Raw genomic sequence first — 115,343 nt, 5'->3', positions numbered from 1 at the left:
CTGGATAAGATTGATTATTGAGTTCAAACACCGTGATTGCGGCGCCTAGCTCATCCATTTGCATTAATTCATAGCCAAAGTAGTTTAGCGACCTTTCTCTAGGCGTATTACCCTCACTCACCATTTGCTGATAGCTATTCTTTAGTCCTGCAATACCTTCACGTTTAAATACGTTATAAAGTTTACTATCTACATGCTCTGTCGCTTTTTCGTAGGGTTTGCCATAGTAGATTGCAAGTAAGCCATTAGTCATGGGTGTGAGTGGCGCACCACCGGTGTTATTTAAAATAATAACCAGTAATTTGTCTTCGATTACTCTACTTATAAATGCATTAAAACCATTGATGCCACCGCCATGTTGAATACGGGTTAGCGGTTTTCCGTAGGTGCTTTTATCAAGGTTTGTAACTTCCCAACCAAGCGCATAATTTCTTTGCTCAGAAACTTGATACATCTGTTTCTTATACTCTTTGTTCAATAACTTATCCGTGTAGAGAGCTTGATCCCATTTTAGTAAATCCCGTGCTGTTGAGTACATTGATCCTGCTGCATATGGGATAGACATATCTAAATAATCAGTATTGCTATAACCTCCTAGGCCATTGTCGTAACCCGATACGCGAAATTTAATGATTTTTTTGTGAGAATCATAGCCTGTATCCTTCATATCGAGTGGATCTAAAATATTCTTCTGTAATACATCTTGATATTTTTGACCTGTTACCTTTTCGATTACCGCACCCAAAATAAAATAGCCAGAGTTGCTATAACGAAATTCAGTGCCAGGCTCGAACACGAGATCATCACTACATAGCAAGCGAATAAATTCATCAACACTGTAAGGGTTTCGGCTGTACTCATCACGAAAAGATTTTGCCTGAGTATAATTTCCAAGACCAGAGGTGTGATTAAGTATTTGGCGAAGGGTAATTTTAGTGGCTATATCTTTTCTGTAATCAGGGAGGTATGTTGCAAGGTGATCATCGAGTTTAAGTTTTCCATCTTGTGCCAATTGCAGAATTAACATGGCGGTAAATTGTTTGGTAATTGAACCAATTCTAAATTTACTTTTATTACTATGTCTTATATCCCATTCAAAGTTGGCATAGCCAAAGCTTTGTTCAAACAGTACTTTTCCATCCTTAGCAACTAATACATTGCCATTAAACTGCTTAAAGTTATGAAAGCCACTAATAAAGTCAGCCATCTCTGCTTGCATGTTTTGGCTATGTGCGAGGCTTGAAATTGCCAGTAAATAAAAAACTACGAGCAACTTTAATTTCTTGAAGAGTATGTTCATTGCTGTCCTTGTTATTTGTTGGTTACATTAGTCGGTGTAAAACCTCATTGCGCATGGCTTGGTTGATAAGGCTTACCATTCTGGTGTGATCTAAATTACTGTAATGCACTATGGATACACTCTTATTTTGAAGTGCTTGCCAATAATCAGCAGGGCTTATAGGGTCTGCGTTACTAACATAGAGTGTGGTTCTATTAGCTGATTGTTTGTCGTTCAGTAGGGCGATTAAATCAAGTTGTGTTTCATCAATACCACTGCCTTTAATCACGCTTTTACTGAGATTTTTTCACTACACACAACAACTTACCAATCAAGCAGTAATAATGCAATTGGATAATATTTATTCAAGGGTTATATGAAGCTTGCAATTACCACCTAGCGGTAAATCCACGGTTATCTATGTGAACAAAACCACCGTGGTGGGAGGCGGGTTTATAACGGCCAATACCGCCATTATAGCGGCTCTGTTTTTGGAACTTTTCAAACACTTTATAAAGCACATCAACATCAGCAACCGTTAGTTTGCCATCGCCGTTTAAATCGTCCATTCGGCCATCACCATTTTCGTCTATATATAGGTCAAAGGCATCGCCGTATTGGTGTCGGCTGTGTTTGCCATTACCAATTGAGCGATTGTAATGGGGTGTTCTATAGCCGCTGATAAAGGCAAATTTACTGACTTTAATCCCTTCATTTTGTACAAACCTGAGCAGATCTTCGAGCATCATCAAGCCATCGTTGTTGACATAAAGATACTTTGGAAAGCCACTCAATTGCTTGCAAATTACATTTTTAACTTGCACATGAGGAGTCAGCTGGCGTGATAAGTCTTTCTCAAAAATTTCTATAAACCCGTTTGGCGCACTGTATTGTGTATAGCCTTTATAAGGGGCAGGGTAGAGGCCTATTTGATAATTATTCAATTGCTTATTGTTAGCATTGAATGGTTTTTTCACTATAACGAGTAAGCGTTTGCTCGTTTTGTTGTTACTCAGTACTAGGCTATAAAACCCTGCATTTTCTGGGGCATAAACGGCAATGCTATTTGGCCCTAATCGCTCAGTCTCAACATCTGATACTGCAGTTGGAGCAAAATCAGCCGTGTTATCAAGTGTTAGAACTTGTTTTGCATCAAGTACAAGGCTGTGCAGCGAATCAGTTAATTCAATGGCAGCAACAGAGCATGTAGTTAACGCTAAGCACACACTAAAAATAATACGGCTGAAATACATAGTGACCTCTAAATTGTATTGTTTGCTAATGGTGTGGTGAGTGCTTTTAATAACGCGCCATCGCGATTATAAACGTCGGTATAAAATTGTAGGCCTTCGTCGTTACCCGCAACGGTCCAATACATTAAAAGTACGTCTAGCGGTTTTGATAAGCTGACTTTTTTAGTTTCTTTTGAAGCAATGGCGTCATCAATTTCACTACGGCTCCAATTATCCGAGGTTTCTAATATTTTCTCAGCTAAGGTGAATGGGTCATCAACTCTTACACAGCCGTGGCTAAATGCACGTTGGTCTTGCTGGAATAAACTTTTTGCAGGGGTATCGTGCAAATAGATTGAGTATTTATTTGGGAACATAAACTTGATTTGCCCTAATGAATTATTCTCTGAAGGCTGTTGTACAAACCAATATGGGAAGTTTTTGCGGCTAGCATTCGGCCAATCAATACTCTCGCTATCAACTGGGTTACGGCGACTATCAACCACAACAAAGTCTTTCTCGTTTAAGTAGTTTGGGTTTTCTTTCATTTTTTTAATGATGCCACCTGAAATACTCCGCGGTACTGTCCACGTTGGATTCATCACGATATAGCTCATTTGCCCTTTAAATATTGGGGTTTTGGTGTAGTTTCTGCCTACAACTACGTTGGTTTGCCATTTCAATTTGTTGTCTTCAAACAAATACAGCAAATAGCCTGCGATATTTACCACTAAGAAGCGATCTGTTAGCGTGTTATCAACCCAACGAATGCGCTCTAGGTTTACTAAAATATCATTAACATACTCACTGTAATCTTTGTTGAGTAGTTTTAACGTTGCATTGCCAATCACACCATCATCAGCAACTTGATGAGCATTTTGAAAGCGTTTAACTGCTGCGACTAGCTCATCGTTATAATCAGTGGCATCACTGTTACTGCCGTCAAAATACTTTAGTCGTTTTAACTTTTGTCTTAAAAGCGGCACTGCTGGGTCTGATTGCCCCGGTTTTAATACTTTATTTTGCAGTGCGAAGTCAGGTAACTCGCCAGTGGCATCAAGCTCTCGATAAAACACGAGGGCGTCTTTTAAGCGCTTATAATGAGGTAAAACAGGCTTGAGGTTTTCAAGTCCCTTATCAAGGCTTTTGGATTTTACATGTTTAAGTAATGAGGCCGCTGCAGCATCTGGGCTGACATCAAACTGTTCATAGTTCCATGTGGCTGCTAGTTGTTTAGGGTTTACTTTTCCGCGAATTAAGTGTTTTGCATAGGTCATGACTGCATCTGTCATTAGTACATCAAACTGGGCTTCTACGGCATCCGCTCCGCGTTTATCTATTTCGCTGGCCAGCGCCATTAATGTATCAAAGTGATAGTCGTTAGGAGATAGCCCTTCAAGTTCTGCTTGCGCAATTAAGTTGAGCGCTTGCTTGGCATATTTTACGTTGTCCCACACTCGTTCAAAACTATTTGCTTTATAAGTAGCAACGGTCATTTCTGGGGAGTGGATTTGTTGTCCTTCTATACTGTGAGACTCACCAATCAGAATAGGCTCAAGCTGTTGTTGTAAGTATTGGTTTTCGGCCAGCACAGGCATACAAATGGATAAACAACTAACCAAAGCTGTGTAGCGTAGAATTTTCATAGCTATGTCCTTATAACGTATTTAGTAATTTGATGAATTGTTTCTTTTTTGCTCATTTAAGCTTAGCAAAACAATACGATTTATAGGAACATCTTTTTAAATAAAAAACGCTTGGCAAATTTATTGCCAAGCGTTCGGTTGGGATTTTGAGAGGGGTTTAATTACTGGTTGTTTGTAATTTTGCTTCTGGCTCTGCTTTTTTACCTCTTAGCTTGCCAATTAAGCGTTTAAAGTCTTCTAAGGCGACGTACTGGCAAGGGATTAAAATAAGCGTAATGACCGTTGCAAATAACACCCCGAATGCTAGAGATACAGCCATTGGGATAACGATTTTTGCTTGTAAGCTTGTTTCCATAATGATTGGTAATACACCAATAAAGGTCGTTATTGAGGTCAGTAATATTGCTCTAAAACGACGCGCACCGGCTTGCATTACAGCCTCTTTGATTGCTATACCTTCAGCGCGAGCTTTATTGACAAAGTCGACCATCACTAGCGAGTCGTTTACGACCACACCTGCAACCGCGATAATACCAAATACTGACAAGCTGCTCATTGTCATACCTAAAATCATATGACCGAACATTGCACCAATGACACCAAATGGAATAACCGACATGATGATAAATGGCTGTGAGTACGAACGTAGTGGAATAGCAAGTAACGCAAAGATAATCATCATTGATAAAGCAAAATCACGTACTTGTTCTGCCACACTGTCCATTTCTTCTTGAATACGACCTGCCACATTACTTTCTACACCAGGGTAGCTTTTCAGTAGGCTAGGTAAGTATTCGTCACGAATTTCTTTTGCAATGGCAAATGGTTCAGCTTGGTCTGTGTTAACCGCAGCCCAAACGTTTACAGTACGTTTAGCGTTTTCACGACGAATACGGTTTACACCATCCACAATGTTGACTTTAGCAACTTCAGCAAGCGGTACTTCAACACCCGTTGGTGTAATGATACGTGCATCTGTGATGTCACTTACTGCGTTTCGCGATTCACGAGGGTAGCGGATCATCACTTTAATCTCTTCACCGTCACGTAAAATACGTTGTGCTTCTAAACCGTAGTAGCTAAAGCTAACTTGTGATGCCACATCTGAAAGGGTTAACCCTAAGCTGTAAGCAAGCGGTTTAAGTTCAAGTTGAACCTCGTCAGTTGCAGATTGGAGCGAGTCATTTACATCACCTACGCCTTGCATGCTATTTAGCTTTTCTTTTAACTTTGCAGCCACTTCTTTGAGCTTATTGATATCTTTGCCTTCTAAGCGAAAGCTAACATCACCGTCATCACGGCCGCCATTCATGATACTGTCTTCAATATTCAGCGTTTTCACACCTGGCAGTGGTGGCATTTGTTCGCGCCACATTGCACTTAACTGGAAAGTATCAATAGGGCGTAAGTCCGGTTCGACCAAAATCGCCATAATGCGTGCACTTGTACGACCACGTAAACTAACCGATAAGTCGCGGATCATCGCTTGACCATATTGCTCTTCAAGTTGTTTATCGACATCTAAAATCAGCTTTTCAATGGTTTGCGCTGTCTCAAGGGTTGCTTGCTCAGAAGAAGATAAATTCATTTCAACTGAGATACGCGGGAAATCATGTGGAATTTTAGGATTCGCAACAAATTTCACTAAGCCACCAGCGAACATACCGCCACTAACAATAAGCACACAGATAAAGCCAACAATCACGGTGTAACGGTAATGAATACAGCGACCAATAAATGGTGTGTAGTAATTATCAACAAAGTTCTTTAAGCCATTATCCATACCTATACGTAAGCGGTGTAATGGATTTTTAGGGTTCGCAGGTTTATTTTTCATGGCTGCTAAGTGAGCCGGTAAAATTAGTTTTGACTCAATTAATGAAAAAATTAAACATAGGATAATTACACCACCAATGGCTTTAGAAAACGCAGAGCCAGGTCCTGATGCCAATGTTTGTGGTAAGAATGCGGCAATTGTGGTTAACACCCCAAAGGTTGCAGGAATAGCAACGCGTTTTACGCCGCGCACTACGTTATCTAGGCTGTGACCGTGTTTTTCAATTTCAGCACTGGCAGACTCACCGACGACGATAGCATCATCAACGACTATCCCGAGCACCAGTATAAATGCGAATAAAGAAGCTAAGTTAACAGTGATATCAATAAAGCCCAGTGGCATCATTAAAAATGCACCTAGGAATGACACAGGTAAGCCCATCATTACCCAAAACGCTAAGCGTAGTGGTAAAAATAGCGCCAGTACCACCATCACTAAAATACCACCCCAAATCATGTTGTCGATCATCATGTTTAGACGACCTTCAAGGTAGTAAGTTAAATCAACAATCGGTGATAGCTTTACGCCTGCTGGTAACTGTGGTGCTTTATCTGCTAGATATTTTTTTAATACCGCAGCAACTTTAGTGATGTCTTGATCTTTCGACGCATTTACTTCAAAAGTTAGTGAGTTTTTACCGTTGTACTTAGAGTATTGTAAGCCTTCTTCAAAGCCGTCATTAATTGTTGCTACATCACCTAAGAAAACTTGTGCACCATCTGGTAAGTGTAATAAAGGCAGATTTTCGAACTCTTTACCACGATACGCTTGATTTTCAACACGCATCGAAATGTAGCCATTTTCAGAGCGAATTTGACCTGCAGACATATTGGCAGAAAAGCTGCGAACGGCTGTGGCAATATCACGGAAAGTTAAACCATACTCACGTAGTTTATCTGGGCTGATTTCAATGCCAATTTCGTAGTTTAAGCCACTGTAAAAGTTGACCAAGTTAATTTGTGGTAAAGCTTGTAGCTCATCTTTTATGTCGTTACCAAGTTCTTTGAGCTGGTAGTTACTCATATCGCCATACAGCGCGAGTATCATCACTTCTTGCTCAAACTTTTCACGGCGAACAATTGGGCGTTCCATCTCTGCAGGGAAGGTATTGATTGAATCAACCTGCATCTTGATTTCATCGAGTACTTCTTGTGGATCGTACTTTTCTTCGATTTCTATCCAAGCTTGTGAAAAACCACGGTTCGAATAGGTAATTAAACGTTTAATGCCTTCGAGACCTTCTAATGACTCTTCGACCTTAATGGTGATGCCTTCTTCTACCTCTTGCGGCGCAGCCCCCGGATAAACAGCTTGAATACTGATCCAGTTACTTTCAAATTGTGGGAACATTTGCTTACGCACCGACATTGCAGTCAATAAGCCTCCCACTAAAATGAAAATCATAAGTAAGTTTGCTGCTACTGGGTTGCGAGCAAACCAGGCAATAAGCCCTTTTTCTCTGTGCGTGGTCATGGCTTATTCCTCTTTTAACGCTAACTGCGTTGTTGGCACACTCAGTTTTGCGTCATCTAGCTTGACCGCCATGCCTTCAGTTGGGTATTCAAGTGCCGAGGTAATAAGTTGCTCACCATTAGCAAGGCCATTATCGGCGATCACCATGCCATTTTGTTCGCGAACGATGTTAAGTGTTTTAAAGGTAAGCGTTTCGCCATCTTGTAAAACAGCGACTTTTTTGTCTTTAACTAAATGGTGTGGAACAACAATCGCATTGTCCAGCGCTCGACCTTCGATAGTGGCATTAATGTATGAGCCAAAACGTAATGGCTGCTTTTGCTCATAAGGCGTTGCTACTTGGGCTACTAAGTAATTCATGCGGCTACGTTGGTCTACAACTCCTTCGCTACGTACGATAGTTGCTTGCCAGGTTGTTTGTTTACCTGCAAATTCAGCGTTAATTGATACGCTTGCACCAATTCCTTGGTTATTTAGGTATTGCAGATCTTTATCTGCCACAGGTAAACGAATTTCAGCCAATGACGTTGAGCTCAGACTACCAAAGCTGTTACCTGGGTTTACTACACTACCTAAACTAATTAGACGCTCGTCTATAATCGCATCGTATGGTGCTTTAATATATGTACGTTCAAGATTACGTTTAGCTCGTTTTACACTCGCTTGCGCTGCACGGTAACTTGCAAGTTTTTCAGCAAGTTGTGGTTTACGTAAATAAAGCTCAGATGGAATAACTTGGTTTGAGTCACCTTTGATGCGGTCCCACTCAGCTTGCGCAACTGACACCTGTGCACGTTCAATCTCGAGTGCAGAGCTTGCTTGTGCCAAACCGGCTTCAGCTTCAATGAGTGCCGCTTCGTAATCATTTGGGTCAATACGTGCTAGAATGTCGCCTTGCTTAACAAATCCACCTTGTACAAATTGATCTGATAACGACACAACCTGACCACTCACTTGCGCAACAAGCTCAGTTTGGTGTTTAGGTTTAACAATACCGTATGATTTTACATCAAGAGTAATGGCGTCAAAGCTTAACGGTTTAATTGATACAAGCGGGCGCAGATCTTGTTCTGGTTTTTCGACTGGCGGTTGCTTCATAGAGGCAAATGCGAATGCCATTCCAAGTCCGCCGACTAATACGGCGATAGGGAGAATGATTTGTTTTTTACTAGCCACGGGATAGTCCCTCACGGTTGACGGTAATTAAAAATAAATTTGATAGGCTAAGCATACGCAATAAAGTGTTTACAAGGCGTTTGAAGATGTAACAAACCATTACACATATTACAAAGGCGCTACAAAGGTTCTATAAGAGGTACTCATTGACAGATAAAATGGCATGTAGATTAGGCTGTGGCGCCTGTTGTATTGCACCCAGTATTAGCTCACCGATCCCAGGAATGCCAAACGGGAAAGCCGCGGGAGAGCGCTGTATTCAACTTGATGATAATAACCTATGTAAATTATTTGGTGATGAATCAAGGCCTAAGGTGTGTAGTGACTTTTCTGCCACGATTGATGTGTGTGGCACGACAAATGAGCAAGCATTGTATTTAATTACCGAGCTTGAGCAGATGACTTAAAAAGATTAAACCTTTAACACTTTTTAACGGTTGCTGGGATCAGTTGTGTTTTATAGCTTAAGTTTTCTTTATGGCGTTTAATATAATTTTGGTTATGGTTTGATAGATACCTCGGAAAGTAACGTGACACAACAATGCCAGTCAAGTGACTGGCATTATTGTTTTACTTACCACGTATAGGTAGCGCTAAGCGTATATTGTTCGCCGCGGCCTGGGGTACCCGGTACTTCTTCGAAAGATTCATCCCAAATGTTGTCAGCTGCAAAGGTAACAAACACATTATCAAGCTGAGCTGGGGTGAATTTTAGCGTTAACTGCGTGAAGAAGGCTTCATCATCAGAGTTACGTAAGCGGTTACTATGTTGCTTACGCCATTCGTTATCGATACGCAGCTCAAGCACATCCATTGGTTGCCATATTGCACCCAGTGTTACACGGTGATCAGGGTAGTTAAGCGCATAAAAGCTCGCATCAATATCTGCCGTGCCATAGTCTTCTGATTTTTCTAAATAGGTATAGCTGGCAATTAACTCAGTGCTTTCGAACGTTTTATTCGCTAAAAACTCAACGCCTAAGGTGTCTATATCAACCGGGTTTGCAAAACGTGCAGAGGTTGCATCAAAGCGATATGTCCAATCCGTAAGGTTTTTATCTTTACGGTAGAAAATAGCTGAATCTAAACGCCATGAAGACTGTTCAATCAGTAAACCTAATTCAAGGTTATCGGTGGTTTCGCGCTCAAGGCTGTAGTTACTTCTGAATAATCCGCCCGTTTCACTGCCGCCGATGGCGGTATAACCGGGAACTTGTGATGCTTCTGCGTATGACGCATACCAAGTATGTTCACTGCCATTTTGATTAGCTACTTTAAGGCTGGCATCGGCAATAAATGAGGTATCTGAGCTATCACGGTCCGTATCATCAAATGCAGCACCAACACGTAAAGTAAGCTCTTTGTTCGCTGTAAGAGCTGTCTTGTACTCAGGCAAGATACTTAGCTTGGTGTAATTGCGTGATGTAAAGTTGTTTTCAAGAGACGTTGATTCAATTTCATCAGCAATAAATTGGCCAGCATAATTAATTGCATAGTGGTCATTTAAACGGTGGCGTCCAGAGAGTGCCAATGACTTAACCGTGGTTTCGTGAAACGCTTCAAAAATAGCTGGGTTTTCACGAGACAAAACGTAATGGTCGTTATGTTTACGATAATAACCAGTCACTTCAAGGCTATTGCTCTTACCATACATTTGCTTGTGATTGAGCATGAAAAGCTTGGTTTCAAGATCTTCTGTTTCGTTAAAGTTAAATGGCGTATAAAGGTTTGGCCAACCAAAAAACTTCTCTTGGCGTCCGAACATTAAATCAGTTTGTGAGGTAGAGCTTGCGAGTTGAATACGCGCTGAGGCACGTTCGAAGTCGTGGTCGCCATTATCAATTGAGCCATCACTTTTTGAGTGAGAGTATTCCCCTTCAAAACCTAATCGCCAATCAGGTTTGCTATCAAGCTTTTGGCTATGGGCAGCATGAATGCTTTGTAAATTAAAGCCATTCGTACCTGTGCCAAGAGAAACGCTGCCAGTACTTGTGATAGGGCGCCAGCCAAATGAAACCGTACCAACCGAGCTATTCATACCATAAAGGGCATTATCAGCACCTGTAAGCACTGAGGGGCCTGTTAGCATCTGCGGCGCAATTGGAATTTCAGCAAAGTAGTGACCAGATTGAGGGTCAAATAATGTACTGCTACCAACACGAAAGCCAGTATTTTCGAAAATACCACCACGAATGGTTACATCAGCTTGTGCTTCAGCCATATTGCGCGATTGCAAATCGACACGCGGGTCATATTCTAAGTTTGATACTGGCGCATCAAAAGTACCTACAGGTTCTTTATTTGCGGTTGCTGAAACTTCAACGGTGATTTGTTCAATATTGTTGGTGTCTTCTGCTAGCACTGAGCAAGTGACGAATAATGCGGGAAGTGTAAGCTGTACTGCGCGTACCATCTAAAACTCTCTTGATTTTGTTTAATCTGGGGTAGTGGGCTAGTTAGGCGCACTGAAAATTGCGGGTATTGTATCTGAATCACTGAGTTATACCACTCCAACCAGATTTAAACAGGCAATAAAAAACCGCGCTAATTGCGCGGTCTTTTAACTAAAACAGTGTTTAGTTTTGATTAATTGATTGCGGTGGGAAGTTACTTAGAATGTTAGCAACAGTCTCTTTGATAACTTCAGTGCGCTTTTCAGGTGATTGGTTCTTTTGCAAACGACCTTCTTTAGCACCACGCCAAACTAATTGGTTAGAAGCACGGTCTACCACGTCTAGAATTAACGTACCCACTTCATATTCGCGAGTGGTTGTTTGCGTGTTATAACCCATACCCCAGTAATTCCAGCGTGCGCCGTAACCTACGTTGAAGGTATCTACATCAATTTTAGTATCAACAGAGGCATGATAGTTAATCAGTACATCTGCTTGTTCTAAATCAACTAGCTTCATACCGCTTTTTTCAAGTTCAGCATTTACAGCGTCACGAACACGTTTTTCCATTAAAGGGCTAATTTGGTAGTTCGCTACGTTTTTAGTCAAGCTGGCATTAGGTACCCAAGAGAAGGTTTTATAATTACTAAAATCTGCTGATTTGTCGTAATCCCAATCAGGCGTTTTAGCACAAGCCGCTAAAAATAATACAGCCGTCGCGATTAATAAGTTCTTCATATTGTTTGCTCCTTGGCAAAATTTCCACTACTTGATTGATAACATAACACAAATAATTCTCAACTGAATGATTATTTAAAAACTATGGCACATTTACAAAAAAGTACTGTAATAGTTTGTAAACATAGTCATCCTTGACTGAATCAATGATTAATTTTTGTAATTAAACAGTGTGTTCCACATCTATCCAGTCTTTTTCATCCACCCAGTTTTGAGCACCATCTTTAACAGTACGAATAGGGACGATGTAATCACAGCTAACTTGTGGTTTAACTGAGGCAAAAATCGGCACAAAGCCAAAGCTTAGCGCGGTTTCGATAATTGCTTTTTGGTTTTGTGGATCGATATCGGCAGCTTCATCGATATAAATCGGAATACGATACAAGTTTTGTTCTTGGTCGCTTAATAAGTAACGAATAAACAGCATGCCGCAAAGTAACTTAATGGTAATACGCGTACCGTTAGAACCAGCTGAGTCAATTTTTTCGAAGTGCTCAGTTTCACCAGCACGGTTTACTACTTCAAAACGAATATCAAATAAGTCGGTCAGTGTTAAACCGGCTTTTTCTGAGGCAAGCTTAATCAAATGATCTTTCGCTTCGTTTACCGCAGATTCGCTATAAGGCTCTTGGCTTAATAGGTCTAGGGTATCGCCTTGCTCAAACTGATTTGAGGTACTAATAATGGTATCAATGCTATCAACCAACATCTTGCGCGGAATAACATTAATTTTGAATGCTTGAAGGTTAGAGATACGGTGCTGACTAATGCCTTTATTAAAGCTGTTCATTTCGCGGCGTAGGCGGTCTAAGTCTTCACGCAAGCCCTTAATAGTGGCGGCTACTTCGGTTAACGCAACTCGGCCTTGACGTTCAACCGCATCGCGCTCGTTATCGATGTTATGAAACGCGCTGATGAGCTTTTCGTATTTAGTAAACTCATCGTTTTCGTTATCAAATTTAGTAATACCCGCATTGTAAATATGCATGTAGGTGTTACGTACGTTGATATCAAAGTTACGAAGCTCTTGGCAGTCTTTGTTAAAGTGATGAATGAGGTCACTTAAGTTATCAAAATCAATATTGATTTCAATCATGTATGGAGTGACTTTGCCTGAGTAAAAATCAAGCGTGTGATCGATACGTTCAGATTTAACTTGACGCAAACGGTCAGCTTGGCGGGCAAGCAGATCTTTTTTCGACTTGATAATTGAGCGACGATCGCTGATTGAGCCACTATTTTTTTGAATGTCTTGCAGATAGTCGTCAACTTGTTCGCGTTCTGCATTTAACTGCTCTTTTAGCAGAGTTTGTGCATCGACAGATTGCTGCATCACTTCAAATTGTTCAAAGCGTTTTAATGCTTCTTCTGAAGCCATTAGCTCATCATATAAGGCATCTTTTTCTTTTTGCTTTTCGGCCACATTAGCAGCGACTTCGCGCTGTTGTTTAAACTCTTTCAGTGAGTTTTCAAGAGCAGCGAGTTGCGCGGTTAATTGCTCTTTATTTTCGCCCGTTTGCATTTGCACTGGGCTTAGCTTTTTAAGTTTAATAGTTGCGCCAGGAAGAGTCAGTACACCGCCTTTCACGTTAGCTGATAACTGCTCTAAAAACTCACCAAAAGCATCTTCGTCTGTTATATCAACATCACCATTGCTGGTGGTGGCAAACGATAAGATATCTGGGTTTAAAATACGCGAAATTTCTTCAACTTCTTTTAAAGACAAATCTTCACGCATACGAGTGAACAAATTAAACTCGAGGTTCTTTAACTGCAGTTTTAAGCTCTTAATTTGCTTTTGTGTTTCGCTGATACGGTAATCTAGTGTGTGTAAGCTTTGACCTTGAGCACTGCTTAATGAATGCGATAACGATTCATAATCTTGTTTAAGCTGAGTAAGGCTTACTTTTAAAGTGGCTTTGTTAACTAGTTCAAACTCAGATTTAAGCGCTCGATAGTCTAAAAACCACTGTTCAATTTGAGTTTGTTTACGTTCAATATCACGGGATTGCTGAATATACAGCTGCTGCTTTTGGTCGAACTCGTGCTTTTCGTGTTCGATATCCTCAAGTGCAATATTTAGCTCAGCGAGTTGCTCTTGTTGATAGGTTTCAAAGTCAATCAGTGCTTGGTCAATTTTTGGCGCATAGGCAGCAAGTTTGCCTTTTAAAACCGTTTGGTTTTCAAGCATAGATTCAAGGGCTGCGATAGGCTCTTGCATTGACTCAAGGGCTTTTAATTCACGTTTAGCGCGATTCACTTTATCGAATGAACGTCGCCACACTTCATAAAAGTCGACCCGTGAGTTTGACATATGACGCTCAAATACACGTAGCATAAAGCGTTTAACATCACTGGCACCTAACTTATGCAAGTTAAGAATACGGCGGAAAATTTCTTTGTAAATCGCGGAGTCTTGCACGTTATTGAGGGGGATCATCTTTAAGTTGATATCGCCATCAAACGGTGTTGCGCCGCCAGTGAGTAGGGCGTTTAGCTCCTGCGCTTTTAATTCAATTGGATTAAAACCTTGCTCTTTTAAGTGATTAAAAAGCTTGGTGAATTTTACAATGGTTTTGCCTTGAGTGTAGTGATCAAGGTTCAACTTACCTTGGTAGCAAAAAAACTGATGCGCGTAACCGGCAATTTTACCAAGGCCGGCAACACCAATCACCACAGGGCCATTAGGCAGGTCAGCTTCGAGTAAAATATAGGATTGATCTGACGAAAAGTAGAATTTTCGGGTTTCGTCTAAATCGTGGCCATCCCATTCTGTTAAGCGCAAATCATTAATCAGTGGAAATTGCAGGGCATTAATTACCGAGCTTTTACCGGTATTATTCGGTGCACAAATAGAGCTACTTTTATCCAGTGGGATCACGCATTTTGCATAGCCTGCGGTATTTAAAAGCGCAAGTTTGCTGAGTCCGTATAGGCTTTGGCTTTGCATTAGTCGTCATCTCCTAGGTAGGTTTCTTCGTTTACTTCCATTAATGCATCGATATAACGATAAATAGGTGCTTGCAGCATAAAGCCGTTTTCTACTTCGCGAGCAAGACCTAAACGTACCATACGTAGATAAACGTCTTTACGTAAATCTGAGCCTGAGAAGATTTCTAATTGATCAAACAGGTGCTTGTTGATTTGCACTAAGGTTTGCATCAGTTTAAGGTCGTTTACTTCGTCAAACAAAGCACGCATTGGATCTTTACCGGTATTGGCATAGTGCTCAATTAAGATGTAGATAGTCAGTGCGATGGCACGCGAAATTTTCCCCATGTTTGGGGTGCTTTCGTCGCTGCCAAAATAGTAAAAGCCACGGCTATCATGTTGTAGGTCATGGCCAAGGGCGTTAAATAACGCGCGATAAGCATCAATGTGTTGGTCAAGCTCTTGCCACATCAGCGTGTCTTGTTCGCTAATGTGGTAGCCTGATGTGAGCTTTTTATTAATAGCTTGCAGATGCGTTAAATCATCTAAATTAATATCTGTCATGGTTATTGCTCTGTTGCTTTTTTATCGTCAGCAATCGATGAGTTAAATGGGTAAAGAGAGAAGTGTTGCTGGGCAATTTTTATTTTTACTTTCTCTTGGCTTTGGCTGATTTCAAGGTCGCCATCGCTAATCAATTTTTGATACAAGAACAGCATTTCGTCAGCTTCTAAGTCTGGGTAGCTTTCATCTAAGAAACTAAGCAGCGGCTGAGCTTTTTTGCTGGCTTTTTTAAAGCGTTTTCTAAATTGTGTTTTAACGTCGTTGTAATCAGGAATATGCGGGCTTTGATAGGCGGGCACATCATCATGTTCAGGAAGCTGATATTCATCGTGCTCAAAGTCAACTAAGCCTGCCATATAAGCCACGATATGACGTTGCTGACCAAGTGAAAAACGTTGTGCGTCTGAGACAAAGTTAGGCTGTACTGCACTTAACATGTTATCGACGCCATTTTTACGCACTAAACCAAGCACTTTAGCCGCTTGGCGAGTAATTAGGTTGTTGCGACGTAACTCTTCACGTAGCGGCATCAGCATATCGGCGCTTTTACGTAAGCTTTCACGGCCAACTAAATGCATTTCTAAAATACGGGTACGTAATTGTTCAAGCATGCGCTTGTCTTGATATGACTTACCAAGGCGGTCAATTTGCTCTATTTGCGCGCTAATTTGTGCTTCGATGGTATTAAAGCAAGCGTGGAAGTCACCTCGAATATCCACCATTTCAAGCATAGGCTCGATGTATTCATCGAACGCTTCAATTACAGCCTGATAGCGTTTTTGCAGTGATTGCACCGCGTTATCAGCTTTCGCTTGCTCAACAATATTTAAAATTGCGTTTTCATTGTGGGCAAATAATTTCATTATTTTGCGTACCCGATCATCCATAATACGGCTGAAGCGGCGAAGCTCGTCGTAATCTTCAATTTCACCGGCTTTAGCAAGGCGATTACCAAGGCGAGCTAAATCATCAACAAGCACACTAATTTCTTGGGCAAGACCTAAGTGTTCTTCTTGTAGCAAGAAAGTCGCAAAATCGGCGATCGCGCGGTTGATTTCTAACTGCGATGATTTTGCCAGTGGAATGATAATATCTTGATTCAATAAACGATTTGTCTCTTTATAAATGCGTTCATTTGACCATGAAGGTTGTTTTTGTTTTATCGCATTTTGTACGTCTTTCAAGCTGAAATCAGCCATCTTAAAACGTTTAAATAGCAGTTCTAACACCCCCCAATGTTCAGTAAGGGTATTTAATAACTTTTTAGCTGGGATCATAAGGCTCCAGTAAATTCAGACTTTGGTGTTAGCGATTAGTATTAAATTATGTAATTGAGAATAGTTTTATGCTTTCTATGCTGCTAGAATCCGCGCCGAAACACTCGACTTACAATTTTTACATTATTATAAAGGTTGTTCAAACACCATGGTAACCCCACTTATCCTAACCCTGATAGCGGTGGCATTTTTGCTTATCGTTATAGAGGATATTATCCATGTAAACAAGGCCAAAACGACGCTTTTTTTTGGCACTTTATGCTGGATTATCTTATTTATCTCTCCAATTCATGGGCAAAGCCCAGAAACAATACAACATCAACTGGATCACAACATATTAGAAATCGCGACTTTGTGGCTGTTCTTAATGGCTGCGATGACCTTTGTAGCGTATTTAAACTCTAAAGGTTTTATCCAGAATATTGTTCATAAAATTATGCCAAATCAAATCAGTGAACGAAAGCTGATGTTTCTGATTGGTGGGTTTGCGTTTCTATTTTCATCAATATCAGACAACATAACTGCAACTTTAATCTCGCTTGCGGTGGTGATGTCACTTAAGTTAGATCCTAAAAAATTAATAAAATATGCGACCTTAATTGTATTTAGTGTTAATTCGGGTGGGGTGTCGTTGATCACGGGTGATGTTACAACCCTGATGATTTTCTTAGACGAAAAAGTCACGATTGCTAATCTACTATTATTAATTGCCCCTGCACTGACAAGTGTTGCACTGCTCGCGGCGATGTTGTCGGTGGGTATGTCGGGTAATGTTGTGTTTGAAAAACAAGCAGCCCGTCGTATCGAAAAGACAGATATTACCATTGCGGTTATCTTCTTCTCGACGATTATTGCTACGTTAACTTTGAGTGTGCTTTATAGTGTGCCGCCGTTATTAACTTTTTTATTTGGTTTATCTCTGATGTTTTTGGTTGCGCAATTCTTAATGCGCAAAAAAGACGTTAACAAAAAAATCATCGATTATATTCGTGAAATTGAATACGACACCTTATTGTTCTTCGTTGGTGTGTTATTGCTGGTTGGCGCATTAAAAGAAGTTGGTATGCTTGCTAAATTTACTCACTTATATGAGTTGATGGCACCGGAATATGCCAACTACTTGATGGGGCTATTATCAGCGGCGGTAGATAACGTACCTCTAACTGCAGCACTTTTAAAAGCTGATATTGTGATGAGTCCTCAGCAATGGCTGTCGTTTACTTACGCAACTGGGGTAGGTGGCTCAATGCTTATTATCGGCTCTGCGGCAGGTATTATTGCCATGAGTAAGGTTAAGGCACTGACCTTTATGAGCTATCTTAAAATGTCGGTTTATTTATTAATTGCTTATACCGTTGGTTATTACGGTTCGCACTTAGCGGGCAGTTTAATTTCATAAAACAACTTGACAGCTAGACGTCTAAACGTTAACTTTCGAAGCCTGCTTTTAACAGCAGGCTTTGTTATTTTAACCAGGTGTTAACTTAACATTCAGAAGAGGTGCGATACTTAGGTAATTAATGTGAGGTGACGAACGCCGATGACCATTAATGAGGGAAGTACTCGCCGAGAAAATTAACCGGACGTCACGGTTATTTTTCGGTTTATGGGGCTGAATCCTCAAAACTGTCACCAAACTAGGTGGAGAGCTTCTGGCATGGACTACTCTTTATTTTCAAAGCACCCCCTTGCCGAGTTCTTCTTGAATTACTGTGGATAGTTTTCCACAAAAGGAGACGACATGAATACCCAATTAGCCGCCAACACAAAATCAGATTACGTTGTTGCAAAATTTGGTGGCACCAGTGTAGCTAACTTTGATGCTATGAGCCGCTGTGCAGAAATTATTTGTGCTGATAATCAAGTACGTATTGTTGCTGTGAGTGCCAGTGCAGGCGTGACCAATCATTTAGTTGCATTGTGTAAAGCTGATTTGAGTGCGGCTGAACGTGATGAGCATATTACTGGCGTTGTCGCCATTCAAGAAGCAATCTTGGCAGAGCTGTCACTGGATGCTGATTTAGCACATGGCTTTAATGAAACGCTTAAGGCTTTTCAAAAGCTAGCATCAGACGGGGCTAAGTCAGTAGCAGATCAAGATGAACTACTGAGCTTTGGCGAGCGTTTGTCATCGTATTTATTTACTCAAGTATTACGTGGGCAAGGTCTTGATGCGGTTCGTTTTGATGTACGTAAAGTGCTAAAAACAGATAGCCAATTTGCTAAAGCTACCCCAAATGTTGCAGCAACCGCTGCGGCTGCTAAAGAGCATTTAGTGCCATTACTTGATGACCATGTTGTGGTAACTCAAGGTTTTATTGGAAGCAATGAGCACAATCAAACGACCACTTTAGGGCGTGGTGGTTCAGATTACAGTGCTGCATTACTCGCTGAAGCAATTAACGCAAAAAGCGTGCATATTTGGACCGATGTTGTGGGTATTTTCAGTACTGATCCGCGTTTATGCGCTAAAGCAAGCCCAATTGCACGCTTAAGCTTTGATGAAGCGGCAGAAATGGCAACGTTTGGTGCAAAAGTACTGCACCCGGCAACCATTTTACCTGCAAGCCGTAGCCATATTAGTGTGTTTGTTGGTTCAAGCCGTGAACCACAGTTAGGTGGCACATGGATTGAAAAAGAAAAATCTCAGCAACCAGGTATTCGAGCCGTAACACAGCGTAAAAATCAAATTCTGTTAACGGTTAAAAGCCCAGAAATGCTCCTAGCGAGTGGTTTCTTAGCCCGTGTATTCACCATTTTAAGTGAGTTTAATATTTCGGTTGATTTGGTTACTACCTCAGAGATCAGTGTTGCAATTACTTTGGATAACGCACCAAATGCATCACGCCCTGAGCTTGATCAAGCTTGTTTAGATAAGCTTTCTGAGTTTTGTCATGTGTCGGTTGAGAATAACTTAACGCTGGTGGCTTTAATTGGTTCTGAAATTCAATTACGTCAGCAAGAAATGAACTTAATGCAGGTATTAAGCGATTTTAATATTCGTTTAATTTGCCACGGTGCAAGTAAACATAACCTGTGCTTCTTAGTTGAGCAAAGTGAGTCAGATGAAGTCGTGCAGGCTATTCACAGCCGACTATTAGAAAGCCAAGTCGCGGCGTAAGTCGTTAAAATTAATAAAAGAGCACTGCCAGTCAGTGCTTTTTTGTGCCACAACACTTATATCAAACCCTTCAATAGAATTACTACTCGCGCTGAAATTATGTTTGCTCAATTCTTCAAATACATTAGGAGCAAGTAGTTTCGCAATTGGCTGAGCACTTGCTTTGGCAAGCGCTTCTTTTAATGTCCAAATTCTAAAAAAGCACTGTGCCTGTTCATCGGGAGCGTCAAAACGGCTAATTAAGTCAACTTCATCTTGATGATAAAAATGCTTTGCGAGTTTGATAAAAGGGCGAGGCTTACTGCTTTGTTCAATATCAAAACCAAATCGCTGCTGTTCGGGGTTAAGGGCTGCGCCAATTAAACGATTTGAATGTGATAAACAGGCCCACACAGGTTCTCTGCGTTTTGTATGTAATTTGAGCTTACTGTCTTTGTCATTAAACTGGCTTGATATTTCATTGAGAGCTAAATCATCACTAGGGTAAGCATGTTGATACAAATACTTTAACGTTAGGCGAGTCGCTAAGTACTCTTGCTTAGCGCTAGGAACTTTGCGTTTTTCAAGCACGCTTAATTCAAACTCACTGAGTAATTTATCAAGGGGTAATCTTTCAACATCAATATGTGTTGCATCCATCAGCATAATTTTTTTGACCGTTATTTGGCTTTGCTGCTCGATGATAAGAGTATTCGAAAAGTAGTCACAGCTCATGGTTTAACGCTTACACGAAGGCTCGTATTTAGTTTTGTTTATTTTTACAGCAGATGCACATTTATAGGCATGAACAAACGCAAATAGTTTACGCAGTTGACTGTAATTATGGTTTAATGATGAAAAATAATAACAGATTTGTAGATGTATGGCACAAGTTCGTGACGGCTTTCAAAGTCGATTAGGTTTCGTTTTAGCAGCTTCTGGTGCGGCGGTAGGTTTAGGTAATATTTGGGGCTTTCCAACACAAGCGGCAAACCATGGCGGCGGTGCATTTTTACTTGTTTACTTCATTGTTATCTTCTTATTGGCGCTTCCGGCTCTTTATACTGAGCTGTATTTAGGCCACCAAGCGCAAGCGAATCCAGTAAAAGCATTATCTAACGCATGGCAAGACACAGCGCCTAAAGTGGGGGCAGCAGCTGGTTATATTGGCCTGTTTGGTGCGGTTGTAATGCTGAGCTTTTATTCGATAGTTGCCGGGTGGATGCTCGCTTATGCGCTCGAGCCAGTCGCAAGCTTCTTTGGTTTTACTGAGTTAAGTAACTTTTTACACAGTGACTCTATGGCACGTAATTTTGTGTTTACGCCACTGATGCTTATTCTTACAGCGAGTATTATTTTAAAAGGCGTTAAATCAGGTATCGAAACTTGGTCACGCCGCTTAATGCCATTATTGCTAGTGTTATTAGTGGCGTTAATTGCTTATATCGCCACCTTAGATGGTGCTATGGATGGCTTTGCAGCCTATTTAGTGCCAGATTTTAGTCAAATTCTTGATGCAAACTTAATTATTGCGGCAATGGGACAAGCGTTCTTTTCGCTGTCGTTAGGTGTAGGTTGTATGATGGTTTACGGCTCTTATTTAAAGCCAGATGCCAACCTGCCTAAATTAACCGGCACTGTGGCACTGCTTGATACCGGTGTAGCCTTTTTAGCGGGTTTATTGATTATTCCGGCTATTTTTGTTGCCCAACATAACGGTGTAGAGGTATTTAGCGGCGGTAAATTGGTTGGTGAAGGGCAGTTAATTTTTGCGATTTTACCTGAACTGTTTAGCACTATGGGCCAAGTGGGTTTACTCGTTGGCTTATTATTCTTTGTTTTAATGTCGATTGCCTCAGTGACATCAACCATCTCATCGACCGAAATTCCAGTAGCATTTTTAGTTGAGAACCACAGTGTAGAGCGTAAAAAAGCAACCTTATTTGTAACGTTAATCGTTTTTATTGCCTCATCACTGATTATCTTAAACTTTGACTGGTTATTTGGTTTAGTCATTATGGTGCTTACACAGTACCAATTACCTTTAATGGGACTGTTCTATTTCATTACTGTTGGCTGGTTATGGCAGCGTGGTAATAAATTGCATCAAGTATCGAGCGGTCCTCATTATTGGTTTGCCCAGTACATTCGCTTTGTATGCCCGTTATTAATGACGGCGGTATTTGTCAATGTGGCGTTGTTGAAATAGAGATTTGAGTTGCGAGTTACAAGTTTCTAGTTTCAAGGTGAAAGAAAAAAGTAAAAGGCGTGGGGTTTAAACCTCACGCCTTTTTTTAATTTAAGGTGCGTTTGCTTTAAATAACTTCGTTAGTTAGTGGTAAGTCTTGGCTTATTTCATTAGCACTTTGTAATGTGGTGCAGGCTATTTCGCTAAGTGCTTCTTGGGTGAAGAAGCCTTGGTGGCCTGTCACTAACACATTTGGAAAGCTAATAAGGCGTGAAAAAATATCGTCTTGCATGATTTCTTCACGATGATCTTTAAAGAATAACTCTGACTCTTGCTCATACACATCAAGCCCTAGGTGTCCGAGCTTTTTAGACTTAAGCGCCTGAATACATGCTTGGCTATCAAGAAGTGCACCACGAGAGGTGTTAATCAGCATGACACCATCTTTCATTTTCTCAAATGCGCTAGCATCAATTAAATGATGAGTATGCTCGTTGAGCGGGCAGTGCAATGAGATGACATCACTTTGTGTGAGTAAAGTGTCTAAATCGCACAGGGTATAAGGGCCTTCACCAGCCATTGGGTCGCAAACGAGTACCTTAGCTCCAAAGCCATTTAATATATTTACCAGCGCTAAACCGATTTTGCCGCAGCCTATAATCCCAATAGTTTTTTTAAACAGATTAAAACCAAGTAAACCGTTTAAATCAAAGTTACCTTCACGTACGCGGTTAAAGGCTTTATGGGTTTTTCGGTTGAGCGTTAGCATAAGGGCAATACAATGCTCTGCTACTGCTTCTGGGCTATATGCAGGGACGCGGCAAACCTTGATGTTATGCTCTTTGGCAGCATCAAGGTCTACATTATTGAAGCCTGCACAGCGTAATAAGATTGCTTTAATGCCAACAGCCGCCATATCTGCAATGACGTGTTTGTCGACCGTATCGTTTACAAACACGCACACTGCATCGAAACCTTGGCAGAGGGGCGTGGTATTGCTGTTTAAGGATTGCTCAAAATAACTGAGCGAAACAGACTCAGCGTATTCAGTTAGATTCCTTTCAAAAAACGGTTGCTCATACTTTTGCGCACTGAATAAGGCCAGTTTCATCATTTAAATTACTCTCTATCACCATTTTGAGGGTTTCGGGTTTGGTGCGCGGGGCATATCGCGCAACGAGTTGACCCTCTGAGTTTATAAGAAATTTGGTGAAATTCCATTTAATTGCGCGGTTTTGTGCAATTCCACGGGTATGACACTTTAAATAATTAAATAAGGGATGGGCGTCTGGGCCGTTCACTAACACCTTGTTAAAAATAGGAAAGCTGACGTCAAAGTGCTGCTGATAAAAGGCTTTAAGCTCATTGCCATCAAGTGGCTCATTGTGGCCAAATTGATTGCAGGCAAAACCGAGTACGGTAAAACCTTGTTGTTTATATTCTTGATACAGCTTTTCAAGGCTTGCCATTTGCACTGAAAAATTACATTTGCTGGCAATATTGACGATAAGCGCTGTTTTTCCTTGTAGCGATTCAAGGCTAAAGTTTTCACCAGATGCAAGCTGGGCATTGAAACGATATATACTATCCATGTTTTACCTGTGTGTTTTTAAACGGTTTAAATGAACTTTTTTTCATTCGCTTTTTAGTTATTCGGTTGAGATAATGAAATTGTTACTAATTTATCACTCAAATAGGTCAGTTTTATGTCAATGAAAGTCGCCTTCATCGGATTAGGTGTAATGGGTTACCCAATGGCGGGTCACCTTGCCAACGCAGGTTATAGCGTGACAGTTTACAACCGCACAACGGCTAAAGCGCAAAAATGGGTATCAGTGTATCAAGGTGAATACGCTGAAACACCAAGTGAAGCAGCAAAAGGGGCTGATATCGTTTTCATGTGTGTAGGCAATGATGATGATTTACGTTCAGTTGTTTATGGTGAAAATGGTGTGCTGGCAAGCATGCATGAGGGCAGCTATTTAGTTGACCACACTACAACATCAGCTGAAGTGGCGCGTGAAGTTGGCGCTCAGGCAAAATTACAAGGCATCGCATTTTTAGATGCGCCGGTTTCTGGCGGCCAAGCGGGTGCAGAAAATGGTGTATTAACCGTGATGGTTGGTGGCGACGAAGCTGATTTTAATGTTGTTCAACCTGTCATGGCTGCTTTTAGCCGTTTTAGCCAATTATTAGGTGAAGTAGGCTCTGGTCAACTGTGTAAAATGGTAAATCAAATTTGTATTGCTGGTGTGGTACAAGGCTTGGCTGAGGGTTTACACTTTGCAAAACAAGCTGGCCTTGATGGTGAAAAAGTAATTGAAACCATCTCTAAAGGCGCTGCAGGCTCATGGCAAATGGAAAACCGCTATAAAACAATGTGGGCTGGCGAATACGAGTTTGGTTTCGCTGTTGATTGGATGCGCAAAGATTTAGGCATCGCTTTGGATGAGGCAAAGGCAAACGGCGCAACTTTGCCGATGACGGCAACAGTTGATCAATATTACGCCGATGTACAAGCGTTAGGCGGCGGCCGCTTCGACACCTCTAGCTTATTAGCGCGTATCGAAGCATTACATAAAAAGTAATATCCATAAAAAACGCGACAATTATTGTCGCGTTTTTTATTACATGCTTTGTGCGTAATTGTACAAGGCTTTTAAAATATGCAGGTTTTTCTCGTTATCATCATTTTCATGAGCGAGATTTTCCAGGGTGATCATGAAATCTTGGCCACTGATCGACGGGCTATCTTCACCGTGCATTAGCTTGTTTTGGCAATACTGGCGCCATTTTGCCAGTTCATCTTGGCTAAGCGTGTGTGGCCAGTTTCGCGCGCGGTATCTAAATAACAAGGTTGTAAACTTTTTATCATCAAAATCTAGCTGCATAGTGGCTAATTGTTCAGGGCTTGCATCACGTATCATAGCAAATTTAGCTTTATCAGCGTGGCTGGTAAAACCATCATAAAGTTGATAGTCAGGGTTGGTGGTTTCGCCGTAATCACGTTGTTCGTTAAACACTTCGGTCACTTTGTCGCGAAGTTCTGTGTTGGCTTTTAAAGTAGCGAGGTTTTGTAAGCACTTTTCGCGGTCAATACCTAAACGGGCTGCGTTCTCCGGCAACAAGGTTTTTGCTGGTGCAAGAATAGGGCACTTGTTTAAATGCACGAGTTTTAAGCCTACCGGTGCTTCGTCTTCGCCAAGGTCGCTGTGTTTTGTGTAAAGACGCGTGCGTAGCTCTTCAACAGATAAATCTAATAGCACTTGCGGATCTTCAGTTAAATTAAAGCAAATAATGGCGTTTTTATTGACTGGGTGAAAGCTCATTGGTGCAATCCAGCTGGTGCAGCCTTGGCTTGCAGGAATTCGTGATGAAGTGTGCACCAGTGGTGTCATGTTAAATACATCAACTAAATCAGCCAGTGCTTTTTTAGAGCGTAAGCTAAAGAAGAACTGATACAACTTAGGTTGTTTTTCTTTTATTAATTTTGCCAACGCTATGGTTGCCGTTACATCACTTAATGCATCGTGAGCAGCAGCGTGTTCAATGCCATTGGCAACGGTTAAGTGCTCGAGTTTAAAGCTAGGCGTACCGTCTTCTTTGAGCGGCCACTCAATGCCTTCTGGGCGTAGTGCATAACAGGCACGCACTAAATCAATAATATCCCAGCGGCTATTATTGTTTTTGTATTCACGCTCGTATGGGTCATAAAAGTTACGATATAAGCTGTAACGTGTGACTTCATCATCAAAGCGGATACTGTTATAGCCCGCAACACAGGTGTTAGGTTGGCTAAATTCAGCATGGATCTTTGCCATAAACTCAGCTTCGACTAAACCTTTTTGCATCGCAACTTGTGGGGTAATACCCGTTATTAAACACGCCTCAGGATGGGGCAAGTAATCGGCAGCTGGCTTGCAATACTCAATTAACGGCTCACCAATAATATTCAAATCGAGATCGGTACGAATACCTGCAAATTGACTCGGGCGGTCCTTTTGAGGGCTTGCGCCAAATGTTTCGTAGTCGTGCCAATAAATTGTTGGTTGCTGTTGTTCTGGATATGCCATGCATTAAACCTTGCTAAGCGTTGGGCCGCTTTGACTTATTTTTTGAATTAACAGAATTATGGCATAGAGCCTAGCTAGTTTATAGAGCTAAACGGTTTGATGCTGTTCAGCGTACGTTTTGCATACGTGGATAGTATAAAAAATGGCCTAACGGTTTAGTTTTATGCTTATATAGGGTCTAGTCGTTAGTTTTTACCCAAATTTGTATTTTAGTGGCTCGGTATTTGCTAACGAAAACTATCTTTAACAATGAAGGAACAAAAAAATGACTTTATCAGCTTTATTACTATCTACTTTAGCATTCGACGCAGCACCAGCTCCTAGCTTTGATACGACAAAACTTCAAGGTACTGGTGGGATTGTTATTATTCGCGAAAAGAAAAAAGAAGAACAACAACTAAATGGTACAGGTGGAATTGTAATTGTAAGAGAGAAAAAGAAAGAAAATTAAAAATCAAAGGCCAATTTGGCTGGTTTTTTTCTTAATTACATCTTACCCTTATAGCTTCGTGTAAGGGTAAGAAATGTTTGAATCTATTCAAAATTTATATAGAGAGTTAATGGTTGCTACAGAAAATCATCAAGTGATTTCAATGCAAGTAATTATTGCTGCTATGTATGTTTTAGCTTTTGCTACATCTTTGTTCCGAGCTATTGGAAATAGAGAATTATTTAGTGATTTTTTATCAATTGCGACAGTTGTCTCAAAATATGCATTAACATCTTTATTGATGGAGTATGTATTAATCTTCATTGCCGAAAATCAAAGTATTGGAAATACCCAAAATATTTACCTTGTAGCTTGCCCGCGAATTCAACTCCGAAGTGCACCACTCGCTAAATTAAGCCGCCTTGCGTAATTCTTCGAATACGACTGCTGGCTGTTTATACCCCAGACATTTTCTCGGTCTGGCATTTAACGCTCGTTCAATCTCAGCAATTTGCTTGTCTGTTACCGTGCGTAAGTCAGTGCCTTTGCGTATGTATTGGCGCAGCAAGCCGTTAAAGTTTTCATTTAATCCACGTTCCCATGATGAGTATGGATTAGCGAAATAGATATCCGTTTTCAGTTTCTTTGCAACCTGTTCGTGGTCACAGAATTCACACCCATTATCTGCCGTTATGGTATGAACGTGACGGCGATAACGCCACAGCATGCCGACCATAGCTCGGCTCACATCAGCCGCGCACTTTGCTGGTACTTTACGTATCAGATACAGCTTACTTTTGCGCTCAACCAGGCTGACTATGGCTCCTGTCCCTTGCTTACCGAGAACGGTATCGACTTCCCAGTCCCCAAACCGCTTTTTCTTGTCAACAATCGCTGGACGGTGCTCAATGCCCACCCGATTCGGGATAATGACACGCTTCGCACGACGACCTTTGCGATATCGTCGATGACCTTGGCGTAAGTGCCTAAACAACTTGCCACCGCTCAATTTATCCCGTTGCACATAGCCGTAAATCCACGCATGACTCACTGAAAGCCCAATAATTCGACCCACGCCTGCAATTTGCTCGGGACTCCACTTTTGTTCTAATCCGAACTCAACAAAGGTGATGGTCTGCTTAGATAGACACGACTTTGCGGCTTGAACGCGCCTTTTGAGTGTCTTAGCCTGGGCGACTTCGGGTAGATAGTGATTTTCCCGGACCCTATTTCGTCTGACTTCTCGGCTGATAGTGCTATGACTGACTTTCAGGCGTTTGCCTATTTCACGATAACTAAAACCCTCGCGTAAGTAGGCTTCTATCTGGTATCTTTGTCCTTCGATCAACTGCTTGTAACTCATGGTAAATACTTCTGTTTGTTTGGCGACGATAGAGTACCACCAACAGGCAGTTGATCTCTTCTCACCGTTTAACCATGAGTGGTGCACTTATTATCTGAATTCGGGCCTGATAAACTTAGTCAGTATTTACATTCTTTATCTGTTGCATACAAAATTTAGCTATAAATTTGGCTTACTTTTCTTTTGCGTAATCAAGCTTACAGTAGTTCTTTCAATAGCTCACTTTATTCTTTGGTTTAAGTTTGTTGTGTTAGACATACAAGCTGAACACGCCTATATACATTACATATATAGCTTTATTGTGCTCTACATTAGTATTGTGCTTGCTGTTGTGATGTTGTTTCCGGGTCTTTTGAAAACCAAATTAAAACTATTACTTAGTCCAAGCTGGCCGTTTGGAATAAAAACTTAACATTAATTATTAGATGATTTTCAGTCTCATACTAGCATTTATAATGCTTTTTCCTGATGTATTACGAACCAAGTTTGGGTGTATAGTAACATTTAGTTTACCGAGGGATCGTAATGCTTGAACTAATTTATATAGCCATTGCCGTTTTAGCCATTTTGCTGATTGCAAGTACATGGTTGATTGCGCGCAAAAATATCTTTGAAGATCAAATAAGGTCTAAGTCTGTTGAGGTGGTTTGGTGCACGTTACAAGCCGAGCATGAAACAGATATCAGCAAAGCAATTAAACTATTCAATAAAGCTGAACAACTAAAGAACGAAATTGCGACCTTAATGGGCAATTCATCGCACGCTGCACATTTTAAATTAGCAGAACCGACAGGGCTTGATAGCGATAAAATAAAGGAGTTATCGCTTGGGGAGCTGCAGCGATACTACGATAAGCAAAACAACATATCTGACATTTACGAGAAAATGTACAAAGGTAAGAATTAGTAAAAAAGCCAGGTTATTTAACCTGGCTTTGTATTTTGAGCTCTTTTACTATTTGTTTTAGCTGAATATCTGCAAGTTGACTAAGGGCTTCTTGTGTTTGGTTTTCACCCTTAATTAACCCCGCCATTGATAGCTTTTTTATACTCTTGATAATACCGTTACTGACTGCTTGTAATACCGGCCCATCGAGTGCAGCTGTGGTTTGGTCACTACCATTAAGTAGTGAATCAAAACTAACCTCAGAAGCTTTAGCTAGTTTATCAATTAACTCATAAGGCACAGTTGCAAGCTCTATACTTTGCTCACAAAAGCCACGTTGTAATGATAAGTGTTGCTCTAATTCTAAATTATTTTGCACCTGACAAAGCGTACATAAGCGCATAAAAATATCACTTACATGCTGTTGCTCAGTGCTGAGCGTTTGATTGAACATAGCATGTCCTTGCACTGCTTTTTTATTTATATTAAACGACTTTTTAAAAAATCTCATGCATAAAGTAATAGTTAGCGAATCTTTTAACTCATATACAATGCTATTTGATGATACAAGCCAATTCCTAGTAATACATTGAAAGGAAATGTAGTACCTAAAGAACATAACATGGCTAAGCCTATATCAGCATCAGGAATAGCTGCTTTAATAGCGGCTGGAGCAGCAATATAAGAGGCACTAGCAACTAGGCTTGCTAATATTACTACCGAGCCCAGTTCGAGTTGAAGGGCAGTACCAACACAGACGCCGATAGCACCCAATAGGTTAGGTGTTATAAGTGCAAATAATGCTAAACGCCAATGATGCCATGGAATAGGTCGCAGTGTTTGTGCGGCCATTAAACCCATTTCGAGCAAGAATAACGCTAATACAACTTTAAAGCTGTTTGTTAAAAGGCTAGTTACTTGGCTGCCTTGTTGTGTGCCGTACATCATGCCAATAATTACACCACCTACAAGCAGAATCACGCTTTTGTTAGTCAGTGTTTCATGCCATAGCGCTTTGAGTGATAGGTTTTGCCCAGACCCATTTCCAAGACGGCGGAATAGTAATAAACCAACGATGATGGCAGGTAACTCAAGCATTACTAAGTAAAGCGTAACTTCAGCACCCACATTAAGTGAGTTCGATTCGGCATAGGCTAAAGCAACGGCGAATGTACCTGCACTTACAGAACCATAGTGGGCGGCAATACTTGCGCTATTAGCAACGGAGAGGTTTAGCAGTTTGTTTAAAACTGGGTAAAGCATTAAAGGTATTAAGCCGCCAAGCAGTAACACAGTGCCCATTTCGGGTAAGAGTTGCCAATGTAAATTGCCATGTAGCACCATGCCGCCTTTTAAGCCAATGGTGAGCATCAACAATAGGCTAAGGGTTTCATAGGTTGCTTGCGGAATTTTTAGGTCAGAGCGAAGTAATCCGGCTGTGAGTCCTAAAACAAAAAACATTACAACAATATCAGGCACTTTGTTCTCCTCTTGGTTAAAAGCGCCGCTATTCTAGATAAAAATTCACATAGTAAATAATTAAATAAGTGATAGTATCTTATAGATAATCATCTATAGGTTGGGTTTTATGGACTTAAGACATATTTCTTTTCGCTTACTAGTACTCTTTCACATATATTTTGATCAGTTGCCCCTACTTAAATTCAGGTAACTGATCTTTTTCAATCAATAATTCAATACTCCTGCTTTTTCCAGTAACTGATGTTATAAATTTCTTCTTCTTAAGAACTGAAATCATTGAATGAACACTTGAAGATGCGGTTCCAAAGTAGCGCTCAAAATCACTTTCAGCAGGCGCAATCCCATTCACTTTTGTGTAGTAATAAATAAATGCTAAATACTGACCTTGCTTTGCTGTAAACAGTGGCGACTCTTCTTTATTCATAATGAACTTTTACCCTAATCAACGATCCTTTAACTCATATAAACTTACTTAATATTGTTATGAACCGAAAGTATATTGTTGAATTATCAGAAGAAGAAAAACAAGAATTAATAGACTATTGCAAAAAAGGCATGGTCAATGTTCGAAAGTACAAGCGGGCTGCTATTTTGTTAAAAGCTGACCGTTGTAGATATACAACAGAGCAAATATGTGAAGCAGTTCAAGTGAGCTCTTCCACCGTATTTCGAGTCAAACGCCAGTTTGTTGAAGAAAATCTAGCGGCAGCTTTGAATGAAGGTGCACGAAGTGGTGCAATGAGAAAAACTTCTGCGAAAGATGAAGCAACGTTAATCGCCACAGCTTGCACTAAGCCACCAACAGGTCACGCTAGATGGACATTATCTTTACTTGGAGAGCGATTAGTTACGTTAACCGATTTAGATAGTATCTCGTATGAAACAATACGGAGGCGCCTTAAAGAGAATGCACTAAAGCCATGGCAAAAAAAGATGTGGTGTGTGGCGACAATGGATGCTGAATATATCGCGCGGATGGAACATGTGCTCGAGTTGTATGCTGAGCCAGCAGATGAGTTAAACCCCATAATTAACTTTGATGAGGCGATGAAACAACTTGTAGATGATACTCGACCGGCACAACCAATGAAGCCGGGGCAGACTAAGCGGTTAGATTATGAATATAAACGTGTAGGTGTGGCCAACTTATTTGTATTCTTCGATCGCCATCGAGGGTGGCGGCATGTTAAAGCAACAGAAAGAAAGACGAAAATTGACTTTGCTAATTGTATGAGGGATTTAGTTGATCTTCATTATCCACATGCGAACAAAGTAAAAGTTGTGTTAGATAACTTATCAACTCATACAGAAGGAGCGTTATATAAAGCATTTTCTCCACAGGAAGCACGGCGGATTTTAAATAAACTAGAATTACATTACACACCAAAACACGCGAGTTGGCTAAATATGGTCGAGATAGAAATTGGTAATATGAATAAGCAATGTTTAGATAGACGTATAGCAAGCATGGAAGAACTAAAGACAGAACTCGCGGCCTGGGAATGGATCCGGAATAAAGAAAGAACAAGTATAAACTGGATGTTTAATGTTGAGTTAGCTCGTGAAAAACTTCAGAGGTCCTATGGTGCCCTCAACTAGTCAGAACTTGTGTGATGAAGTACTAGAAGTGTTTATGTGTGTGGTAAAAACGCGCTCTATCAGTGAAACAGCAAGACAGTTACACTTAACGCAACCAACGGTTTCACAACAAATTAAACGCTTGCAAGAAACAGTGAATGAGCCATTAGTGATGGTTAATCAGCAGCGTATTCATGTTACAGAAGCGGGGTTTGCGTTGTTTCAGACTTGTCAGCAGGTGTTTGGTCATTTTGATGATTATCAAGATTATTTAGCTGAGCTTAGAGGCGGGGAGCGCGGGCGCTGTAAAATAGCCATGGTTAGGCCTTGTTGATCAAATGCAACTCTCTAACAAATTCACTTAACTTACTGATATTTAGGCAGACCAAGGGTGTTGATCTTATTTAGCGCCTTCACTTTGATCATCGCTTCAACCAGTTGGCGATTGTAATCACGCGCATTTAGCTTAGCCCCCATCAACTGTTTAAAACGGTACATCGCTGTTTCTGCTAATGAGCGAACATGATATCCACTGAGCTTTTTCCATTGTGTGATTCCTAACTTATTGCACAACATGACAGCCTCATTGCGTGGATGCTTATCAGTCCACAGGCGTGCATTCTCTCTCGGCGGGATAACAGGTATCGCGCCTTTTTCAGTTATTTCTGCATAGCAGCGGCGGCTATCATAAGCACCATCAGCGCTCACTCTATCTATACGCCGACGTAATGGTCTTATCAAATCTTGGAGGGTCTCGCCGTCGGTGACGTTACTGAGCGTCATTTGCGCCCCCACAATATCATGCGTGTTGGCATCCACCGCAAGGTGCAGTTTTCGCCACTTTTTTCTTGCCTTTACGTGGTGCTTCTGTGCATGCCATTCACCTTCGCCAAACACCTTAAGTCCTGTGCTATCAACTACAATATCTACAAATCCAGTGGTGCGGACTTTACTGCGAAATTTAATATTCAACTCAGCACTGCGCTTACACAGACAACTGTAGGTTGGGGCTTCAAGCGGAAGCTTCATCAAAGATAATACCGATTGTGTGAACCCTTGAAGTGCCCTGAACGATAAGCCAAAGACAGCTTTGAGTGTTAAGCAAGTTTCAATAGCAAGATCAGAGAAATGATTAGAGCGGCCACGCCCACCGTGAGTACATTCGTTATACCAATGACGCGTTGCTTTTTCGTCAAACCAGAAGCGAATATTACCGCGGTTAACGAGGGCTTGATTATAGTGAGACCAGTTTGTGATTTTGCTCATTGTTGTTGCACAGGCTAGTAGGATATAGATGATCTGATCACAGGCTGGCAAGATAGTTCAAACTTTTAGGAAACAACGCCCCATGGTTAACACGGCACAATATATTTTGCCTAAATTACTTGGACCGTACAGTAATTTACATCCGCATGTTGAGTTGCCATTCGAGATTGGCAATCGTGCTGAGGTGCTTGCCCGGTTTGAAAGAGGCGAAGACGATATTTATGTATTTAGTCACCCCCCTTCTTTAGAACACGCAAAAGCGGGCCGGTTTTTACAAAATCCTTTGGTATTTATTGCGGCAAATAACCATAAGCTTGCGATTAAAAGCCATGTAACTTTACATGACTTAGTGAGTGAACGTTTTTTACTTCGCGAGCCAGGTTCAGCTACGCGAATGCTATTTGAAAGCGAGCTACAAAGCCGAGGTTTTGTCCTAAGCAACACAGTGCAAATGGCGAGTAACGAGGCTATTCGTGTTGCTGTTGGCTCAGGAATGGGGCTGGGGGTGGTTTCGCGCCATGTATTGCCACCTCACGATACGAGTTTTTGCATGCTAAATGTTGAAGATGTGAATTTGGCCAGCCATTGGTATTTTGTGGTGCGCACTGATCGCCATTTATCACATGCGGCGCGCAACTTTTTAAAATTTGCCCAACTGAACTTAGAGCAATGCTTAGATAAACAGTGGGTGACCAATGAGCTAAGCCGGCTAAATGAGAGTTTAAATTAAACTAATAAGTTGTTGCGTTAAAATGCCATGGTCACAACCTGATTACGGCCATTTAATTTTGCTTTGTATAAGCCTTTGTCGGCTTCTGCCAGTAACTCGTTAACATTATTGGTGCCCGACTTATGGGTGATGATACCGATACTGATAGACAGGTTTATTTCATGGTGATTGTGCACAAAGCTATCATTATGAATGGCTAAACGAATTCGCTCTGATAAGATTTCTCCTTGAGCTTGGCTAGTATTGGGTAGTATCACTGCAAACTCTTCACCGCCAATCCTAGCCACTAAATCGTGCTCACGTAGCTGGCTTTTAATCTTTTTAGCAACCCACTTAAGTGCTTCATCACCCGTTTCATGGCCATGCTGATCATTAACTCTTTTGAAGAAATCGATATCTATCATCAAAGCGCAAAGTTTTGTTAGGTTGTTGTTTGCTTGTTCTAAATAATTGTTACTAACGCTAATAAACGCTCGACGATTCAATAAACCGGTTAGCGAATCACGATTAGCAAGGTCACTCAGTACCTGCTCATGCTCTAAGAACATCATTAATGGCCAGATCATGGCGGTTAGTGTGGTAATAACAATATGGCTTATGAGAATAACAGCTAATACTTGTTTCAAGTCTGTTTGCAACAAACCTAGGTAATCACTAAGTAGTAGTGAAAACTGGGTCACCATAATCAAAGCGTGAATGACGAAACATAACTTGAGTAATACTAAATGCATGATGCGCTTAACATGCAATTTCCTCAGCGCGAAAGCAGCATAGCTAAAACATGCTGCAATTATGGCTGTTGTGATTAATTGGCTAAATGGTGAATCAAAAGCAAGGAGTAATATTACTGCAGCTGCAACTAACACATACGCACATGTATTTCGACATTTTTTGTCTGATTGACTGTAAGCGTGAATACCTAGTATGGCTGCTAAAGGTGCTGAAATTATAAATAAATCAGCTAGATAATGTGTAATTAGAGGGAAGTCGATAAAAACACGCAGGGAAGCTGCGATTTGTGCGCATACAAATATTAGACACGAGCTACCCCAATATAAATAACTTGATTGTTGTCTTAAAAAATACAAAGACAATAAGAACGACCCAATAATCACATTCAATAAAATTGAAATGCTAATTATGGTGGGTAAATGCATCATGGCTTTCCCTGAAGAATCACTCGACTAAAATCTATTTAATTATTATGTATTAGTTAAGTATTAGCAACCAGTACATTGCAACTATAATTTAAGACTTTCTAATGCTGGTTTCAATGTTGGGTAATGAAAGCGGTAATTATGACTAAGTAGTTTATTGGGTAGTACAAATTGACCATGAAGCAGAAGATCAGACATCTCTCCCATCATCAACTTTAATACCCAGCTGGGCATACGTAGCATGGCAGGTCGCGAAATCACACTCGCGAGTGTTTGACTAAATTCATTATTATCAACAGGGTTTGGCGCAGTGGCATTGACAGGCCCGTGTATCTCTTGATGTGAAAGCACAAAAAGGATGAGTTGGATCATGTCGTCAATATGGATCCACGACATTCCTTGTTGACCATGGCCTACTGGTCCACCCAAGCCAAATTTAAAAGCAGGCAGCATTTTACCTAAAGCACCACCTTGCTTAGCTAATACGATACCTGTACGAAGTAGGCATACTCGAGTTTGGTCAGATTGTGCTTTCGTCGCTGCATGCTCCCAATCACGGCAAAGAACATGGCTAAATTCAGGATAAATATCATTAAAGTTTTCATCAATTGGCTGGTTTTCTTGTCGGCCATAAAAGCCAATCGCACTGCCAGAAATAAAGGTATGAGGCGGAGATTCACAGCGACTAATTGCTTTAGATATCTGTAAAGTAAGATTGATCCGGCTATTCAGCAAAGTGCGTTTTTGCGACTCGCTCCAGCGCTTGTTGACGATTGGCTCTCCAGCTAGATTAATGACAGCGTCAACCTCTTCAAAGTTAACTTCATCGAGTGATTTAACAGTGTGTACTTGATGAGTCAGTATGACCGCGGCTTGAATAGGGTTGCGTGTTAGCACAGTAACCTTGTGGTGATTCAATAAAAAAGGGCACAAATGTCTACCAATGAGGCCTGTTCCACCTGTTAATAAAATATGCATAGTGCTGCCTTAATTAATATATGTGTGTATTTTTTATACATAGTGATGGTGATTTTTGCAAATATATACGTATAAAGCAGTAATTTAGATTAGTCTTCTTGATTGTGGTTGTTGTAAATATGATAGCTATTTTTTAACTCATGTTTAGCGTGGTACATTGCTTGGTCAGCTAATCTCAGCAATTCTTGGTGATCTAGGCCGTGATCTGGAGCAAGGGCTACACCAATACTTAATGAAATATTTAATGTGAGCTGTTCAAGTACAAATGGGTTATCAAAACGTGCCAATAGATGCGTGATCATGGCATTAATGTGTCTGTATTTAGTGATATTATGTGTAATTATGACGAATTCATCTCCCCCATAACGATACACATCATCATCGGCTCTAACTGATGACGTAATCCGTTTTGCGGTTTCAATAAGAACTTGGTCACCAATTAAATGGCCGTATTCATCATTGAGTTGTTTAAATTTATTTATATCTATAAATATAACAGCCAGTTTATTGTCTTCAGAGCAAGTAGTAATGGCTTGCTTCAATGCTGGCTTTAACTCTGTGCGATTTAAAACGCCTGTTAGATGATCATGACTAGCTTGAAAATTTAACTTACTCGTTCGTTCATAAACGATGTCACTCATGCGTGCAAAGCGTTTTAACACATAGCCAATTTCATCATAGCTACTAATCGTCAACGTTTTTGGTTTTTCGCCTTTTTCTAGTTGATCAGTGTTTTGAATTAATAACTTTAGAGGTTTAAAAAGCTTTGCATTGATATAAAAAGCGCAAAAAACTAACAAGATGAGCATTAATGGTATTTGCAAAGTTACGAAGTGAGTTATAAATAGTCTGTTTTTTTGGTAGTCAGCATTTTGCTGTTCTAACTTGGCAAGCTCAGTATTTTGAAACAGTAAAATATGCTCGCGGATCTGGTCCATATACTTTTTACCCTCATTCGTTAACACAATCGCTTTAGCTTCTTCGAGGGCATATGGCGTGCCTTGCATTACAAGTGTGACAGTTAATGTTAACTCTGCTAATTTTTTGTCGATCAGCTCATCAATTTCAGTAAGAGTGTCTTGTTGTTCGGGGTTATTTAGCGTTAGCTTATTGATAGTCAAAAAATGTTGTTTAACTTGTTCAAGTGCTGTGTAGTAGGGTTCTAAATAGTTGAGGTCTTGAGTTAATAAATAACCACGTTGCCCAGTTTCTGCGTTCGTTATTTGATAGTAGAGCTTTTCAGATTCATCGAGAACATCATGAGTATGGATCACCGCCTCAAGCTTAGCCTGACCTTGCTTATCTAATACATAGATAATGAAGGTATTGGCTACCACCACTAAAAAAATAGTGGAAAGTAGAAGGATAAATTTAGCTCTCAGCGACATAGGGTGAGTAGGGGGGACCAATTAAGTTGTTAGTTATAAAGTATTAACTGATATTGGGTGTTTTTCCAGTTTGGGTTTTAAAATATGAACTCGAAATTTTAGTTAAATAATTAATGTGGGCTTAACAAATTGGTGCAGATTGTGTTTATTTTTGGTATTTTAGTTCCGATAATAAGTAAATAAAGTATTTAAGGAACTATTATGCATAAGGGATTAATTGCAGGTGCTGCAGTTTTTAGTATGTTCAGCGCATACTCTCTTCAAGCTGCAACAGTAGAAAGGGTAAGTCCCTCTAACAAGCCACAACTTCAAAACCTGCTATTAACAAATCAGTCTCTTCAAAAAAATCAAACAAAAGGTTCTTATTTTGAAGAGGTTATTTTGCCTCACCATAACTCTAATGGTGTACTAAGAAAAAATTCATCAAACAAAATTCTACAGCAATATTATTCTGGGGTTCCTATCTGGGGGCAGCAAGTTCGTATTCAAGATAAGTCACAGCATATGAGTGGCTTTTTTGCGACCGATATAGATGATGCAAAATTACAATTAAGAGCAAACAGTCAATTTGATTTAGAAGCTGCAGTTTTAGCTGTGCTTAAAGCTTCTAAACTGTCACTAGATTCTTCTTATAAGCTCTTAAAATCAGAGCGTTACATTTATGTTAAAAACGATCAAGCTCATTACGCATATTTAATTGAGCTTGAAATTTTGAATGCTGAACATGAGTCAAAGCCTTCAGCTATCATCAATGAAAAAACTTATGAAGTGTATAAAGCGTGGAATAATATCAAGCACACACAGGCGATGGGGCCAGGTGGTAATGAGAAAGTTGGCCGTTATGAATATGGCGAAGATTATCCAGCATTTGCTGTTTCTCAAGTAGGAGAAACATGCTTTCTAGAAAATGATAAAGTAAAAACTGTTTCGATGGAGTCAGGCAGTGAACCCTCATCTGCGTTTTCATTTCCGTGTGATCGAAATACTCACAAAGAGGTTAATGGTGCCTATTCGCCTTTAAATGATGCACATGCATTTGGAACCTCGGTGTTTGATATGTATGAGCAATGGTATAACACGGCACCACTGACCTTTAAGTTATTGCTACGTGTTCACCAAGGTGATGGTTGGGAGAACGCAACATGGAACGGCTCTGCGATGAGTTTTGGTGATGGTGCCGATAGTTTTTACCCGCTAGTATCTTTAGATATTGTATCTCATGAAGTGAGTCATGGTGTTACAGAGCAAAATTCCAACTTATTTTATTACGACCAATCTGGAGGAATTAACGAGTCATTTTCAGACATGGCTGGTGAAACCGCTGAATACTTTGTCAGAGGTTCTACAGATTGGTTGACAGGTGCTGATATTACAAAAAATAGAGCAGCATTGCGTTATTTTGAAACCCCGTCTAATGATGGTATTTCAATAGACCATGCATCTGAGTTTTATTCTGGTATTGATGTTCATTACAGCAGTGGTGTGTTTAATAGAGCATTTTATTTACTAGCAAATAAGCCAGAGTGGGACCCACGTAAAGCTTTTCAAATTATGCTTTACGCAAACCAAAATTATTGGGTAAATTCAACTGACTTTATTGATGGAGCATGTGGCGCAATCAACAGTGCCATTGATTTAGGCTATAAAACAAATGATGTTGTCGATGCATTCAATACGGTAGGTGTTGTATGTAATAACATCCAATTCATTGATAATGATAACGATGGAATGGATGACAATTGGGAGTTGTTATATTCACTGGACTCATCAGACCCTACAGATGCAGCAGGTGATCTTGATGATGATGGATTGACCAACTTAGAAGAATACAGATTAAATTCATTGCCAAATAATTCTGATACTGATGGCGATAGCCTAACTGATTATCAAGAACATCATGAGTATCAAACAAGCTTAACTAATCCTGATTCTGATAACGACAAAATGACTGATGGTTGGGAAGTCAATTTCGCATTAGATCCTCTAGATAGTGCAGATGCAGAGAGTGACTTAGACAATGATAGCTTCACAAACCTAATTGAATTTTTACTAGGCTCAGACCCAAGTGATGCAGATTCTACGCCTTCAATTCCTGAAACAATCGCTATTAATTTTAATGATAATCTTGTTCCTGAAAGCTTTGATTTTACAGACCCCTCAATGCCATGGGAAACATATCAAATAGATGAAAGCTACAACTTTTCTCTAACTAACAATGATATCGATGATAATCAAACAACGAGCTTTGAATACAGCTTTGTAACAGACCAGACTAAGTACCTCAGCTTCGTTTATAAATTATCTACAGAAGCTGATTTTGATCATTTATATGTGTATCTAAACGAGCAATTAGTTGTAATTGATTCAGGTATTACCGATTGGCGCTCTTTCGAGCAAGTCATTCCTACAGGCTTAAATACACTTAAATTCGCTTACATAAAAGATAGTTCTGTATCATCAGGCTTAGATTCAGTCTTCATTGATAACATTTTCATCAGTAATGAATTTGCTGATACTGACGGTGATTCGATACCAGATTCTTGGGAAGTTGCGCACGGCTTAGATCCTTCGAATCCAGATGATGCATCATTAGATAATGATAATGACGGTTTGAGTAATCTTAATGAGTTTTTAAATCAGGGCGATCCTAATAACCTTGATACAGATGGAGACCAAATTCCAGACGGCTGGGAATATGAGCATGGTCTAAATTTAACAGACTCTACAGATGCAATGCTTGATAGTGATAATGATGGATTTAGTAACTACACCGAGTTTCAGTTACAAACAGACCCACAAGATGCAGATTCATTTCCAGAGCAATTGAATCTAACTAGTTCATTTGAAGATTCTCAACTTCCTCAATGGTTTAATCATTCATCAGAGAACAATGCTGATTGGTACATTGATAATAGTTTTGCTACCGATGGTTCGCAAAGCATTCGCTCTGGTAAAATCTCAGATAGTCAAATGAGCTCATTCAGTACTACAGGTGTCTTCGTGGAGGCATACCTTATATTTGACTATAAAATAGAGTCTGAAGAATGTTGCGACTCTTTCGTTCTAAAAATTAATGGTTCAAATAGTGACAATAAGTCGATTGCTGGAACAAAAGAAGGGTCGGTAACTGTTAAAATCCCTGAAGGTGTTAACGTTATTGAGTTCTCATATACAAAAGATGGATCAATCTCTACTGAAGAGGATGCTGTTTGGTTAGATAATTTTAAATTTATTCCTAATACGAGCGATGTTGATACTGATAGTGATGGCCTGCCAGATTTTTGGGAAGTTGAAAATGGGCTTAATTTAACTGATGCTAATGATGCTTCTTCTGACTACGATAATGACGAACTAACTGCTCTGCAAGAGTATGCTCTTGGGACAGATCCTAGGCATTCGGATAGTGATGGGGATGAACTTCCTGACGGTTACGAAGTAAATGTACTTATGACCTCACCGATTAACGCAAATGCTACTGGTTCTGATCGAGATGAAGATGGTTTTACAGACGTACAAGAATATTATGCGCAAAGCTCGCCAACAGAATACGCTTCAACGCCTTCAGCAATAAATAACCTTTTCGAAAGCTTTGAAACTGGTGGGTTACCAAACCGCTTCACGGTGTTAGCAACAAATAATGTTGACTGGATTTCAAGTGATAGTTGGTCTTCTAACGGAGTGAATAGCCTTTCTTTTAACCCTAACTTTAGTGGCGAAACTTATACACAAGTGAATGCAGGCTTTGCTATTGCTGGTTTGTTTGAGCAGGGCTTTATCACTGTTGACTACAACATTAATAAATATAGGCTTTTACAAGTTCAAGTTAATAATGAAGATATTGAAATTCAGTACGAAAAATCTCGACTATTAATTCCTATAGCTAGTGGCTTCAATACAATTAAATTTAATCTAGATGGTGCTGATTTTTACCGTTACGACTCATTTTTCATTGATAGAGTTGTGTGGACTTCAGAGGTTGATACTAGTTTAGATACCGACAGTGACGGCATGGCTGATTTCTGGGAGTATCAATTTGGTCTGAATGTTCTTGACTCATTCGATGCAAGTCAAGATTTAGACAGAGATGGTTTGGCTAACTTAACTGAATTTGAAATAGGTTCTAACCCAACAGTTGAAGATACAGATTCAGATGGTGTGGTTGATAGTGAGGATAGTCATCCAGATGATCCTAATTTAGGAGAAAATTTACCGCCAGTATTCTCAGATTTGTCACCTGTGACAATAGAAGGGATTTATGAAAACACATACATTTCTAGAAGCCTTTATCCTGAGGTAACAGATAACAATAGAGTTGCTGTCGATGTATACCCTTCGTCTAGAACGCTTGTTTATGGCGAGAATCAAATAACTTGGGTAGCTGAAGACATTGCAGGGAATAGTGCAAGAGCTGTGCAAACATTCTTTGTCACTGATACGACCCCTCCTATCATTCAAGACTATGCTGTAGCTATGAATGGTGGATTTACAGAAGAGCAATTGTTCGAGGAGTTGTTAAGCCGATCAGTTGTTTATGATGCAGTATCAGGCATAAATGAAATAACTATTGAATCAGACATTGATATAGCATTTGAGTCTGGACGTTACTCTTTAGATATTACGGCAAGCGATAATGCTGGTAATACTACAGCTGGAACTATTAACCTGCATATAAATCCACGTATTGATATTCAACCCTATACCTATGTTTATCGGGATGCTCTGCCCGTTGTTGCGCTTAATGTGAGAGGTAAACCGTTATATGATAACTTTGGTTTGAATTTGATTGCTGGCAATTATATTCAATCTATTAGTGACTACAGCTATGAAGGGACTAAAAATGTAGTATTAGGAAATATGCTTGACTCGTTAGTTGATTCAATTGAGCTTGAAGTATATGACGGCGGTTACACAGAAGAGTTTAATAAATCTGAAATAATTCATTTAGATGAAGATGCACCGCGCAGTATCACGGCCACTTATAAACAAAATGGTAAGCGAATGGCGAGTTTGGTCAAAGGGTATGGTACTCATGTTGAAATACAAGCGTATGGCTTCTCAAATTATGAAGATTTAGAGCTTAAAATGACATTATTATCTGATGACCAAGTCATAAATGAAGTTTATGTGTATACGTATGACTCAATTATATGGAGAGGTGATTTTAATTTTGCAGATGACTGGCAAGGAGAGATTACCTTTAATTATGACATCTTAAAAGATGGTGAGTCAGTTATGACGAAAACTGAGACTGTGTCACTAATTGATAATGTTACCTTTGATAATGAAACTGCGGACACAGATGGTGACAATATTCCTGATAGTACAGAGTGGATAGGCGATAGCGATGGTGATGGGATTGTTGATTTCTTAGATAGTTCTTCTAACACTTCGAAAGGAGTTCTAGCTTCAGGAGCATATGTTTTTACGAACAATGATTATCATGTTATTAGCGCGGGTGATGTTATTCGCACTCAAAGTGATAATTTCATAGAAAACATGAATATCTCTGAAGAGATGTTGCTTGATGCCTTCACGGATATGGACGTTGAAGATCCTCATTTCCAATTGAAAAGTGATTTGATAAACATCAATGTAGAGCTTGCTCAGCGCACAGAATCAGTAGACCTTGCTTTACCAATACTTGAAAACTCTCTATTGAGTGATGAGTTACAAGCACGCGTACTAACTTTAAGTGGTTGGAAATCGGTAGAGATAATTGCAAGCAGCGACTTTAGTTCTGAGTGCAGTAATTGTTCAGCCTTTACGGTTGTGGATGGTAGTGAATTTGACTTAGACGGCGAGAAAAATGGTTTTGTTGAGGTTGTCGCTAAACTGGCACAAGAAAGTCTTAATAGCGCACCAACATTATCTCTTATTATTCCTGAGACAATAGACGAGCTGCATACCTTCGTTTTAGATGCGTCAGGAACATCAGATAGCGATGCAGATGAGTTAACGTATAACTGGTCTGTATCAATACCCGAAGTTACTATCGAAAACCAGAATGAAAGTATAGCAATCTTGAAAGTGTCTGAGCTTTTAGAGTCGAAGCAGGGAACAATTTCTTTAACCATTAACGATGGCTATGAGGAATTTGTTCATGAGCAATCTGTTTTATTCTTGCATGTAAACCAATTGCCAACAATTGAACTTGCTAATAGTTATACAGTTAATGAGAATGTAGAAGGTGTGATTACTGTTTCTGCGACAGATAAAGAATCACAGCCGTTAACTTACAATTGGATCCAAACACAAGGTCTTCAAGCTGATATTCTTCAATCGAATTCTCAAACGTTAAAATTTAAATCTCCAACTGTTTCTGAGGATTCATTGCTTAAATTCAAAGTAGCAGTTTCTGACGGAGAGGGAACTGCAGAACAATCAATAGATGTAACTGTCAAAAATGTAACTACTAGTAGTAATGGTGATAAAGCTGAATCTAGTAGCGGTGGCGTTTTTGTCTTTCTAATTGCTCTGTTACCTTTCGTTTATAGAAGGCGAGTAAACAGACACTAAAATAGCTAATAAAAGCCCCTTTTTAAGGGGCTTTTTTAATAGGTGAAAATCATTACTAATAATACAAATTCAATCTTAAATTATGATTACTGCTGTTGTTATTTGAAATTCTTGGTATGCTTCTTTAGAGCCAAATAAAATTCGAATAACTAGGGAGCTAGGTTGAACTTTCTGCGCCAATTCCACGATATAGTATCTAATCAAGAAATTGATTTTTCCGACAAAGTAATCAAGTTACTAGAATTTGGTTTAGAGGTATTTGATCTCGAATTTGCGATTGTGAGTCAAGTTGATGACAAGCTCTATACGGTCATTCATGTGGTGGCGCCTGATAATGCAATCCCGGTTGGTACGCAATTCGATCTGGAAGGTACCTATTGTGCTCACACTTTAGAAGCTAATAAAGCGCTTTCATTTCATCATGCCTCAAATAGTCGGATTGCACAGCACCCTTGTTATGTAAACTTTCAACTAGAATCTTACATTGGCGCACCTATTTTTGTTGGCAAAAATGTTTTCGGCACAGTTAACTTCTCAGCGCCTAAAGTATCAAAACCTTTTAGTGAAGAGTCTCACGATTATGTAGAGTTATTTGCTCAATGGTTAGGTAACGAATTAGCACGTAATGCCTCATCTGAGAGATTAGTTAAAAAGAACTATATGCTCGCGCAAGTCGAAGAAGTTGCTCGTATAGGGTCTTGGGAACTCGACTTGCTAGAAAATAAGCTCTACTGGAGTAAACAAACTAAAGCAATCCATGAAGTCCCTTCAGATTATTCTCCAAACCTTGAAACGGCTATTGAATTTTATAAAGAAGGTGAAAGTCGTGATGCAATACAACAAGTAGTCCAAGAAGCAATTGAGCATGGTAAAGATTGGAATATTGAAATTCAGCTTATTACAGCGAAAGGGAATCCTGTATGGGTTTCAACCTATGGCGAAGCGGAATTTGAAAACGGGCAATGTGTTCGTTTAATAGGTACTTTTCAAGATGTAACGAAAGAGGTGCTACTTCGTGAGGAGCTTAAAAAGCAAAAAGCGGATGCTGTGCGAACTCTTGAAGACCGAAGTATCTTGCTGGCTAAGATTAGCCATGAACTGCGCACGCCGTTAAATGGCATTACAGGCATGCTAACGACTTTACTCTATGAAAAGTCAGAGCAAAAACGAGAAGAAAAACTCAAAGTTGCATTACGAAGTGCAGATATTTTGTTAAATATAATTAACGAAGTGCTCGACTTTTCTAAAATAAATCATGGTGAACTGAAATTAGAGCCTAGTCACTTTTTATTAAAAACAATTTTTGTTGATTTAGCGTCGTTATATTTACCTTTATATCAAGAAAAGAATCTTTATTTTGACGTCGAAATTGATATTAGTGAAGAATGTTGGACTTACTGTGATAACACCCGACTCACCCAAATTGCGTCTAATTTATTGAGTAATGCATTAAAGTTTACTGAGCAAGGCACTATTAAGTTATACGTATCTGCTAGAGTTCAAAATGACGATGTCATCTTGAATTTGCAAGTTTCTGATACGGGTATAGGCATGACGGAAACCTTTATGAAGTCACTTTTTTCACCATTTACCCAAGAGCTAAATAAGGACCGAAAAAAGGGGGGTACAGGGCTTGGCCTTGCAATAGTGAAGGAACTTATCGATTATATGGGAGGCATAATAAAGGTCAGTAGCGAATTCCAAAAAGGCAGTTGTTTTGATATTCAATTACCTCTAAAACTAGGACAGCCACAATCACATGATACGCTGCATGCCTCTGATATCGACTTTTCAGCCTTACCTTTATCGATACTGGTTGTTGATGACAACCAAATTAACCGCTTTGTGTTAAAAGCACACCTAGAAAAGTTAGGCTTAACGGCCGATTATGCCTGCGATGGTATTGATGCGATAAATAAATGCAAGCAAAACAAATACAATCTGATTTTTATGGATTGCGTAATGCCAGAAATGGATGGCATTGAAGCAACACGTATTTTAAGAGATGAGCAAATTTGCCCAACTGATACAACTTATATTATTGCTTTAACAGCAAATACTTCTGCAGATGATAAAGCAGCTTGCAAACGAGCTGGAATGGATTTATTTGTTTCAAAGCCTGTTAAAAATACGGCTATTGAGCAAGCAATTGTGACAGCTAAAGAGCATTTTTTAATCTAAATAATTGTAGTTTGTGAATACTCGGCTTAGAAAAATCATTGCTGGGTAAATGAGTAGTTATTTTAGGCAATTTTCAAATTTAACCTATACTTTTAACGGGTTTAATATGTTGGAAATACTAAATGGGCTACTCAGATAACCGCCGAGACTTTTTAAAAACATTAGGTGTTGGTGCCATAGCATCAACAGTTGCCTTTAAAGCTCCCTATGTATTCGCTAAGAATACTCCCACAATTAGGGTTATGGGGACCCACGTAACTTTACAAGAAGAGCTCAGACAAAAAGCCATGCTTGAGCTGGGTATTAATATTGAATTTACCCCAATGGGCAGTGCTGCGGTGTTGCAAAAGGCAGCATCAGACCCAAGTAGTTTTGACTTATACGAGCAATGGTCAGATTCAATTAATATTCTTTGGCAAGCAGGTGCCATTCAACCTATAGAAACTGAGCGGTTAACCTATTGGCATGAAATCAATCCACTCTCTAAAACAGGTAAAATTGTGCCTGAAGCCAAGTTAGGCGCTGGTGACTCACCCAACAAACTTCTTTACGTGCAAGCAGATGGAACGCTTGCGACTACACCAAGCGATGCAATTAGTTTCTTGCCTTACGTGCATAATGTCGACTCGTTTGGTTACAACACTCAGTTCATAGAAAAGGGGATTCCTTATCAAACTGAGTCTTGGTCTTGGTTACTCGATGAAAAGAATAAAGGTAAGGTTGCGCTTGTTAATGCGCCAACAATCGGTATTTTTGATTCTGCTCTGGCTGCCGAAGCGCAGGGGCTGATGAAGTTTAAAGATATGGGCAATATGAGTATTAGCGAAATTGACCAGCTATTTGCAATTTTACTGCAAAAGAAAAGGCAAGGTCATTTTGCTGGCTTTTGGACTTCGGTACCGCAGTCGGTCGACTTTATGAAAATGAAACGCGTCACTATTCAAAGTATGTTTTCGCCCGGAGTCAGTGCCTGCAAAGGGCAAGGTATCCCGGTTGTTTATGCTTCACCCAAAGAAGGTTATCGTGCTTGGCACGGGGTTATGTGCTTATCAGCTAATGCACAGGGACATGTTAAAGATGCTGCTTATGAATACATGAATTGGTGGCTTTCTGGCTATCCAGGCGCATTTATCGCAAGACAAGGTTATTACATTTCTAATCCTGAGCGGAGTCAGCCTCTTATGTCAAAAGCAGAATGGCAATATTGGTATGAAGGGCAAGAAGCATCCATGGATTTACGCGGAACAGACGGCAAAATATCTGTTCTAGCGGGTCAAGCTCGTGATGGAGGAAGCTATATCAAGCGTTTTTCGAATATAGCGGTCTGGAATACGGTAATGCCGAATTATGATTATAGTTTAGATAAATGGTATGAGTTGTTGAACTCATAAGGAGCTACATTGCTAACCATTTTTTCTAGGTCTTTAGCAGCCAAAGTGTTATTGGCATTGACACTCGTTTTACTTGTAATGGGGGCGAGTTATTTTGTCCTGAACAAGCGATTACAAAGAATTGAAACATCTTTTAACGATATAAGCCGCATTAGTAATTATGCCGTGGGTATACTTCGTATAAATAAAGATATTGTTGAAATGCAGCGTGATATTTCAGTTTATGGATTCTCAGGTAGTAAAACCGTATTTAGTAAAATAATAGAGAACTTTGAAAGTATAAAAGCACGTTTAGAAAGTGTTGATTTGAAAAGTGATGAACTTGAAAGCCAAGTTTATTTAAATTCAATGACACAGCTGATTTCTCGGTACGGTGAAAATCTAGATGTGCTTGCCAAGCGTTATGAAATAAAAACAGAGCTCACTGACGTTGAGTTACCGCAAATCTATTTAGCAGCTATTAATGAATTAACCAACCTCAAATTAACTGCGACTACCAATGAAAACAAATTGGCTATCACTGAACATCTCAATGTATGGCATGAATTACATCGTGATGCCTCTTTGTTTCTTGCCAAAAAAGATTATTCTAAAAGAGCAGCGGTTAATAAGGCGCTGGCTATTTTATCAAATCAGTCACAAACCAACACTGATCTAAGTAATAACCGTGAACATGCTAAAACATATAAACAGGCTTTTTCGAGAGGCGTGCAGGCTAACCGAAACTATTTAAGCTTGGTTAATGTTGTTATGGCTGGCGATGCTATAGAGTTCAGTACCCTTGCAGATAAACTAAGAGAGCAATCCCTAGCAAAATTGCAAAAGATTAAAAGTGAAGCGCAAGAAACAGTAATAAAAACAGATCAAACTCTGCGTTTTCTTGCTGTTGGTGTAGTTATCTACATTATCGCGCTTGCAATCTATTTCCACCTGCATATATCGCGTGCAATTACACGTTTAACCACAAGTTTTCAATACTTCTTAGCTGGTGATTTATCAGCTCCTATTTATGATTTAAAACGTAACGATGAAATTGGTGTGCTTGCAACTGCGGCAGATAGATTTCGGGTGTTAAGCCAAGACCTTACCCAAGCCAAGAAAACGGCAGAACACACCACCAAGGTGAAATCAGAATTTTTGGCAAATATGAGCCATGAAATTAGAACCCCTATGAATGGCATTTTAGGAATGGCGCGGCAGTTGAGTCGTACCAGTTTGTCTCATGAACAAATGAAGATGCTTAATATTATACAATCTTCAGGGGCAGGATTATTGGTAATCATCAACGACATTTTAGATATAAGTAAGATTGAGGCGTCTAAAATTGAGCTAGAGTCTGTGCCTATACATTTAAATTCGCTACTAGATGAGTTACAGCATTTATTTAAAGAGCAAGCCCAAAGTAAGCATATTAAGTTGAATATTTCTGTTGCTGAAGAGTATCAACATTGTGTTTTCTTTGCTGATGAAGCCCGCCTAAAACAAGTGTTGATAAACCTTATTGGGAATGCAATTAAATTCACCGAGAAAGGCTGTGTGACCCTCAACGTAAAAATTAATGAGCTAGGCGGCGATGATTTGAGCATCAAATTTAGTGTGATTGATACAGGAATAGGTATCGCAAAAGAAAATCTCGGTAAGTTATTTGAAGCGTTTTCTCAAGCGGATACCTCAATTACAAGGCGCTTCGGTGGTACAGGGCTCGGCCTTGCTATCTCAAACAAATTACTAATTTTGATGAATGCTCCTTTGCAGGTAGAAAGTGATCTAGGGCAGGGTTCTTGTTTTTATTTTGAGCTAAAAACAACACAGGTTATTGAGCACTCTGAGTTTGAAACCGAAACTCGGCAAGAAAATGAAGAGGAACAAGTAGACTTTTCATCGTTAAATGTATTGGTCGTCGAAGACAATGATATTAATCAGGTTGTTATCGAAGCTATGTTAAATGAGTTTGGTATAAGCTCAATAAAAATAGCAGGGGATGGCGAGCAGGCTGTTGCGCTATGTAAGGAACATAGTGGGGAAAATAATCTGCAAAACTGCTTTGATATTATATTTATGGATATGCAGATGCCTATACTTGATGGCCCGCAAGCAACAATACGCATAAGAGAAATGCCAGAGTATAAAGCGACTCCTATTATTGCCTTAACGGCCAATGTACTTGAAGGAGATAAGCAACGATGTTTTGCCGCAGGAATGAATGATTTTGTTGCCAAGCCGATTGACTACCAATGTGTTAAAACGGCTTTACTAAAGTGGTCTAAAAGTGAAGTGAGCGCTACGAGTGACTGTGATACCAACACGCAATAATACTTAATCATTTTGAGGGATTAAACCTGTCGCTATCTGCGTTAAAAATTTCTGTTTTACGACTGCATGGATGCAGAAGGTAGAGCAATGCAGGAGCAATTGCCGAGCACAACTAAATAACGAAATTTTTGCCTTGCTATCAACGAGGTTTTATTGCCTCAAAATAGATCCACTTAATTAAGCGAATTGGTATTAAAAATTGATTTTAAGTCGCTAAAATAAAAAAGAGTTACCTCTTCGGTGTTAAAAACACTGAGGTAACTCTCTTATAGCTAATTAATTATGTTTAAATGAATTAAACCAGTTTAGCTAGGATGTCATTAAATGTTGAGCTTGGACGCATTGCTTTGAATGCTAACTCATCATTTGGTTGGAAGTAACCGCCAACACTCATTACTGGACCTTGTGCATCGTTTAATTCAGTAACGATTTGGTCTTTTTGAGACTCAAGATCAGCAGCGATTTGTGTGAACTGTGCTTTTAATTCCGCATCATCATTTTGTGCAGCAAGTTCTTGTGCCCAGAATAAAGAAAGGAAGAAGTGCGAACCACGGTTATCAATCTCTTTCACTTTACGTGAAGGTGATTTGTTTTCAGCTAGGAAAGTACCAGTTGCTTTATCAAGCGTATCAGCAAGAACTTGTGCTTTCTTATTACCAGTATTAACTGCTAAGTGCTCTAAAGAAGCTGCAAGCGCTAAGAACTCACCTAATGAATCCCAACGTAAGTGGTTTTCTTTTTCGAACTGTTGAACGTGCTTAGGTGCTGAACCACCTGCACCTGTTTCGAATAAGCCACCACCATTCATAAGTGGTACGATTGAAAGCATTTTAGCACTTGTACCAAGCTCAAGAATTGGGAATAAGTCAGTTAGGTAGTCACGTAATACGTTACCAGTTACTGAAATAGTGTCTTTACCTTCTTTGATGCGCTCTAATGAGAACTTAGTCGCTTCAATTGGTGCTAAGATGTGGATCTCAAGACCATCAGTATCATGTTGTGGTAAATACGCGTTTACTTTTTTGATTAGCTCAGCATCGTGTGCACGGTTTTCGTCTAACCAGAAAACTGCAGGCGTGTTAGTTGCGCGAGCACGGTTAACAGCAAGTTTAACCCAATCTTGGATTGGTGCGTCTTTTACCTGACACATACGCCAGATATCACCTTGCTCAACAGCATGCTCAAGTAAAGTTGTACCAGCTGTGTCAACTACACGGATTGTACCAGCAGCAGCTACTTCAAACGTTTTGTCGTGTGAACCGTACTCTTCAGCTTTTTGAGCCATAAGACCAACGTTAGGTACGCTACCCATAGTTGTTGGATCGAATGCACCATTCTCTTTACAGAAATCGATAGTTGCTTGGTAAACACCTGAGTAACAACGATCTGGAATTACAAAGCTAGTGTCTTGTAATTTACCTTCGCTATTCCACATTTGACCGCTAGAACGGATTGCAGCAGGCATTGATGCATCGATGATCACATCACTTGGTACGTGAAGGTTAGTGATACCACGGTCAGAATCAACCATTGCAATAGCAGGGTTGTTGTCGTATACCGCTTGGATATCAGCTTCGATTTCAGCTTTCTTAGCTGCATCTAGGCTTTCGATTTTTGAGAATACATCACCAAAGCCGTTGTTTACGTCAACATCTAGTTCTTTGAAAAGATCAGCGTGTTTTGTGAATACGTCTTTGAAGAACACTTTTACAGCGTGACCGAAGATGATTGGGTCAGACACTTTCATCATAGTTGCTTTCATGTGTAATGAGAACAACACGCCTTTGTCTTTTGCTGCTTGAATTTCTTTTGCAAGGAAAGCTTGAAGCTTAGCAGCACTCATGCGAGACGCGTCAATTACTTCACCCGCTAGTAATGGTGTACTTGCTTTAAGAACTGTAATGTCACCATTTTCAGCAACATGCTCGATACGTACGTCAGTTGCTTCTGGAATAGTCACTGATTGCTCAGAACCGAAGAAGTCACCTTCTTCCATGCTAGCAACGTAAGACTGAGAATCTTTGCTCCATGCACCCATTGAGTGTGGATTATTGCGAGCGTACTCTTTTACTGAACCTGGAGCACGACGGTCTGAGTTACCTTCACGAAGTACCGGGTTTACAGCAGAACCTTTGATTTTGTCGTAAGTTGCTTTAACTTTCTTTTCTTCATCAGTTTTTGGCTCTGAAGGGTAGTCAGGTAATGCGTAACCTTTTTCTTGTAACTCTTTGATTACTGCACGTAGCTGAGGGATAGAAGCACTGATATTAGGTAACTTGATAATGTTAGCTTCAGGTGTTTTAGCCATTTCACCTAACTCTGCAAGTGCATCATCAATACGTTGATCTTCAGTTAAGTACTCAGGGAAGTTTGCAATCACACGACCCGCTAATGAAATATCACGAGTTTCAACTTCAACACCCGCAGCGTTTGTATACGCTTGGATGATTGGTAACAATGAATACGTCGCAAGAGCCGGCGCTTCATCTGTTTTAGTATAGATAATTTTTGATGTCATCATCATTCCTAGATAGTTGGCGTAATGTTTGGTAATGACTGCTAGCAGTAACCCTTAATTAGCCATATTCAACAATGCAATAGATAGCCTTGAATTACCAAGCTTAAGTGCCTTGATAAAACAACAGCAAGCAGTCTGTTAGCTGTTGCAACTCAATACATAGTATTAAAATAACCACAGCTGACAGACTGTAAAATTCTTATAGCTCAAATAAGCAAATTATGAAATTAGCCAAAAGCCTTACGTCAAAATGACGAAAAAGCTAAATTTAAGCAACAAGAGTGTAACAAGCTTGGCTCTAAAGGGCTAATAACAATTAAACAATTGGGGTAAAGAAATGGAATTTCAAGGGAAGTGAAAGATATATTTAAATGAGAAGAGTAAGCGAGGATCTTAACAAGGTCGCTCGCTTGATACTCGAATAGGTTTTACCTAAGAGATTTCATCGTTAGGCGCAATATTCGTTGCGTGTAACCCTTTTGGACCTTGTTGCAATTCGAATGTTACATCTTGACCAGCTTTAAGTGTTTTATAACCGTCCATTACAATCGTTGAGTAATGAGCGAATATATCAGTCTCGCTGCCGTCTTCTACGATGAAGCCAAAACCTTTGGCATTGTTGAACCATTTGACTTTTCCACAAGCCATACTTCTACATCCTTCTATAAGTTGACTAATTTAGTTATTCTAAACCGTGTAATTTGCTAGACTGACTAATGATTAATCAATCTATATTTGACTGTAGTTTATTTAGCCAGTCAGTCAAGTGTTTTAGACTATTTTTTAACAATTTATTTATTTTTTTATTCAAGTTTGCTTGAGTTCTAAAGACAAGACTATATTTAATTATGAGTGGCATGAAAGATTCTGGTGTTATTGAAACAGTTCGCGATAGTGAAAAGCAAAAATTGCAACCACCGCGAAAATATAAAGTCATTTTAAATAATGATGATTACACGCCTATGGACTTTGTGATAGAAGTACTAATGACGTTTTTTAATATGGATAGCGATAGAGCAACAGATGTGATGCTTCAAGTTCATCATAACGGTAAAGCAATTTGCGGTGTTTACAGCGCCGATGTAGCTCATACCAAAGCTGAACAAGTTAATCGTTACGCACGAGACAACGAGCATCCACTGCTATGTAGTTGTGAGCAGGAATAAATACCAAGGTAGGGTGAACCAATTAGCCCGTCACAACGGTATATAAATATTATCTCAGTAAGGGGTTGCCAATGCTAAACAAAGACTTAGAACTAACCTTGAATGCGGCGTTTCGCGAAGCGAGAACACGCCGTCATGAATTTATGACCGTCGAGCATCTTTTACTTGCACTGCTCGATAACCCTTCTGCTGGAGAAGCGCTTAACGCCTGCGGCGTTGATATGGGCGCATTAAAAGTCGAATTATCAGATTTTATTGATGAAACAACGCCGGTTATTCCTGATCTTGAAGAAGACAGAGAAACACAACCGACGTTAGGTTTTCAGCGTGTATTACAGCGCGCTGTATTTCACGTGCAATCATCAGGCAAAAACGAAGTAACTGGCGTTAATGTGCTAGTGGCAATTTTTTCTGAGCAAGAAAGCCAAGCTGTTTATCTACTTAAAAAATCAGATGTTAATCGTTTAGATATTGTTAACTTCATTTCGCATGGCATTTCCAAAACAGATGACGACATTGGCGGTGAAGACCACGATGACATTCATGAAGAAGTGCAAGAAGTGCAAGGCGAGGAGCCGACTAAGCTTGAAAACTTTACGACTAATCTAAATCAGCAAGCAATTGATGGCAATATAGACCCATTAGTGGGTCGCGACAACGAAGTTGAACGCACTGTACAAGTGTTATGTCGTCGTAAGAAAAATAACCCGCTCTTGGTTGGTGAAGCTGGTGTGGGTAAAACAGCCATTGCTGAAGGCCTAGCTTATCGTATTGTAAATAAAGAAGTACCTGAAGTGATTGCCGATGCAGTTGTTTACTCACTCGATATGGGCGCATTATTAGCGGGTACCAAATACCGTGGTGATTTTGAAAAACGTTTTAAATCGCTGCTTAAAGAGTTACAAGCTAAACCAGGTTCAATTTTATTTATTGATGAAATTCATACCATCATTGGTGCCGGCGCAGCATCGGGTGGTGTAATGGATGCATCGAACCTAATTAAACCGCTACTTTCGAGTGGTAAGTTGCGCTGCATGGGCTCAACTACTTATAACGAGTTCAAGAATATCTTTGAAAAAGACCGTGCGCTAGTGCGTCGTTTCCAAAAAATTGATGTGCTTGAACCAAGTGTGGCTGATACCACGAAAATTCTTAACGGTTTAAAAGAGCGTTACGAAGAGCACCATGGTATTCGTTATACTCAAAAAGCATTGAAAGCAGCAGCAGAACTTAGTGCTAAATACATTAATGAACGTCACTTACCTGACAAGGCTATTGATGTTATTGATGAAGCAGGTGCTAATCAGCGTTTACAGCCCGTTTCTAAGCGTAAGAAAACAATCGGTGTGGCTGATATCGAGCTCATTGTATCTAAAATGGCGCGTATTCCTCAGCAAAGCGTTTCTTCTAGCGATAAAGAGACACTTAAGAACCTTGACCGTAACCTGAAAATGCTGGTGTTTGGTCAAGACCAATCAATCGATGCATTGACTTCAGCAATTCGTTTATCGCGCTCAGGCCTTGCTAACGAAGATAAACCGGTGGGTTCGTTCTTATTTGCAGGCCCAACAGGGGTTGGTAAAACAGAAGTCACTAAGCAGCTTGCTAAATGTATGGGTGTTGAGTTTATTCGCTTTGATATGTCTGAATACGTTGAACGTCATGCGGTCAGCCGTCTAATTGGTGCACCTCCTGGCTATGTAGGTTTTGAGCAAGGTGGTTTATTAACTGAAGCGGTAATTAAAAACCCGCATGCAGTTGTGCTACTGGACGAAATTGAAAAAGCACATTCAGATATTTACAACATTCTACTGCAAGTAATGGATCACGGTACCCTTACTGATAACAACGGTCGTAAAGCCGATTTCAGAAATGTAGTATTGGTGATGACGACGAATGCGGGTGTTCAAGAGACTGTACGTAAGTCGATTGGCTTTACCGAACAAGACCATTCTCATGATGCAATGAGTGAAATCAACAAAGTGTTTTCACCTGAGTTTAGAAACCGCTTAGATAATATCATTTGGTTTAATCACCTTGAGAAAGAGATTATCTTGCAAGTGGTTGATAAGTTCATTGTTGAGTTACAAGCACAACTTGATAAGAAGTCGGTTAACCTTGAACTTACATCCAAAGCAAGAGAGTGGTTGGCAGATAAAGGCTACGATAAAGCGATGGGTGCACGCCCGATGGCTCGTGTTATCCAAGATGAGCTTAAAAAGCCGCTTGCAAATGCAATCTTGTTTGGTGAGCTAGCCGATGGTGGTTCAGTTAAGGTATCGGTTAAAGATAAGAAAATTCACTTTGACTTTGAAACTAGCTTAGAAACAGCTTAAGTTGTTTTTAGCTGAAAACAAAAAGCCCAGCAATTGCTGGGCTTTTTGTTTATTAAATGGAATTAAAACTAAGTTAGTTTTAACACCATTTAACAAACGCTTTTAGCTCTTTGTAATAAACACACCTGCTCATTCAAAGCAGCAAAAAGCTAAATCTCTCGTTAACGCACTAACTTAGCGAGCACGGAATACGATGCGACCTTTCGATAAATCGTAAGGAGTCATTTCTACGGTTACTTTGTCGCCAGTTAAGATGCGGATGTAGTTTTTGCGCATTTTACCAGAGATATGAGCCACAACAACGTGACCATTTTCTAGCTCAACTCGGAACATTGTATTTGGTAAAGTATCAAGGACCGTACCTTGCATTTCGATTACGTCTTCTTTCGCCATGTTTAGCGTAACACCTCTTTAATAGTTAAACGCTGCAGATTTTGCCGAAAATACAGCAATAAGTAAAGCTACAGGGCTCAATTTTGTAAATTAAATCGCCAACCACTCGTCGCCAATGTGCTTTTGTGCAGGCAAAAATTGGGTTTTATATTTCATTTTAGTGCATTCGTCGATTTGGTAACCTAAATAGACAAATTGTTTTGCTTGTTGTTTTGCAAATTTAATTTGTTCCATGATCATGATGCTACCAATACTGTATTGCTCATAATCAGGGTCAAAAAAGGTATAAATCGCTGATAGGGCATTGGTCATGCAATCGGTTACCGCGACAGCAACTAATTTATCGCCATCTCTTAACTCTAAGAACGTAACGGGTAGCCACTGGCAAAACAAAAAGCTTTCGTACTGACTTTGATCAGGCGGAAACATTGAACCATCTTGATGCCTTTGCGTGATGTATTTGCAATATAACGGGTAATATTCTGCGCGTTCGTATTCACTATAACTGACTGTGAAAACCTTATTTGCTTTATTTAATTTGCGCTTTTGCGATTTTGAAGGGGTAAATTGTTGGGCCAAAACGCCAGGGTGAGAGCATACTTTGTTAACAAGTATTAACCAAAGATAAGCTCAGCCCTGAATTCATCGTCAAAACTAGCCCTAACACACTTACTGCGTATCGAGTCTTTACGGCCTTTGTGCTGTTTTACCAAGTTGCGAACAAACCGTCTGAACAGCGCCATATTCTCCGCCGAAATCGGCTCGCTTATCTGGCAAGCGTCTTCCTTAAAGACGACATCCAACACCCAGTGCTGCTGATTTTCTATGTGCCAATGATGGCGGATTGCTTTCTGCAACATCTGTGCATCTGGCTCGACAGAAGTAACATAAAAGTGCGTGTCTATTTTTATTATTGAGTCTGACTTATTGTGCCTTTCGACTGCGACCAACGAAGTAAGCCCTGGCCATTTTTCTTTTATCTCTTTAGGCAGTTTGTCTGCTTTTAGAGCGTAAGTGATCCGTGTTTCCTGACGTCCATGCCCATTGCTGGTTTGTACGTCCTCAGGCAAATCTCCCTCTTCTTCAAAAGCTTTTTCAAAACATGAAGCGACTGCTTTATAAAGCGTTTTCTGATTTGCTTTGACCTGAACCAAATAGTCCGCATCTCTTGAAGTCAGTGCTGAGAGTGTCGCTTTCTGACAATGTAGTGCATCTAGTGTGATGATAGAGTCTGAAATATCGAGCACGTCTAATAAGGCCCTAACTGCTGGGATCTCGTTAGATTTACTTTCTACGGTACGCTGATACAAAGTTAAACCAGATTCACAATCAAAAGCGGACACCAAGTGTAAGTTATCCTCACGCTTTTTACTGGCACCACGCAGAGTTTTCCCATCAAATGCAATAATTGGCTTGTCAGATTGAGTTCGTTGCTCGTTAACCCAACTAAGCAGGGCCAAAATCAGAGAGTCAGTTTCCACTGTTTTAAGAATACGAGCAATACTATGTCGCGTTGGAATACCATGTTTAAATGCTCTGAACTGTCGGAGCCAAGACAGCTTGCTGTGTCCAAACACTTCGATATCTTTCCAGCCTTCACAACCAGATAAAACCGCCGAAATGATAAGAAATAAGACATCAGTAAGGTCATGATGTTGATTGATGAAAGAACGCTTATCTTCCACAAGTTCAAGGTGGCTAAATAACGACATAATTAACGAGTAGATAGTGACAATGTGGGCGTTATTAGATCAGAAAAGAGGCGGATGTTAAAGCCTTTTTACAAAGTGCGATCCCGCCGTGGCCAAAACGCGCACTGAATTACAGGCATTACAAATAGGGCAATGTGGACGATAGATTTGGTCGCCACTGCGTCTAAAACCCAATGCTAATAACTGTTCAAATTTATCAGGGCAATAACAACTTGGATCAAGTATAACAAGTAGTTGCTCCTGACGGTCGGGTAAATAACTGCAATCAAATTGCTGGCTTAAACCAAGCCTAGCGGGTAAGTGCTCAGTCATAAATATTAATCAACTCTTGTGGTTGCCACATATCTTTTTTAGGCACATAACTGTGCGCTAATTTAAGTCTAGTTAAAAATTCTCTACGTGGGATAACTTTTGCACCTAAAGTGATTAAATAAGGGTTTTCTAGTTGGCAATCAATAAAATGGGCTTGGTGCTTCTTAAGCCAATTAACTAATGCCCACATCGCCAGCTTTGAGCCATTACTGACTTGATGAAACATTGATTCACCACAAAATATGCCATTTTGCATAATGCCATAGAGACCAGCTACGAGTTCATCTTGGTGCCATATTTCAAGGCTGTGCGCTAGACCCTGGTGGTGCGCTTCAATGTAGGCATGCATCATTTGCTCAGTGATCCATGTACCTTCTGCATCGATACGTTGCTCACGACAGGCATTGATAACGTGGGAAAATGCATGATTTATGGTGACACGCACAGGAAAACGCTTTAAATGCTTTTTTAAGCTGCGACTAACATGAAATTCATTTAGCTCAATAACACCACGCATGCTAGGTGACCACCACATAATGGGCTCATAGTCACTAAACCAAGGAAAAATACCTGTGTTGTAGGCATTTTTAATGCGCTCAACTGATAAATCCCCGCCAATTGCCAACAGGCCATCGGGCTCATCAAGGGCGAGTTCTGGGTCTGGAAAATCAACAGTCTCGGGCGAGAGTTGGTACAGTTGCTTGATCATATCAGCGTATCGTTGTTATTTGCTCTGATTTTAACAAAAATTTAGCTATAAAAAAGGGGCTGTTTACAACAGCCCCTAGTATTTAGTGCTTTAGATCAACTATTTTATAGGTTATCTAAGAAGCGTTCTGCATCAAGTGCAGCCATACAACCCGTACCTGCTGATGTGATTGCTTGACGATAAATGTGATCAGACACGTCACCTGCAGCAAATACACCTGGTACGCTTGTTTGTGTTGCGTTACCGTTTAAACCAGACTGAACGACTAAATAGCCGTCTTTCATTTCTAGCTGACCTTCAAACATGTCAGTGTTTGGCTTATGGCCAATTGCAATGAATACACCGGCAAGATCTAAGTTTTCTGTTTCTTCAGAATCAGTTGCTTTAATACGGATGCCAGTTACGCCCATTTCATCACCAAGTACTTCATCCAAAGTGCGATTATAATGTAAAACAACGTTACCGTTTTCAGCTTTTTCTTTTAAACGATCAGCTAAGATTTTTTCACTACGGAAGCTGTCACGACGATGTATAACGTGAACTTCATCAGCGATATTTGATAAGTAAAGTGCTTCTTCAACAGCAGTGTTACCACCGCCTACAACCGCTACTTTTTGACCACGGTAGAAGAAACCATCACAGGTTGCACAAGCAGAAACACCACGACCTTGGAAGTTAGTCTCTGATTCTAAACCTAAGTATTTAGCCGACGCGCCTGTTGCGATAATTAATGCATCACACGTATAAGTGCCTGAGTCACCTGTTAAAGTGAAAGGGCGCTTTGAAACATCAACTTTATTAATATGATCAAAAACAATTTCAGTCTCGAAACGTTCAGCGTGTTCTTTCATACGGTCCATTAATGCTGGGCCTGTTAAACCGTGTGCATCGCCAGGCCAGTTTTCAACTTCAGTGGTTGTCGTTAATTGACCACCTTGCTGAATACCAGTGATAAGAACAGGGTTAAGGTTGGCACGTGCTGCGTATACCGCTGCCGTGTAGCCTGCTGGGCCAGAACCTAAGATTAATAGTTTACAGTGTTTTGCGTCACTCATGGTTTTTCCTAAAAACGTTTCAATACGATGTCTATGCGCCCGATTCTAAGAAAAACAAGGCGGATGTAAACAAAAGCCCTGATTATTTTTTTAGTCAAATCGCTAAGCTGTCAAATAATCCTTACTTATTATAATTTAAATAACTCTTTTTGCTCATAAAACAGGCTAATTACAAATTGTTCTGTGATCAAAGTACGGTAATTCATGACCAAGCAATATTTTTTTGGTATGTTTTAGCTAATTTTGATACTAGCTCTTGGTATGAGCTAACTAAACGAACAGGCAATTATGGTATTTTGGCAGGAAAAGCCCGCTTTTGGGCTGACTACAGAAGACGTACAAGTCTTAACCAATGCAAAAGAGTATCGCACTGAACTATTGCGTTTAATTGGTGCAGCGAAAAAAAGAATTTATATTACTGCTTTATATTTGCAAGACGATGAAGCTGGGCGAGAAATATTAACAGCGTTACATGAGGCATCACTTGCTAACCCTGAGTTAGAAGTAAAAGTGCTCGTTGATTTTCACCGTGCTCAACGTGGTTTAATTGGTGCGGCTAAGTCTGATGGCAATGCCAGCATGTATTGTGATTTTCAAGAGCAGTATCAATCAAATGTTAAAGTTCATGGTGTTCCAGTAAAAGCCAAAGAGCTTTTCGGAGTCCTGCATTTAAAAGGCTTTGTGATTGACGACACATTATTATACAGCGGCGCAAGCTTAAATAATGTGTATCTGCAGCAAGACGAACGTTACCGTTTAGACCGCTACTTTTTAGTTCGCCAAGCTGGTTTGTGTAATTCGGTCATCGAATTTATAGAAACACATCTTTTAAGCTCAGCAGCAGTGCCACGTATTGATATGCGTCCACTGGTAAAGTTTAATGATATTAAAGTCGCGCAAAAACAATTGATGCGTGAACTTAAATCGGCAAGTTACGAAAGTGCTGCAGAAGCCAGTGCCGGTGAGTTGGGTGTGCGTTTATTTTTAGGTTTAGGACGCAGAAGTAATAAGCTGAATCGTTTAATTAAGTCGTTATTCGATACCACAGAGCAAGAACTCGTTCTTTATACCCCTTACTTTAACTTTCCGGCACCATTAATGCGTTCATTACGCCGTTTATTGAAGCAAGGCAAGCAAGTAACTATTGTGGTAGGGGATAAAACCGCAAACGATTTTTACCTGCCGCCAAGTGAGCCGTTTAGTAAAATTGGTGCATTACCTTATTTATATGAAACCATTTTGTATAAGTTTTTAAAGTCACAAAAACGCCACATCAGTAATGGTAATTTGAATGTTTACCTTTGGAAACATGAAAGTAATTCTTTTCACTTAAAAGGGATTTGCTCAGATAAGCGCTTACATTTATTAAGTGGGCATAATTTAAATCCGCGCGCATGGGGCTTAGATATCGAAAACGGTATTTTAATTGACGACCCTAAGCAGCATATTCTTGAGCAAATAGAAAATGAAAAACAAGCTATTTTGCAGCATTGTCGTCGTTTAACAGGTCCACAGGATTTAGAGACGATGGATGACTATCCTGCACCGGTTAAAAAGCTATTGGGGCAGGCTAAACGTGTAAAAGTTGATTTTATTATCAAACGTTTTATTTAATCGAAAATTAAAAAAGCAGCGAAAGCTGCTTTTTTGTATCTAGGTATTAGCAATCTGCTTTATTTTTGCTGAGCATCTAAAGACTGGCCGTTCACCTCTTTAGAGTCGTCGCTCATCAAGTATAAATAAGTTGGCATTAAATCTTCTGGTGTTGCTAACTTATCTCTATCTTCACCAGGGTATGCTGATGCACGCATCGATGTGCGGGTAGCACCTGGGTTAATACAGTTTACGCGAATATTGGTTTTACCCACTTCACAAGCCCAAGTTTGCATCATACCTTCAACAGCAAATTTTGAGATTGCATACGCCCCCCAGTGTTCACGGCCTTGGCGACCAACACCTGACGAAGTAAAAATAACAGATGCGCTATCAGATTTGCGAAGCAGTGGGAACATGAATTTAGTGATCATAGCTTGTGCAGTTACATTCACTTTCATGATGTTTTCAAAGGTAGAAACACAGAAATGTTCAAGTGGGCCCAATGAACCTAAAATACCAGCGTTATTGAGTAAACCATCTAACTTACCGAACTGCATTTCGATGGTTGCAGCTAAGTCACGGTAGTTTTGTTTTGTGGCACCTTTTAGGTCCATTGGCACAATAGCCGGTTGTGGATAGCCTGCATTTACGATTTCATCATAAACACATTCAAGTTTATTGGTTGTTTTTCCAAGTAAAATAACAGTGGCACCATGCTTAGCATAAGTTAATGCGGCAACACGACCAATGCCGTCACCAGCACCTGTTATTAAAATTACTTTGTCTTTTAGCGCATTCTCTGCGGCTTTATAAGTATGCATAAACGTACCATCGATTAGATTTTTCATCATTTTACCATAGCAAAAAGCCAAGTTATCGAATTTATTGCAAATTAAGGTGGCGAAAATTGAAACTTTACGTTAACTTTAACTGGTCTAATGTCTCATTAATAACCTAATTACATTAAATTAACTTAGAATGAAGGTAGTAGAATAACTACTTTTAACCCTGAACACACAATAACAATAAGATTTGCGCGGAGCGAAATTATGAAAAAACTGCTACTCTCACTAGCCATTGCGTCAGCCATTACTGGCTGTGGTGGAGGAGAAACATTAGAAGATGTAAAAAATGATAATCCTCCTGTTCTCCCAACCGCGACAGTAAAATTTGACCCAGCGAATAGTGTAATCTCAGTACCGAATGATTTACTGATGAGTGGTACCCTTGATGGTACTTTAAACATGCCGGGTGAATTAGACGACAACAATGTCAGTGTTGAACGTGCAGCTTATGCTGATCCTCAGCTTGCACTTGGTGCCCTTGATGGCTGGTCAACACAAACTCCGTTTAAAATCGATTTAACTTTTCCTGCGGGTATTTCTCTTGATATGACTTCTGCTGCTTCACCAGGAGCTGTGCGTATTTTTGAAGTTGTAATGGGTGCAAGCCAAACAGATGAAACTTGCTCGCAAGTGCCAGCGGGTATTGCTTGTAAATTAGTGTCTGAATTAACCTTTGGCGTTGACTTCATTACTCAAGGTTCTGGTGATGCGGTTGCTGTTATCCCACTTAAGCCATTTAAAGCGGGAAGCACTTACATTAATGTTCTGACAACATCATTAATGGACTCAGAAGGGCGTTCAATTGAGCCATCTTCAACTTATGCACTAGTGAGCGAAGAGACAACACTTATCACTGATTCGCAAAAGTCACTTCAAGCGGTTATCAATAGCTACGAAGATGCTGTGACATCGGGTGGTGCCATCACAAAAGATGAAATTATCTATTCTGCTGCGATGACAATGCAATCAGCAGGTCAAGTACTTGGTACAGTAAAACAGCTTCTTGCTGCAAGTTTAACGCAAGATGCACTACCTACGCCGATGGTGCAAATTCCTGAGCAACCTGTTATTACGGTTGAGCAAGTATTCGCATCACAAGGTATTACTGGTTTATCACCTGTTTTTGGCGGTGTGCAATATCAAAAAGGTAGCGTGATGTTACCTATGTATTTAGCCACGCCTACAGGCACAACGGTCGATGACTTATCAGCGACTTATTGGCAAGGTTTATGTGATAGTGGTGTTGCTGTGTTAGGTTATGCGGCAGCAGCCGGTGACTCATTCCCAACAGACCCAATTAGCGAAACTGATGGCCTTTGTATGGCGTTAAGTGAAGGCAAGTTACGTGATTTAGGCTTAGACCAAACTAAACACTTAACTAAGTACAACACAATTCCAAAAACTCAAAGCATTGCTAATGTGCCAGTGCAAATTACTAAACCAATTTTACCTGTGATCAATGCTATTAGAGCAAATATTGGCTTAGATGCATTGAGCATGCCTGAGACAGGCTGGCCTGTTGTTATCCTTCAGCACGGTATTACTTCTAAAAAAGAAGATATGCTAGCTATTACCGCACAGCTAACAATGCAAGGCTTTGCAACAGCCGCAATCGATCACCCTATGCATGGTGAGCGTGGTGTAGATGTAGACGGCGACGGTACTGATGACTTTAATGCCTCTACAGGTTCTGTATTGAGCTATATGAACTTACAGTCATTATTAGTAGCGCGTGATAGCTTACGCCAATCAGTTGCTGATTTACTTGGCTTACGCTTAGGTCTTAACTTTACAGGTGCTGCTGATTTAAATGCGCAAGATGTATCATTCTTAGGCCATTCATTAGGCTCGGTAGTTGCTCCAGCATTTGTTGCTGTGACTAATGCACCGCTAGCTGACCAAGTTGATCCAATGTTCAACGTTAAAAGCGTAGCACTTGCCAGTGGTGGCGGTGGTATCGCCAGCTTCTTAATTGAGTCAAATACATTTGGCCCATTTGTACAAGGCTCTGTATTACTTGCAGCAGGCACAGCTGAATCAGCGGAGTTTGGTGCTTATACTCAAAATGAAGCGCTATCGAACTGTGGTTCACTTGCGTCTAACCAAACGGCTTTCGTTACATGTGCTTATAAAGAGTACGTAAGTTCGTTAACAATGGCAGGCGAAACAGCAAAATTAGCTAACATTCAAAGTGTGATCACTCAGTTTGCCTTTGCTGCGCAAACAGCACTTGATAGCGGCGACCCATCTAACTACGCAGCATCTGTTGCAGCACTTGGCACGCCAGTATACATGAGCGTAGTAGTAGGTGATGGTGAAAATAATAATGCTGATATGGTTATTCCACCTATGGTAGCGAGTAACCCAATTGCTGGTAGTTTACCTCTTGCTAACTTAATGGGTTTATCAACGGTAGCTGAAACACAAGGTCCAACAGCTGATGCAATGAGTTATGTGGTTAAATTCACTAAAGGCCATCACAGTTCAGTGTTAACACCTGCTGCAACGGCAGATTCAGGTGCAACTGCTGAAGAAAGTGCGGCGGCAACTGCAGAAATGCAATTGCAAATCGCGACTTTCCTAGCTAGCCGTGGTCAGTATCTTCAGGTTACTAATACAGAAGTCGTTACTGAATAATCGAAACCTTACTAATTAAGTAATAACCAATTAAGTAAAAAGCCACATCATGTGGCTTTTTTTTACTTTAAAGCGTGGTAAATTGTGCCGATGCAATAATAAATGGAGAGTTTGATTGGAATTTTTATATGAATACGGGTTATTTTTTGCAAAGACCCTGACATTTGTCATCGCAATTGCTGTGATTGTTGCCATTATCATGGGCGCTACAGTGAAACCCAAAGCGAAGAAAGGGGAGATAACGATTGATGATTTGAGTGAGCAACTTGATGATCTAAAACAAAGCTTTATCGAAAATACTCTTTCAAAAAAAGAGCTCAAGGCTCACCAAAAACAGCAAAAAGCTGAGACTAAAAAACAGCAAAACGACGAGCCTAAATCACGTTTATATGTAATTGACTTTAATGGCAGTGTTGATGCCCACGAAGTAGAAAGCCTACGAGAAGAAATTACCGCTATTTTAACCATTGCCGACAAAGAAAAAGATCGCGTGCTGGTACGCCTTGAAAGTGGTGGTGGTGTGGTACACGGCTATGGCCTTGCTGCCTCTCAACTACAACGCTTACGTAATGCTGGAATTCATTTAACTGTTGCTATTGATAAAGTAGCAGCAAGTGGTGGCTATATGATGGCCTGTGTGGCCAATGAGATTATTGCAGCACCTTTTGCAATTGTTGGCTCGATTGGCGTTATTGCACAAATTCCTAACTTTAATAAAATCTTGAAAAAGAATGATGTTGATTTTGAGCAAATCACCGCAGGTGAGTACAAACGCACGTTAACTATTTTTGGTGAGAATACTGATAAAGGCCGTGAAAAATTCAAAGAAGAAATTGAACAGACTCACGGTTTATTTAAAACCTTTGTGAGTGAGCAGCGTCCATCTCTAGATATTGATACTGTTGCAACCGGTGAGCATTGGTTTGCTACCCAAGCGTTCGATAAAGGTTTAGTTGATAAGATTGACACAAGTGATGATATCTTATTGAGCCAAGCGAAAGAGCGTCAAATTTATAAAGTTAAATACCGTATAAAGAAGAATTTAAGCGATAAGCTAGCCGTTGGTTTAAGTTCTGGATTAAGTAAAGCGGGTGTTAGTTTAATGTCACGTTTTAAAGGCTTAAATCCATAATCAAGCACTATCAATAAAAAACCCGCTAACTTAGCGGGTTTTTTTATGGGCTGCAGATAAGTAATTACTTAATTGACTTATGATAGTCCTCTAAATCTTTAGCGGCATTTGGGTCGTTAAATACGTCCTCATCAAATTCACCTTCAGATTTTGCAACCACACAGGTAACCATACAGTCACCGGTTACGTTGACAGCGGTACGTGTCATATCGAGTAAACGGTCAACACCAATGATGATAGCAATACCTTCTACAGGTAATCCTACTTGGTTTAACACCATGGCTAACATAATAAGACCAACACCAGGTACACCCGCAGTACCTACAGAAGCAAGTGTTGCGGTTAAAATTACCATTAAGTAATCAGAAATTGTTAAATCAACTGAAAATACCTGTGCGATGAACACGGTCGCAACACCTTGCATAATTGCTGTGCCGTCCATGTTAATGGTTGCGCCTAAAGGCACAGTAAACGAAGCAACTGAGTTGTGCGCACCTAACTTCTTGCTCGCAGTTTCAAGGGTAATAGGCATAGTTGCACTTGAGCTAGATGTACTAAATGCAAATAGGCAAGCGTTTTTCATCTTCTTTAAAAACGTAATTGGGTTAAGGCCGGTAAATAACTTTAACAAGACACTGTAGTTAACTAAACCGTGGAACAGAAGTGCAAATACAACCACACCGAAGTATAAAGCAAGGCTCATAATTAGCTTTAAGTCGATGGTTGTAAAGAGTTTTGCCATCAAGAAGAACACGCCATAAGGTGCGATGTTCATAAGTAAGGTAACTAGCTTTAAAATAACAGTGTTTAAGTCTTCAAAAACATTTGCAACACGTTGGCCTGCTTTACCGCTAAGGGCCATAGCAACACCGAATAATAATGCAAAAACAATAACCTGTAGCATATTACCACTTGCCATAGCATCAATAGGGTTTGTTGGGAACATACCGATAATGACTTGCGCAAGGGTAGGTGCTTCTTTTGCACTGTAGTTAGCATCCGAAGGTAAATTGATTCCTTCACCTGGGTTAACTAATAAGGCTAAGGTAATAGCAACAGTAATCGCAATTGCGGTCGTTGCTAAATAAAGCAAAATTGACTTACCGCCTAAACGGCCTAATTTTTTAGGGTCGCTTAAGCTACAAGTACCACAGACTAATGATACAAAAACCAGTGGCACCACAAGCATCTTTAAGCTTGCAATGAAAATTTGACCACCAACATGGAAAATACCATCAACAAAAAATGATTTAATTGGTAAAGAGAATAACCCTAGTGGAATAAGGAAATCGTCTTCACCCGCTAAAATGGCTTGAAAGATAAAACCAACGATTACACCCAGTACCATACCTACCATGATACGAGATGTAAGGCTTAAAGATCGTACTTTTGACATACACCCAGTCTATTTTTTTATAAATTTTGCCATAGACTACCAGCATGAAGATTTTTATACAGAAAAATTCGATAAATAGTTAAATAATTTCGTTGCCTTTAAAGGAAAAAAATTATGATCTTCGTTTAATTTTTAGGTTAATATTAGGTAAACAATCAAATAAGTAAAAAATAGCTAACTAGGGAGAGGTCGATGCCTTTATTGCGATGGCTAAGTGTTTTAGTTTTCATCTCATTGTTAGCCGCCTGTGGCGGTGGAGGATCATTAGATAGTGATTCATCCGATGGAGATGATGACACAACCGTAGAAACAAACTATGTTGTGTCTGTTCAAGGCTACAACCAATCTACTACAGATGAAGCGAGTGCAGTTACAGCTGACACACCGTTAACCATCTCGGCAACATTGACTAATAATGACGAAGCCGTTGTAGGTGCAGTTATTAATTTCAGTCTAGATGGTGACATAGGTCTATTAGACCCAGTTTCTGGAACAGATTTAACTGATTCTGATGGTGTTGCATCAATTACGTTAACTGCGGGTGATACTGCGGGGGCAGGTATTGTTACTGCTACATATGTAATTGATAGTGAGACATATACTGATACGTTTGGTTTTACATCAGATGGCTCTGAAACAGATGACTCGAGTGTTAGCGGTAGTATTACGCTAAGCCTTAACATCGTAGATAGCTCAGGTCAGCCATTCTCTCTAGATAATCCAGTGAGTAAAGATAACAAAGGTACGGTTACTGCGACTTTACTTGATGAAGACACGCCACTCGATGGGCAACTTATTTCATTTACCACTAACTACACAGGTAAAATTACACCAGTACTAGGCACAGCCCTTACCGATGAAAATGGTGAGGCATTTGTAACGCTTAGCAGTGGTGACTCAAAAGGTGCAGGTCAAGTCGTTGCAACTTACACAGATGAAAGTGGTAACAGTATCACAAAAATCGCAGGCTTTATTTCAAATGGTGATGATGCCCCAGTTGAAAGTGCTGAAGCTGAGCTTGATGTTAAACTACTTCAAGGCTGTGCGACTGATTGGGATGCCAATCGCAGTACAACATCTCTTGAAACTACTTACTTAACGTCAGGGTGTACAGTTGTAAATCAATTCTCATCTGACGAACTTATCGATGTAATGGTTAAAGTGACAGATACAAGCTCGGGCGACGGTATCGACGGTATTATCGCTGAGCTTTCAACAGATCTTGGTGGTTTATTACCAGAATCTGGAAAAGCCCTGACTGACAACTTTGGCTTTGCCATTTTAAAATTACAGCCTGGCGCCAATAGTGGTGCGGGCGAGGTTACTGTGACTGCTAAGTCTGTGACTTCTTCAAAAGCATTTGAAATTGCGACAGCTGAATTAAGCGTTGAAATTTCAAATGGTTTATATAACAAGCTTGATGACTCAGGCAATGTTATTGATGACGAATTTGTGCCGCTTGCTGCAGGTGCGACTACTGTTATTACAGTAACAATTTATGATGCAGCTGGTGATTTATATGTTTCTCCTCTTGATGTTGAGTTCACTTCAGGGTGTGTTGAATCAGATTTATCTGTAATGGATGAAACCGCGACGAGTATTAGCGGCATTGCTACAGCAACATACAGAAGCAACGGCTGTAATACTTCACAGGGCGATACAGTAACAGCGACAGTACTAACTGGTGGAACACCAAAAGTGGTATCAGTGAATGTGCCTGTATCAGCAGCTGAAGTAAGCTCAATCGAATTTGTAGAAGCGACAGAAAATGTGCTTGCTCTAAAAGGAACGGGTGGTGTTTCACGCCAAGAAACAAGCCAACTTACTTTTAAACTTACCGATGCAATTGGTAACGTTGCGAAGCAAAAACGTTTAGATTTTCGTTTAACCTCTACCAATGGTGGAATTTCACTCTCTGAAGTTACAGATGCAAGTGGTTATTCTCATGCCAGCGTGTCAACTGACTCAGAAGGTTTAGCTCGAATTCAGATAAACTCTGGTTTTGTTCCACAAGCAGTGCGTGTACAAGCCTGTTATATTCCTGATGAGCAGATCCCTGCAAATCAAAATGATAATGTAACTTGTTGGAAAGAGCTTTATGACGAGTGCCTTAAAGATGAAGCAAACCGTGATAGCAATGTTTCATGTCCTTCTGGTGAGCTTTCGTTAGTTGCACTTGATGAGCAAGTAACAAGCGTATCAGATCTTGTTTCAATCAGCTCTGGCTTACCTGATGGGAACAGCTTTACGGCTGCGCCTGAAACAATCAATATTGAAGCGTTAAATTACCCTGGCGATACCACAGATATTTCGGTTTATGTTGCAGATCATTTTAACAACCCTGTACCCGATGGGACTTCAGTTTATATAACTACTGAAGGTGGCGCTGTAGGGACATTAGATGGTGAGGAGTTTAACCCTCAACTTGAATGTAACACGGTTGATGGTGCGTGCGTTGCACAGTGGCGCTCATAAAACCCGATTCCATTTAGTGAAGATAAATGGGGCAATAAAATCAATAGCACTAACCCAAAAACAAGTGCAATTAACTGCGACCTATATTTTGGTGTGGCAGCACCTTGTATGGCGGGTATTTTAAATGCTGCGTTTGATGATGATGGTGTACCTCTCGGTGGTCGCGCAACAGTACTTGTGACTGCAAAAGGTCAAGAGTCATTTATCGACATCAATGGTAATGGACGTTATGACAAAAATGAGTATTACAGTGGTTATGACTTACCTGAAGCGTCTGTTGATCATAATGAAAATGGCGTTTATGACGGTCTAGCTGCAATTTATGACCCAGTTACAGCAGCGGTCACCAAAGCTGCTGAAAACTGTCAAGAAGGTGATGCAAGCGACCCATGTAGTGCAACGAATACTAATGCAGGTCATACAGAAGAAAACTTCGATATTGACTTAAATGAGATGCATACACTTGCTGATGGTAAATACAATGGTCTTGAGTGCTCTGCAGCCGCGACAGATCCTGATGAAGACGCAACATTTGAGACTTTATGTACCAAAGAGCTTATTGATGTTCGTGACTCATTTGAGATTATTATGTCAGGAAGCTTTGCATACAGTCGTTTTGTAGTAACAAAAGATGAGCTACGTAACCGCTTTGCTGAAGCACTTGCTGAAACAACAGAAGACGATCCAACTGTATTTACAGATAATGCAATGCAACTTGCTGTGGATATTGAGAACTGTAGTACAATTTATCGACAAGCAGATACGCAGTCAGGTGCTATTATTGCTCGTTTAGAAGCCACAGCGAATACTGACTACTGTGATTTAGGCTCAATTAACATTACTACCGCTGATTCAGGTAACCAGTTGTCAGCGCTGAGTTTTGAGCTTTATTTCTCTGATATTTACAACAACCCAATGCCTTCAGGCACCGCGGTTGCAATTAGTGCAGATAATGGTGATTATAGTGGTACATCTGGTTTTGATATTGGTAATACAAGCCAAACAACAGCGACTGGGGTTGCCCTTACGATTAGCCGTGAAGCTGATCCAAATGATAAAACAGATGGTTTCTTAACTGTTGAATTCACAACAGGTAAAGACAATGTATCAACTGCTACAATAGCAATAAGTGACGATGGCTAATCAAGTAGATAATTGTTTAAATTTAAAAAAATGCCAACCAGAAGGTTGGCATTTTTGTTGCTGTTCTATATATTCCCCTTGAAATTACCGCAAAACACCACATTGACTAAATTAGCAACAAAAATTGTTTAATTATTCACTCAATGAAGAAAAGTTTCTATTAAAAGCTTGTAACAATTGGTGTTTGTAGATATACCTATAAATATTCGTGCTCCAATGTTAAAAAATCATACTTATTTGTGTAATGTGATGGATATACATTTATAAGGGCAAAAAACTTTTAAAATACTCGGTCAGAAATAGGCAGCTATGGGCAAATCACTTGTAATTGTAGAGTCTCCAGCAAAGGCAAAAACAATTAATAAATACTTAGGTAACGATTTCATCGTAAAGTCCAGCGTTGGACATGTGCGTGATCTACCAACTTCAGGTTCAGGCAAAACGAAGACTGCAGCGACGAAAACGCCTGCTGAAGTTCGAAAAATGTCACCAGAAGAAAAAGCTGCCTATAAAAAGCAACGCGATTATAAAAATCTTGTTGCTCGCATGGGTATTGATCCTGAAAAAGGCTGGGAACCACATTACGAAGTCTTACCGGGCAAAGAGAAAGTTGTTCAAGAATTAAAAAAGCTTGCTGAAAACGCCGATAAAATCTATCTCGCAACCGATTTGGATAGAGAAGGGGAAGCCATTGCATGGCACCTTGAACAGATTATCGGCGGTGAACCTGAAAAGTATAAGCGAGTTGTTTTTAACGAGATCACTAAGAATGCGATTCAGCAAGCATTCGAAACACCCGGTGAATTAAACACTGACATGGTTTACGCACAGCAAGCGCGTCGTTTCCTTGACCGTGTAGTGGGTTTTATGGTGTCGCCATTACTGTGGGCTAAAGTGGCACGTGGCTTATCAGCCGGTCGTGTGCAATCTGTCGCAGTACGTTTACTTGTTGAACGTGAACGCGAAATCAAAGCATTTATTCCTGAAGAGTTCTGGGATATCCATGCTGATGTTAAAAATACAGAAGCAGCTTTACGCCTAGAAGTGACCAAACACGCTGACAAGCCTTTTAAGCCAGTTAATGAAGAGCAGGCGATGTCTGCCGTTAGTCAACTTGAAAAAGCTGACTACAAGGTCATTAGCGTTGAAGAAAAGCCTAGTAAGAGTAAACCAAGCGCACCATTTATTACTTCAACCATGCAACAGGCAGCAAGTACACGCCTAGGTTATGGTGTTAAGAAGACCATGATGCTGGCTCAACGCTTATATGAAGCAGGTCACATTACTTATATGCGTACCGATTCAACTAACTTATCGAAAGATGCGGTTGAAATGTGTCGTGATTACGTGACCGAGCAGTTTGGTGAGAAGTATTTACCGAAAGCACCGATTAGTTATAGCTCTAAAGGTAATGCACAAGAGGCGCACGAAGCGATTCGTCCTTCTAGTGTTACTGTGTTGTCTGGTCACTTAGACGGTGTTGAAGCGGATGCGAAAAAACTGTATGAATTAATTTGGCGTCAATTTGTTGCCTGCCAGATGGTTCCTGCAGAATACGATTTAACAACCTTAACAGTTGGTGCTGGTGATTATCAGTTAAAAGCAAAAGGCCGCGTGCTTCGCTTTGATGGTTGGACTAAAGTTCAGCCGGCTGTTCGTAAAAAGAACGAAGAAGATCAATCACTACCTGCGGTTAAAGAAGGTGATGTACTCTCGCTTGTTGAGTTAGACCCTAAACAGCATTTTACAAAGCCACCTGCACGTTTTAGTGAGGCAAGCTTAGTTAAAGAATTAGAAAAGCGCGGCATCGGTCGTCCTTCTACGTATGCATCTATTATCTCAACGATCCAAGACCGTGGTTATGTACGTGTTGAAAACCGCCGTTTCTTCGCCGAAAAAATGGGTGAGATTGTTACAGACCGCTTAGTCGAGAACTTCGAAGACCTGATGAACTTTGATTTTACCGCTAAGATGGAAGGTCGTCTGGATGATATCGCAGAAGGTGAGCGTGTTTGGACACAAGTTCTTGATAAATTCTATACAGACTTTTCAACTCAGCTTGAAATTGCCTCAGGCGACGAAGAGCGCGGTGGTATGCGCCAAAACCAAATGGTCGAGACTGATATCGATTGTCCGACTTGTGGTCGTAAGATGGGGATTCGTACTGCATCAACCGGTGTATTCTTAGGTTGTACGGGTTACAATCTGCCACCTAAAGAGCGTTGTACTACGACCATGAACTTGGTGCCAGGTGATGAAGCTATTGCGGCAGATGTGGAAGACGTAGAAACTGAATCTTTGATGCAAATGAAGCGTTGCCCAATCTGTGAAACGGCAATGGATTCATACCTGATCGACGAAACACGTAAATTACATGTGTGCGGTAACAATCCAGCGTGTAAGGGTTATATCGTTGAACAAGGTACCTTTAAAATTAAAGGTTACGACGGCCCAATTATCGAATGTGATAAATGTGGCTCAGATATGCAGTTAAAATCGGGTCGTTTTGGTAAGTACTTCGGTTGTAGTAATGAAGAGTGTAAAAATACACGTAAGTTACTTAAAAACGGTGAAGCCGCGCCACCAAAAGAAGATCCAGTTCATTTACCTGAACTTGAATGTGAAAAATCAGAAGCTTACTTTGTACTGCGTGATGGTGCATCGGGTATTTTCTTAGCTGCAAATACCTTCCCTAAATCACGTGAAACGCGTGCGCCAAAAGTGGAAGAATTAAAACGTTTCAGAGACCGTATTTCTGAAAAGTTTTATTACCTTGCTGACGCACCTGCAAAAGACCCTGATGGTAATCCTTCAGTTGTTCGTTACAGCCGTAAAAATAAAGAGCAGTATGTAATGAGTGAAGTAGATGGTAAAGCCACAGGCTGGACTGCTCACTACCAAAATGGCAAGTGGGTAGAAGAGAGCAAAAAGAAAGCCCCAGCTAAGAAAAAAGCGGCGGCTAAAAAGTAAATTTACATCTATCTTGATTATAAAAAGGGATTGCAATTGCAATCCCTTTTTTGTGCTTGTATGACACTGCGAATGTCGTTTTTTACCAATATTTGCTTTTAGGCTGTTGTTATTCTGTCATCAACATCAAGACAGGAGATTTAAAATGCAAACACGTTTATCACAACAGCAGCTATATTCACTCAACCCAGGACTTGTTAAACATTTAACTGGGCTCAGCGCACTGCCAGAAGATACAAATATAACCGCGAAGCTCGCTGATTTAGTAAGACTAAGAGTGTCGCAAATTAATGGCTGTGGGTTTTGTCAGCATATGCATTCAGCAGAGCTGAGAAGCCAAGCTGAGCGTCAACAGCGACTCGATGTACTAGCCGCTTGGCGTGAAGTCCCTGTATTTTCAGAACAAGAAACTGCAGCACTCGCTTGGGCGGAAGCCTTAACAAATATCATTAATAAACATGTTGAAGACGATGTTTACAACCAAGTGTCTGCTATTTTTAACGAAAAAGACATCGTGGTATTAACGACGGTAGTACTTGAGATAAACAGCTGGAATCGCATAGTTAAAGCGTTTCACTTTATCCCTGAGTTAACAGAATAAGGAATGGTCATGAAGTTTACACTCGCACCTAAAGTTAATGCGTTGGTGAATATCATATCAGCATGCGCCTTTTTCTTTGGGAGTACCTTATTTCTACCTGCATTTATAGAATATGCCACAGTGGGGGTGGTGTTATTCATGGTAGGTTCGTTATTATTTTTATTAAGTGCATTAGCTGATTATTACAGTCATTAAAAACAAAAAACCGGAGCGCACATCATTGTGTCATTCCGGTTTTTCTATATTCTAAGTAGGCGTAAAATTAGATTTGTACGTCTTTTACTTTTTTATAGCCTTCAGCTTCAAGCTCATCGTTTAAACATTTTAATACGTATGGCTTTAACTCTTCGTTGCTGATGTCATCATCTTTTGCCCAGTTTAAGCACATTTCAGTGTATTCTTTGATCATTTCAGCTGATGCTTCAGGTGCTTCGTTAGCGATTGCATTCGTTGCTGACACGCTTAAAACAGGTGCCAAAATTAGTGCTAGCAATGCTTTTTTCATTTAATTATTCCTAATCAACAAAAGTAATTATTACCGGCTCAATTGCACAGTAATGGTGCGCAATGTGTATCTCACTTTGCTTGAGTGAATTTATAAACTAAATTTCAAAAAAAGATAACGAAAAATTTTTATCGTAAAGATAAGCAAAAAATAACCATTCTTTTGCTTCTAATGCTGGTAATCGTAAGGTCAAAACACGTATTATCGCGCTAATTTTAAAAGAAAAGTGAACTAACTTATGTCTGAACAAGTGACTCATTCAAAAATAAAGAAAGTACCAAGCAAACTAGAGCAAGTTGTGGAGACTTTTATCTTTCGCTCGCGTTGGTTATTAGCACCATTCTTTATTGGCTTATTAGTCGCTGTAGTATTACTGCTGCTAAAGTTCTTTAAGTATTTATACAGTATGGCCTTAAATACGTTCACTGCGTCAAACCAAGAGCTTTTGGTAGGTATTTTGACTTTAGTTGACACTGCGCTACTAGCAGGGCTTTTGCTTATCATCATTTTCAGTGGCTACGAAAATTTTGTGTCAAAGTTGAATATAGACAACCATGAAGACAGGCCTGTGTGGATGGGTAAAGTTGGTTTCTCGGGTCTGAAGATGAAACTGATAAGCGCTATTGTCGCTATATCGGCTGTGGAGCTTTTAAAAGTATTTATTAGCTCGAACAACCATTCAACAGATGAGCTACTCTGGAAGGTGTTAATACATGTCACGTTTGTGGTGTCGGGGGTGTTGTTTGCGCTCACAGATTACATTAATAGTAAAACCATGAACCACTAATACCACGATTAGGAATAAAAAAGCCCTGCATTGCAGGGCTTGGTTTTTAACAACTGATTATTAATTCAGGGTTGCGTAAAAGCAACCGAACCCGGGCAGAGTGACTGTATTATTGTTTAATTCAGCTGTGTGATGAGATATCTCAGTATGCTGTGAAGACACAGAATCAGAGATTGTCAGTTCACTAGTTTGTGCACCTAAGTTGAATGCACAAAGCATTTTAGTGTCGTTAAGCGTTCTATAAAAAGCAAGCACTGGCTCTTGCGTTTCGATAAATTCAATATCGCCTTCTAACAATACGTTCTTATCTTTACGCCATGCCATAAATTCACGATAAGCATTCAAAATTGAATCTTTATCTTGATCTTGCGTATTTACGGCGACTGATTTGTGCGCATCGCCCACAGGTAGCCAAGGTTTTACTGTTGAGAAACCTGCTTGCTCAGCATCTGCTGCATTCCATGGCATTGGTGTACGACACCCGTCACGTCCTTTAAAGTTTGGCCAAAATGTAATGCCATATGGGTCTTGTAAGTCTTCAAATGCAACTTCAGCTTCACCTAAACCAAGTTCTTCACCTTGGTACATACAAACGCTACCACGTAACGAAGCAAGTAGGGCTGTTAGCATCTTACATTGCTGAGGCTCAATTTTTTCACCTTGACTCCAACGGCTAGCAACACGTTCAACGTCGTGGTTGCTAAATGCCCAACATGGCCAACCTTCAGTCATGCGCTGCTCTAAAGTGCTAACTGTAGTACGAATATATTCCGCGCTATAGTCGTTAGTAAGTAGCTCAAAGCTATAACCCATATGAAGTTTGTCACCACCTGATGTGTACTCAGCCATGGTTGCTAGTGAATCTTCAGATGAGATTTCTCCTAATGCAACTGTACCAGGGTACTTGTTAAGTAAGGCACGAATGTCTTGCATAAAACTAAGGTTTTCAGGTTGCGTATTATTGTAGTAGTGATACTGGAACGCGTAAGGATTGTCTTCGCTAAAGCCACGGCCTTGACGTTTCTCTGGTGGCTTAGCTGGATTATCACGTAATTGAGCATCGTGATAGCAAAAGTTAATTGCATCTAAACGGAAGCCATCAACGCCTTTCTTCAGCCAAAACTCAACATTATCTAATACTGCTTTGCGTACTTCAGGGTTATGGAAGTTTAAATCTGGCTGCTCAGCAAAGAAGTTATGTAAGTAATATTGACCACGACGCGGTTCCCATTGCCATGCAGGGCCACCAAAAATTGATAACCAGTTATTTGGCTGTGTGCCATCAGGCTTTGCATCAGCCCAAACGTACCAATCTGATTTGTCGTTGGTTTTATCTTCACGGCTATCAAGGAACCATTGATGTTGATCTGAGGTATGGCTCAATACCTGATCAATAATGATCTTAATATCACGTTGATGAGCTTGTGCGATGAGTTCATCAAAATCGTCAAGGTTACCAAACAATGGGTCGATATCACGATAGTCACTGATGTCATAACCAAAGTCTTTCATTGGTGATTTAAAGAAAGGCGAAACCCAAATAGCATCAACACCTAGGCTTTTAATATAATCAATACGATCAATGATACCTTTGATATCACCAATGCCATCGCCATTGGTGTCTTGGAAACTGCGCGGGTAAACTTGATAAATAACCGCACCTTTATACCACTGCTTTTGAACCATGTTTTTCTCCATCGTGACACTCAGTGTATGTAAACTGTTAGGCAACCGTTAATGCAATATGTTGCCGGAATGTCAAAAGCATACGTGAAGGGTGAGATACTGTAAAAACTCTGCATACGTATGCACGCCAAATTCATCTTTGTTCTCAGTAAAATTTATTAACTTGATTTAAAAGTAAACAACTCGATTTTCTATCAATAAAATTTACCAATTAGGTTTGCTGGGTTTTAATTATGATCGGGAACGCCAGCTTGGTGCATAATATAGCTGGCTTACACCATAATGGTGCAGGGGTTGTATTGGTAAGACCAATTATCATTGGTATAGACTAGTACCTTTAATAATTGCGTTAAGTCACCATCTAACCGAGATAAATGGCTTAGTACCTATTTGTGTAACCAAATTTGGGGCGAAAATATAGCGAAAATGTTTCAATACTATTAAATCACACAATAAAATTGATAAATCATTTATATTCATATAGTTACAATTCTGTTTTGTAAAAATGTTGTTAATGTTCGTGATGGTGGACTACGCTGAATACGTATGCATAAATTTGTTAAGAAAATAATCAGAGCGTTAATATTCAATTCGACAACAAAATCAGTCAGCGAATTACAGCTATTATGTTAATGAATAACTGCAACACGTTGGCATTACAATTTAGGTAATGGGAAAACATCATGTCTATGTTCAAACCAAGTATATTAACTCTGGCTTTAACAGCCGCAGGTTTAAATAGCTTTGTAGCTTATGCTGCAGAAGAAGACCAAAAAGCAAAAAACGATAACGTTGAAGTTATCGAAGTAAAAGGTTTTCGTGGCAGTGTTGTAGAATCTATTAATACTAAACGCTTCACTCCTGAAGTTGTTGAGTCAATTTCAGCAGAAGATATCGGTAAATTACCTGATTCATCAATCGCAGAATCAATCGCACGCCTTCCTGGTTTAACAGCACAACGTCTAGACGGTCGAGCTAGCCGTGTAAGTGTTCGTGGTTTCAGTGAAAACGAAAGTGCAACAACATTCAACGGTCGTGAGCAAGTTTCAATCGGCGACAACCGTGGCGTTGAATTTGACCTTTACCCATCAGAAATTATGAGTGGCGTAACGGTATATAAAACTCCAAGCGCAGGCATTGATGCTGAAGGTATCGCTGGCGTTATCGACATGCAAACTGTTAAACCTTTAAGTAAAGGTGAGCAAGTTATCATGTTCAACGGCCAATACGAGCAAACGGGTTTTGACAAATTAAACCCAGACGGTGACGATAAAGGTTTCCGTGGTACGGTTTCTTACATTGACCAATTTGCAGATGACACAATCGGTGTTGCATTCGCTTACAACACGATGAGCTCTCCAAACCAAGAAAAACGTTGGAACTCTTGGGGTTACCCTGAATTTACAGGTGAAGATGGTAATACGTACTCAATTTTAGGTGGTGCTAAGCCATTCGTACGTTCATCGACTCTTGAACGTGATACAGCAATGCTTGTTATTGAAGCTGCGCCGACTGATCGCCTGAACATGACATTTGATGCTTTATATGTAGATTTCTCTGATGAGAAAATCTTACGTGGTATCGAAGTGCCATTTGCATGGGGCCAAGGTTCAATTGACCCAAGTTCAGCTGTTGTTGACGCAGATTCTGGTTTCATCACAAGCGCAGTAACAGAAGGCCAACGTGTTGTTGTTCGTAATGACTACGAAGAGCGTAACGCAGAACTAACTCAGTTTGGTTTTAATGCAAAATACGACATCAGCGATGATTGGTCAGTAGAATTTGATGTAAGCCGCTCTGAAGTTGAGCGTCAAATCTGGAGTATCGAAAGCTACTCAGGTACAGGTCGTGGTGATGCAAATGGTGTTGCTGATACGATTGGTTATGAGTTTGACGGTGGTAACACTGGCGCACAATTCAGCCATAACCTTGATTATAGCGATTATGACTTAATTCAACTTGTTGGCCCATTATCTTGGGGTGCAAGTGCTGCACTTAACGATAAGTACGGTCTAACTGATACTGCTTATCAAAATACTGCGCAAGATGGTTTCATCAATGCGCCAGAAATCAATGATGAACTAAGCACATTGAAACTTGCTGCAAGCAAAGTACTTGATAACGCTTACATCAGCCGTGTGTCATTCGGTATGTCATACCGTGACCGTGAAAAGAGCAAGTTGTCTGAAGGTTATTTCATGACACTAAAAGACTTCTCTTTATCAAACCCAGGTATGTTATCTATCCCAGAACAATACCGTTTAGGGTCAGCTAGCCTTGATTTCATCGGCATGGGTAACATGGTTGCGTATGATACCAATGGTTTAGTAAATGATGGTTATTATAACCTTCTTCAAGAAAGCTTAACTGATTCAAAACACAAGACACAATCTTGGACTGTACAAGAAGAAGTAACAGCGTTATTTGCTCAAGCTGACATTAATGCTGAAATTGGTTCAATCCCTGTAACAGGTAACGTTGGTGTGCGTTATGTGAAAACTGAACAGTCTTCACAAGGCTTCGCTGCTAATACTGTGGATGGTTTAGTTGTTGTATCTCCAACAGATGTAAGCCATGACTACAGCCACTTCTTGCCAAGCATCAACTTATCATTTGCAATTGATGAAGAGCAAACTGTACGTTTTGGTGCGGCAAAAACGATTTCTCGTGCTCGCTTAGACGAAATGAACTCATCAGTTAACGCTTCTTACAATCAACAACCAGATGAAAACGGTAACTACTGGAGCGTATCAGGTGGTAACCCAGAGCTTGAGCCAAAAGAAGCAACTGGTTTTGATTTAAGCTATGAAAACTACTTCCATGAAGAAGGTTACTTCGCTGCAGCTGTATTCTATAAAGATATCACTCAGTGGATTTTTGACGGTACTTATGAAATCGACATGAGCGGTGTAGCTGACCCGTCGACTGGTGAAATCCCTGAAACTTCAACAGGTACAGGTTCAGGTAAAGTGAACGGTGGTTCTGGTGACCTATGGGGTTACGAGCTTTCATTAACTCTACCATTCACTATGTTCAGCGAGTCACTTGATGGTTTTGGTTTAATCGCAAGCCATACAGGTGTTGAGCAAGACTTAACTGACCAAAATGGTAACGATTATGAGCTACCTGGTCTATCTGACCAAATTGATAGCTTAACAGTTTACTTTGAGCGTAACGGTTTCCAAGCGCGTACTAGCATGCGTAAGCGTAGCGACTTTAAAGGTGATGTATACGGTTTAGGTTTTGCGACTACACAAGTTGACATTAAAGGCGAAACAATTTGGGATGCACAAATTGGTTATGACTTTAGTGAAGGTGGTGTAGAGAGCCTTGACGGTTTATCTGTTACTTTCCAAGTACAGAACATCACAGAAGAGCCGTTCACATCACTACAAGGTGATAATTCACTTCAAGTACGTGACTACCAAGACTACGGTCGTACATTCCTGTTAGGCTTCAGCTACAAGCTGTAATTAGCTAAAACAGCGATAGAAAATTGCCCTTGTGATTTGTTTTACAAGGGCTTTTTTATATCAGTGAGCTACACTCAATGAATTGAAATTGGCGTTAGGTGTACTATGGAAACAAAAAAAATAACCAAGCTCGTGATTGCCGGTGGTGGTACTGCAGGTTGGATAACCGCTGCATTACTTAATAAAGTGCTGGGCAAAGTAATTGATATCACGCTGGTAGAGTCAGCAGAGATTGGCACTGTTGGTGTAGGCGAAGCAAGCATCCCACCTATTTTGCATCTAAATGGTGCGCTAGGCATTTCTGAAAAAGAATTTATTAAGGCGACTGGTGCCACGATTAAGCTTGGTATCGAGTTTGAAAATTGGCGCAGCCAAGGCCACAGCTACATGCATGCATTTGGTGAGATAGGTAAGGATTTTCCGTTTTGTGAGTTTTATCATTTTTGGCTAAAAGCAAATCAAGCTAATAATGCGCCTGATTTTTGGGATTTTTCACTTAATTATCAAGCTGCAAAAGCGCATAAATTTGCTCACCTCAAGCACATTCCTAACACTCAGTTGGCGGGCTTACATTATGCCTACCATTTTGATGCCACTCGATATGGCGAATTCTTAAAGGAATTAGCGCAATCACGAGGCGTAAAACGCATTGAAGGCAAAATTGAATCGGTTAATCAATGCCACGAAAACGGGCATATTCGCTCTTTGCTACTTAAAAATGGCGAGCAAATAGACGGCGACTTATTTATTGATTGCACCGGTTTACGTGCTTTATTGATAGAACAAACTCTTAATACCGGCTTTGAAGATTGGTCACATTGGTTACCATGTGATAGTGCGATTGCGGTGCAAAGTGAATCAGCTTCTGATGCAATTCCTTATACGCGTTCAATTGCAAGAGACTCAGGCTGGCAGTGGCAAATACCATTACAGCATCGTGTAGGCAACGGCATTGTGTATTCTTCTCGTTTCTTATCAGACGAAGCGGCAAAACAACAGCTCTTAGAAAATCTACCTGCCAAACCACTGACAGAGCCGCGTGTTATTAAATTTAAAACAGGCCGTCGTTTAAAGCAGTGGCATAAAAATGTGGTATCGGTTGGCTTATCTAGCGGTTTTTTAGAGCCATTAGAATCGACCAGTATTCATTTAATTCAAAGTGCAGCCATTCGTTTAATTAAGTTTTTTCCTCACCAAGGTATTAAACAAAGCCTTGTAGATGAATTTAATCAACAAAGTAAAACAGAATTTGAGCGAATTCGTGACTTTATTATTCTTCATTACAAGATTACTGAGCGTGATGACAGTGCGTTTTGGCGCTTTTGTAAAGGCATGGATATTCCAAGCAGTCTTAAAAAGAAAATTGAGCTATTTAAAACCAGTGGCAAGCTCGTAAGAGAAGACGATGAGCTATTTGCCGAAATTGCGTGGCAGCAAGTGATGATAGGGCAAGGGCTTATTGCAGAAGATCATCATCCTTTAACTGATGCGTTATCAGATGAGCAATTAAATGAATTATTTAGCAATTTAAAAACCTTGATTAATAGCACTGTCGAGCAGCTGCCGACCCACAGTCAATTCTTAGAAAAAGTACAAAATTAATTATGAAAAAAACACAATCATTTTTAGCGCTAACGACCGCATTTACACTTTTTAACTCAACAGCAAGTTTTGCTATTACTGCGTCACCAGAAAACTGGTGGGTAGGGATGCAAAATGACTCGTTACAAGTCATGCTTTACGATAACAATATTGCTAACAAAACGTGGCAAATGATGCCCTATAAAGGTGTTGAGTTCAAAGGGGTGACAACAACGAATAATCCTAACTACGCATTTTTAGATTTAAATATCAGTGAAAATGCAAAAGCGGGAACACTGACTTTTAAAGCTAAAGATGGCACAGAATTTACTTACCCATTAAATACCCGTGATAAACAAAGTGCCAATCGTCATGGTTTTACAAATAAAGACACGCTTTATTTAATCAATCCTGATCGCTTTGTAAATGGTGATCCAAGCAATGACACTGTTGCTGGTATGAAGGAGGCTGCAAACCCAAGTTTTAAAGGTGGCCGTCATGGCGGTGACATTCAAGGTGTTATTAATAGCCTAGATTATCTTGAGAACTTAGGCGTGACTCAACTTTGGCTAACACCGGTGCTTGAAAATGACATGCCAAGTTATTCTTATCATGGTTATGCTATTACTGACTTTTATAAAGTTGATCCGCGTATGGGCAGTAATTCGCTTTATAAAACCTTATCTGCAGAAGCGAAAGAGCATGGTATCGGCTTAGTGATGGACATGGTACTTAACCACTTTGGTTCATCGCATCAGTGGATGTCTGATATGCCTACTGCTGATTGGGTTAACTTTGATGGCAAGTTTGAAAACGGTAAAAATGCAACCAGTCACGCCAGACAAACAATCCAAGACCCTCACGCAAGCCAATACGACAAACGTCAATTTAACGATGGTTGGTTTGTTGAGTCTATGCCTGATCTAAATCAGCGCCAGCCGTTACTATCAACGTATTTGATTCAAAATGCCATTTGGTGGATTGAATACGCCAACTTAAGCGGCATTCGTGTTGATACCTACTCATACTCAGATAAAGCATTTTTAGCCGATTGGACTAAAGCGATTATGACCGAGTATCCAAACTTTAATATTGTTGGCGAAGAGTGGACAACCAACCCGGCTATTGCATCTTATTGGCAGCGTGGCAAAGTCAATCAAGATGGTTATACCTCTGATTTACCAAGTGTGATGGACTTTTCATTACAAGAAGCGTTGATCCAAGCACTCAACGAAGAAGAAAGCTGGAATACAGGTTGGGTAAAAGTGTACCAATCGCTAGCGAATGACTTTTTATATGCTGATACAGATAACATTTTAGTGTTTGCTGATAATCATGACATGAGCCGTGTTTACACTGAGCTGGGTCAAGACCTAGCAAAAACAAAATTAGCCATGACGCTGCTGTTAACAACTCGTGGTATTCCACAAATTTATTACGGCACAGAACTGTTACTTGATAACACACCAAGTAATGACCACGGTGATATTCGCATTGACTTCCCGGGTGGGTTTAAAGGTCAAAAAGCGAATGCCTTCACAGGTAAGGGGCTTTCAGCTGATCAGCAAGAGATGTTAGCTAGCATGAAAAAACTGCTTCAACTGCGCCAAGAAAAACCAGCGTTAAGCGAAGGTCGTTTAATGCATTTTTCACCCAAGCAAGGCGTGTATAGTTATGTGAGAGAACACAATGGCCAAACTGTATTGGTTGTTCTTAACAAAAACCAACAAGCCATTGATTGGGATTTAAGCTACATGCAAGAAGTGCTGAAAGGCAATAATAAAGGACGCGATTTAATTAGTGAAAAACGCGTTGATCTTGCAGCGCCAATCCGCTTAAAAGCTATGCAAGCACGCTTAATCGAGCTTGAATAATTGCAACTAATAGGCTGAATACGTATGCATTTACTGTCCGTATGCAGCCCTTAACATTAGTATGAACTGATATTTACAGAAAAATGAAGTAATGATGACAACATACAAACTAACTGCATTAGTAGTGGCTTCGGTTTTAGGCTTAACTGCCTGTGGTAACGACGCGCCAGTACAGCAGAACACGCAAAAGCAGCAATCAGAATCTAGCCAAGCAGCTATCTCTAAGCCTGTGGTTTACCAAGTATTCACTCGATTATTTGGTAACACTAACACCACCAATAAACCGTGGGGCACATTAGAAGAAAATGGGGTAGGTAAATTCGCTGATTTTAATGATGCAGCATTACAAGGCATTAAAGAGCTAGGAACAACACATGTTTGGTACGCTGGTGTACCGCGTCATGCTTTAGTAACTGACTATACCGAATACGGTTTGTCACAAGATGACCCTGATGTTGTAAAAGGCCGTGCAGGCTCACCTTATGCAGTGAAAGACTATTACGATGTTAATCCTGATTTAGCAATTAACCCTGAGCGCCGCTTAGAAGAGTTTGTAGAGCTAATTAATCGTACTCATAAGCACGGTATGAAAGTTGTTATTGATATTGTGCCAAATCACGTAGCGCGTAATTACGAGTCAGTCGCCAAGCCTGAGGGCGTAAAGGATTTTGGTGCTGAAGATGACACGACGAAAACCTATGCTCGCGATAATAACTTTTACTATGTAACAGGGCAGTCATTTCAAGTGCCTACCAGCGATAGCTACCAAGTGTTAGGTGGTAACCCGCATCCTCTTGCTGATAATCAGTTTGCCGAAACCCCAGCAAAATGGACGGGTAATGGGGCCCGTGCCGCTAAACCTGACATTAATGATTGGTACGAAACAGTTAAAATCAATTACGGTGTGAAACCAGACGGTAGCTACGACTTCCCAACACTACCGGATGATTACGCTGATAAAGATTACCGTGCGCACTACGCATTTTGGCAAGATAAAGATCTACCAAATAGCTGGTATAAATTCCGCGATATCGCGCTTTATTGGTTAGATAAAGGTGTTGATGGTTTCCGTTATGATATGGCCGAGATGGTGCCTGTTGAGTTTTGGAGCTTTTTGAACTCATCAATCAAGATGCAAAAAAGCGATGCCTTTATTTTGGCTGAGGTATATAACCCAACGCTTTACCGCCCTTATATCCAGCAAGGTAAGATGGATTACCTTTACGACAAAGTCGGTTTTTACGACACGGTTAAAGCTGTGATGCAAGGCAAGCAATCAGCGGATACTATTTTCGATATCCAAAGCCAAGTGGCTGATATTGAACAGCACATGCTGCACTTTTTAGAAAACCATGATGAGCAACGTATTGCTAGCCCAGATTTCGCTGGTAGTAGTGAAAAAGGTAAGCCAGCGATGGTGGTATCTACATTGATGTCGCGCTCGCCAACCTTACTTTATTTTGGTCAAGCTGTCGGTGAAGATGGCTCTGAGGACGGTGGTTTTGGCGACCCAACGCGTACCAGCATTTTCGATTATATGGGGGTACCTGCGCATCAAGCATGGATGAATAATGGTAAATTCGATGGCGGTGCGCTTTCAAAGCAGCAAGCTGATCTTCGCGCTTACTACACCAAGTTGATGTCGTTAAACACACTTCCTGCCATTGTTGGTGGTGACATGCAAGCGGTTGAATTGACAGGCTCAGAGCAAGTTATTGCGTTCACGCGTAAGCTAGGCCAACAACTAGTGCTTGTAGTAAGTAACTTTTCAGAAAACCAACAAAATGTTGAGCTTACTCTTAACCAAGCGTTGTTACCTAAGCTTAACCACAGTGGTTTAACGTTTACTGATAACCTAGAAAATCATGCCGACATTGTGATTCCTGAGGCATCTACTAAGGCGCCAATTCAATTACAACTGAACGGCTTAAGCAGTGCAGTATTTACCTTAAAGGCTGACTATGAATAATAACAAACCAACGCTAAGCTTTTGGCAAATATGGAATATGTGTTTTGGATTCTTAGGGATCCAATTTGGCTTTGCATTACAGAACGGTAATGTAAGCCGTATTTTTCAAACCTTAGGTGCCAATGTTGATGATATTCCAATTCTTTGGGTTGCAGCACCATTAACAGGCCTTATTGTTCAGCCGATCATCGGTTATTGGAGTGATAAAACATGGAATAAGTTAGGCCGTCGTCGTCCGTTCTTTTTCTATGGGGCTATTTTAACAACGTTATCGTTATTCATTATGCCTAACTCACCAAGCCTGTGGATTGCGGCGGGTATGTTATGGATCATGGATGCGTCAATTAACGTAACTATGGAGCCATTCCGTGCTCTTGTCAGTGATAACTTACCGAAAAAGCAACGTGCAACTGGTTATGCAATGCAAAGCTTCTTCATTGGTGTTGGTGCGGTTGTCGCGTCTGCATTACCTTGGATGATGACTAACTGGTTCGATATTGCTAATACTGCACCTGCAGGGCAAATTCCAGATTCTGTAAAATTCTCGTTTTACTTTGGCGCAGTAGTATTAATTATTGCTGTGTTTTGGACTGTCTTTACTACTAAAGAATATTCACCAGAAGAACTTGAAAGCTTTCATGAACAAGAGCAAAGCGATGACTCGGGCGATGTTCAAAGTGATGTAAACTTTAACAAAGGCGCTGCAATCTTTACGGTTCTTGGGTTTGTAGTACTTGGTATTGTTACGGGTCTATCGCTTGAAAAAGAGCTTTATTTACTTGCTGGTGGTTTGATTAGCTTTGGTGTTATTCAATTTATTGCCGGGGCTTTAAAGGCTAAAAACGCAACCAGTGGTGGCTTTTATCAAGTTGTGAATGATGTATTCACTATGCCAGAAACGATGAAACAATTGGCTTGGGTACAATTTTTTAGCTGGTTCTCATTGTTTGCAATGTGGATTTACACCACATCGGCAGTAACTAGCTTCCACTACAGCAGCAGTGATACAAGCTCTCTTGCCTACAATAACGGTGCGGATTGGGTTGGTGTATTATTTGCCGCTTACAATGGTTTTGCTGCCATTGCAGCACTGTGTATTCCGGTTATCGTTAAAAAAGTAGGGCTAAAAATGGCTCACGCTATCAACCTAGTGCTAGGTGCATTGGGTCTGGTCAGCTTCATTATTATCAAAGATCCAAGTTTACTGATCTGGCCAATGATTGGAGTAGGGTTTGCTTGGGCGTCAATTCTATCTTTACCATACGCAATGTTAAGTACCTCAGTACCAAGTAAAAAAATGGGTGTGTACATGGGTATCTTTAACTTCTTTATTGTTATTCCGCAGCTTTTAGCGGCAAGCGTATTAGGCCTAATTTTACGTCACTTTTTTGATAATCAACCGATTTATGCGTTAGTGCTAGGTGCAGTGTCATTCGTACTAGCAGCGGTCGCTGTACTGCGCGTTAAGCAACAATAATAAGGACACACCATGAAAAAATTTAATCTCATTACAGCAAGCTTGTTAGTGTTAGGTTTAACAGCTTGTAGTTCAGAACAATCAGCTAATACAGCAGTTGAGCAGGTGTCTGCACCAGGAGCACCGGGTGTTGAGCCTTTTTGGGCATACTCTGGTAAAACGGGGATTGGTACCTCTTACGAGCAATACCAAGACGGCCACTACAGCGACGCAGCTGCTACCGGCAAAGTATCAAAAGTTTGGTTTTCAATCGCGAAAGGCATGATCACCGAAACCATGTTTGGTTTAATTCACCAAGCACAAATCAAAGATATGCAGTTTGTTGTAGTTGGTAAAGACTTTACCGTTACAGAAAACGATGATCTCGATGTAAGCATTGATTATTTATACAAAGACGACGCTGGTCGTCCATTATCGCTTGCTTACAAAGTAGTAAGTAAAGATAAACAAGGTCGTTTCACTTTAGAAAAACATATCTTTACAGATCCAAACGGCCAAACATTGTTTGTTCGTAGCGTATTTAATACAGACCTTGAAGGTGTAAAAGCCTACGTTAATGTGAACCCTTACATTGATAACAACGGTTTAGACGATTTTGCAAAAGTGACTGATAAGGGTCTAGTTGCTTGGCAAGATGATAACTTTTTATCTTTACAAGCCGCTCAACCATTTAAGCAAGCAAGCGTTGGCTTTACGGGTGTAAGTGATGGCTTAAAAGAGTTAAAAGCATCGCAATCATTATCAACGACTTACCAAAGTACTGGTGATAAGTCGGGTAATGTAAGCTTACTTGCAGAGCTTGGTAAAGTATCAAAAAACACCACCTTTGATTTAGCTTTAAGCTTTGGTAATTCTGAAGCTGCAAGCTTAAAAGAAGGTCAAGCAAGTTTAAATCAAGGCTACCAAAAAGTGCTTGCTGCATATAACGGTGAAGGTGCTGCAATTGGTTGGCAAGACTACTTAGCAAGCCTTGAACCTTTAAGCACATTAACTAACAGCACCGCAGATAATGGAAAGTTGCTTTATACCAGCGCCATGGTATTAAAGGCGCAAGAAGATAAAACTCATGCCGGTGCTTTAATTGCGTCACTTTCTAACCCTTGGGGTGAAACGGTGTCGGCTAAAACAGGTTCTACCGGTTATAAAGCGGTTTGGGTACGTGATTTCTATCAAGTAGCAATGGCATTTATGGCCATGGGTGATGCACGTACCGCCAAGACAGCGTTTGAATATCTAGAAAAAGTACAAGTAACAGATAACACACCAGGCAATGGTGGTGACACTGGTTGGTTCTTACAAAAGACTCACGTTGATGGTGAGCTTGAGTGGGTAGGTGTTCAGCTTGACCAAACAGCAATGCCAATTATGTTAGCGTGGAAACTACATCAAGCTGGCGTACTTAGCGATCAAGAGCTGACAGATTGGTATGGCAAAATGTTAAAACCAGCTGCTGATTTCTTAGTTGATGGTGGCCTTGCGAAAATTCTTTGGAACGACACGCAAATTACACCGCCAGCAACGCAACAAGAGCGTTGGGAAGAACAAAATGGTTTTTCACCATCAACAACTGCAGCGGTTGTTGCAGGCCTAGTAACGGCTGCAGATATTGCTAAAAAAGCAGGCGACACTAAAAATGCAGAGCGTTACCTAGCAACGGCTAAAACGTTCAATAGTGAAATTGAAAGTACGATGTTTACGACTCAAGGTAACCTTAAGTCTGAAAACAGCGATGGTGAATATTTCATTCGTATCGGTCAAGACAAAGATCCAAACTCATCAACCACACTTAATGCCAATAACGGGCGTGAAGGCTTTGATAAAAAGCAAATCCTTGATGGTGGATTCTTAGAGCTTGTACGTTATGGTGTTCGTGATGCACTTGCGCCAAGCATTGTAAAAACATTACCAGAGTACGATGACGAAACCTTAGTCGATAATCTGCAAGTGCGTTACACCTTTAATTTTGCTGATGGCTCGGGTTCATTCCCAGGCTACCGCCGCTATGGTAACGATGGTTACGGTGAAGATGAAGTGACAGGTAATAACTATGCCGAAGGTGGTAATAACACCCCTGGTCAACGTGGTCGTGTATGGCCGTTTTTTACAGGTGAACGCGGTCACTATGAAATCGCCGCTGCAAACGCAACCAACAGCCTTGATGCGATGAAGCAACAAGCGATTAAAGACACTTATGTAAAAGGTATGGAAGCATTTGCCAATGAAGGCATGATGTTACCTGAACAAGTTTGGGATGGCGTAGGCAACAATAAAGCAGGCTATCAGCTAGGTGAGGGTACAAACTCAGCCACACCACTGGCTTGGACTCACGCTGAATACATTAAGTTACTCCGTTCAGTGAGCGATAAACATGTATGGGACCATTACCCAGTTGTTGAAGACGCATTGAAGTAAAAACTTATTTAACATGCCCAATATTTATTGGGCATGTTGCTTTTGGCAAAAGGAAAAATAATGTTAAAAAGAATGGCTTTATGTGCTCTATTAGCAGTAAGTACGCAAAGTAAAGCGGATGATTACTTGCTTTACTTTATGGGTGGCCAATCAAATATGGAAGGATTTGGCTTTAATAAAGATTTACCTGCGAAGTATAAAAAACCAGTTGAAAATACCTTACTCTTTTTTGGTAACCCTGTTGCTGATGATGCATTAAATGGTGGTAAAGGTGTTTGGACTAATTTAATGCCTGGCTTTGGAACAGGCGCTAGATCGACAGGTCATTCAATTATTTTATCTGAAAGATTTGGTCCTGAATTGAGTTTTGGTAAACGCTTATCTGAGCTTACAGATAAGAAAATAGCCATTATTAAATATGCACGTGGAGGCTCATCTATTGCGCTTGGGGCATCTGGCTTTGGTACATGGGGGCAGAACTATGCTGACAACACTAAGATTAACCAATGGGATAACTTTCAAACTACCGTAAGAGCTGCGTTAGCTAACAATGATATAGATGGTGATGGTGAAGCCGATACTTTAGTCCCAGCAGGGATCATTTGGATGCAGGGTGAGGCAGATGCCTATCATGAGCAAGCATCTAAGGTTTATTTAGCTAATTTAACAAGTCTGATGAATGATATGAAGATGACTTTTGGCAATATAGAGTTACCAATCATACTTGGCAGAATAGAAGACTCTGGTAAAACACCCCAAACACGAATGATGCCATATATTGAGACTGTATGGGATGCTCAGGAAAAGTTCGTTAAATCAAATGCTAATGCTCATTTAGTTGCCTTTGATGAGCCTGTCGAATTCATTGAAGATAAATGGCACTATAAAAGTAATTACTATATAAGACTAGGTAACCTTTTTGCAGAAAAAGCAGCCGAAACATTAGCTAAGTAAGCTTCTTTTAAATAGCTACTTAAATAATTAAACCGCCGAATTAACCTCGGCGGTTTTTTGTTTTGCACTTTTTTACAATTTAATTGTGCTTTCCTTATATGGGTACGTTAAGATAGCTTAACTTTAATTCAGTAAACAAAATCCATTACTATTTGGTGTAATTTGTAGCTGAACAATTAATTCAGGGAAGGTGCAAATATGTTCAAGGCTTTATCTACTTTGTTGGGTGTTGGTTTATTGTGTTCTTGTGCAATAAATACAAACGTGGATGAGTATGTGCTTGGTGATGTTGAAACTTCAGTCCGAGGTCACAATGTTGAAGTATTTACAGAACGCCAATTAGTGAGCCACAGAGCAACATTTCTTGGCCAGGTTTCGAGCTATTATTGCCAATTAGAAAGTGATATGCATTTACCACAAGCGGGTCCGTTTGATGATATTAATGGTTCTAGAAGTCAACTCCAGGACACTCTTAAAAGTAAAGTACAGCAAAGGGGTGGCAACGCGATTGTATTTGGACAGTGTTATATCAGTGCTCATGCAGATACTGATTGCCAAAAAGCGCTGAGTTGTGAAGGGTTTGCGTACCAAGTTGAATATTAAAAACTTTTACTATTTCCATCTCGTTACTTAAGGTCTGGACTGTGGCGAATTATCCTAACGCTATCCTAGGTTTGATGTTACTTTTTCATGCTTCTATTACCAGTTGTGCTGAACTTAAACCCTTCACTACAGATGGTTGCAGCTCTTTTCCTGATGGAACAATAGAACATAAAAACTTATGGTTGGCGTGCTGTACAGCCCATGATCTTGCATATTGGCAAGGGGGTACTTTCAAGCAACGTGAGCAAGCTGATATAGATTTAAAAGCGTGTGTTGCACAAGTAGGTGAGCAAGAAATTGCAGTATTGATGCTTGCCGGTGTTAGAGTGGGTGGAACACCTTTTTTACCTACTAGCTTTCGCTGGGGTTATGGCTGGCCATACCCTAAGCTTTATGGTGAACTAACAGAGCAAGAGCGCTTACAAGTTGAAAGTCGTCTAGCTGAGCTTAAAACTAAATAACCTATAGCTATCTAAATTCTTTACAGGTTTTTGATGCATAGTTGATCACAGTTGCTTCAGCGCTTTTGGAAAAATGTGATGACATGTAAAGACTTAATTGATGGTCGGGCATTTTAATGCGTGTAATGCCATTAAAGCGGTGAGGCTCAATATCTTTTGCAATCACAGCAGGAAGGGCTGTTATACCAGCTCTGTTCTTAGCCACAAAATCAACGGCTTGTTGCCATGTACTGACTTGATGTTCATGGCTTATCGATTCATTTTTATCAATGCCTAAATATTTAAGCATTAAGGTACGTGCCCCAGTTCCGCGTTTATAGACGATACCATTTTAGTTTGCCTGTCTGCGTAAATTCTCGATACTCAAGTCTGGGTTAGTACTGTGGCTGATTAACTCATATCCAACTTGATAAATTGTCGCTGAGCGAGTCGCAAATAGATCTCTCTGTGGTAACAATAAAAGTGGCATGGCAATATCTACTTCATTGTTTTGCAGCATTTTAATATGCCGTGCTTGCGGTACAGTGATTACGTCGTAGTTGCTATCAAGTTGATTGATAACGCAGCTATAGGCTGATTTTAATTCACCGTTAAATTGTTTGCGTGAGTACTTTAATGACTCGCCATTTTCACTTGATACACCAATAAGCACTTTAGCGGAAATTGAATGACTGAGTGAAATACTCATTAGAGCGAATAAGGTAAATAAAAAACGTAATAAATCCATTTATTAAAACATAATGTGGTAAGAGGTGAGTAATTTAGCAATGGCTACTCATAAATACAATATGGTTGCTGGAGCCAAAGCAGTGTGATTAATTTTACATATCAGCTTGCTGACTATTTCTTACTTTAAAACAATGAAATAAAGAGATTTTTGCTCAGTTAAGCTGAAACTACCGCTGCTAAAATCATGTAGCATTTTGTAGCTTACATATGAACTATCGAAAGATAAATTAAGAGCTCTGATTGTTCATAACATTGGCTGGGTTCCTAAAATGGAAGATAGGTTATTCACTTACAAAATTACAGGGCATTACCGATATAAACCCTAACATTCACATTAGGCTTCAATTAGTTACCACTTTAATATACATTTAAGATATCGTTTGTACCTCAATTGGGTTTAGCTTAATTTTAACTTTAAAGGGATTTATATGAAAAATGTTAGTAAATGCATTGCCAGCTTATTGTTACTACTTCCGACGACTATTTTTGCTGCTCAAGAAGTTGTGATTGAAAAGTCAGATAAATTTACCGAACTGTCAAAAGGCTTAAAGGTAAGTGTTAGAACTGGCCCTACAAAAAATGCCAAAATTTATGACTTTTCGACCAAAAAAATAACCATCAACGATGAGCATGGTGCGCCTTTTCAACGTTACTATTTGCAAATTGCCACAGCAGATAAAGAATGGGCTAAGGAAATCATTACGTTTGATGATAAAACAAATACAATTGACTTAAATGCACTACTTTTTGGTCAATTGGTAGACACTTCTGAACTGAATAAATTAGACTCAGCGCATGCTTTTTCTTTATATAATCGCCTTGAAAGTATCCTCTCGGAAGAATACGGAACATTTGAACAGGTTTATAATAATGGCCTTGCTGACTATTTAAATTATATGTCGATAGACGCCGGTTTTGAGAATTACATAGCAAGAACCGGGGGAGCGGGCGATAAACTCACAGAATCACTAAAAGAAATAAAGATGCCGCCTCTTGTTGAGCACCAACAATTAATAAGTGAGTTTATTAAGGCTGTAAATCAAAAAGACAAAACATGGTTGTTGGCACAGCAAAGACCTAATTCCTCACAGCGAGACTCGGGAATTTATGCGCGCGGTCTAAATGTGCTGTTTGAGTATTTTGATAGCATAGGTAACCCTACAAAGTTTAATATTACCCGAGAAACACAAGGTCGCTCTTATGACCTTAATTCTAATAAATACATTATTGTTGAATTACTTGAGCACAAAGGCCAAAGAGAAAAAATAGAGATGGAGTTTATGTTTGTAGATACTTATGGTGGCCGTTTCATTGCTGAATACGACATTACAGGTGTTCGTTTTCGTTAAGTAACGGGTTAAGTAAAGTTGAAAAGCCGCAGGTTACGAAAACGTGCGGCTTTGATATTTCTTCGTTATTGCCCTGCTTTTTTAGCGCGAGCAGCGTGTAGCTTTTTATAGCTTTCGATTAAACGAAGGTGCCTGTCTAAGCCCTCAAGCTTCATGCTGGTTTCTGTTAAACCATAGAACATAACATCGCCGTTGATTGAGCCAACGACTGCATCCATCGTTTCTTGACCAAACATACGGGTGAAGCTATGAATGTAATCTTCAATCTCTAGGTCATCGCTGAGTGCGACTTCCAATGTTGCATGCATTGCTTGGTAGAATAGGCCGCGTTCAACAATGGTATTGTCGTTATACTGTAAGAATGCTTCAACAAGCTCCATTGCTGCTTCTAAATCACCAAGTGCTAAGTAAATAAGTAGCTTCAGCTCAAGAATCGTTAGCTGACCCCACACTGTGTTTTCATCAAACTCAATACCGATTAAGGTGATGATATCTATGTAGTTATCTAGTTCACTTTCTTCTAAGCGCTCAACTAAATCAGCAAGTTGATCTTCTGATAAACGATGCAGGTTTAAGATATCCTCGCGGAAGTTAAGTGATTTATTGGTATTGTCCCAAATCAAGTCTTCCACAGGATAAACTTCTGAGTAATCAGGCACTAAAATACGACATGCAGTACCAAGGTCTGAGAACTCAGCAATGTAAGCTTCTTTACCTAAGCTTTCTAAAATACCGAATAAGCTCGCTGTTTCTTCTTCATTGCTACCTGAGAAATCCCATTCAACAAAATCATAATCGTGCTTAGCGCTGAAGAAGCGCCATGAGATCACGCCAGTTGAATCAATGAAGTGCTCTACAAAGTTTTCCGGTTCAGAAACTGCCATACTATTGAACGTTGGCTTAGGTACATCGTTTAAGCCTTCGAAGCTTCTGCCTTGTAATAACTCAGTTAAGCTGCGCTCTAATGCAACTTCAAAGCTTGGGTGCGCACCAAAAGAAGCAAATACACCGCCTGTTTTAGGGTTCATGAGTGTTACGCACATCACTGGGAACTGACCACCTAGCGAGGCATCTTTTACTACAACAGGGAAACCTTGTTCTTCAAGACCATTAATACCCGCAACAATACCTGGGTACTTGTTTAAAACCTCTTGAGGTACGTCTGGTAAAACAATTTCTTGTTCTATGATTTGGCGCTTAACTGCACGCTCAAAAATTTCAGATAAGCACTGTACTTTTGCTTCGGCAAAGTTGTTACCAGCACTCATACCATTACTTAAGAATAAGTTTTCAATTAGGTTTGAAGGGAAGTAAACCGTTTCACCGTCTGACTGGCGAACATAAGGAATCGAACAAATACCACGTTCTTTATTACCAGAGTTAGTATCGATTAAGTGTGAGCCACATAGCTCACCATCTGGATTATAAATTTCACGGGTATAATCATCTAATATGCCCTCTGGTAGAGAGTCATCATCAGTCAGAGCAAACCACTTTTCATTTGGGTAATGAACAAACTCGCTATTGGCAATGTCTTCGCCTAAGAACTGATCGTTATAGAAGAAGTTACAGTTTAAGCGCTCAATAAACTCGCCTAAAGCTGAGCATAGCGCGCTTTCTTTCGTTGCACCTTTACCATTGGTAAAACACATTGGTGAGGCTGCATCACGAATATGAAGTGACCATACATTTGGCACAATATTACGCCAAGAAGAGATTTCGATTTTCATCCCTAACTCTTCAAGGATGGCCGTCATATTTGCGATGGTTTCTTCAAGGGGTAAGTCTTTACCTAAAATAAAGGTATTACTGTCATCACCTGGTTTTGCCATCAACATTGCTTGCGCGTCTGCTTCGATGCTTTCAACAGTATCGATTTTAAATTCTGGGCCAGTTTGAATAACACGTTTTACTGTACAACGCTCAACAGAACGTAAAATACCCGTGCGGTCTTTCTCAGAAAGGCTTTCTGGTAACTCAACCTGAATTTGAAAAATTTGGTTATAGCGGTCTTCTGGATCAACGATATTGTTTTGTGCAACACGAATACCATCTGTCGGGATATCACGTGAATTACAATACACTTTAATAAAGTAAGCCGCACACAATGCAGAAGATGCTAAGAAGTAATCGAATGGACTTGGTGCAGTACCATCACCCTTATAGCGAATAGGTTGGTCTGCAATGACAGAGAAATCATCAAACTTGGCTTCAAGCCTGAGGTTGTCGAGAAAATTAACTTTAATTTCCATTAAAAAATTCCACCTTTGTGCGCGTTGTTATCTAAAGCTTTGTTTGCCAGATAAGCGTTTTCAACATAATAGGCGTAATTATCTGCTTTTTCGAAGTAATAGTCTTGGGTAAATCGAAAAAAAACTGATTTTAATGCAATAAGTTTCTGGTTGGGTAAGGAGGAGGCGATAACAAAGCTGTCATCGCTAAAAATTAAACACTCGAACCACGAATAATTAAACGCGGTGGTAAAAGGGTATTCTCTACATCTTCACCACGAATAAGTTTGAGCAGGTTATCGACCAACATTTGTCCGGCGAGGGTGGTATCTTGCTGTACGGTGGTAAGTGGTGGGTTTACAAAGCTGGCAACAGCAATGTTATCAAAGCCAACAACATGTACATCATCAGGAACCTTGATTTTCGCTTCTTTCAAGGCGCGAATAGCACCAATAGCAATAAGGTCACTGGCGGCAAACAATGAGTTAAAGCGAATGTTATTTGCTATGAGGGAACGAGTCGCGTGATAGCCTGATTCTTCAGTTGAAATCGCATTTGCCATCTTACGTTCGTTTAAAGCCACGCCTTTGGCTAAGAAAGCATCTTTAAAACCTTGGTAGCGAGCAAAAAATTCAGGGCTATGATCAGAAGCATCACCAATAAATGCACAATCGGTTCTACCTGTTGCGAGTAAATGTTCTGCTGCTAATTTACCACCGCCGTAGTTATCGCAGCTGACTGTTAAATCTGGGCGGTTATCGACGCTTGCACCCCAACAGACAAACTTAGTATGTTGGTCAATTAAGGTTTTAAATTTAGGTTGATAATCGAGGTAATCACCATAACCAAGCAGTATTAAGCCATCTGCACGGTGGCTGTCTTCGTAATCGGCTTGCCAATCAGAGCTGCTCGACTGAAACGATACCAGTAAGTCGTAGCCTTCTTTTGCACAAGCTCTTGTAATACTGCCTAGCATCGCCAAAAAGAAAGGGTTTATTTGTGATTCATCCGAAGTGGGATCTTCAAATAATAAAAGGGCGAGGGTGCTACTTTGTTGAGTTCTTAAGTTACTGGCATTTTTATCAACTTTATAGTTGAGCTGTTTTGCTACCTCATGAACACGTCGACGCGTTTCTTCGTTGACTAAAGGGCTATTTCGCAGCGCGCGAGAGACGGTTGACTGCGACACACCCGCATAATGTGCAATGTCAAAAGATGTCGCCTTACCTTTCATATGGTTACCAAATAACAGAAGTAGTAATTGCCATTTTCGGCTATTTAATATTTTTTTCAAGCTATTTGTGACAAGCGGCGTGTGTGTGGCTGTTCTGTACACAGCTAGGTATTTTTTATGCGTATATAAATGCTTTTTCGATACTTAATACGCAGGTTTTATCAATAAATACGTATGCATGCACAAATAATGAAAATTTTTATTGATCCTAATCTGACACCGGTGTCATAATGTCACTGTTTTATCATTTTGTTGTCAAAACGTATTTGGCTGCCCATTCATTTGGGCAGCATTTTTTTAATACAAAAGATAGCTTCTTTGAGGCAATGACCCAAAGTTTAGCAGACACAGTGGCTTTGCCATTGAAAACTAGAAAAATAAGCGGCAACTAGCTTAGACAAATAGAGAAAACATCATGAACACACAGACAACTACAGAATTCGCTCCTATTCTTGTTGCCGATATCGGCGGCACTAACGCTCGTTTCGCTTTAATCACTGACTTTAATGCACAAACTAACCAGTTTGTTATCGAGCACAATTTAACTTTTCCAAGTGCTGACTTTGGCTCTTTAGAAAGTGCGATAAACCAGTACTTCAGCCAAATTTCGTTTCCAAAGCCAAGCCGTGCATGTTTAGCAGTAGCTGGCCCGATCAAAGCAGGCCAAGTTCACTTAACAAACCTTGGCTGGCACTTTAACGTTGCAGATTTAAAAGCTGAGTTTTCATTTGAGCAACTTGAAGTAATCAACGACTTTGCAGCATTTGCCTATGCAGCACCTTATTTAGATGATTCGCAAAATATGGCTGTTAAAGCAGGCCAGGCTGATGAAAATGCGAATATCGCAGTTATGGGGCCAGGTACAGGTTTTGGTGCTGCGTGTTTAGTTCGCACATCACAAGGCAGCGCTGTTCTTAGCTGCGAAGCAGGGCACATTACCCTTGCGGCAGTGACAGAGTTAGACCGCTTGTTAATCACTGAGCTTAAAAAGCAGTTAAATCATGTATCTGTTGAGACTGTGTTCTCAGGCCCTGGTATTGCGCATTTATATGGTGCTATGGCTGCGGTAAAAGGCGTTGAAGCGAAGAATTTAGATGCTGCACAAATCAGCGAGCTTGCAACCACTGGTCAGTGTGAAGTCTGTGATGCAACACTTAATCAATTTTGTGATTGGATTGGCAGCGTAGCAGGGGACTTAGCCCTGACATTTGGCGCATTAGGTGGCGTATTTATTGGCGGTGGTATTTTACCTCGCATGCAACAACGTCTATTATCTAGTCGATTTGTTGAGCGTTTTGCAGACAAAGGCATTATGTCGCAATATACTTCACAGATCCCCGTTACGCTTGTAACACAAGACAACATTCCATTCATTGGTGCTGCTGCGTGTATACATGTTAAAAGTAACGCGTAATTAGCAGTTGGATGTAGAGCGGATGAAGAAAGTAACCATCAACAGTGTCGCCAGCTATGCCGGTGTATCGAAAAAAACAGTATCTCGCGTGCTTAACAATGAGCCTAACGTGAGTGATGCAACGCGCGAAAAAGTACTTAAAGTATTTAAAGAGCTTGATTACACACCAAACCCAATCGCTCGTGGCTTGGCACAAAACCGCAGTTTCATCATTGGTTGCTTGTACGACAATCCGAGTAAAAGCTATATTACACGTGTTCAAACTGGTGCTTTAGCGGCGTGTCACGAGCTTAACTACAATTTATTGATCCACCCATGTGAATTACGCGGCGAAGAATTAATTAGTAACATTGAGCAATTAATTCAAACCTCACGTTTAGACGGCATTGTACTGACCCCACCATTTTCAGATTTCCCTGAACTTGTAAGCTTTTTGAAGTCGAAAAAGATCCCTTATGCCCGTGTCGCATCTGCGGTACTTGAAGACGATTCTATTTCGGTAAGAAGTAACGACGAGCAGGGGGCTTTTGAAATAACAGAGCATCTTATTAAGCTGGGCCATAAAGAAATCGCCTTCATCAAAGGTCACCCTGATCACAGTGCGACAGAGCAGCGCTTTAAAGGTTATAGAAGAGCCCTTGCCTCAAATGGTATTGAGTTTGATGAACGCTTAGTTGAAGAAGGTAACTTCAGTTATCACTCTGGTGTTGATAGTGCCCGTACAATCTTAGATTTGAACCCTCGCCCAACAGCGGTATTTGCTTCAAATGATTACATGGCAGCGGCGGTATTAAAGCTTGCTACGCAAATGCAGTTAAGAGTGCCAGATGATATTTCTATTGCTGGGTTTGATAATGCCCCAATTGCACGTCATATTTGGCCAGGGTTAACGACCATTGCACAACCAGTTGAAGAAATGACTCAGCAAGCAGTTAAGCAATTGATCACTCATATTGGTGATCCACAAGAGTCGCCTTATCAAGTAACCCTTGAAGCAAAACTCATTACTCGTGAGTCGACAGCAGCAATTAAATAAATTTCATCTTGTTTTTTCACAGTAGCCCGAGAATGAGTGACGCGTTCTCGGGCTTTTTTATTTCAAGCTTAAAAACTTACTGAAACGCTATAAGTTACTGTTTTTATACCAATCAGCTTAATTAAGTAGTCTATTTTGAGGCAATAAAACCTCGTTGATAACAAGGCAAAAGTTTCGTTATTTAGTTGTTCTAAATGAGAAATTTTTAACACAGTTAGCGACAGGTTTAATCCCTCAAAATGATTAAGTATTATTGCGGGTTGGTATTAATTAAAACCAACCTCAAAGCTTGTCTTGCCTATAGGCCTTTAATAGTGGCACTTCACATGAATTCTACTCATATTCTACTAAAATAAAATTGTTCATTATTTGGTCATTTAAAAAAATTAAACTAAATTTAACAGATAAGGTTGACACCGGTGTCACAGTCATGAGTTAATACAGTGACACCGGTGTCAGGTTGGTTGTGAGAGACAGCCTGTCAGCGTACCTTTGAACGGGTAAATCAAAGTTGCTCAGTACAATTATTTTCGTGGAGTCTGTAATTGTTACTGAGCCTTTATCCTCTAACTATAGAGATGAGTCGAATTTATATGTTGCATCCTCGTATCCAAGAAGTCACCGAACGCGTTATCGAACGCAGTAAAGAGACCCGCCAAGCCTATTTAGAGCGAATCGCGCACGCAAAAAAACAAACAAGAGTTCGTGCTGGTTTAGGCTGTGGTAATATTGCACACGTTATGGCTGCTTGTAGCAGCGATGACAAAGCTCGTTTAAAAGCAGACGAGCAACCAAATCTAGCTATCATCAACGCTTATAACGATATGCTTTCTGCGCATGTTCCTTACAAAGACTATCCAGAAATTATCAAAAGCCTTGCCACTAAGTTTGATGCTACAGCACAGGTTGCTGGTGGTGTACCTGCTATGTGTGATGGTGTTACACAAGGCCGTGATGGCATGGAGCTTTCATTGTTCTCGCGTGACGTGATTGCAATGTCTACTGCGGTTTCTTTATCGCATGACGTGTTCGACGGTGTTTTCTGTTTAGGTGTATGTGACAAGATTGTCCCAGGACTTTTAATTGGTGCCTTATCATTTGGTCATTTACCAACGTATTTCTTACCAGCCGGTCCAATGCAATCGGGTATCCCAAATAAAGAAAAAGCCCGTGTTCGTCAAAAGTTTGCACAAGGCTTAGTAAGTCGCGAAGAGCTTTTAGAAGCAGAAAGCGCATCGTATCACAGTGCAGGTACCTGTACTTTCTACGGTACAGCAAACTCTAATCAAATGTTAATGGAAATCATGGGTCTACATTTACCAGGTAGCTCTTTCATTAACCCTTACACAGAACTACGTGATGGTTTAACAGGTCATGCTGTAGAAACCATGTTAAAGCAGCTAATCGAAACAAAAGATGCTAACTGCCTTGCAGACGTAGTAAGTGAAAAAACAATTATTAATGGTTTAGTTGGCTTGTTATCAACAGGCGGCTCAACAAACCACGCAATCCACCTAGTAGCAATTGCAAAAGCAGCGGGTGTAATCCTTACTTGGAAAGACATGGCTGACTTATCAGAAGTTGTGCCACTTCTTACACGTATTTACCCGAACGGCTCAGCCGATGTGAACCACTTCCAAGCTGCCGGCGGTATGGGCTTTTTAATGAAGCAACTACTTAGCAAAGGTTACTTACATAACGACGTGAAAACGATTGTGGGTGATGGCTTAGAAGCATACACCACAGAGCCAATGCTAGATAAAGATTCATCAGTGATCATGACTAACAGCACTGGCCCAAGCAAAGTTAAATGGGTAGCGTGTCCAGAAAAATCACACGATGAAGAAGTGTTACGTCCGATTGATAACCCGTTTAGCAAGCAGGGTGGTTTACAGCTTCTTACAGGTAACCTTGGTAAAGCTGTTATCAAAGTATCGGCAGTGGCTGAGTCACATCAAGTTGTTTCTGCACCAGCTAAAGTATTTAGCTCACAAGGTGAGTTACAAGAAGCGTATAGCCGTGGTGAATTAAACACAGACTTTATTGCTGTAATTAAAGAGCAAGGTCCAAAAGCGAAAGGCATGCCTGAGCTTCACAAATTGACGCCAGTAATGGCAACACTACAAGACCAAGGCTACAAAGTGGCGATTGTGACTGACGGCCGTATGTCGGGTGCATCAGGTAAAGTTCCTGCTGCAATCCACTTAGCACCAGAAGCGGTTGAAGGTGGTGTAATCGCAAAAATTCACGAAGGTGATTTAGTGACGCTTGATGCACCAGCGGGTGTATTGAAAGTACACGTAAGCGATGAAGAATTAGCAAAACGTGAATTACAACTTAGCCAACCAAGCCAAACATATGGTACAGGCCGAGAGTTATTCGCAGGTTTCAGAAATATAGTAAGTAGTGCAGACCTAGGCGCAAGTGCCTTTGGTTTAGAATAATAATACGCCGTTACTGGGCTATGAGGAACAAACAATGAGCATTGAGAAAATTTTATCATCGGCACCTGTGGTACCGGTTGTTGTTATCGAAAAACTTGAAGATGCAGCACCCCTTGCACGTGCGCTTTATAACGGTGGCTTAAAAGCACTAGAAATTACTTTACGTACGCCTATTGCGGCAGAAGCTGTAAAGCTAATGAAAGAAGCCGTACCAGAAGCATACGTTGGCACAGGTACTGTGGTTGATAAAGCGACATTTAATGCATCTGTTGAAGCCGGTGCTGACTTCATGGTTAGCCCAGGTGTAAACGACGAATTATTAGCACTGGCTAAAGACACTGATATTCCATTTTTACCAGGTGCAGCAACACCAAGTGAAGTAATGAAATTAGCAAGCCATGGCTTTAAGTTCTTAAAGTTCTTTCCTGCAGAAGCAGCAGGTGGCACTGCAATGCTGAAATCAATTGGTGGCCCTTTACCACAAGTAACTTTTTGCCCTACAGGCGGCATTAGCCTTGAAACAGCACCTAACTACCTGGCACTTAAAAACGTAATTTGTGTAGGTGGTACTTGGATGCTAGATAAACAACTTATTGAAAACAAAGACTGGCAAGCCATTGAAGCGCTTGCTCGCCAAGCAAGTGAAGTAAAATAATTAACGGGAGATATTAGAATGATTAATGTTGCAATTAATGGCTATGGACGTATTGGTCGTAACGTATTACGTGCCCTTTATGAGTCAGCTCAAAACAACGAAATCAAAATCGTTGCAATCAACGATTTAGCACCAGCAAATGTTAACGCGCATTTAACTCAATTTGACTCAGTACACGGTCAATTTTCTCAAAAAGTAACACTTGCTGAAAACACCATGCTAATTGGTAATGATGAAATTACCCTTACACAAGAGCGTGATCCAGCAAACCTTCCTTGGAAAGCTCTAAACGTAGATATCGTTTTAGAATGTACTGGTTTATTCACTTCACGTGACACAGCGGCTAAACACATTGAAGCGGGTGCTAAAAAAGTAATCGTTTCTGCACCTGGCACGGACATGGATGCAACAGTTGTTCATGGTGTTAACAGCGAAGTATTAAACGCTGACAGCAACATCATTTCAAATGCATCATGTACAACAAACTGTTTAGCGCCAATTGCAAAAGCAATCAACGATACAGTAGGTATTGATCAAGGTAGCATGACGACAATTCATGCCTACACAAACGATCAAAACTTATCTGACGTTTATCACCCAGACTTATACCGTGCACGTAGTGCAACTCAGTCAATGATCCCAACGAAAACAGGTGCAGCTAAAGCAGTTGGTTTAGTACTTCCTGAACTTGCGGGTAAACTTGACGGTATGGCAGTACGTGTACCAACAATCAACGTTTCTTTAGTAGATTTAACGTTTGTTGCTAAGCGTGAAACAACTGCAGCAGAAATCAACGAAGTCGTTAAAGCAGCATCAGAAGGTGCAATGCAAGGTATTCTTGAATACAACGAATTACCGCTTGTTTCTATCGACTTTAACCACAACCCTGCGTCTTCAATCTTCGATTCTACCCAAACTAAAGTAGATGGTAAGCTTGTTAAAGTGATGGCTTGGTACGACAACGAGTGGGGTTTCTCAAACCGCATGTTAGACCAAGTTAAAGCGCTAGGTCAGTTCTTATAAAAGAACAGTAAAAGTTTAAGCTTTATCCAACAAAGCCACGTTTATCGTGGCTTTTTTGGTTTTTGCTGGATAAAAGCATTTATTCACAGTATCTTCTCTTTAAACATTTTTAGGGACAGATGATGAATAAATTTTTAATACCTTTATGCCTCTTGTTAGTGTCTTGCTCATCAACACAAGATAAAAACCTACCCGATTTTAATATTCCCAAAGATGTGATATCAAAAGCAAAAGACGACTTCAGACGATCTGATGATAAAATTTTATTTATGATGATGGTTAATCAAGCGGGTGATGTTGTGAAAGTCAGTGTATTAGATAATAAGCTGCAAAATAAGCAATTCTTAAATATGTTTAAAAAGAATATGTATAACCTTAAATATCCAAAAGCTCAGCAAGGGGACCCTGAATTTAGAGAATTCATTTTACCATTTGGTGTAAAAACTGAAGTAGAATTCTATGGTTAATCCCATTTTATGAGGAAAATAATGAAAAAAATCTTATTAACTACTTCACTCTTTGTAATGTCGTTACTGCCTAGTTATGCTTCAGCATCAGAAGAAGCTCAGCAACTTGCAGTGTGTTTAACTGATTCACTAAATGGCAAAGAGCGGAAAAATCTCGCTAAGTGGATTTATCTGGGGATGTCGACGCATAGTATTATTAAACCTTTCTCGAACGTGACAGAGCAAGATATAGATGAAACTAATCGCTATGTTGGTGCATTAGTTACGCGTTTATTAACCGAAGACTGCCCAAAGCAAGCAAAGGCTGCGATTGAAGTCGGCGGTCAGGGGGCAATGGAAAACGCATTCGGTATTGTCGGTGAAGTTGCAATGCAAGAGTTAATGGCTGAGCCAAGTGTGGGTAATGCTCTAGGTGCATTCGATAAATACCTAGATCAAGATAAGTTTGATAAAGCATTTCAATAATAGTTTAAAGGCTTATTATTTTATAAGCCTAAATCGTTTCATAGGGATATGGATATTCAATAATCTTAGACAGTTATTCGCTAATAACTGGTTATGTACACATAATAGTAATGGTCTAGCGGATATTTGTTCCTAAATTCTTCTGTGTTAAGCTGCAAAAAATTGATAAATGGATTTTTATATTATGGCACGTCTTTATCATCGGCTATTTAGGGCTGAGCAGTTTCAAGTGGGTGAAGGCAATATCAGTGGCTATATGGCTTGCTTCTTAGCGATTTTATCCTGTTTAGGGGTATTAGCATTTCATTTTCCAGAGTACTTAACGACCCCTGAGCTCAGGCAAAATTACAGTGTCGAGTTTTTACGCCAGCTGATGTTTGTGGCATTGATTATTTCAGGCAGTTTAGGGTTGTTGAACTTTGTTCGTAATACTAATAAGCGGCTCGGTGCAACGGCTTGGGTGTTGATCTTACTTGCTATTGCATTTGGTGGGCCGAATGTTGAAGTGGGAGATTTTAGAGATAATACGCCGTACTTGGGGCTTGATTGGTTCATTCTTGATTTACTTGGATCCACACTGATTTTTATTCTAATTGAGAAGCTACTGCCGCACCGTAAAGAACAAAAAATTCTCCGCTCTGAGTGGCAGGGTGATTTAAACCATTTCTTTGTTAATCACTTAATTATTGGTTTTGTATTGCTGGCTACCAATCAGTTCGTGCATCACGCATTTGGCTGGGCTGTGTCTGATACTGTACAAGGCTTTATTATTCAACTGCCATTTGTACTGCAGTTATTTTTAATTATTTTAGTGGCCGATTTAATGCAGTATTTTGTGCATAGAGCTTATCACGAAGTACCCCTGCTTTGGCGTTTTCATGCCGTACATCACAGTGCAAAAGAAATGGATTGGCTTGCAGGCTCTCGTCAGCATATTTTAGAAATACTCGTGACGCGTAGCTTAGTGCTCACACCTATTTTTGTGCTCGGCTTTCCATCGGATGTTATTAGCCTATATGTCATTATTGTTGGCTTTCAGGCTGTGTTTAACCACGCTAATGTTCGGGTGAAGTTTGGTTGGCTAAAGTATTTGCTGGTTACGCCTCAGTTTCATCATTGGCATCATTCATCTGATAAAGCGGCCATTGACCGTAACTATGCCGCGCATTTTTCTTTTTTAGATTATCTATTTGGTACTGCTGTAAAAGGTCAAGCAGAGTGGCCCGATAAATATGGTGTAGTTGGCGATTACATGCCCGAAGGAATGTTAAAGCAGCAGGTGTTCCCGTTTAAAAAGCAAAAATAAAGCCTCACTGAGGCTTTATTTATAATTATCTACACTCATAATCGCGAAACTAGCTCAGAAAAGCGAGGGCGTTTGTCAGAGTTGAGTACTAAGCACTCTTGAGCTATGTCAGTAAGCATGTTGGTAATGTCGTTTTCTTCACTCACTACAGTCAGTAAATCATCGATGAAATAACCAAGGGCGCGTACTTCAATGCCTTCTAATAGCTGCTGTTGATTAGGTGTCAGCATTGATAAGTCAGTTGCCGCACCAAAGTCACCAAATAATAACTCGCCATGTGAATTGATCATGCTGTTATGGGCATAAATGTCACCATGGCTTACTTGTTTTTGATGCAAATGGGCGAGGGTACTTGCCATTTGCTTGACAATTTTTAGTACCATTTCTGGAGAATACTGGCTGTTGTCTTCGAATGTGTCACGGGTACAAGTTGCAAGAGAGGGGGGCAAACCAAGATTACTAAACTCTTTACTGATAAGCTCCATCACTAAACCAAGTTGTGACTCTTCATCGACATAGCCCAATGCTTTAATGAGATTTGGATGCTCACTTGCTTTTAAACAACAATTTAGCTCATCAAGTGGATAGCCATCACTGGTGATCTCGCCTTTAAATAACTTAAGGGCAACAGGACGTTGATGCCAATTGGCCAAATGAATGACCCCAGACGCACCTTGGCCAATCTGCTTTTTAACTTCGAATTCATCCAGTGCAATTTTGCTAAACTGCTCACAGTGTAAGCTAGTTGAGCGATTTAAATCGTTACCAGAGAAGCCAAGCCAAGCAAGTTTCGGTAAAGCTAAAAGCCAATCTTCAACTTTTGTAAGCTTATTGGCACTTAAACGGATTAGCTCAAGCTCTTTACAATTAGCCATCGAAGCTGGCAAATCAGTTAACTGATTACCTGCCAGTGAGAGCTTTTTAAGCTTGCTGTACTCACCAAATGTATCAGGTAAAGCAGGAATTTGATTATCAGTTAAGATCAGCCATTCAATCTTCGTTGGTAAACAGTGCGCTTTAAATTCAGTAATTTGATTACCTTTAAATGCCACCATGATTAAGTTTGGGCATTGTCTTAGCACGTCTGGAATATGTTTAAACTGATTAAATGATAAAAACAGCCGTTTGAGATTTTTTAATTTGTAAAAATCGTCAGGTAAATCACTTAGCTGATTATTAGATAAATCGAGGATTTCTAACGTATCGGCTAGGGTATAAATTTCTTTTGGCAATTCGGTTAGTTCTGCAACAAGCTGAAGCCGTGTACAACCTTGTAGAGAACCGGCTTTTAACTCTTCGAGGGTATTCAATGTTGATTCCTTTGGGCTAAAAGGTAAAAGGCCAACTTGGTTGGCCTTTTTAATTAAAACTGTGCGTTGTGGTAAACGTTTTGTACGTCGTCACAGTCTTCTAGCATGGCTAAAAAGCGTTCCATGACTTCAACGTCTTCACCTTCAATGGGTGCTTCTACTTGCGGCACAAAAGCAATTAGATCTTCGTGGAAATCAGTAATCCCCATTTCTTCAAGTGCTGTACGGGTATTGTTGTACTCAGTGTGTGGAGCGAATACAGTCACTTTACCGTCTTCAACTTCTACATCTGTTACATCTACATCTGCCATCATTAGTGCTTCTAAAACAGCCTCGTCATCATCACCATCAAATACAAAAATAGCGAGGTGATCAAATAAGTGTGATACTGAGTTTTGCGCACCAATTTTTGCATTCGCTTTTGTAAAACAAACACGTACGTCAGCAAAGGTACGTTTGTTGTTGTCGGTTAAACAGTCAACAATGATCATACAGTTGCCCGGGCCGTAACCTTCGTAGCGAGTTGCTACATAATCTTCGCCGCCACCGCCTTTGGCTTTATCGATTGCACGCTCGATTACATGCGTAGGTACTTGGTCTTTCTTAGCACGCTCAATTAAGCGACGAAGCGCTAAGTTGCCATCGGGATCAACACCACCATTCTTAGCGCAGATATAAATTTCTTTTCCGTACTTTGAATAAACTTTGGTTTTTGCACCCGCAGTTTTTGCCATTGAGTCTTTTTTGTTTTGATAAGCTCTGCCCATCTGCGTGTTGCCTTTTTGTTATAGATAAAAATAAAGCGGTTATTCTAATCATTTAACCTACTAGTTAACAGTGTTTATTCATCGCTTTGCTGTAACTGCCACATTCGTGCGTATTCACCATTTGCTGCAAGCAGTTGATGGTGCTGACCTTGCTCAACAACCTGTCCTTGTTTCATAACAATAATTTTGTCAGCGTCAGTAATTGTTGATAAACGATGCGCAATGACTAAGCTGGTATGTCTTTGTGCGACTTCACGCATCGCACTTAAAATAGCTTGCTCTGAATGCGAATCTAGCGCCGATGTTGCCTCATCAAATAATAAAATCGGTGAACCTTTTAAAATGGCTCTGGCAATTGCAATGCGTTGTTTTTCACCGCCTGATACTTTTAAACCGCGTTCACCAACAAGGGTTTTATCGCCTTTATCTAGGCTGGCAATAAATCCATCTAAATGGGCAAGGTTTATGGCTTTATCAATTTCATCTTCGCTTGCCGTTGGATTTCCGTAGGCGATGTTTTCGCGAATGCTGGTGTTAAATAGCACGGTATCTTGCGGTACGATGGCAATTGCTTGGCGCAAACTTTCAAGTGTCACTGTGTTGATTGCTTGCTCATCGATATAAATTTTACCTGCATCAACATCATAAAAACGGTAGAGCAGGCGGCTTAGAGTGCTTTTACCTGCGCCACTGGCACCCACAATCGCCACTTTGCTGCCAGAAGTAACCTCAAAGCTTAAGTTATTTAAAATTGACCTTTGTTTATCGTAACTAAACGACACATTTTCAAATCGAATAGCTGCTTTGGTTGCTTTTAATGGTTTTGCATCTTTGTCATCGCTAATGGCGGCTTTTCGATTTAACAGCCCCAGCATATTTTCAAGGTCAGTCAGCGCACGGCGTATCTCACGATAAACAAAACCTAAAAAGTTAAGTGGTAAAAATAACTGGATCATATAAGCATTGATCATCACAAGCTCACCTATTGTTAGCTCTTTGTTGACCACTGAGCTGGCACCTAGCCACATTAGCGCTGTAATAGCCGCGGCAATAATAAGTGCTTGCCCTGAATTAAGCGCAAGTAACGATAAACGATTTTTTAGCCTCGCTTGTTCCCATTTAGCTAAAAAGCCGTCGTAGGTGCTCGCTTCATAGTGTTCATTGTTGAAGTACTTAACGGTTTCGTAATTTAGTAAGCTGTCGATTGCACGGGTGTTTGAGTTGTTATCGGCAGCATTTGCTTCACGAATAAATCGGTTACGCCACTGAGTTACAATCACAGTAAAAGCAATGTAACTAGCAACCGCAATTAATGTGACCAGTGCAAACCAAGGTGAAAACAAGGTTGCAAAAATAATGGCTACTGTGATTATTTCAAATAGCGTTGGCACGATGTTAAACATCAAAAAGCGCATTAAAAAGCTGAGGCCACTTGTGCCACGCTCTATATCGCGACTGATACCGCCTGTTTGCCTGTCAAGATGAAAGGCAAGTTCTAAACTATGCAAGTGTTTAAAAACTTTTAAGCCAATATGTCTCATTGCGTGCTCAGTAACACGGCCAAATAACGCATCGCGTACTTCACCAAAAAATACACTGGCAAAGCGCAGTAAACCATAGGCGATCAGCAAGGCAATAGGAACGCTTAATAGCGGGTTGATACTCGCATCAACCGCGTCAATTATTTCTTTTAGTGCCCAAGGCATCAGTAATGTGGCGCCTTTTGCAGCAATAAGCGCTAAGACGGCTAATATGACTCGGCCTTTAAAGCTCATTAAATAGGGCCAGAGTGTTTTGATGCTTTGTGATAGGTTCATTGCATCAGGCGATCTCGTCACCTGTTCTTTGCGGCTCATTCCACGCATGAGGGTCTCTTAAAATCAATTTGATAAAAATAGGCAAAAGCTTTCGTGTTTTAGGCAAGTGTAATTTGTTAATTTACCTCTATACTGAATGCATTATACACCAGCGCATTAGCAAATTAGTTAATGCATGAGTAAAACACGAAGAAAACTAAGGAGTAAGCATGAAAACCGTCGGTTATGCAGCACATGATTCTGAAAAACCATTAGAGCCGTATCACTTTGAACGTCGTGCACTTCGTGATGAAGATGTATCAATTGAAATTCTATATTGTGGCGTGTGCCATTCTGACTTACACACCGCAGAAAACGACTGGGGCTGGACTCAGTACCCAGTGGTACCAGGCCATGAAATCGTTGGTCGCGTCCTTGAAGTAGGCAGCGGCGTTACAAAATATAAAGTGGGCGATAATGTTGCTGTGGGTTGTATGGTTGATAGCTGTTTAAGCTGTGACCAGTGTCATCACGGTGAAGAGCAGTTTTGTCGCGAAGGGATGGTAGGAACTTACTCAGGACAAGACCGCATTAGTGGTGAGCTCACTCAAGGTGGTTATTCAAAACACATTGTGGTGCGTGAAGAGTTTGTACTAAGTGTGCCTGAAGGCTTAGACCTTGCTAAATGTGCACCAATTTTATGTGCGGGTATCACAACCTATTCGCCACTACGCACGTGGAATGTCGGCCCAGGTAGCCGTGTTGGTGTGATTGGTTTAGGTGGTTTAGGTCATATGGCAATAAAAATCGCAGCTGCAATGGGCGCACATGTTACGGCAATTAGCCGTAGTGATAAGAAAAAACAACAGGTTTTATCTTATGGCGCAAAAGATTTATTGGTATCGAGCGATGAAGCTGCCATGCAAGCGCATGCAAATCAATTTGATGTGATCATTAATACCATTCCGGTAAAACACGACTTTACGCCGTATATTCCGCTTTTAGATATTGATGGTACGCAAGTATTGGTTGGTCAAGTGGGTGAACTTGAAGAGACTAACTCAGTGCCATTATTAATGGGACGTCGCCGTGTTGCTGGCTCATTGATTGGTGGTATAGCGCAAACTCAAGAAATCCTCGATTTCTGTGCACTGCATAATATTCTGCCAGAAGTTGAAATGATTAAAATGGACCAAATAAATGACGCATTCGATAAGTTAAAGCAAGGTGATATGGCCTCACGCTTTGTTATCGATATGTCATCATTAGAAGTTTAACAAAGTTAAATTACTAAGCGGGCTTAATTAGGCCCGCTTTTATTGTAGTCACTTTTATTTTGTTACTGTTTGTTTAAGTAATAACTTGTGTTTTATTTTTTTGCCCTCATTATATCCCTGTTATCCACTTAATTTATTGGTCAGTTCTTGTTACGGTTTTTCTCAGTCATTATCTTGCTATTTACTGTGTTCTTTAGCTCACAGAGCATGGCTATGCCTGACACGCACTCACACTTTGCTGCGACTAAATTGTTCCAAGTCGAGCTGACTAAAACCCCAGTTATTTCCCAAACTCATGCAGTTGAACATCCTAAACCGGTAGAACCATCCGGGTTTGATACCCTAGTGCCGCGTTTAACTGCCAGTAATTCATCATTATTTCTTTATCACAGTCAGGTTGACCCTGATTACGAGTTATTAATTGAATTCTTTGCTGAAGACTGGAGAAAAGAGCACTTTTTAGCGCCGCCAGGTGTAGTGCGTGTACTCCCATGGTTTGCATTAGCAACTCAACGAAAATCCCGCATTAGTGGCTGGAAAGACGCCAACCTCTTGTACAAAGCCAATACCACCTTCCATAGCTAAACGACTTCCTTCGTTACTTTTTATTTTTTTTAATTAAATATTTACCGGCTGACAATGCCGGAAGGAAGTCATGTATGTCACATAAATCAAAGCCGGCGCTATGGCGTCGTCTAAAAATGAGTTATGTCGCTATGATAGCGGCGTGTTTTTTATTAGCGGTTAGTGCACTACCTAACCTTTACCCTAACAAATCTTGGTTGCACATTAGCTTGCCAGATCAAACTGTGACGCTGCAAAGTGTGACAACATCACTAAATCAACATGGTTTTGAAGTGACTGAAGCCAATGATAGCCAAGCACTGCTGGCTATTTTATTAGCTGAGCCTACTCAAAGTGCCAATGCGCTGAGTTTTATCAAAACACAATACCCACAACTAGAGGCTAAAATTGTTGAGCATGCGACAAGCCCGCAATGGCTCCAGCAGCTGGGTCTATCACCGATTAAATTGGGACTCGATTTAAATGGTGGGGTGTTATTTGTGCTTGATGTTGACCTTGATAAAGCAATGCAAGAGCACTTAAATAGTGTGTATCAACAAACTAAATTGACGCTTCGTAAAGACAAAATCCGTGGGATCCGGGCAAATGAAGTCAAAGAAGGGGTTGAGCTACAAATTTTACCAACCTCCGAGGAGCAACTTGCAGGGCTTGTTTCAACGTTGCAAGGTCAATTCAAAGGCCTGATGCAAACTAAATCAACAACGAATAACCTAACTACGGTATTACTACATTTTAACGAGCAAAGCCAAAGCGAATTTAATAAACAAGTTATGGCGCAAAGCTTAACAACCCTGCGTGGTCGCATTGAAGAGCTTGGTATCACTGAAGCGGTAACGCAAAGACAAGGTAAGCAGCGCATTCGCATTGAGTTACCCGGTGTGCAAGACCTATCTGAAGCTAAGCGTATTATTGGTGCAACTGCGACCCTCGATTTTTATCAGGTCGTCGAAGTAGGAGGTAAAGCGTTTAATTTACAAGGCGGTGGCGTTGTTAATTTAAACCCTGTTGCGATTTTTTCAGGTGATCACATTAATAATGCCAGTGTTGGTAAAGATGAATGGGGCAAGCCTTTAGTTCAGCTTAGTTTAGATTCGCAAGGTGGCGATGCGATGTCTGCATTTTCTAAGCACAATATAGGTAAGGCTATGGCCACGGTGTATTCGGAATACTCACGGGATGCAAATGGCGACGTTGTTAAAAAAAGCGAAGTGTTCAATGTGGCAAACATTGCCCAGCATTTAAGTTCTCGTTTTAGTATTACTAATATGAAAAGCCCGCAAGCAGCCTACGATTTAGCGCTTTTACTGCGCGCAGGTTCACTCACAGCGCCAGTGACCATTGTACAAGAACAAACCATAGGCCCAAGCTTAGGCAGAGAAAACATTGAACACGGCTTAGCTGCGTTAATGCTGGGCATCGGTATTACCCTTGCATTTATGGCGCTTTGGTATCGTCGCTTAGGATTGATTGCCAATATTGCTTTACTCCTTAATTTAACGGCTTTAGTTGGTTTAATGTCGTTATTGCCGGGTGTTGTGTTGACACTGCCAGGTATTGCAGGGCTTGTACTAACGATAGGTATGGCAGTTGATACAAATGTGATTATCTTTGAGCGAATAAAAGAAGAGAAACGTAAAGGTCGACCTACTTATCAAGCGATTGAACAAGGCTATAACCAAGCATTTACGACCATTTTTGATGCCAATGTAACAACCATGATCACAGCAATTATCCTATACGCCATTGGATATGGACCGGTGAAAGGCTTTGCAATCACATTAGCGCTTGGGCTATTAACCAGTGTCTTTACTGGCGTTTATATTTCAAAAGCGCTTAGCCAAACACTCTACATTAAACTAACCAATTTGACGGGGGCTAAAGCATGAGTTGGTCAACATTAACAGCTGCGAGTAAAGCACGCGTTTTAGGGCTAGTGCTAAGCTGTGTTTTAGTCATCGCGAGCCTAGGTGTTTTATCTTTAAAAGGACTAAATTTTGGCCTTGATTTTACAGGTGGCTACATCAGTGAAATCAACACAACGTCAGTCACGAAAATTGCTGATTTAAAGGCAAAGTTAAGCCCTGAGGTTGCGAGCAAATTAACCATCACTAAAGCAGGTGAATATCACTTTGTTTTAAGAGAAGCGCCAAAGGCTAGCAAAGCCAGTACTTGGCAAGCAGAGCTGAATGAGCAAGGTGTAGACTATAGCGTATTATCTAGCTCATTTTTAGGCTCACAAGTGGGTGATGAGCTTTTTGAACAAGGTTGTTTAGCTTTATTTGCGGCGCTGATTGCAATTATGGTTTATTTAGCAGTGCGCTTTGAATGGCGACTCGCGGTAGGTTCAGTGGTTGCACTGTTACATGATTTAACTTTAGTGCTGGGCTTGTTTTCCTTACTTGGGCTTGAGTTTAATTTAACCGTGCTGGCGAGTTTACTGGCTATTATTGGTTATTCATTAAATGACTCAATTATAGTTGGCGACAGAGTTAGAGAGCTTTTACGTATTCAGCCAGACAATCAACGCATTAACACCCATGTTGTGATTAATGATGCAATTGGCTCTACGTTAACGCGTACATTGATCACCTCAGGCACAACACTTGCGACCATTGCCTGTATTTGGTTGCTTGCTGGTGCTGCATTAACGGGCTTTGCCATTGCGTTATTTGCAGGCATTGTGGTGGGAACCTTCTCATCGATTTGTATCGCCGCTACCTTGCCGCAGTTATTGGGGTTAAGTTCAGAAAATTACACCCAAACACTGGATGATAAAACCAAAGCCTATATGGATATGCCGTAAGTCAGTTTTATAACTTACTTTCATCAGCCGCTATTTTTCCATAGAATAGCGGCTTTTCTGTTTTAACTGCTTTGATATGAATAAAACACACGTAATTGAACATTTACGC

Annotated in this window: 88 protein-coding genes, 4 pseudogenes and 1 riboswitch (2 of these 93 only partly in view); of the genes and pseudogenes, 50 read left to right on the top strand and 42 right to left on the bottom strand. The window is 40.4% G+C overall.

Annotation, left to right across the window (positions count from 1 at the left end; all coding sequences use genetic code 11):
* The 6 genes from J8Z28_RS10460 to J8Z28_RS10435 form a co-directional block, all read right to left on the bottom strand.
* A protein-coding gene (locus tag J8Z28_RS10460; RefSeq protein WP_250659386.1) for a serine hydrolase crosses the window boundary here: on the bottom strand, positions 1 to 1,300 show its 5' portion. 143 nt of this gene lie to the left of the window's left edge; 1,300 of the gene's 1,443 nt are visible here — the first part of the coding sequence; the start codon lies at positions 1,298 to 1,300; its stop codon lies beyond the left edge, outside the window.
* A 22-nt stretch (positions 1,301 to 1,322) separates the two neighbouring features.
* A complete protein-coding gene (locus J8Z28_RS10455; protein ID WP_054561696.1) occupies positions 1,323 to 1,568 on the bottom strand; it encodes a hypothetical protein in 246 nt (81 codons plus the stop codon).
* Between the two features lie 100 nt (positions 1,569 to 1,668).
* Positions 1,669 to 2,532, bottom strand: coding sequence for a D-Ala-D-Ala carboxypeptidase family metallohydrolase (locus J8Z28_RS10450; RefSeq protein ID WP_054561695.1), 864 nt, complete (start codon positions 2,530 to 2,532; stop codon positions 1,669 to 1,671).
* 8 nt (positions 2,533 to 2,540) lie between these two features.
* A complete protein-coding gene (locus tag J8Z28_RS10445) occupies positions 2,541 to 4,157 on the bottom strand; it encodes a L,D-transpeptidase family protein (RefSeq protein ID WP_250659385.1) in 1,617 nt (538 codons plus the stop codon).
* A gap of 157 nt (positions 4,158 to 4,314) precedes the next feature.
* Complete coding sequence (locus tag J8Z28_RS10440) at positions 4,315 to 7,467, bottom strand: efflux RND transporter permease subunit (RefSeq protein ID WP_055196784.1); 3,153 nt, start codon at positions 7,465 to 7,467, stop codon at positions 4,315 to 4,317.
* 3 nt (positions 7,468 to 7,470) lie between these two features.
* Entirely contained in the window at positions 7,471 to 8,643 is a 1,173-nt protein-coding gene (locus tag J8Z28_RS10435; protein ID WP_250659384.1) for an efflux RND transporter periplasmic adaptor subunit, read from the bottom strand.
* A gap of 158 nt (positions 8,644 to 8,801) precedes the next feature.
* Here J8Z28_RS10435 and J8Z28_RS10430 point away from each other — a divergent pair, with 158 nt between their 5' ends.
* The gene (locus J8Z28_RS10430) at positions 8,802 to 9,050 is read left to right on the top strand and encodes a YkgJ family cysteine cluster protein (protein ID WP_054562006.1); all 249 of its coding nucleotides are present in this window, start codon (positions 8,802 to 8,804) and stop codon (positions 9,048 to 9,050) included.
* Positions 9,051 to 9,217: 167 nt separating this feature from the next.
* Here J8Z28_RS10430 and J8Z28_RS10425 read toward each other — a convergent pair whose 3' ends face one another.
* The 5 genes from J8Z28_RS10425 to J8Z28_RS10405 form a co-directional block, all read right to left on the bottom strand.
* On the bottom strand, positions 9,218 to 11,056 hold the full coding sequence (locus J8Z28_RS10425) for a TonB-dependent receptor plug domain-containing protein (RefSeq protein WP_055020815.1): 1,839 nt from the start codon (positions 11,054 to 11,056) through the stop codon (positions 9,218 to 9,220).
* 163 nt (positions 11,057 to 11,219) lie between these two features.
* Entirely contained in the window at positions 11,220 to 11,774 is a 555-nt protein-coding gene (locus tag J8Z28_RS10420) for a DUF4136 domain-containing protein (protein ID WP_250659383.1), read from the bottom strand.
* Between the two features lie 163 nt (positions 11,775 to 11,937).
* On the bottom strand, positions 11,938 to 14,724 hold the full coding sequence (locus J8Z28_RS10415) for an Mks condensin complex protein MksF (RefSeq protein ID WP_054561688.1): 2,787 nt from the start codon (positions 14,722 to 14,724) through the stop codon (positions 11,938 to 11,940).
* Positions 14,724 to 15,269 (bottom strand): condensin complex protein MksE, encoded by a 546-nt coding sequence (locus J8Z28_RS10410; RefSeq protein WP_250659382.1) that lies wholly within the window; start codon positions 15,267 to 15,269, stop codon positions 14,724 to 14,726. The genes J8Z28_RS10415 and J8Z28_RS10410 overlap by 1 nt, the downstream gene beginning before the upstream one ends.
* A gap of 2 nt (positions 15,270 to 15,271) precedes the next feature.
* Positions 15,272 to 16,546 (bottom strand): MksB family condensin complex protein, encoded by a 1,275-nt coding sequence (locus J8Z28_RS10405; protein WP_055196777.1) that lies wholly within the window; start codon positions 16,544 to 16,546, stop codon positions 15,272 to 15,274.
* 148 nt (positions 16,547 to 16,694) lie between these two features.
* Between J8Z28_RS10405 and nhaD the strand changes: the two genes are divergently transcribed.
* Positions 16,695 to 17,945 carry a sodium:proton antiporter NhaD gene (nhaD, locus tag J8Z28_RS10400; RefSeq protein ID WP_054551492.1) on the top strand — a complete coding sequence of 417 codons (1,251 nt, stop codon included), beginning with the start codon at positions 16,695 to 16,697 and terminating at the stop codon, positions 17,943 to 17,945.
* An 88-nt stretch (positions 17,946 to 18,033) separates the two neighbouring features.
* Positions 18,034 to 18,206: riboswitch (Lysine riboswitch) on the top strand.
* Between the two features lie 81 nt (positions 18,207 to 18,287).
* Entirely contained in the window at positions 18,288 to 19,667 is a 1,380-nt protein-coding gene (gene lysC, locus J8Z28_RS10395; RefSeq protein WP_055020817.1) for a lysine-sensitive aspartokinase 3, read from the top strand.
* Here the strand turns inward: lysC and J8Z28_RS10390 are convergent.
* Positions 19,644 to 20,381: a 4'-phosphopantetheinyl transferase family protein gene (locus J8Z28_RS10390; protein ID WP_250659381.1), complete on the bottom strand. Its 738-nt coding sequence runs from the start codon at positions 20,379 to 20,381 to the stop codon at positions 19,644 to 19,646. The genes lysC and J8Z28_RS10390 overlap by 24 nt on opposite strands.
* Positions 20,382 to 20,529: 148 nt before the next feature.
* Between J8Z28_RS10390 and J8Z28_RS10385 the strand changes: the two genes are divergently transcribed.
* A complete protein-coding gene (locus tag J8Z28_RS10385; protein WP_055020819.1) occupies positions 20,530 to 21,855 on the top strand; it encodes a sodium-dependent transporter in 1,326 nt (441 codons plus the stop codon).
* 106 nt (positions 21,856 to 21,961) lie between these two features.
* Here J8Z28_RS10385 and J8Z28_RS10380 read toward each other — a convergent pair whose 3' ends face one another.
* Together J8Z28_RS10380 and J8Z28_RS10375 are read right to left on the bottom strand one after the other, a co-directional pair.
* The gene (locus tag J8Z28_RS10380) at positions 21,962 to 22,945 is read right to left on the bottom strand and encodes a 2-hydroxyacid dehydrogenase (RefSeq protein ID WP_055020869.1); all 984 of its coding nucleotides are present in this window, start codon (positions 22,943 to 22,945) and stop codon (positions 21,962 to 21,964) included.
* A complete protein-coding gene (locus J8Z28_RS10375) occupies positions 22,911 to 23,426 on the bottom strand; it encodes a glutathione peroxidase (RefSeq protein ID WP_054551485.1) in 516 nt (171 codons plus the stop codon). The genes J8Z28_RS10380 and J8Z28_RS10375 overlap by 35 nt, the downstream gene beginning before the upstream one ends.
* 114 nt (positions 23,427 to 23,540) lie before the next feature.
* Between J8Z28_RS10375 and J8Z28_RS10370 the strand changes: the two genes are divergently transcribed.
* Positions 23,541 to 24,422, top strand: a complete 882-nt coding sequence (locus tag J8Z28_RS10370; protein ID WP_250659380.1) for an NAD(P)-dependent oxidoreductase — start codon at positions 23,541 to 23,543, stop codon at positions 24,420 to 24,422.
* Positions 24,423 to 24,461: 39 nt separating this feature from the next.
* On the opposite strand, the gene sbcB is transcribed toward J8Z28_RS10370, so the two are convergent.
* Entirely contained in the window at positions 24,462 to 25,907 is a 1,446-nt protein-coding gene (sbcB, locus tag J8Z28_RS10365; protein ID WP_250659379.1) for an exodeoxyribonuclease I, read from the bottom strand.
* Positions 25,908 to 26,172: 265 nt separating this feature from the next.
* Between sbcB and J8Z28_RS10360 the strand changes: the two genes are divergently transcribed.
* Together J8Z28_RS10360 and J8Z28_RS10355 are read left to right on the top strand one after the other, a co-directional pair.
* The gene (locus tag J8Z28_RS10360; protein WP_199529728.1) at positions 26,173 to 26,358 is read left to right on the top strand and encodes a hypothetical protein; all 186 of its coding nucleotides are present in this window, start codon (positions 26,173 to 26,175) and stop codon (positions 26,356 to 26,358) included.
* Between the two features lie 73 nt (positions 26,359 to 26,431).
* A complete protein-coding gene (locus J8Z28_RS10355; protein WP_250659378.1) occupies positions 26,432 to 26,767 on the top strand; it encodes a hypothetical protein in 336 nt (111 codons plus the stop codon).
* Here J8Z28_RS10355 and J8Z28_RS10350 read toward each other — a convergent pair.
* A complete protein-coding gene (locus J8Z28_RS10350; protein ID WP_250659387.1) occupies positions 26,750 to 27,700 on the bottom strand; it encodes an IS30 family transposase in 951 nt (316 codons plus the stop codon). The genes J8Z28_RS10355 and J8Z28_RS10350 overlap by 18 nt on opposite strands.
* Positions 27,701 to 28,225: 525 nt before the next feature.
* Here J8Z28_RS10350 and J8Z28_RS10345 point away from each other — a divergent pair.
* Positions 28,226 to 28,606 (top strand): hypothetical protein, encoded by a 381-nt coding sequence (locus J8Z28_RS10345; protein WP_250659377.1) that lies wholly within the window; start codon positions 28,226 to 28,228, stop codon positions 28,604 to 28,606.
* 13 nt (positions 28,607 to 28,619) lie between these two features.
* Here J8Z28_RS10345 and J8Z28_RS10340 read toward each other — a convergent pair whose 3' ends face one another.
* The 3 genes from J8Z28_RS10340 to J8Z28_RS10330 form a co-directional block, all read right to left on the bottom strand.
* Positions 28,620 to 29,039, bottom strand: a complete 420-nt coding sequence (locus J8Z28_RS10340) for a hypothetical protein (RefSeq protein ID WP_250659376.1) — start codon at positions 29,037 to 29,039, stop codon at positions 28,620 to 28,622.
* 83 nt (positions 29,040 to 29,122) lie between these two features.
* Complete coding sequence (locus tag J8Z28_RS10335; protein WP_250659375.1) at positions 29,123 to 30,064, bottom strand: sodium-dependent bicarbonate transport family permease; 942 nt, start codon at positions 30,062 to 30,064, stop codon at positions 29,123 to 29,125.
* 175 nt (positions 30,065 to 30,239) lie between these two features.
* Positions 30,240 to 30,491 carry a LexA family protein gene (locus tag J8Z28_RS10330; RefSeq protein ID WP_175081208.1) on the bottom strand — a complete coding sequence of 84 codons (252 nt, stop codon included), beginning with the start codon at positions 30,489 to 30,491 and terminating at the stop codon, positions 30,240 to 30,242.
* Positions 30,492 to 30,550: 59 nt separating this feature from the next.
* On the opposite strand from J8Z28_RS10330, the gene J8Z28_RS10325 reads away from it, so the two are divergent.
* A complete protein-coding gene (locus J8Z28_RS10325; RefSeq protein ID WP_250659374.1) occupies positions 30,551 to 31,666 on the top strand; it encodes an IS630 family transposase in 1,116 nt (371 codons plus the stop codon).
* A 34-nt stretch (positions 31,667 to 31,700) separates the two neighbouring features.
* Positions 31,701 to 31,967: pseudogene (locus J8Z28_RS10320) on the top strand (LysR family transcriptional regulator); the annotation flags it as partial.
* 44 nt (positions 31,968 to 32,011) lie between these two features.
* On the opposite strand, the gene J8Z28_RS10315 reads toward J8Z28_RS10320, so the two are convergent.
* Complete coding sequence (locus tag J8Z28_RS10315; RefSeq protein ID WP_250659373.1) at positions 32,012 to 32,911, bottom strand: IS5 family transposase; 900 nt, start codon at positions 32,909 to 32,911, stop codon at positions 32,012 to 32,014.
* A gap of 82 nt (positions 32,912 to 32,993) precedes the next feature.
* On the opposite strand from J8Z28_RS10315, the pseudogene J8Z28_RS10310 reads away from it, so the two are divergent.
* Positions 32,994 to 33,641: pseudogene (locus J8Z28_RS10310) on the top strand (LysR substrate-binding domain-containing protein); the annotation flags it as partial.
* Positions 33,642 to 33,658: 17 nt separating this feature from the next.
* Here the strand turns inward: J8Z28_RS10310 and J8Z28_RS10305 are convergent.
* From J8Z28_RS10305 to J8Z28_RS10295, 3 genes are all read right to left on the bottom strand, one after another.
* Positions 33,659 to 34,801, bottom strand: coding sequence for a GGDEF domain-containing protein (locus J8Z28_RS10305; protein WP_250659372.1), 1,143 nt, complete (start codon positions 34,799 to 34,801; stop codon positions 33,659 to 33,661).
* A gap of 81 nt (positions 34,802 to 34,882) precedes the next feature.
* On the bottom strand, positions 34,883 to 35,776 hold the full coding sequence (locus J8Z28_RS10300; protein WP_250659371.1) for a TIGR01777 family oxidoreductase: 894 nt from the start codon (positions 35,774 to 35,776) through the stop codon (positions 34,883 to 34,885).
* 89 nt (positions 35,777 to 35,865) lie between these two features.
* Positions 35,866 to 37,116, bottom strand: a complete 1,251-nt coding sequence (locus tag J8Z28_RS10295) for a diguanylate cyclase domain-containing protein (protein ID WP_250659370.1) — start codon at positions 37,114 to 37,116, stop codon at positions 35,866 to 35,868.
* Positions 37,117 to 37,365: 249 nt separating this feature from the next.
* On the opposite strand from J8Z28_RS10295, the gene J8Z28_RS10290 reads away from it, so the two are divergent.
* From J8Z28_RS10290 to J8Z28_RS10275, 4 genes are all read left to right on the top strand, one after another.
* A complete protein-coding gene (locus J8Z28_RS10290; protein ID WP_250659369.1) occupies positions 37,366 to 43,680 on the top strand; it encodes a M4 family metallopeptidase in 6,315 nt (2,104 codons plus the stop codon).
* Positions 43,681 to 43,842: 162 nt separating this feature from the next.
* The gene (locus J8Z28_RS10285; RefSeq protein WP_054561669.1) at positions 43,843 to 45,861 is read left to right on the top strand and encodes a hybrid sensor histidine kinase/response regulator; all 2,019 of its coding nucleotides are present in this window, start codon (positions 43,843 to 43,845) and stop codon (positions 45,859 to 45,861) included.
* A gap of 122 nt (positions 45,862 to 45,983) precedes the next feature.
* Positions 45,984 to 47,252: an ABC transporter substrate-binding protein gene (locus tag J8Z28_RS10280; RefSeq protein ID WP_055020827.1), complete on the top strand. Its 1,269-nt coding sequence runs from the start codon at positions 45,984 to 45,986 to the stop codon at positions 47,250 to 47,252.
* 9 nt (positions 47,253 to 47,261) lie between these two features.
* Positions 47,262 to 49,565, top strand: coding sequence for a hybrid sensor histidine kinase/response regulator (locus J8Z28_RS10275; RefSeq protein ID WP_250659368.1), 2,304 nt, complete (start codon positions 47,262 to 47,264; stop codon positions 49,563 to 49,565).
* A gap of 295 nt (positions 49,566 to 49,860) precedes the next feature.
* Here the strand turns inward: J8Z28_RS10275 and J8Z28_RS10270 are convergent, their stop codons facing one another.
* Together J8Z28_RS10270 and cspD are read right to left on the bottom strand one after the other, a co-directional pair.
* Positions 49,861 to 52,083 (bottom strand): NADP-dependent isocitrate dehydrogenase, encoded by a 2,223-nt coding sequence (locus J8Z28_RS10270; protein ID WP_055020829.1) that lies wholly within the window; start codon positions 52,081 to 52,083, stop codon positions 49,861 to 49,863.
* Between the two features lie 432 nt (positions 52,084 to 52,515).
* A complete protein-coding gene (cspD, locus tag J8Z28_RS10265; protein WP_036968098.1) occupies positions 52,516 to 52,731 on the bottom strand; it encodes a cold shock domain-containing protein CspD in 216 nt (71 codons plus the stop codon).
* Positions 52,732 to 52,940: 209 nt separating this feature from the next.
* On the opposite strand from cspD, the gene clpS reads away from it, so the two are divergent.
* Positions 52,941 to 53,249: an ATP-dependent Clp protease adapter ClpS gene (gene clpS / locus J8Z28_RS10260; RefSeq protein WP_161804337.1), complete on the top strand. Its 309-nt coding sequence runs from the start codon at positions 52,941 to 52,943 to the stop codon at positions 53,247 to 53,249.
* Between the two features lie 71 nt (positions 53,250 to 53,320).
* Complete coding sequence (gene clpA, locus J8Z28_RS10255) at positions 53,321 to 55,585, top strand: ATP-dependent Clp protease ATP-binding subunit ClpA (protein ID WP_054561665.1); 2,265 nt, start codon at positions 53,321 to 53,323, stop codon at positions 55,583 to 55,585.
* Between the two features lie 174 nt (positions 55,586 to 55,759).
* Here clpA and infA read toward each other — a convergent pair whose 3' ends face one another.
* The 6 genes and pseudogenes from infA to trxB all read right to left on the bottom strand — a co-directional run bounded on the left by infA (position 55,760) and on the right by trxB (position 59,766).
* Positions 55,760 to 55,978, bottom strand: a complete 219-nt coding sequence (infA, locus tag J8Z28_RS10250) for a translation initiation factor IF-1 (RefSeq protein ID WP_002962494.1) — start codon at positions 55,976 to 55,978, stop codon at positions 55,760 to 55,762.
* A gap of 90 nt (positions 55,979 to 56,068) precedes the next feature.
* Positions 56,069 to 56,575, bottom strand: a pseudogene (locus J8Z28_RS10245) (GNAT family N-acetyltransferase); the annotation flags it as partial.
* Between the two features lie 17 nt (positions 56,576 to 56,592).
* A complete protein-coding gene (locus tag J8Z28_RS10240; RefSeq protein WP_250659367.1) occupies positions 56,593 to 57,690 on the bottom strand; it encodes an ISAs1 family transposase in 1,098 nt (365 codons plus the stop codon).
* A gap of 90 nt (positions 57,691 to 57,780) precedes the next feature.
* Positions 57,781 to 58,002 (bottom strand): annotated as a pseudogene (locus tag J8Z28_RS10235) (arginyltransferase); the annotation flags it as partial.
* Positions 57,995 to 58,711, bottom strand: a complete 717-nt coding sequence (gene aat / locus J8Z28_RS10230; RefSeq protein ID WP_054561663.1) for a leucyl/phenylalanyl-tRNA--protein transferase — start codon at positions 58,709 to 58,711, stop codon at positions 57,995 to 57,997. The pseudogene J8Z28_RS10235 and the gene aat, both read right to left, overlap by 8 nt.
* A 104-nt stretch (positions 58,712 to 58,815) precedes the next feature.
* Positions 58,816 to 59,766 (bottom strand): thioredoxin-disulfide reductase, encoded by a 951-nt coding sequence (gene trxB, locus J8Z28_RS10225; protein ID WP_054551466.1) that lies wholly within the window; start codon positions 59,764 to 59,766, stop codon positions 58,816 to 58,818.
* A 288-nt stretch (positions 59,767 to 60,054) separates the two neighbouring features.
* On the opposite strand from trxB, the gene pssA reads away from it, so the two are divergent.
* Positions 60,055 to 61,380 carry a CDP-diacylglycerol--serine O-phosphatidyltransferase gene (pssA, locus tag J8Z28_RS10220; protein ID WP_054561662.1) on the top strand — a complete coding sequence of 442 codons (1,326 nt, stop codon included), beginning with the start codon at positions 60,055 to 60,057 and terminating at the stop codon, positions 61,378 to 61,380.
* A gap of 59 nt (positions 61,381 to 61,439) precedes the next feature.
* On the opposite strand, the gene J8Z28_RS10215 is transcribed toward pssA, so the two are convergent.
* Positions 61,440 to 62,183, bottom strand: coding sequence for a YciK family oxidoreductase (locus J8Z28_RS10215; protein WP_054562005.1), 744 nt, complete (start codon positions 62,181 to 62,183; stop codon positions 61,440 to 61,442).
* A gap of 228 nt (positions 62,184 to 62,411) precedes the next feature.
* On the opposite strand from J8Z28_RS10215, the gene J8Z28_RS10210 reads away from it, so the two are divergent.
* Both J8Z28_RS10210 and sohB read left to right on the top strand, forming a co-directional pair.
* Positions 62,412 to 64,844: a VolA/Pla-1 family phospholipase gene (locus tag J8Z28_RS10210; RefSeq protein ID WP_054561661.1), complete on the top strand. Its 2,433-nt coding sequence runs from the start codon at positions 62,412 to 62,414 to the stop codon at positions 64,842 to 64,844.
* A 115-nt stretch (positions 64,845 to 64,959) separates the two neighbouring features.
* Positions 64,960 to 65,976 (top strand): protease SohB, encoded by a 1,017-nt coding sequence (sohB, locus tag J8Z28_RS10205; protein ID WP_054561660.1) that lies wholly within the window; start codon positions 64,960 to 64,962, stop codon positions 65,974 to 65,976.
* A gap of 64 nt (positions 65,977 to 66,040) precedes the next feature.
* Here the strand turns inward: sohB and J8Z28_RS10200 are convergent, their stop codons facing one another.
* Positions 66,041 to 67,372 carry a dicarboxylate/amino acid:cation symporter gene (locus tag J8Z28_RS10200; protein ID WP_054561659.1) on the bottom strand — a complete coding sequence of 444 codons (1,332 nt, stop codon included), beginning with the start codon at positions 67,370 to 67,372 and terminating at the stop codon, positions 66,041 to 66,043.
* A gap of 192 nt (positions 67,373 to 67,564) precedes the next feature.
* Here J8Z28_RS10200 and J8Z28_RS10195 point away from each other — a divergent pair, with 192 nt between their 5' ends.
* The 5 genes from J8Z28_RS10195 (at position 67,565) to J8Z28_RS10175 (ending at position 74,756) form a co-directional block, all read left to right on the top strand.
* Positions 67,565 to 69,847: a hypothetical protein gene (locus J8Z28_RS10195; protein WP_250659366.1), complete on the top strand. Its 2,283-nt coding sequence runs from the start codon at positions 67,565 to 67,567 to the stop codon at positions 69,845 to 69,847.
* A gap of 108 nt (positions 69,848 to 69,955) precedes the next feature.
* Complete coding sequence (locus J8Z28_RS10190; RefSeq protein WP_250659365.1) at positions 69,956 to 70,990, top strand: hypothetical protein; 1,035 nt, start codon at positions 69,956 to 69,958, stop codon at positions 70,988 to 70,990.
* Positions 70,991 to 71,299: 309 nt separating this feature from the next.
* A complete protein-coding gene (gene topA / locus J8Z28_RS10185; RefSeq protein WP_250659364.1) occupies positions 71,300 to 73,960 on the top strand; it encodes a type I DNA topoisomerase in 2,661 nt (886 codons plus the stop codon).
* A 145-nt stretch (positions 73,961 to 74,105) separates the two neighbouring features.
* Positions 74,106 to 74,561, top strand: a complete 456-nt coding sequence (locus J8Z28_RS10180) for a carboxymuconolactone decarboxylase family protein (RefSeq protein WP_250659363.1) — start codon at positions 74,106 to 74,108, stop codon at positions 74,559 to 74,561.
* Between the two features lie 9 nt (positions 74,562 to 74,570).
* On the top strand, positions 74,571 to 74,756 hold the full coding sequence (locus J8Z28_RS10175) for a YrhK family protein (protein WP_054561655.1): 186 nt from the start codon (positions 74,571 to 74,573) through the stop codon (positions 74,754 to 74,756).
* Positions 74,757 to 74,823: 67 nt separating this feature from the next.
* Here the strand turns inward: J8Z28_RS10175 and J8Z28_RS10170 are convergent, their stop codons facing one another.
* Positions 74,824 to 75,066 carry a hypothetical protein gene (locus J8Z28_RS10170; protein ID WP_054561654.1) on the bottom strand — a complete coding sequence of 81 codons (243 nt, stop codon included), beginning with the start codon at positions 75,064 to 75,066 and terminating at the stop codon, positions 74,824 to 74,826.
* A 238-nt stretch (positions 75,067 to 75,304) separates the two neighbouring features.
* Between J8Z28_RS10170 and J8Z28_RS10165 the strand changes: the two genes are divergently transcribed.
* Positions 75,305 to 75,853: a TIGR00645 family protein gene (locus J8Z28_RS10165; RefSeq protein ID WP_054561653.1), complete on the top strand. Its 549-nt coding sequence runs from the start codon at positions 75,305 to 75,307 to the stop codon at positions 75,851 to 75,853.
* Positions 75,854 to 75,913: 60 nt separating this feature from the next.
* Here J8Z28_RS10165 and J8Z28_RS10160 read toward each other — a convergent pair whose 3' ends face one another.
* Positions 75,914 to 77,539 (bottom strand): alpha-glucosidase family protein, encoded by a 1,626-nt coding sequence (locus tag J8Z28_RS10160; RefSeq protein ID WP_250659362.1) that lies wholly within the window; start codon positions 77,537 to 77,539, stop codon positions 75,914 to 75,916.
* 683 nt (positions 77,540 to 78,222) lie between these two features.
* Here J8Z28_RS10160 and J8Z28_RS10155 point away from each other — a divergent pair.
* The 9 genes from J8Z28_RS10155 (at position 78,223) to J8Z28_RS10115 (ending at position 92,343) form a co-directional block, all read left to right on the top strand.
* Entirely contained in the window at positions 78,223 to 81,012 is a 2,790-nt protein-coding gene (locus J8Z28_RS10155) for a TonB-dependent receptor (RefSeq protein ID WP_250659361.1), read from the top strand.
* 105 nt (positions 81,013 to 81,117) lie between these two features.
* Positions 81,118 to 82,614 carry a tryptophan halogenase family protein gene (locus J8Z28_RS10150; RefSeq protein ID WP_250659360.1) on the top strand — a complete coding sequence of 499 codons (1,497 nt, stop codon included), beginning with the start codon at positions 81,118 to 81,120 and terminating at the stop codon, positions 82,612 to 82,614.
* Positions 82,615 to 82,616: 2 nt separating this feature from the next.
* Positions 82,617 to 84,467, top strand: a complete 1,851-nt coding sequence (locus J8Z28_RS10145) for a glycoside hydrolase family 13 protein (RefSeq protein WP_250659359.1) — start codon at positions 82,617 to 82,619, stop codon at positions 84,465 to 84,467.
* Positions 84,468 to 84,561: 94 nt separating this feature from the next.
* Positions 84,562 to 86,436 (top strand): alpha-amylase family glycosyl hydrolase, encoded by a 1,875-nt coding sequence (locus J8Z28_RS10140; protein WP_502934623.1) that lies wholly within the window; start codon positions 84,562 to 84,564, stop codon positions 86,434 to 86,436.
* Positions 86,429 to 87,913, top strand: a complete 1,485-nt coding sequence (locus J8Z28_RS10135) for an MFS transporter (RefSeq protein WP_250659357.1) — start codon at positions 86,429 to 86,431, stop codon at positions 87,911 to 87,913. The genes J8Z28_RS10140 and J8Z28_RS10135 overlap by 8 nt, the downstream gene beginning before the upstream one ends.
* Before the next feature lie 12 nt (positions 87,914 to 87,925).
* Positions 87,926 to 90,325, top strand: coding sequence for a glucan 1,4-alpha-glucosidase (locus tag J8Z28_RS10130; protein ID WP_250659356.1), 2,400 nt, complete (start codon positions 87,926 to 87,928; stop codon positions 90,323 to 90,325).
* A 60-nt stretch (positions 90,326 to 90,385) separates the two neighbouring features.
* Positions 90,386 to 91,279 (top strand): sialate O-acetylesterase, encoded by an 894-nt coding sequence (locus tag J8Z28_RS10125; RefSeq protein ID WP_250659355.1) that lies wholly within the window; start codon positions 90,386 to 90,388, stop codon positions 91,277 to 91,279.
* 198 nt (positions 91,280 to 91,477) lie between these two features.
* A complete protein-coding gene (locus tag J8Z28_RS10120) occupies positions 91,478 to 91,882 on the top strand; it encodes a hypothetical protein (RefSeq protein ID WP_054561644.1) in 405 nt (134 codons plus the stop codon).
* Between the two features lie 74 nt (positions 91,883 to 91,956).
* On the top strand, positions 91,957 to 92,343 hold the full coding sequence (locus tag J8Z28_RS10115) for a hypothetical protein (RefSeq protein WP_055020870.1): 387 nt from the start codon (positions 91,957 to 91,959) through the stop codon (positions 92,341 to 92,343).
* A 7-nt stretch (positions 92,344 to 92,350) separates the two neighbouring features.
* On the opposite strand, the gene J8Z28_RS10110 is transcribed toward J8Z28_RS10115, so the two are convergent.
* On the bottom strand, positions 92,351 to 92,632 hold the full coding sequence (locus J8Z28_RS10110; RefSeq protein ID WP_250659354.1) for a hypothetical protein: 282 nt from the start codon (positions 92,630 to 92,632) through the stop codon (positions 92,351 to 92,353).
* 42 nt (positions 92,633 to 92,674) lie between these two features.
* Positions 92,675 to 93,070: a hypothetical protein gene (locus J8Z28_RS10105; RefSeq protein ID WP_054561642.1), complete on the bottom strand. Its 396-nt coding sequence runs from the start codon at positions 93,068 to 93,070 to the stop codon at positions 92,675 to 92,677.
* Positions 93,071 to 93,308: 238 nt separating this feature from the next.
* Between J8Z28_RS10105 and J8Z28_RS21845 the strand changes: the two genes are divergently transcribed.
* Positions 93,309 to 93,398 (top strand): DUF1287 domain-containing protein, encoded by a 90-nt coding sequence (locus tag J8Z28_RS21845; protein WP_152966942.1) that lies wholly within the window; start codon positions 93,309 to 93,311, stop codon positions 93,396 to 93,398.
* Between the two features lie 102 nt (positions 93,399 to 93,500).
* A complete protein-coding gene (locus J8Z28_RS10100; RefSeq protein WP_054561641.1) occupies positions 93,501 to 94,421 on the top strand; it encodes a hypothetical protein in 921 nt (306 codons plus the stop codon).
* Positions 94,422 to 94,486: 65 nt separating this feature from the next.
* Here J8Z28_RS10100 and J8Z28_RS10095 read toward each other — a convergent pair whose 3' ends face one another.
* Both J8Z28_RS10095 and J8Z28_RS10090 read right to left on the bottom strand, forming a co-directional pair.
* Positions 94,487 to 96,673, bottom strand: coding sequence for an OsmC domain/YcaO domain-containing protein (locus J8Z28_RS10095; protein ID WP_250659353.1), 2,187 nt, complete (start codon positions 96,671 to 96,673; stop codon positions 94,487 to 94,489).
* 193 nt (positions 96,674 to 96,866) lie between these two features.
* Positions 96,867 to 97,886, bottom strand: coding sequence for a LacI family DNA-binding transcriptional regulator (locus J8Z28_RS10090; protein WP_055198756.1), 1,020 nt, complete (start codon positions 97,884 to 97,886; stop codon positions 96,867 to 96,869).
* Positions 97,887 to 98,301: 415 nt separating this feature from the next.
* On the opposite strand from J8Z28_RS10090, the gene glk reads away from it, so the two are divergent.
* The 8 genes from glk (at position 98,302) to J8Z28_RS10050 (ending at position 106,696) form a co-directional block, all read left to right on the top strand.
* Complete coding sequence (glk, locus tag J8Z28_RS10085) at positions 98,302 to 99,300, top strand: glucokinase (RefSeq protein ID WP_055020853.1); 999 nt, start codon at positions 98,302 to 98,304, stop codon at positions 99,298 to 99,300.
* A gap of 22 nt (positions 99,301 to 99,322) precedes the next feature.
* A complete protein-coding gene (locus J8Z28_RS10080; RefSeq protein WP_054561637.1) occupies positions 99,323 to 100,336 on the top strand; it encodes a LacI family DNA-binding transcriptional regulator in 1,014 nt (337 codons plus the stop codon).
* 593 nt (positions 100,337 to 100,929) lie between these two features.
* Positions 100,930 to 102,780 (top strand): phosphogluconate dehydratase, encoded by a 1,851-nt coding sequence (gene edd, locus J8Z28_RS10075; RefSeq protein WP_054561636.1) that lies wholly within the window; start codon positions 100,930 to 100,932, stop codon positions 102,778 to 102,780.
* Positions 102,781 to 102,814: 34 nt separating this feature from the next.
* Positions 102,815 to 103,435: a bifunctional 4-hydroxy-2-oxoglutarate aldolase/2-dehydro-3-deoxy-phosphogluconate aldolase gene (locus J8Z28_RS10070; RefSeq protein ID WP_054551439.1), complete on the top strand. Its 621-nt coding sequence runs from the start codon at positions 102,815 to 102,817 to the stop codon at positions 103,433 to 103,435.
* Between the two features lie 18 nt (positions 103,436 to 103,453).
* Complete coding sequence (gap, locus tag J8Z28_RS10065; protein WP_250659352.1) at positions 103,454 to 104,458, top strand: type I glyceraldehyde-3-phosphate dehydrogenase; 1,005 nt, start codon at positions 103,454 to 103,456, stop codon at positions 104,456 to 104,458.
* 122 nt (positions 104,459 to 104,580) lie between these two features.
* Positions 104,581 to 104,925, top strand: coding sequence for a hypothetical protein (locus J8Z28_RS10060; protein WP_054561634.1), 345 nt, complete (start codon positions 104,581 to 104,583; stop codon positions 104,923 to 104,925).
* A gap of 21 nt (positions 104,926 to 104,946) precedes the next feature.
* Positions 104,947 to 105,390: a hypothetical protein gene (locus J8Z28_RS10055; protein ID WP_082422943.1), complete on the top strand. Its 444-nt coding sequence runs from the start codon at positions 104,947 to 104,949 to the stop codon at positions 105,388 to 105,390.
* Positions 105,391 to 105,559: 169 nt separating this feature from the next.
* Entirely contained in the window at positions 105,560 to 106,696 is a 1,137-nt protein-coding gene (locus tag J8Z28_RS10050; RefSeq protein ID WP_250659351.1) for a sterol desaturase family protein, read from the top strand.
* Positions 106,697 to 106,731: 35 nt separating this feature from the next.
* Here J8Z28_RS10050 and J8Z28_RS10045 read toward each other — a convergent pair whose 3' ends face one another.
* The 3 genes from J8Z28_RS10045 to J8Z28_RS10035 all read right to left on the bottom strand — a co-directional run bounded on the left by J8Z28_RS10045 (position 106,732) and on the right by J8Z28_RS10035 (position 110,590).
* On the bottom strand, positions 106,732 to 108,006 hold the full coding sequence (locus J8Z28_RS10045) for a protein kinase (RefSeq protein WP_054561632.1): 1,275 nt from the start codon (positions 108,004 to 108,006) through the stop codon (positions 106,732 to 106,734).
* Between the two features lie 53 nt (positions 108,007 to 108,059).
* Entirely contained in the window at positions 108,060 to 108,773 is a 714-nt protein-coding gene (locus tag J8Z28_RS10040; protein WP_054561631.1) for a YebC/PmpR family DNA-binding transcriptional regulator, read from the bottom strand.
* Positions 108,774 to 108,847: 74 nt separating this feature from the next.
* Positions 108,848 to 110,590, bottom strand: a complete 1,743-nt coding sequence (locus J8Z28_RS10035) for an ABCB family ABC transporter ATP-binding protein/permease (RefSeq protein WP_502934622.1) — start codon at positions 110,588 to 110,590, stop codon at positions 108,848 to 108,850.
* A gap of 209 nt (positions 110,591 to 110,799) precedes the next feature.
* Between J8Z28_RS10035 and J8Z28_RS10030 the strand changes: the two genes are divergently transcribed.
* The 5 genes from J8Z28_RS10030 to J8Z28_RS10010 form a co-directional block, all read left to right on the top strand.
* Positions 110,800 to 111,846 (top strand): NAD(P)-dependent alcohol dehydrogenase, encoded by a 1,047-nt coding sequence (locus J8Z28_RS10030; RefSeq protein ID WP_250659350.1) that lies wholly within the window; start codon positions 110,800 to 110,802, stop codon positions 111,844 to 111,846.
* A gap of 213 nt (positions 111,847 to 112,059) precedes the next feature.
* Positions 112,060 to 112,431, top strand: coding sequence for a hypothetical protein (locus J8Z28_RS10025; protein WP_150114716.1), 372 nt, complete (start codon positions 112,060 to 112,062; stop codon positions 112,429 to 112,431).
* Between the two features lie 74 nt (positions 112,432 to 112,505).
* Positions 112,506 to 114,317 carry a protein translocase subunit SecD gene (secD, locus tag J8Z28_RS10020; protein WP_250659349.1) on the top strand — a complete coding sequence of 604 codons (1,812 nt, stop codon included), beginning with the start codon at positions 112,506 to 112,508 and terminating at the stop codon, positions 114,315 to 114,317.
* Positions 114,314 to 115,234 carry a protein translocase subunit SecF gene (gene secF / locus J8Z28_RS10015; RefSeq protein ID WP_250659348.1) on the top strand — a complete coding sequence of 307 codons (921 nt, stop codon included), beginning with the start codon at positions 114,314 to 114,316 and terminating at the stop codon, positions 115,232 to 115,234. The genes secD and secF overlap by 4 nt, the downstream gene beginning before the upstream one ends.
* Before the next feature lie 76 nt (positions 115,235 to 115,310).
* Positions 115,311 to 115,343, top strand: the 5' portion of a protein-coding gene (locus J8Z28_RS10010) for a transcription elongation factor GreAB (RefSeq protein WP_054561626.1). 444 nt of this gene lie beyond the right edge of the window; only the first 33 of its 477 coding nucleotides appear in the window; its start codon is at positions 115,311 to 115,313; its stop codon lies beyond the right edge, outside the window.

It is taken from the genome of Pseudoalteromonas sp. SCSIO 43088, from assembly GCF_023650795.1.
Classification (GTDB): domain Bacteria; phylum Pseudomonadota; class Gammaproteobacteria; order Enterobacterales; family Alteromonadaceae; genus Pseudoalteromonas; species Pseudoalteromonas shioyasakiensis.
Note: the sequence above shows the minus strand (reverse complement) of the source record. Positions and strands in the feature narration are given on the sequence as shown.

What these genes read in the sequence shown, in the direction of transcription:
- secD (WP_250659349.1), top strand. Translation starts at nt 112,506, where the DNA reads ATGTCACATAAATCAAAGCCGGCGCTATGGCGTCGTCTAAAAATGAGT.
- clpA (WP_054561665.1), top strand. Translation starts at nt 53,321, where the DNA reads ATGCTAAACAAAGACTTAGAACTAACCTTGAATGCGGCGTTTCGCGAA.
- J8Z28_RS10120 (WP_054561644.1), top strand. Translation starts at nt 91,478, where the DNA reads ATGTTCAAGGCTTTATCTACTTTGTTGGGTGTTGGTTTATTGTGTTCT.
- J8Z28_RS10305 (WP_250659372.1), bottom strand. Translation starts at nt 34,801, where the DNA reads ATGATGCATTTACCCACCATAATTAGCATTTCAATTTTATTGAATGTG.
- J8Z28_RS10200 (WP_054561659.1), bottom strand. Translation starts at nt 67,372, where the DNA reads ATGTCAAAAGTACGATCTTTAAGCCTTACATCTCGTATCATGGTAGGT.
- J8Z28_RS10150 (WP_250659360.1), top strand. Translation starts at nt 81,118, where the DNA reads ATGGAAACAAAAAAAATAACCAAGCTCGTGATTGCCGGTGGTGGTACT.
- J8Z28_RS10195 (WP_250659366.1), top strand. Translation starts at nt 67,565, where the DNA reads ATGCCTTTATTGCGATGGCTAAGTGTTTTAGTTTTCATCTCATTGTTA.
- J8Z28_RS10440 (WP_055196784.1), bottom strand. Translation starts at nt 7,467, where the DNA reads ATGACCACGCACAGAGAAAAAGGGCTTATTGCCTGGTTTGCTCGCAAC.
- J8Z28_RS10420 (WP_250659383.1), bottom strand. Translation starts at nt 11,774, where the DNA reads ATGAAGAACTTATTAATCGCGACGGCTGTATTATTTTTAGCGGCTTGT.
- J8Z28_RS10050 (WP_250659351.1), top strand. Translation starts at nt 105,560, where the DNA reads ATGGATTTTTATATTATGGCACGTCTTTATCATCGGCTATTTAGGGCT.
- J8Z28_RS10210 (WP_054561661.1), top strand. Translation starts at nt 62,412, where the DNA reads ATGAAAAAACTGCTACTCTCACTAGCCATTGCGTCAGCCATTACTGGC.
- J8Z28_RS10350 (WP_250659387.1), bottom strand. Translation starts at nt 27,700, where the DNA reads ATGAGTTACAAGCAGTTGATCGAAGGACAAAGATACCAGATAGAAGCC.
- edd (WP_054561636.1), top strand. Translation starts at nt 100,930, where the DNA reads ATGTTGCATCCTCGTATCCAAGAAGTCACCGAACGCGTTATCGAACGC.
- J8Z28_RS10170 (WP_054561654.1), bottom strand. Translation starts at nt 75,066, where the DNA reads ATGAAAAAAGCATTGCTAGCACTAATTTTGGCACCTGTTTTAAGCGTG.
- nhaD (WP_054551492.1), top strand. Translation starts at nt 16,695, where the DNA reads ATGGTAACCCCACTTATCCTAACCCTGATAGCGGTGGCATTTTTGCTT.
- J8Z28_RS10165 (WP_054561653.1), top strand. Translation starts at nt 75,305, where the DNA reads ATGTCTGAACAAGTGACTCATTCAAAAATAAAGAAAGTACCAAGCAAA.
- J8Z28_RS10115 (WP_055020870.1), top strand. Translation starts at nt 91,957, where the DNA reads ATGTTACTTTTTCATGCTTCTATTACCAGTTGTGCTGAACTTAAACCC.
- J8Z28_RS10130 (WP_250659356.1), top strand. Translation starts at nt 87,926, where the DNA reads ATGAAAAAATTTAATCTCATTACAGCAAGCTTGTTAGTGTTAGGTTTA.
- J8Z28_RS10100 (WP_054561641.1), top strand. Translation starts at nt 93,501, where the DNA reads ATGAAAAATGTTAGTAAATGCATTGCCAGCTTATTGTTACTACTTCCG.
- J8Z28_RS10070 (WP_054551439.1), top strand. Translation starts at nt 102,815, where the DNA reads ATGAGCATTGAGAAAATTTTATCATCGGCACCTGTGGTACCGGTTGTT.
- aat (WP_054561663.1), bottom strand. Translation starts at nt 58,711, where the DNA reads ATGATCAAGCAACTGTACCAACTCTCGCCCGAGACTGTTGATTTTCCA.
- glk (WP_055020853.1), top strand. Translation starts at nt 98,302, where the DNA reads ATGAACACACAGACAACTACAGAATTCGCTCCTATTCTTGTTGCCGAT.
- J8Z28_RS10370 (WP_250659380.1), top strand. Translation starts at nt 23,541, where the DNA reads ATGTCAATGAAAGTCGCCTTCATCGGATTAGGTGTAATGGGTTACCCA.
- J8Z28_RS10445 (WP_250659385.1), bottom strand. Translation starts at nt 4,157, where the DNA reads ATGAAAATTCTACGCTACACAGCTTTGGTTAGTTGTTTATCCATTTGT.
- secF (WP_250659348.1), top strand. Translation starts at nt 114,314, where the DNA reads ATGAGTTGGTCAACATTAACAGCTGCGAGTAAAGCACGCGTTTTAGGG.
- J8Z28_RS10300 (WP_250659371.1), bottom strand. Translation starts at nt 35,776, where the DNA reads ATGCATATTTTATTAACAGGTGGAACAGGCCTCATTGGTAGACATTTG.
- lysC (WP_055020817.1), top strand. Translation starts at nt 18,288, where the DNA reads ATGAATACCCAATTAGCCGCCAACACAAAATCAGATTACGTTGTTGCA.
- J8Z28_RS10385 (WP_055020819.1), top strand. Translation starts at nt 20,530, where the DNA reads ATGGCACAAGTTCGTGACGGCTTTCAAAGTCGATTAGGTTTCGTTTTA.
- gap (WP_250659352.1), top strand. Translation starts at nt 103,454, where the DNA reads ATGATTAATGTTGCAATTAATGGCTATGGACGTATTGGTCGTAACGTA.
- J8Z28_RS10325 (WP_250659374.1), top strand. Translation starts at nt 30,551, where the DNA reads ATGAACCGAAAGTATATTGTTGAATTATCAGAAGAAGAAAAACAAGAA.
- J8Z28_RS10375 (WP_054551485.1), bottom strand. Translation starts at nt 23,426, where the DNA reads ATGGATAGTATATATCGTTTCAATGCCCAGCTTGCATCTGGTGAAAAC.
- J8Z28_RS10425 (WP_055020815.1), bottom strand. Translation starts at nt 11,056, where the DNA reads ATGGTACGCGCAGTACAGCTTACACTTCCCGCATTATTCGTCACTTGC.
- J8Z28_RS10430 (WP_054562006.1), top strand. Translation starts at nt 8,802, where the DNA reads ATGGCATGTAGATTAGGCTGTGGCGCCTGTTGTATTGCACCCAGTATT.
- cspD (WP_036968098.1), bottom strand. Translation starts at nt 52,731, where the DNA reads ATGGCTTGTGGAAAAGTCAAATGGTTCAACAATGCCAAAGGTTTTGGC.
- J8Z28_RS10125 (WP_250659355.1), top strand. Translation starts at nt 90,386, where the DNA reads ATGTTAAAAAGAATGGCTTTATGTGCTCTATTAGCAGTAAGTACGCAA.
- pssA (WP_054561662.1), top strand. Translation starts at nt 60,055, where the DNA reads ATGGTATTTTGGCAGGAAAAGCCCGCTTTTGGGCTGACTACAGAAGAC.
- J8Z28_RS10035 (WP_502934622.1), bottom strand. Translation starts at nt 110,590, where the DNA reads ATGAACCTATCACAAAGCATCAAAACACTCTGGCCCTATTTAATGAGC.
- J8Z28_RS10190 (WP_250659365.1), top strand. Translation starts at nt 69,956, where the DNA reads ATGGCGGGTATTTTAAATGCTGCGTTTGATGATGATGGTGTACCTCTC.
- J8Z28_RS10105 (WP_054561642.1), bottom strand. Translation starts at nt 93,070, where the DNA reads ATGGATTTATTACGTTTTTTATTTACCTTATTCGCTCTAATGAGTATT.
- J8Z28_RS10025 (WP_150114716.1), top strand. Translation starts at nt 112,060, where the DNA reads ATGCCTGACACGCACTCACACTTTGCTGCGACTAAATTGTTCCAAGTC.
- J8Z28_RS10280 (WP_055020827.1), top strand. Translation starts at nt 45,984, where the DNA reads ATGGGCTACTCAGATAACCGCCGAGACTTTTTAAAAACATTAGGTGTT.
- J8Z28_RS10140 (WP_502934623.1), top strand. Translation starts at nt 84,562, where the DNA reads ATGACAACATACAAACTAACTGCATTAGTAGTGGCTTCGGTTTTAGGC.
- clpS (WP_161804337.1), top strand. Translation starts at nt 52,941, where the DNA reads ATGAAAGATTCTGGTGTTATTGAAACAGTTCGCGATAGTGAAAAGCAA.
- J8Z28_RS10340 (WP_250659376.1), bottom strand. Translation starts at nt 29,039, where the DNA reads ATGTTCAATCAAACGCTCAGCACTGAGCAACAGCATGTAAGTGATATT.
- J8Z28_RS10290 (WP_250659369.1), top strand. Translation starts at nt 37,366, where the DNA reads ATGCATAAGGGATTAATTGCAGGTGCTGCAGTTTTTAGTATGTTCAGC.
- J8Z28_RS10345 (WP_250659377.1), top strand. Translation starts at nt 28,226, where the DNA reads ATGCTTGAACTAATTTATATAGCCATTGCCGTTTTAGCCATTTTGCTG.
- J8Z28_RS10040 (WP_054561631.1), bottom strand. Translation starts at nt 108,773, where the DNA reads ATGGGCAGAGCTTATCAAAACAAAAAAGACTCAATGGCAAAAACTGCG.
- J8Z28_RS10090 (WP_055198756.1), bottom strand. Translation starts at nt 97,886, where the DNA reads ATGAAAGGTAAGGCGACATCTTTTGACATTGCACATTATGCGGGTGTG.
- J8Z28_RS10415 (WP_054561688.1), bottom strand. Translation starts at nt 14,724, where the DNA reads ATGCAAAGCCAAAGCCTATACGGACTCAGCAAACTTGCGCTTTTAAAT.
- infA (WP_002962494.1), bottom strand. Translation starts at nt 55,978, where the DNA reads ATGGCGAAAGAAGACGTAATCGAAATGCAAGGTACGGTCCTTGATACT.
- J8Z28_RS10360 (WP_199529728.1), top strand. Translation starts at nt 26,173, where the DNA reads ATGACTTTATCAGCTTTATTACTATCTACTTTAGCATTCGACGCAGCA.
- J8Z28_RS10380 (WP_055020869.1), bottom strand. Translation starts at nt 22,945, where the DNA reads ATGAAACTGGCCTTATTCAGTGCGCAAAAGTATGAGCAACCGTTTTTT.
- J8Z28_RS10410 (WP_250659382.1), bottom strand. Translation starts at nt 15,269, where the DNA reads ATGACAGATATTAATTTAGATGATTTAACGCATCTGCAAGCTATTAAT.
- J8Z28_RS10095 (WP_250659353.1), bottom strand. Translation starts at nt 96,673, where the DNA reads ATGGAAATTAAAGTTAATTTTCTCGACAACCTCAGGCTTGAAGCCAAG.
- J8Z28_RS10175 (WP_054561655.1), top strand. Translation starts at nt 74,571, where the DNA reads ATGAAGTTTACACTCGCACCTAAAGTTAATGCGTTGGTGAATATCATA.
- J8Z28_RS10110 (WP_250659354.1), bottom strand. Translation starts at nt 92,632, where the DNA reads ATGCTTAAATATTTAGGCATTGATAAAAATGAATCGATAAGCCATGAA.
- J8Z28_RS10080 (WP_054561637.1), top strand. Translation starts at nt 99,323, where the DNA reads ATGAAGAAAGTAACCATCAACAGTGTCGCCAGCTATGCCGGTGTATCG.
- J8Z28_RS10135 (WP_250659357.1), top strand. Translation starts at nt 86,429, where the DNA reads ATGAATAATAACAAACCAACGCTAAGCTTTTGGCAAATATGGAATATG.
- J8Z28_RS10155 (WP_250659361.1), top strand. Translation starts at nt 78,223, where the DNA reads ATGTCTATGTTCAAACCAAGTATATTAACTCTGGCTTTAACAGCCGCA.
- J8Z28_RS10060 (WP_054561634.1), top strand. Translation starts at nt 104,581, where the DNA reads ATGAATAAATTTTTAATACCTTTATGCCTCTTGTTAGTGTCTTGCTCA.
- J8Z28_RS10270 (WP_055020829.1), bottom strand. Translation starts at nt 52,083, where the DNA reads ATGACATCAAAAATTATCTATACTAAAACAGATGAAGCGCCGGCTCTT.
- J8Z28_RS10330 (WP_175081208.1), bottom strand. Translation starts at nt 30,491, where the DNA reads ATGAATAAAGAAGAGTCGCCACTGTTTACAGCAAAGCAAGGTCAGTAT.
- J8Z28_RS10160 (WP_250659362.1), bottom strand. Translation starts at nt 77,539, where the DNA reads ATGGTTCAAAAGCAGTGGTATAAAGGTGCGGTTATTTATCAAGTTTAC.
- J8Z28_RS10030 (WP_250659350.1), top strand. Translation starts at nt 110,800, where the DNA reads ATGAAAACCGTCGGTTATGCAGCACATGATTCTGAAAAACCATTAGAG.
- J8Z28_RS10180 (WP_250659363.1), top strand. Translation starts at nt 74,106, where the DNA reads ATGCAAACACGTTTATCACAACAGCAGCTATATTCACTCAACCCAGGA.
- J8Z28_RS10450 (WP_054561695.1), bottom strand. Translation starts at nt 2,532, where the DNA reads ATGTATTTCAGCCGTATTATTTTTAGTGTGTGCTTAGCGTTAACTACA.
- sbcB (WP_250659379.1), bottom strand. Translation starts at nt 25,907, where the DNA reads ATGGCATATCCAGAACAACAGCAACCAACAATTTATTGGCACGACTAC.
- J8Z28_RS10145 (WP_250659359.1), top strand. Translation starts at nt 82,617, where the DNA reads ATGAAAAAAACACAATCATTTTTAGCGCTAACGACCGCATTTACACTT.
- J8Z28_RS10355 (WP_250659378.1), top strand. Translation starts at nt 26,432, where the DNA reads ATGTTTGAATCTATTCAAAATTTATATAGAGAGTTAATGGTTGCTACA.
- J8Z28_RS10055 (WP_082422943.1), top strand. Translation starts at nt 104,947, where the DNA reads ATGAAAAAAATCTTATTAACTACTTCACTCTTTGTAATGTCGTTACTG.
- J8Z28_RS10390 (WP_250659381.1), bottom strand. Translation starts at nt 20,381, where the DNA reads ATGAGCTGTGACTACTTTTCGAATACTCTTATCATCGAGCAGCAAAGC.
- J8Z28_RS10405 (WP_055196777.1), bottom strand. Translation starts at nt 16,546, where the DNA reads ATGATCCCAGCTAAAAAGTTATTAAATACCCTTACTGAACATTGGGGG.
- J8Z28_RS10315 (WP_250659373.1), bottom strand. Translation starts at nt 32,911, where the DNA reads ATGAGCAAAATCACAAACTGGTCTCACTATAATCAAGCCCTCGTTAAC.
- topA (WP_250659364.1), top strand. Translation starts at nt 71,300, where the DNA reads ATGGGCAAATCACTTGTAATTGTAGAGTCTCCAGCAAAGGCAAAAACA.
- J8Z28_RS10240 (WP_250659367.1), bottom strand. Translation starts at nt 57,690, where the DNA reads ATGTCGTTATTTAGCCACCTTGAACTTGTGGAAGATAAGCGTTCTTTC.
- J8Z28_RS10215 (WP_054562005.1), bottom strand. Translation starts at nt 62,183, where the DNA reads ATGCATACTTATAAAGCCGCAGAGAATGCGCTAAAAGACAAAGTAATT.
- trxB (WP_054551466.1), bottom strand. Translation starts at nt 59,766, where the DNA reads ATGAGTGACGCAAAACACTGTAAACTATTAATCTTAGGTTCTGGCCCA.